This window comes from Clostridium taeniosporum, from assembly GCF_001735765.2.
In the GTDB taxonomy this organism is placed as follows: Bacteria; Bacillota; Clostridia; order Clostridiales; family Clostridiaceae; genus Clostridium; species Clostridium taeniosporum.
Window position 1 is genome coordinate 879,557 of record NZ_CP017253.2, and the last position, 115,343, is coordinate 994,899.

The 115,343-nt window shown below is 26.9% G+C and carries 111 protein-coding genes, 1 other RNA gene and 2 riboswitches (2 of these 114 running past the window's edge); of the genes, 95 read left to right on the forward strand and 17 right to left on the reverse strand.

Annotation, left to right across the window (positions count from 1 at the left end):
- On the forward strand, window positions 1-116 hold the 3' portion of the coding sequence (gene holA / locus BGI42_RS04225) for a DNA polymerase III subunit delta (protein WP_069679124.1). The gene continues 919 nt to the left of window position 1, outside the view; 116 of the gene's 1,035 nt are visible here — the last part of the coding sequence; its start codon lies beyond the left edge, outside the window; it ends in the stop codon at window positions 114-116.
- Between the two features lie 44 nt (window positions 117-160).
- Here holA and rpsT read toward each other — a convergent pair whose 3' ends face one another.
- Window positions 161-424 carry a 30S ribosomal protein S20 gene (gene rpsT, locus BGI42_RS04230; protein WP_069679125.1) on the reverse strand — a complete coding sequence of 88 codons (264 nt, stop codon included), beginning with the start codon at window positions 422-424 and terminating at the stop codon, window positions 161-163.
- A 174-nt stretch (window positions 425-598) separates the two neighbouring features.
- Between rpsT and gpr the strand changes: the two genes are divergently transcribed.
- From gpr to ppdK, 27 genes are all read left to right on the forward strand, one after another.
- Window positions 599-1,573, forward strand: a complete 975-nt coding sequence (gene gpr, locus BGI42_RS04235; RefSeq protein WP_069679126.1) for a GPR endopeptidase — start codon at window positions 599-601, stop codon at window positions 1,571-1,573.
- A 301-nt stretch (window positions 1,574-1,874) separates the two neighbouring features.
- Window positions 1,875-2,951 carry a stage II sporulation protein P gene (locus tag BGI42_RS04240; protein ID WP_069679127.1) on the forward strand — a complete coding sequence of 359 codons (1,077 nt, stop codon included), beginning with the start codon at window positions 1,875-1,877 and terminating at the stop codon, window positions 2,949-2,951.
- A 267-nt stretch (window positions 2,952-3,218) separates the two neighbouring features.
- Window positions 3,219-3,599, forward strand: a complete 381-nt coding sequence (locus BGI42_RS04245; RefSeq protein WP_069679128.1) for a hypothetical protein — start codon at window positions 3,219-3,221, stop codon at window positions 3,597-3,599.
- A gap of 142 nt (window positions 3,600-3,741) precedes the next feature.
- On the forward strand, window positions 3,742-5,544 hold the full coding sequence (lepA, locus tag BGI42_RS04250) for a translation elongation factor 4 (RefSeq protein WP_069679129.1): 1,803 nt from the start codon (window positions 3,742-3,744) through the stop codon (window positions 5,542-5,544).
- Window positions 5,545-5,838: 294 nt separating this feature from the next.
- Window positions 5,839-6,978, forward strand: coding sequence for a radical SAM family heme chaperone HemW (gene hemW, locus BGI42_RS04255; RefSeq protein ID WP_069679130.1), 1,140 nt, complete (start codon window positions 5,839-5,841; stop codon window positions 6,976-6,978).
- Window positions 6,979-7,162: 184 nt separating this feature from the next.
- Entirely contained in the window at window positions 7,163-8,194 is a 1,032-nt protein-coding gene (gene hrcA, locus BGI42_RS04260; protein WP_069679131.1) for a heat-inducible transcriptional repressor HrcA, read from the forward strand.
- A 38-nt stretch (window positions 8,195-8,232) separates the two neighbouring features.
- Window positions 8,233-8,847 (forward strand): nucleotide exchange factor GrpE, encoded by a 615-nt coding sequence (gene grpE, locus BGI42_RS04265; RefSeq protein WP_069679132.1) that lies wholly within the window; start codon window positions 8,233-8,235, stop codon window positions 8,845-8,847.
- A gap of 77 nt (window positions 8,848-8,924) precedes the next feature.
- Window positions 8,925-10,784, forward strand: a complete 1,860-nt coding sequence (dnaK, locus tag BGI42_RS04270) for a molecular chaperone DnaK (protein WP_069679133.1) — start codon at window positions 8,925-8,927, stop codon at window positions 10,782-10,784.
- 101 nt (window positions 10,785-10,885) lie between these two features.
- Window positions 10,886-12,004: a molecular chaperone DnaJ gene (dnaJ, locus tag BGI42_RS04275; RefSeq protein WP_069679134.1), complete on the forward strand. Its 1,119-nt coding sequence runs from the start codon at window positions 10,886-10,888 to the stop codon at window positions 12,002-12,004.
- 118 nt (window positions 12,005-12,122) lie between these two features.
- On the forward strand, window positions 12,123-13,733 hold the full coding sequence (locus tag BGI42_RS04280; RefSeq protein ID WP_069679135.1) for an IS1182 family transposase: 1,611 nt from the start codon (window positions 12,123-12,125) through the stop codon (window positions 13,731-13,733).
- 523 nt (window positions 13,734-14,256) lie between these two features.
- Window positions 14,257-14,916 (forward strand): tRNA (guanosine(46)-N7)-methyltransferase TrmB, encoded by a 660-nt coding sequence (gene trmB / locus BGI42_RS04285; RefSeq protein ID WP_069679136.1) that lies wholly within the window; start codon window positions 14,257-14,259, stop codon window positions 14,914-14,916.
- Between the two features lie 40 nt (window positions 14,917-14,956).
- Window positions 14,957-15,898, forward strand: a complete 942-nt coding sequence (gene prmA / locus BGI42_RS04290; RefSeq protein WP_069679137.1) for a 50S ribosomal protein L11 methyltransferase — start codon at window positions 14,957-14,959, stop codon at window positions 15,896-15,898.
- A gap of 29 nt (window positions 15,899-15,927) precedes the next feature.
- Window positions 15,928-16,692, forward strand: a complete 765-nt coding sequence (locus BGI42_RS04295; protein WP_069679138.1) for an RsmE family RNA methyltransferase — start codon at window positions 15,928-15,930, stop codon at window positions 16,690-16,692.
- A complete protein-coding gene (mtaB, locus tag BGI42_RS04300; protein WP_069679139.1) occupies window positions 16,692-17,996 on the forward strand; it encodes a tRNA (N(6)-L-threonylcarbamoyladenosine(37)-C(2))-methylthiotransferase MtaB in 1,305 nt (434 codons plus the stop codon). The genes BGI42_RS04295 and mtaB overlap by 1 nt, the downstream gene beginning before the upstream one ends.
- Before the next feature lie 89 nt (window positions 17,997-18,085).
- The gene (locus tag BGI42_RS04305) at window positions 18,086-18,430 is read left to right on the forward strand and encodes a histidine triad nucleotide-binding protein (protein WP_069679140.1); all 345 of its coding nucleotides are present in this window, start codon (window positions 18,086-18,088) and stop codon (window positions 18,428-18,430) included.
- A gap of 136 nt (window positions 18,431-18,566) precedes the next feature.
- Entirely contained in the window at window positions 18,567-18,743 is a 177-nt protein-coding gene (gene rpsU / locus BGI42_RS04310) for a 30S ribosomal protein S21 (RefSeq protein ID WP_003371500.1), read from the forward strand.
- Between the two features lie 29 nt (window positions 18,744-18,772).
- Complete coding sequence (locus BGI42_RS04315) at window positions 18,773-19,222, forward strand: GatB/YqeY domain-containing protein (RefSeq protein WP_069679141.1); 450 nt, start codon at window positions 18,773-18,775, stop codon at window positions 19,220-19,222.
- A gap of 241 nt (window positions 19,223-19,463) precedes the next feature.
- Window positions 19,464-19,742, forward strand: a complete 279-nt coding sequence (yqfC, locus tag BGI42_RS04320) for a sporulation protein YqfC (protein ID WP_069679142.1) — start codon at window positions 19,464-19,466, stop codon at window positions 19,740-19,742.
- A gap of 2 nt (window positions 19,743-19,744) precedes the next feature.
- The gene (yqfD, locus tag BGI42_RS04325; RefSeq protein ID WP_069679143.1) at window positions 19,745-20,875 is read left to right on the forward strand and encodes a sporulation protein YqfD; all 1,131 of its coding nucleotides are present in this window, start codon (window positions 19,745-19,747) and stop codon (window positions 20,873-20,875) included.
- Between the two features lie 34 nt (window positions 20,876-20,909).
- Window positions 20,910-22,985 (forward strand): HD family phosphohydrolase, encoded by a 2,076-nt coding sequence (locus BGI42_RS04330; RefSeq protein WP_069679144.1) that lies wholly within the window; start codon window positions 20,910-20,912, stop codon window positions 22,983-22,985.
- A 12-nt stretch (window positions 22,986-22,997) separates the two neighbouring features.
- Complete coding sequence (gene ybeY / locus BGI42_RS04335; protein WP_069679145.1) at window positions 22,998-23,498, forward strand: rRNA maturation RNase YbeY; 501 nt, start codon at window positions 22,998-23,000, stop codon at window positions 23,496-23,498.
- Between the two features lie 24 nt (window positions 23,499-23,522).
- Window positions 23,523-24,224: a diacylglycerol kinase gene (locus BGI42_RS04340; RefSeq protein WP_069679146.1), complete on the forward strand. Its 702-nt coding sequence runs from the start codon at window positions 23,523-23,525 to the stop codon at window positions 24,222-24,224.
- Between the two features lie 541 nt (window positions 24,225-24,765).
- The gene (era, locus tag BGI42_RS04345; protein WP_069679147.1) at window positions 24,766-25,653 is read left to right on the forward strand and encodes a GTPase Era; all 888 of its coding nucleotides are present in this window, start codon (window positions 24,766-24,768) and stop codon (window positions 25,651-25,653) included.
- Window positions 25,654-25,767: 114 nt separating this feature from the next.
- Window positions 25,768-26,517 (forward strand): DNA repair protein RecO, encoded by a 750-nt coding sequence (gene recO / locus BGI42_RS04350; protein WP_069679148.1) that lies wholly within the window; start codon window positions 25,768-25,770, stop codon window positions 26,515-26,517.
- A gap of 6 nt (window positions 26,518-26,523) precedes the next feature.
- Window positions 26,524-27,132, forward strand: coding sequence for a DUF4342 domain-containing protein (locus BGI42_RS04355; protein ID WP_069679149.1), 609 nt, complete (start codon window positions 26,524-26,526; stop codon window positions 27,130-27,132).
- Window positions 27,133-27,172: 40 nt separating this feature from the next.
- Entirely contained in the window at window positions 27,173-27,802 is a 630-nt protein-coding gene (gene ccpN, locus BGI42_RS04360) for a transcriptional regulator CcpN (protein WP_069679150.1), read from the forward strand.
- Between the two features lie 84 nt (window positions 27,803-27,886).
- Window positions 27,887-30,514: a pyruvate, phosphate dikinase gene (ppdK, locus tag BGI42_RS04365; protein WP_069679151.1), complete on the forward strand. Its 2,628-nt coding sequence runs from the start codon at window positions 27,887-27,889 to the stop codon at window positions 30,512-30,514.
- A 62-nt stretch (window positions 30,515-30,576) separates the two neighbouring features.
- Here ppdK and BGI42_RS04370 read toward each other — a convergent pair whose 3' ends face one another.
- Window positions 30,577-31,644: a CotS family spore coat protein gene (locus BGI42_RS04370; RefSeq protein ID WP_069679152.1), complete on the reverse strand. Its 1,068-nt coding sequence runs from the start codon at window positions 31,642-31,644 to the stop codon at window positions 30,577-30,579.
- 187 nt (window positions 31,645-31,831) lie between these two features.
- Between BGI42_RS04370 and BGI42_RS04375 the strand changes: the two genes are divergently transcribed.
- From BGI42_RS04375 to rnpB, 7 genes are all read left to right on the forward strand, one after another.
- The gene (locus BGI42_RS04375; protein ID WP_069679153.1) at window positions 31,832-32,860 is read left to right on the forward strand and encodes a deoxyguanosinetriphosphate triphosphohydrolase; all 1,029 of its coding nucleotides are present in this window, start codon (window positions 31,832-31,834) and stop codon (window positions 32,858-32,860) included.
- A gap of 248 nt (window positions 32,861-33,108) precedes the next feature.
- Window positions 33,109-34,887: a DNA primase gene (dnaG, locus tag BGI42_RS04380; RefSeq protein ID WP_069679154.1), complete on the forward strand. Its 1,779-nt coding sequence runs from the start codon at window positions 33,109-33,111 to the stop codon at window positions 34,885-34,887.
- A gap of 5 nt (window positions 34,888-34,892) precedes the next feature.
- Window positions 34,893-36,017 carry an RNA polymerase sigma factor RpoD gene (gene rpoD / locus BGI42_RS04385; protein WP_069679155.1) on the forward strand — a complete coding sequence of 375 codons (1,125 nt, stop codon included), beginning with the start codon at window positions 34,893-34,895 and terminating at the stop codon, window positions 36,015-36,017.
- 275 nt (window positions 36,018-36,292) lie between these two features.
- Entirely contained in the window at window positions 36,293-36,979 is a 687-nt protein-coding gene (locus BGI42_RS04390) for a tRNA (adenine(22)-N(1))-methyltransferase (protein ID WP_069679156.1), read from the forward strand.
- Window positions 36,980-37,294: 315 nt separating this feature from the next.
- The gene (locus tag BGI42_RS04395; protein ID WP_069679157.1) at window positions 37,295-38,086 is read left to right on the forward strand and encodes a Nif3-like dinuclear metal center hexameric protein; all 792 of its coding nucleotides are present in this window, start codon (window positions 37,295-37,297) and stop codon (window positions 38,084-38,086) included.
- A 218-nt stretch (window positions 38,087-38,304) separates the two neighbouring features.
- Window positions 38,305-38,541: a hypothetical protein gene (locus tag BGI42_RS04400; protein ID WP_069679158.1), complete on the forward strand. Its 237-nt coding sequence runs from the start codon at window positions 38,305-38,307 to the stop codon at window positions 38,539-38,541.
- A 102-nt stretch (window positions 38,542-38,643) separates the two neighbouring features.
- Window positions 38,644-38,988, forward strand: an RNA gene (gene rnpB / locus BGI42_RS04405) — RNase P RNA component class A.
- Window positions 38,989-39,028: 40 nt separating this feature from the next.
- Here the strand turns inward: rnpB and BGI42_RS04410 are convergent.
- Both BGI42_RS04410 and BGI42_RS04415 read right to left on the reverse strand, forming a co-directional pair.
- A complete protein-coding gene (locus BGI42_RS04410) occupies window positions 39,029-39,505 on the reverse strand; it encodes an ImmA/IrrE family metallo-endopeptidase (RefSeq protein WP_242984747.1) in 477 nt (158 codons plus the stop codon).
- A gap of 4 nt (window positions 39,506-39,509) precedes the next feature.
- Window positions 39,510-39,875, reverse strand: coding sequence for a helix-turn-helix domain-containing protein (locus BGI42_RS04415; protein ID WP_069679159.1), 366 nt, complete (start codon window positions 39,873-39,875; stop codon window positions 39,510-39,512).
- A gap of 307 nt (window positions 39,876-40,182) precedes the next feature.
- Here BGI42_RS04415 and BGI42_RS04420 point away from each other — a divergent pair, with 307 nt between their 5' ends.
- The 29 genes from BGI42_RS04420 to BGI42_RS04550 all read left to right on the forward strand — a co-directional run bounded on the left by BGI42_RS04420 (window position 40,183) and on the right by BGI42_RS04550 (window position 67,634).
- Window positions 40,183-40,695, forward strand: coding sequence for an RNA polymerase sigma factor (locus BGI42_RS04420; RefSeq protein ID WP_069679160.1), 513 nt, complete (start codon window positions 40,183-40,185; stop codon window positions 40,693-40,695).
- A 529-nt stretch (window positions 40,696-41,224) separates the two neighbouring features.
- Entirely contained in the window at window positions 41,225-41,638 is a 414-nt protein-coding gene (locus BGI42_RS04425; RefSeq protein ID WP_069679161.1) for a phage tail terminator family protein, read from the forward strand.
- Window positions 41,628-41,783: a hypothetical protein gene (locus tag BGI42_RS16160; protein WP_192875385.1), complete on the forward strand. Its 156-nt coding sequence runs from the start codon at window positions 41,628-41,630 to the stop codon at window positions 41,781-41,783. The genes BGI42_RS04425 and BGI42_RS16160 overlap by 11 nt, the downstream gene beginning before the upstream one ends.
- 1 nt (window position 41,784) lies before the next feature.
- Complete coding sequence (locus tag BGI42_RS04430; RefSeq protein ID WP_069679162.1) at window positions 41,785-43,095, forward strand: phage tail sheath family protein; 1,311 nt, start codon at window positions 41,785-41,787, stop codon at window positions 43,093-43,095.
- Between the two features lie 18 nt (window positions 43,096-43,113).
- Window positions 43,114-43,581: a phage tail tube protein gene (locus BGI42_RS04435; RefSeq protein WP_069679163.1), complete on the forward strand. Its 468-nt coding sequence runs from the start codon at window positions 43,114-43,116 to the stop codon at window positions 43,579-43,581.
- Between the two features lie 364 nt (window positions 43,582-43,945).
- Window positions 43,946-44,377, forward strand: coding sequence for an IS200/IS605 family transposase (gene tnpA / locus BGI42_RS04440; protein ID WP_069679164.1), 432 nt, complete (start codon window positions 43,946-43,948; stop codon window positions 44,375-44,377).
- Window positions 44,378-44,559: 182 nt separating this feature from the next.
- Window positions 44,560-44,973 (forward strand): phage tail assembly chaperone, encoded by a 414-nt coding sequence (locus BGI42_RS04445; protein ID WP_069679165.1) that lies wholly within the window; start codon window positions 44,560-44,562, stop codon window positions 44,971-44,973.
- A 196-nt stretch (window positions 44,974-45,169) separates the two neighbouring features.
- Entirely contained in the window at window positions 45,170-47,083 is a 1,914-nt protein-coding gene (locus BGI42_RS04450) for a phage tail family protein (protein ID WP_069679166.1), read from the forward strand.
- The gene (locus BGI42_RS04455; RefSeq protein ID WP_069679167.1) at window positions 47,083-47,745 is read left to right on the forward strand and encodes a LysM peptidoglycan-binding domain-containing protein; all 663 of its coding nucleotides are present in this window, start codon (window positions 47,083-47,085) and stop codon (window positions 47,743-47,745) included. The genes BGI42_RS04450 and BGI42_RS04455 overlap by 1 nt, the downstream gene beginning before the upstream one ends.
- An 11-nt stretch (window positions 47,746-47,756) precedes the next feature.
- Complete coding sequence (locus BGI42_RS04460) at window positions 47,757-48,728, forward strand: XkdQ/YqbQ family protein (protein ID WP_069679168.1); 972 nt, start codon at window positions 47,757-47,759, stop codon at window positions 48,726-48,728.
- A gap of 3 nt (window positions 48,729-48,731) precedes the next feature.
- Entirely contained in the window at window positions 48,732-49,061 is a 330-nt protein-coding gene (locus BGI42_RS04465) for a DUF2577 domain-containing protein (protein ID WP_084023839.1), read from the forward strand.
- Complete coding sequence (locus BGI42_RS04470) at window positions 49,054-49,461, forward strand: DUF2634 domain-containing protein (protein ID WP_069679169.1); 408 nt, start codon at window positions 49,054-49,056, stop codon at window positions 49,459-49,461. Before BGI42_RS04465 ends, BGI42_RS04470 begins: the two co-directional genes overlap by 8 nt.
- Before the next feature lie 2 nt (window positions 49,462-49,463).
- Window positions 49,464-50,522, forward strand: coding sequence for a baseplate J/gp47 family protein (locus BGI42_RS04475; RefSeq protein ID WP_069679170.1), 1,059 nt, complete (start codon window positions 49,464-49,466; stop codon window positions 50,520-50,522).
- Window positions 50,523-53,576: a coiled-coil domain-containing protein gene (locus BGI42_RS16165; RefSeq protein ID WP_069679171.1), complete on the forward strand. Its 3,054-nt coding sequence runs from the start codon at window positions 50,523-50,525 to the stop codon at window positions 53,574-53,576. It begins immediately after the preceding gene.
- A gap of 1 nt (window position 53,577) precedes the next feature.
- A complete protein-coding gene (locus BGI42_RS04485) occupies window positions 53,578-54,195 on the forward strand; it encodes a YmfQ family protein (protein ID WP_069679172.1) in 618 nt (205 codons plus the stop codon).
- Between the two features lie 14 nt (window positions 54,196-54,209).
- Window positions 54,210-55,220 (forward strand): hypothetical protein, encoded by a 1,011-nt coding sequence (locus BGI42_RS04490; protein ID WP_069679173.1) that lies wholly within the window; start codon window positions 54,210-54,212, stop codon window positions 55,218-55,220.
- Window positions 55,221-55,233: 13 nt separating this feature from the next.
- Window positions 55,234-55,626, forward strand: a complete 393-nt coding sequence (locus BGI42_RS04495; protein ID WP_069679174.1) for a hypothetical protein — start codon at window positions 55,234-55,236, stop codon at window positions 55,624-55,626.
- The gene (locus tag BGI42_RS16170) at window positions 55,616-55,765 is read left to right on the forward strand and encodes a CD1375 family protein (protein ID WP_192875386.1); all 150 of its coding nucleotides are present in this window, start codon (window positions 55,616-55,618) and stop codon (window positions 55,763-55,765) included. The genes BGI42_RS04495 and BGI42_RS16170 overlap by 11 nt, the downstream gene beginning before the upstream one ends.
- Window positions 55,766-55,867: 102 nt before the next feature.
- Window positions 55,868-56,068, forward strand: a complete 201-nt coding sequence (locus BGI42_RS04500; protein WP_069679175.1) for a BhlA/UviB family holin-like peptide — start codon at window positions 55,868-55,870, stop codon at window positions 56,066-56,068.
- Between the two features lie 15 nt (window positions 56,069-56,083).
- On the forward strand, window positions 56,084-56,314 hold the full coding sequence (locus tag BGI42_RS04505; protein ID WP_069679176.1) for a hypothetical protein: 231 nt from the start codon (window positions 56,084-56,086) through the stop codon (window positions 56,312-56,314).
- A 65-nt stretch (window positions 56,315-56,379) separates the two neighbouring features.
- Window positions 56,380-57,144: an N-acetylmuramoyl-L-alanine amidase gene (locus BGI42_RS04510; RefSeq protein WP_069679177.1), complete on the forward strand. Its 765-nt coding sequence runs from the start codon at window positions 56,380-56,382 to the stop codon at window positions 57,142-57,144.
- Between the two features lie 167 nt (window positions 57,145-57,311).
- Window positions 57,312-57,902: a hypothetical protein gene (locus tag BGI42_RS04515; protein WP_069679178.1), complete on the forward strand. Its 591-nt coding sequence runs from the start codon at window positions 57,312-57,314 to the stop codon at window positions 57,900-57,902.
- 192 nt (window positions 57,903-58,094) lie between these two features.
- Window positions 58,095-59,141 carry a phosphodiester glycosidase family protein gene (locus BGI42_RS04520; protein WP_069679179.1) on the forward strand — a complete coding sequence of 349 codons (1,047 nt, stop codon included), beginning with the start codon at window positions 58,095-58,097 and terminating at the stop codon, window positions 59,139-59,141.
- A gap of 18 nt (window positions 59,142-59,159) precedes the next feature.
- The gene (locus tag BGI42_RS04525) at window positions 59,160-60,197 is read left to right on the forward strand and encodes a hypothetical protein (RefSeq protein WP_069679180.1); all 1,038 of its coding nucleotides are present in this window, start codon (window positions 59,160-59,162) and stop codon (window positions 60,195-60,197) included.
- Window positions 60,198-60,348: 151 nt separating this feature from the next.
- Window positions 60,349-61,458 carry an ABC transporter ATP-binding protein gene (locus BGI42_RS04530; RefSeq protein ID WP_069679181.1) on the forward strand — a complete coding sequence of 370 codons (1,110 nt, stop codon included), beginning with the start codon at window positions 60,349-60,351 and terminating at the stop codon, window positions 61,456-61,458.
- Between the two features lie 22 nt (window positions 61,459-61,480).
- A complete protein-coding gene (locus BGI42_RS04535; RefSeq protein WP_069679182.1) occupies window positions 61,481-62,422 on the forward strand; it encodes a PucR family transcriptional regulator in 942 nt (313 codons plus the stop codon).
- A 158-nt stretch (window positions 62,423-62,580) separates the two neighbouring features.
- Window positions 62,581-63,597: a LacI family DNA-binding transcriptional regulator gene (locus BGI42_RS04540; RefSeq protein ID WP_069679183.1), complete on the forward strand. Its 1,017-nt coding sequence runs from the start codon at window positions 62,581-62,583 to the stop codon at window positions 63,595-63,597.
- 190 nt (window positions 63,598-63,787) lie between these two features.
- The gene (gene malQ / locus BGI42_RS04545; protein WP_069679184.1) at window positions 63,788-65,281 is read left to right on the forward strand and encodes a 4-alpha-glucanotransferase; all 1,494 of its coding nucleotides are present in this window, start codon (window positions 63,788-63,790) and stop codon (window positions 65,279-65,281) included.
- Complete coding sequence (locus BGI42_RS04550) at window positions 65,274-67,634, forward strand: glycogen/starch/alpha-glucan phosphorylase (protein WP_069681028.1); 2,361 nt, start codon at window positions 65,274-65,276, stop codon at window positions 67,632-67,634. Before malQ ends, BGI42_RS04550 begins: the two co-directional genes overlap by 8 nt.
- Window positions 67,635-67,791: 157 nt before the next feature.
- On the opposite strand, the gene BGI42_RS04555 is transcribed toward BGI42_RS04550, so the two are convergent.
- Window positions 67,792-68,655 carry a 50S ribosomal protein L11 methyltransferase gene (locus BGI42_RS04555; protein ID WP_069679185.1) on the reverse strand — a complete coding sequence of 288 codons (864 nt, stop codon included), beginning with the start codon at window positions 68,653-68,655 and terminating at the stop codon, window positions 67,792-67,794.
- A gap of 206 nt (window positions 68,656-68,861) precedes the next feature.
- On the opposite strand from BGI42_RS04555, the gene BGI42_RS04560 reads away from it, so the two are divergent.
- A complete protein-coding gene (locus BGI42_RS04560; protein WP_069679186.1) occupies window positions 68,862-69,821 on the forward strand; it encodes a D-2-hydroxyacid dehydrogenase in 960 nt (319 codons plus the stop codon).
- A gap of 201 nt (window positions 69,822-70,022) precedes the next feature.
- Here the strand turns inward: BGI42_RS04560 and BGI42_RS04565 are convergent, their stop codons facing one another.
- Entirely contained in the window at window positions 70,023-70,811 is a 789-nt protein-coding gene (locus BGI42_RS04565) for an HAD family hydrolase (RefSeq protein ID WP_069679187.1), read from the reverse strand.
- A gap of 271 nt (window positions 70,812-71,082) precedes the next feature.
- Here BGI42_RS04565 and BGI42_RS04570 point away from each other — a divergent pair, with 271 nt between their 5' ends.
- The 3 genes from BGI42_RS04570 (at window position 71,083) to BGI42_RS04580 (ending at window position 74,129) form a co-directional block, all read left to right on the forward strand.
- Window positions 71,083-71,820 carry a phosphatase gene (locus tag BGI42_RS04570; RefSeq protein WP_069679188.1) on the forward strand — a complete coding sequence of 246 codons (738 nt, stop codon included), beginning with the start codon at window positions 71,083-71,085 and terminating at the stop codon, window positions 71,818-71,820.
- Window positions 71,821-71,832: 12 nt separating this feature from the next.
- Window positions 71,833-72,267 carry a GNAT family N-acetyltransferase gene (locus tag BGI42_RS04575; protein ID WP_069679189.1) on the forward strand — a complete coding sequence of 145 codons (435 nt, stop codon included), beginning with the start codon at window positions 71,833-71,835 and terminating at the stop codon, window positions 72,265-72,267.
- Between the two features lie 187 nt (window positions 72,268-72,454).
- A riboswitch (glycine riboswitch) is annotated at window positions 72,455-72,543 on the forward strand.
- 2 nt (window positions 72,544-72,545) lie between these two features.
- A riboswitch (glycine riboswitch) is annotated at window positions 72,546-72,630 on the forward strand.
- A 71-nt stretch (window positions 72,631-72,701) separates the two neighbouring features.
- Entirely contained in the window at window positions 72,702-74,129 is a 1,428-nt protein-coding gene (locus BGI42_RS04580) for an alanine/glycine:cation symporter family protein (RefSeq protein ID WP_069679190.1), read from the forward strand.
- Window positions 74,130-74,335: 206 nt separating this feature from the next.
- Here the strand turns inward: BGI42_RS04580 and BGI42_RS04585 are convergent, their stop codons facing one another.
- Complete coding sequence (locus BGI42_RS04585) at window positions 74,336-74,608, reverse strand: acylphosphatase (protein ID WP_069679191.1); 273 nt, start codon at window positions 74,606-74,608, stop codon at window positions 74,336-74,338.
- Between the two features lie 162 nt (window positions 74,609-74,770).
- Between BGI42_RS04585 and ndk the strand changes: the two genes are divergently transcribed.
- Window positions 74,771-75,184 carry a nucleoside-diphosphate kinase gene (ndk, locus tag BGI42_RS04590; protein WP_069679192.1) on the forward strand — a complete coding sequence of 138 codons (414 nt, stop codon included), beginning with the start codon at window positions 74,771-74,773 and terminating at the stop codon, window positions 75,182-75,184.
- Window positions 75,185-75,391: 207 nt separating this feature from the next.
- Here the strand turns inward: ndk and BGI42_RS04595 are convergent, their stop codons facing one another.
- From BGI42_RS04595 to BGI42_RS04615, 5 genes are read right to left on the reverse strand one after another with little or no spacing between them, the layout of a single operon-like run.
- Window positions 75,392-76,456, reverse strand: a complete 1,065-nt coding sequence (locus BGI42_RS04595; protein ID WP_069679193.1) for an ABC transporter substrate-binding protein — start codon at window positions 76,454-76,456, stop codon at window positions 75,392-75,394.
- Window positions 76,443-77,243 (reverse strand): ABC transporter permease, encoded by an 801-nt coding sequence (locus BGI42_RS04600; RefSeq protein ID WP_069679194.1) that lies wholly within the window; start codon window positions 77,241-77,243, stop codon window positions 76,443-76,445. Before BGI42_RS04600 ends, BGI42_RS04595 begins: the two co-directional genes overlap by 14 nt.
- Entirely contained in the window at window positions 77,237-78,079 is an 843-nt protein-coding gene (locus BGI42_RS04605; RefSeq protein WP_069679195.1) for an ABC transporter permease, read from the reverse strand. The genes BGI42_RS04600 and BGI42_RS04605 overlap by 7 nt, the downstream gene beginning before the upstream one ends.
- On the reverse strand, window positions 78,072-79,124 hold the full coding sequence (gene potA, locus BGI42_RS04610; RefSeq protein WP_338028396.1) for a spermidine/putrescine ABC transporter ATP-binding protein: 1,053 nt from the start codon (window positions 79,122-79,124) through the stop codon (window positions 78,072-78,074). The genes BGI42_RS04605 and potA overlap by 8 nt, the downstream gene beginning before the upstream one ends.
- A 19-nt stretch (window positions 79,125-79,143) precedes the next feature.
- Window positions 79,144-79,683 (reverse strand): helix-turn-helix domain-containing protein, encoded by a 540-nt coding sequence (locus tag BGI42_RS04615; RefSeq protein ID WP_069679197.1) that lies wholly within the window; start codon window positions 79,681-79,683, stop codon window positions 79,144-79,146.
- A gap of 363 nt (window positions 79,684-80,046) precedes the next feature.
- On the opposite strand from BGI42_RS04615, the gene BGI42_RS04620 reads away from it, so the two are divergent.
- Both BGI42_RS04620 and BGI42_RS04625 read left to right on the forward strand, forming a co-directional pair.
- Window positions 80,047-81,147 (forward strand): GNAT family N-acetyltransferase, encoded by a 1,101-nt coding sequence (locus BGI42_RS04620; RefSeq protein WP_069679198.1) that lies wholly within the window; start codon window positions 80,047-80,049, stop codon window positions 81,145-81,147.
- 74 nt (window positions 81,148-81,221) lie between these two features.
- Window positions 81,222-82,079 (forward strand): YcdB/YcdC domain-containing protein, encoded by an 858-nt coding sequence (locus BGI42_RS04625; RefSeq protein WP_069679199.1) that lies wholly within the window; start codon window positions 81,222-81,224, stop codon window positions 82,077-82,079.
- Window positions 82,080-82,157: 78 nt separating this feature from the next.
- On the opposite strand, the gene BGI42_RS04630 is transcribed toward BGI42_RS04625, so the two are convergent.
- Complete coding sequence (locus tag BGI42_RS04630; RefSeq protein WP_069679200.1) at window positions 82,158-83,558, reverse strand: alanine/glycine:cation symporter family protein; 1,401 nt, start codon at window positions 83,556-83,558, stop codon at window positions 82,158-82,160.
- A 325-nt stretch (window positions 83,559-83,883) separates the two neighbouring features.
- Window positions 83,884-86,391 carry a transglycosylase domain-containing protein gene (locus BGI42_RS04635; RefSeq protein ID WP_069679201.1) on the reverse strand — a complete coding sequence of 836 codons (2,508 nt, stop codon included), beginning with the start codon at window positions 86,389-86,391 and terminating at the stop codon, window positions 83,884-83,886.
- Window positions 86,392-86,492: 101 nt separating this feature from the next.
- Here BGI42_RS04635 and yunB point away from each other — a divergent pair, with 101 nt between their 5' ends.
- Complete coding sequence (gene yunB, locus BGI42_RS04640) at window positions 86,493-87,140, forward strand: sporulation protein YunB (protein WP_069679202.1); 648 nt, start codon at window positions 86,493-86,495, stop codon at window positions 87,138-87,140.
- A gap of 69 nt (window positions 87,141-87,209) precedes the next feature.
- Here the strand turns inward: yunB and hpt are convergent, their stop codons facing one another.
- Window positions 87,210-87,731: a hypoxanthine phosphoribosyltransferase gene (gene hpt, locus BGI42_RS04645; RefSeq protein ID WP_069679203.1), complete on the reverse strand. Its 522-nt coding sequence runs from the start codon at window positions 87,729-87,731 to the stop codon at window positions 87,210-87,212.
- Between the two features lie 412 nt (window positions 87,732-88,143).
- Here hpt and hflX point away from each other — a divergent pair, with 412 nt between their 5' ends.
- The 5 genes from hflX to BGI42_RS04670 all read left to right on the forward strand — a co-directional run bounded on the left by hflX (window position 88,144) and on the right by BGI42_RS04670 (window position 94,256).
- Window positions 88,144-89,961, forward strand: a complete 1,818-nt coding sequence (gene hflX, locus BGI42_RS04650; protein ID WP_069679204.1) for a GTPase HflX — start codon at window positions 88,144-88,146, stop codon at window positions 89,959-89,961.
- Between the two features lie 211 nt (window positions 89,962-90,172).
- Window positions 90,173-91,078 carry a nucleotidyltransferase domain-containing protein gene (locus BGI42_RS04655; protein ID WP_069679205.1) on the forward strand — a complete coding sequence of 302 codons (906 nt, stop codon included), beginning with the start codon at window positions 90,173-90,175 and terminating at the stop codon, window positions 91,076-91,078.
- 18 nt (window positions 91,079-91,096) lie between these two features.
- Complete coding sequence (locus BGI42_RS04660; protein ID WP_084023840.1) at window positions 91,097-92,524, forward strand: aminotransferase-like domain-containing protein; 1,428 nt, start codon at window positions 91,097-91,099, stop codon at window positions 92,522-92,524.
- Entirely contained in the window at window positions 92,512-93,159 is a 648-nt protein-coding gene (locus BGI42_RS04665) for a YigZ family protein (protein ID WP_069679206.1), read from the forward strand. Before BGI42_RS04660 ends, BGI42_RS04665 begins: the two co-directional genes overlap by 13 nt.
- Before the next feature lie 356 nt (window positions 93,160-93,515).
- A complete protein-coding gene (locus BGI42_RS04670) occupies window positions 93,516-94,256 on the forward strand; it encodes a YebC/PmpR family DNA-binding transcriptional regulator (protein WP_069679207.1) in 741 nt (246 codons plus the stop codon).
- A 503-nt stretch (window positions 94,257-94,759) separates the two neighbouring features.
- On the opposite strand, the gene BGI42_RS04675 is transcribed toward BGI42_RS04670, so the two are convergent.
- Entirely contained in the window at window positions 94,760-95,095 is a 336-nt protein-coding gene (locus tag BGI42_RS04675; RefSeq protein WP_069679208.1) for a hypothetical protein, read from the reverse strand.
- A 569-nt stretch (window positions 95,096-95,664) separates the two neighbouring features.
- Between BGI42_RS04675 and speD the strand changes: the two genes are divergently transcribed.
- The 7 genes from speD to BGI42_RS04710 all read left to right on the forward strand — a co-directional run bounded on the left by speD (window position 95,665) and on the right by BGI42_RS04710 (window position 103,484).
- Complete coding sequence (gene speD / locus BGI42_RS04680) at window positions 95,665-96,483, forward strand: adenosylmethionine decarboxylase (protein WP_192875387.1); 819 nt, start codon at window positions 95,665-95,667, stop codon at window positions 96,481-96,483.
- Between the two features lie 16 nt (window positions 96,484-96,499).
- Window positions 96,500-97,957 carry an aminotransferase class I/II-fold pyridoxal phosphate-dependent enzyme gene (locus tag BGI42_RS04685; protein ID WP_069681030.1) on the forward strand — a complete coding sequence of 486 codons (1,458 nt, stop codon included), beginning with the start codon at window positions 96,500-96,502 and terminating at the stop codon, window positions 97,955-97,957.
- A complete protein-coding gene (gene speE, locus BGI42_RS04690; protein WP_069679210.1) occupies window positions 97,958-98,812 on the forward strand; it encodes a polyamine aminopropyltransferase in 855 nt (284 codons plus the stop codon).
- A gap of 55 nt (window positions 98,813-98,867) precedes the next feature.
- On the forward strand, window positions 98,868-100,067 hold the full coding sequence (locus BGI42_RS04695) for a saccharopine dehydrogenase family protein (RefSeq protein WP_069679211.1): 1,200 nt from the start codon (window positions 98,868-98,870) through the stop codon (window positions 100,065-100,067).
- A gap of 232 nt (window positions 100,068-100,299) precedes the next feature.
- The gene (nspC, locus tag BGI42_RS04700) at window positions 100,300-101,439 is read left to right on the forward strand and encodes a carboxynorspermidine decarboxylase (RefSeq protein WP_069679212.1); all 1,140 of its coding nucleotides are present in this window, start codon (window positions 100,300-100,302) and stop codon (window positions 101,437-101,439) included.
- Between the two features lie 330 nt (window positions 101,440-101,769).
- Window positions 101,770-102,615, forward strand: a complete 846-nt coding sequence (gene speB, locus BGI42_RS04705; protein ID WP_069679213.1) for an agmatinase — start codon at window positions 101,770-101,772, stop codon at window positions 102,613-102,615.
- 224 nt (window positions 102,616-102,839) lie between these two features.
- Window positions 102,840-103,484, forward strand: a complete 645-nt coding sequence (locus BGI42_RS04710) for a flavin reductase (RefSeq protein ID WP_069679214.1) — start codon at window positions 102,840-102,842, stop codon at window positions 103,482-103,484.
- Window positions 103,485-103,724: 240 nt separating this feature from the next.
- On the opposite strand, the gene BGI42_RS04715 is transcribed toward BGI42_RS04710, so the two are convergent.
- Window positions 103,725-104,816, reverse strand: coding sequence for a glycerol dehydrogenase (locus BGI42_RS04715; protein ID WP_069679215.1), 1,092 nt, complete (start codon window positions 104,814-104,816; stop codon window positions 103,725-103,727).
- Window positions 104,817-105,109: 293 nt separating this feature from the next.
- On the opposite strand from BGI42_RS04715, the gene BGI42_RS04720 reads away from it, so the two are divergent.
- The 11 genes from BGI42_RS04720 to BGI42_RS04770 all read left to right on the forward strand — a co-directional run.
- Window positions 105,110-105,979 (forward strand): radical SAM/SPASM domain-containing protein, encoded by an 870-nt coding sequence (locus BGI42_RS04720; protein WP_069679216.1) that lies wholly within the window; start codon window positions 105,110-105,112, stop codon window positions 105,977-105,979.
- Window positions 105,980-106,327: 348 nt separating this feature from the next.
- Window positions 106,328-106,909, forward strand: coding sequence for a hypothetical protein (locus BGI42_RS04725; protein WP_069679217.1), 582 nt, complete (start codon window positions 106,328-106,330; stop codon window positions 106,907-106,909).
- Window positions 106,910-107,262: 353 nt separating this feature from the next.
- Window positions 107,263-107,859: a Holliday junction branch migration protein RuvA gene (gene ruvA / locus BGI42_RS04730; protein ID WP_069679218.1), complete on the forward strand. Its 597-nt coding sequence runs from the start codon at window positions 107,263-107,265 to the stop codon at window positions 107,857-107,859.
- A 45-nt stretch (window positions 107,860-107,904) separates the two neighbouring features.
- Window positions 107,905-108,939 (forward strand): Holliday junction branch migration DNA helicase RuvB, encoded by a 1,035-nt coding sequence (gene ruvB, locus BGI42_RS04735; RefSeq protein ID WP_069679219.1) that lies wholly within the window; start codon window positions 107,905-107,907, stop codon window positions 108,937-108,939.
- A gap of 17 nt (window positions 108,940-108,956) precedes the next feature.
- Entirely contained in the window at window positions 108,957-109,982 is a 1,026-nt protein-coding gene (gene queA, locus BGI42_RS04740) for a tRNA preQ1(34) S-adenosylmethionine ribosyltransferase-isomerase QueA (RefSeq protein WP_069679220.1), read from the forward strand.
- A 139-nt stretch (window positions 109,983-110,121) separates the two neighbouring features.
- Complete coding sequence (gene tgt, locus BGI42_RS04745; protein WP_069679221.1) at window positions 110,122-111,261, forward strand: tRNA guanosine(34) transglycosylase Tgt; 1,140 nt, start codon at window positions 110,122-110,124, stop codon at window positions 111,259-111,261.
- Window positions 111,262-111,367: 106 nt separating this feature from the next.
- On the forward strand, window positions 111,368-111,640 hold the full coding sequence (gene yajC, locus BGI42_RS04750) for a preprotein translocase subunit YajC (RefSeq protein WP_069679222.1): 273 nt from the start codon (window positions 111,368-111,370) through the stop codon (window positions 111,638-111,640).
- 62 nt (window positions 111,641-111,702) lie between these two features.
- Entirely contained in the window at window positions 111,703-112,074 is a 372-nt protein-coding gene (locus tag BGI42_RS04755) for a TIGR04086 family membrane protein (RefSeq protein ID WP_069679223.1), read from the forward strand.
- Between the two features lie 236 nt (window positions 112,075-112,310).
- Window positions 112,311-113,567 (forward strand): protein translocase subunit SecD, encoded by a 1,257-nt coding sequence (gene secD, locus BGI42_RS04760; RefSeq protein WP_069679224.1) that lies wholly within the window; start codon window positions 112,311-112,313, stop codon window positions 113,565-113,567.
- A complete protein-coding gene (gene secF, locus BGI42_RS04765; protein ID WP_069679225.1) occupies window positions 113,560-114,450 on the forward strand; it encodes a protein translocase subunit SecF in 891 nt (296 codons plus the stop codon). The genes secD and secF overlap by 8 nt, the downstream gene beginning before the upstream one ends.
- A 142-nt stretch (window positions 114,451-114,592) precedes the next feature.
- Window positions 114,593-115,343 carry the 5' portion of a DHH family phosphoesterase gene (locus BGI42_RS04770; protein WP_069679226.1) on the forward strand. 113 nt of this gene lie beyond the right edge of the window, so 751 of the gene's 864 nt are visible here — the first part of the coding sequence; the start codon lies at window positions 114,593-114,595; its stop codon lies beyond the right edge, outside the window.

Genomic DNA, 115,343 nt, shown 5'->3' on the forward strand with positions numbered 1-115,343 from the left:
TAAGTGAATTGGTAAAATTATGTGTTAATACAGAGAATAATTTAAAGTCAAGTGGAGTAGATAAGACTATGGAAATGGAATTGTTACTTGTAAATACTTTAACAGTAAAAAGATAATATATATAAAAATAAATAACCCACCAAATGGTGGGTTTATTAGATTACGCCATAGCGTTTAATTTCGCAGCTAATCTAGATTTCTTTCTTGCAGCCATGTTTTTGTGAACAACACCTTTTGAAGTAGCTACATCTAAAGATTTAGTTACTGCTACGAAAGCAGCTTTAGCTTCTTCAACATTGTTAACAGCTACAGCAGTTTCAAAATTTTTGATAACAGTTTTTAATGCTGATTTTATCATTCTATTTTTTAAAGTTTTAGTTTCAGTAACTTTAATTCTCTTTTTTGCTGATTTTATGTTTGCCATTCTTCATTCACCCCCTTAAATTTTTATAGGGCCCCTGCAGCTTTTGGGGAAATCTGCTTTTCTTTTAATTTCAACAAACCTTATTATAGCATTGAAAGTTATGTAATTCAAGTATTAAATTTAAACATATAGGAAAAATAATATTATTACATAAATAGAGATGGAGGTAATGAAATAATGGATGTTAGAACAGATTTAGCTATTGAATCAAGAGAAATGTATATAAAGAAACATAATAGAGAAATAGATGGAGTTGTTGCAGAAGAAGAAAGAGAAGGAGAAATAAAATTTACAACTGTAAAAGTAAAAAATGAAGAGGGAGCTAAAAAAATAGGGAAACCTATAGGAAATTATATAACAATAGATATTCCTGAATTTACAGTATATGATGGTGGAATAATGGATGATGTTTCTAAAGTTTTAGGAAAAATACTTAAGAGACTTATTAATTTGGAAAAAAAACAAACTGCATTAGTAGTTGGTCTTGGAAATTGGCAAGTAACACCAGATGCTTTGGGTCCTAAGGTTGCAGAGAAAATAATGGTTACTAGGCATTTAGAGGTTGTTATGCCAGAGGTGATGGATGATACAGTAAGATCAGTATGTGCTATAGCACCAGGAGTGTTGGGGATAACAGGGATTGAAACAGGAGAAATTATAAAGTCATTAGTAGATAAAGTCAAACCAGATATAGTAATTTGTATAGATGCATTAGCATCAAGACATATAGAAAGAGTTAATAGAACTATCCAGATATCAGATACAGGAATATCACCAGGTGCAGGTGTTGGAAATAACAGAAAGGAAATAAGTGAGAAAACTTTAGGAGTAAAAGTAATAGCAGTAGGTGTTCCTACCGTTGTTGATGCTGCAACAATAGCAAGTGATTCTATAGATCTAGTAATAGATGAATTAATAAGTAAGGTTTCATCTGGAAAAGAATTTTACAATATGCTAAAAGATATTGACAAATCAGAAAAGAAGCTTCTTATAAAAGAAGTTTTATCTGCTAATGTTGGCGAATTGATAGTAGCACCAAAAGAGGTGGATATGATTGTAGAAGCTTTATCTAAAATTATATCAAATGGAATAAATATGTCTCTTCAACCTGATATGGAAATGGAAGATATAAATAAATTTTTAAATTAAAAAAGTGGCTAAGCCACTTTTTTATTCTTTAAGAAATTATATTTTTTTAAATCTTTGGATAACCTAGATTATATTTTTGCGTAAAGATTAAGAAATAAAACTTAAATAATAAAAAGAAAATATATTTACCTGCCAGATTTTTCTTACATACGTTCGAAAAGGCTGATACGTAAAAAATCGCCAAGGCTACTGTGGAGCCGTCGATTTTTTATATTTTCTTAAAGTTAATAAATTTATAAATAAATATAATAATTATGTAAATTTAATAATATAAATATAAAAGAAGCAAGGGGGGATTAACTTGTATAAAATTACGCCAAGAAGAGAAAGTTTTAAACAACAGAATACAAGAATTAAGCTTCTTTCAGGAGTTAATGGTGGAATGATATTTTTAATTATTATAATACTAATATTTTTTTTTAGAGTTGGTAATATTTTAAAAAACTGTAATGAAAGAGGTGGGTATGCCTATGTTCAATTATTAAATTTAGGTATGCCATTAGTAAAAGAGCAAGTTTATAATGAAGAAAGTTATGCAGAAAATAATTTATCATTAGAAAATGTTGTTTTAAAAGCTGTTGGTTTGGATTGCTTAACTTATAAAAATATATTAAAAAGTGAAGTAGGATTTTTTTATAATATTGGAGATAAAGAAGAGTCTAAAGTAACTTTTAATCAATTTAGTGTAAATGAAGATAGTATATTAAAATTTTCTTCTAAGGAAAAATCTTTAAACAATAAAATTTATGATCCTTCTTTGAAGAAACAATTAAATGCATCAAAACCAGAGGTCTTAATTTATCATACTCATACAACAGAGGGGTATGCAGAAGCTCCTGGTGGTGCTCCTGATACTACTGATGAAAATGCTAATGTAGTTGGTGCAGGAGATGTGTTAGCAAAAGAATTAGAAGAGAATTATGGAATTTCGGTAATACATGATAAGACAAATCATAGTGTTTCATATAATGATAGTTATAAAAGGTCAAGTGAAACTGTAGATAAATATTTGAAAAAATATGGTGATTTTAAAATTATATTAGATTTGCATAGAGATTCTGTACCTAATAAAGATGCAATGACTACAAAAGTACAAGGAAATAATGCTGCTAAAATTATGTTTGTAAATGCTAAAAATAGTACAAGATATAAGAAAAATAAAGAGTTGACAGAAAGAGTATTTAATAAGACTAATGAATTATTTCCGGGATTAACACGAAAAATACTAACTTATACTAGAGGAAAAAATGCATTTAATCAAAGTAAAAGTGATGGAAGTATACTTTTTGAAATGGGTTCTAATGTAAATTCAATTGAAGAAGCAAAAGTTACAGCAAGATGCATGGCTAGAGTACTTGCTGAAATATTAAATAGATAAGAAGTTTTATATATAAAGACATTTAAGGCATATGAAAATAAATAACAAGTTAAATATGCGATGGATATTTTGTGAAACACAATAACTTGGGTTTTGTTAATAGTTGTGCTATTAGTAGGTTTTAAGGAAGAAGCAATTCACAAAATAAATTATTATACTGACTAGTTATTTATTTGAATATGCCTAAAGCAAAGTGAAAAATAATGAATAATATTAATGAAATAAGACCATTATTTAGATAAATATATCTAAAGGTGGTCTTTTGAAATGAGAGAAAAAAAACATTGGCTATTAAAAAAAGTATTACCATTAATATTTTTAATTCTAATTGTAATTGGTGGACTTATAAAAATAAATATAATTAATACAAAATCTTTATCTCCACTTGGAAATACAAATCAAAATTATAAATTAGTTAAGGAAGAGTTTGGAGAAGATTTTTCAAATTTTATAAAAGATAATTCGCAAGTTAAAATTTATAAAGAAGGTAACAAACAATTATTAATTAGAATAGGTAATAAAGATTTAATAATAAATGAAGAATCAATTTTCACTAAAAAGTTGAAGAAATTGTTCAATAAAATCAGCATTAATTTTACGGGATTAAAAGAAAATGCGTATAATTTTGTTCATAAATCTGAAGAATAATATTTAGATAAAAGGCTTTGAGAAAGTTTTATATAGAAATATCAAATACATGTATGATATAATTTAGGCACTTGAAAAAATAAAAGGCTTTATTTAAATACAATGGGGGTGACTAAACTATCTTATTAAGATAGTTATATATATGAGTGAAAGACAAAAATATATACGAAATTTTTCAATAGTAGCACATATCGATCATGGTAAGTCAACACTTGCAGATAGATTACTTGAAACAACTGGAACATTAACTAAGAGAGAAATGGAAGAGCAAATCTTAGATAATATGGAAATAGAAAGAGAAAGAGGTATAACGATAAAATCTCAAGCTGCAAGACTAGTTTATAGAAGAGAAAATGGAGAAGAATATATATTTAATCTTATTGATACTCCAGGACATGTAGATTTCACCTATGAAGTTTCTAGAAGTTTAGCAGCATGTGAAGGAGCATTATTAGTAGTTGATGCAACTCAAGGAATTCAAGCCCAAACTTTAGCAAATTGTTATTTGGCTTTAGATAATGATTTAGAAATTTCACCGGTTATAAACAAAATTGATTTACCTTCAGCAAGACCGGAAGAGGTAAAACAAGAAATTGAAGATGTGATAGGTATAGAGGCTGAAAGTGCACCTATGATTTCAGCAAAAACTGGATTAAATATAGAGCAGGTTTTAGAAAATATAGTTGAAACTTTACCACCACCAGCTGGTGATGAAGAAGCACCATTAAAAGCGTTAATATTTGATTCTTATTATGATAGCTATAAAGGTGTTGTATGTATTGTAAGAATACTAGATGGTAAAGTAAAAATAGGTGATAAGATAAAACTTATGGCAACTAATAAGGTTTATGATGTAACAGAAGTAGGAGTATTTATTCCAAGCTCTCTTCCGGTATCAGAGTTAAGTGCTGGAGATGTTGGATATATAACAGCATCAATAAAAAATGTTAGAGATGCAAGAGTTGGAGATACTATAACAGAAGCTAATAGACCAACAGAAAAGGCGTTACTAGGATATAAACCAGCAATACCTATGGTTTATTCAGGAATATATCCAGTAGATGGAGCTAAGTATGATGAATTAAAAGAAGCATTAGAAAAATTACAAATAAATGATGCAGCTTTAAATTTTGAACCAGAAACATCAATTGCTTTAGGCTTTGGTTTTAGATGTGGATTCTTAGGATTATTACATATGGAAATAATTCAAGAAAGAATTGAAAGAGAATTTAATCTAGATATAATTACAACAGCACCATCTGTTATATATAAGGTTACTAAGACAAATGGAGAAGTGTTAGATATTACAAATCCAACTAATTTACCTCCTATGACAGAAATAGATTATATGGAAGAACCTGTAGTAAAAGCATCTATAATTACACCAACTGATTATGTTGGAGCTGTTATGGAATTATATCAAGAACGTAGAGGAATTTATATAGACTTGCAATATATAGAAGAAACTAGAGCTGTTATAATTTACGATATGCCACTAAATGAAATAGTTTATGATTTCTTTGATACATTAAAATCTAGAACTAGAGGATATGCATCATTAGATTACGAATTTAAGGGGTATAAGACAACTAAATTAGTTAAGCTTGATATTTTATTAAATAGTGATGTAGTAGATGCTTTATCAATGATAGTACCAGATGAGAGAGCTTACAGTAAAGGAAGAGCTATAGCTGAAAAATTAAAAGAAATAATTCCAAGACAAATGTTTGAAATTCCAATTCAAGCTGCAGTTGGTTCAAAGATTATAGCAAGAGAAACTGTAAAAGCTATGAGAAAAGATGTATTAGCTAAATGTTATGGTGGCGATATTTCAAGAAAGAAGAAATTACTTGAAAAACAAAAAGAAGGTAAAAAGAGAATGAGACAGGTTGGATCTGTTGAAGTGCCACAAGAAGCGTTTATGGCCGTATTAAAAGTTGATTAGATATATGAAAATAAATACCAAGTAGAAGATGTGACGTATATTTTATGAAATACAATGACTTGGGTATTGCTAATAGTTGTGCTATTAGTAGGTTCTAAGAAGGAAGTTGTTGACAAAATAAACGGGCATACTGACTAGTTATTTATTTGAATGTGTGTTAGAAAATTTTAAATTTACACATAAAAAAGGCTGACAAATGTGTCAGCTTTTTTTTGTATAAAGGCTATATTTTAAATAATTATTAAAATATAGCCAACTTAAAATATTAAAAAGTATTAATTAGGAGGAGAAAAGATGAAAGAACTATTTTTAAAAGAAATGTCTTTATATATACATATTCCATTTTGTAAGCAAAAATGCTTATATTGTGATTTTCCTTCATATTCAGGAAAAGAAAAATTTATTAGTAAATATATAGATGCTCTTAATGAAGAGATTAAATCTAAAGTTAATCACTATAAAATTAAAAGTATATTTATTGGTGGGGGTACCCCTTCATATTTAAATGAAAAAGAATTAAAAAAACTTTTAAAGTGTATAAATACTTTAAACTTAGAGAAAGATTTAGAATTTACTATAGAATGTAATCCAGGAAGTTTAACTGAAGAAAAATTGGAAATAATGAAAAAATATAATGTAAATAGATTAAGTATGGGACTTCAATCTACTAAACAATCTATATTAAAGGAAATTGGAAGAATACATACTTTTGAAGAATTTGAAAATAACTATTTATTAGCAAGAAAAATAGGATTTAAAAATATAAATATAGATTTAATGTTTGGACTTCCAAATCAAAGCTTAGAAGATTGGAAAAACGCATTAAATAAAATAGTGGAACTTAATCCAGAACATATATCTGCATATAGCTTAATAATAGAAGAAGGCACATGCTTTTACAATTTATATAATCAGAATAAGTTAAATTTACCATCTGAAGATGAAGAAAGAGAGATGTATTTATTAGCTAGGAAGATATTAAAAGAAAATGGATATTATCAATATGAAATTTCTAATTTTTCAAAGGAAGGAAAGGAGTGTTATCATAATAAAGTATATTGGACATTAAAAGAATATTTAGGTCTTGGTGTCTCATCTAGTTCTTATATTAATGGAAAAAGAATAAAAAATATAGATAATATAGAGAATTATATTGAAAATATAGATAATAATAAAAGTGTGAATGAAGAAATTTATATAAATAATATTAATGATAACATGGAAGAATTTATGTTTATGGGGCTTAGAATGATTAAAGGAATAGAAGAAGAAGAATTTAAAGCTAGATTTAAAAAAGATATAGATGAAGTATATGGCTTAATTATTGTTAAAAATATCAAAAGAGAATTATTAGTACGCAATGAGGGTAGAATATATCTAACACCCCATGGAATAGAACTATCTAATAGTGTTATGAGTGATTTTATAATATAAATTTAATAGTAAATCAAAGTAAAAAAGAGAAAATTAGAGAAAAAACGAAAAAGAATTAAATAAAAGAAGTGAAAATGTATATATCAAATATAAATGCAATTGACAAAAAGCATGATAAATACTATATTAAAAACATAGTCATTAGCACTCGTAGATAGTGAGTGCTAACAAAAGAGGTGAGATTATGACTATTGATGATAGAAAAATAAAAATACTTCAAGCTATTATCAATGATTATATTCATACTGGAGATCCAGTTGGCTCTAGAACTATTGCTAAGAAGTATAATCTAGGGGTTGGATCTGCAACTATTAGAAATGAGATGGCAGATCTTGAAGATATGGGTTATTTAGAGCAACCTCATGCTTCATCAGGTAGAATTCCATCAAGTAAGGGGTATAGATTATATGTTGATAAACTAATGGAAAATCAATTATTAACCCCAGAAGAAGACTTAAGAATAAAACAATATATTATAGATTCAGCAATGTTAGAAGTAGATAAAATAGTTAGACAAACAAGTTCATTATTATCAGAACTTACTAATTTAACCTGTGTAGTTCAAGCTCCATCAGTTAAAAAAAGTTTTATAAAATCACTTCAATTAATGAAAGTTGATAACACTACATTAGTGTCAGTAATAATAACAGATACAGGAGTAATAAAAAATCATATAATAAGGGTTAAGTGTGCTCCAACAATAGAAGAGTTAAATAAGATAAATACAGTTATTAATAGAAGACTTGTAAATCTTTGTATAGATCAGATAAATTTACAAGTGATTAATAAGTTAAAGGAAGATTTAAAAGGGTATGATGACTTATTTAATGCTCTTTTAACTCCGTTATATGAAACATTGAAAAATGCAGCAGATTCACCTGACTTAATTATGGAAGGTGCTACAAATATATTCAATTATCCAGAGTATAATGACATTGAAAAAGCTAAGGCAATGTTGTCTCTTCTTAATGACAAAGATTCATTAAGGGATTTACTTAAAACTAATGCAGATATAACTATTAGAATAGGTGAAGAAAATTATCAGCCTCAAGCTAAAGAGTGTAGTATAATAGCTGCAGAATATTCTTTAGGAAATAGACCTATTGGAACTATTGGACTAATAGGACCTAGAAGAATAGATTATTCTAGAGTTATAGCTATAATGGCTGAAATTGTGAAAGAGTTAAATAATATATTAAATAATCAACGTAATTAATTTTACAATCAATAAAGAGAAGAGGTGTAATTTCAGAAATGGAATATAACGATGAAAATTTAAAGAATGAAGAAGTTGTTGAAGATGTTATTGAAGAAGAAAAAAAAGAAGATAATATTGAAAATAATGAGAACGAAAAAGAAAATTTAGATAATGAAACTTCTGAAGAACCTTTAAATGAAGAAGAGGATGAACTTAGCATGGCAAAAAAATATAAAGAAGAAAATGAAAAGTTAAAGCAGGAAATACAATCTTTAAATGACAAATTATTAAGAGTTACTGCTGAGTATGATAATTATAGAAAAAGAACAACTAAAGAAAAACAAGGAATATACTCAGATGCATGTGTAGATGTAATTAAGGAAATAGTTCCTGTTCTAGACAATCTTGAAAGAGCTGTAACGGCAGAAGGAAGTCTTGAAGATCTTAAAAAAGGTGTAGAAATGACTATGAAATCTTGCCAAAGTTCTTTTGAAAAATTAGGTATTGAAGAAATAGATGCATCAGCAGAATTTGATCCTAATTTTCATCAAGCAGTAATGCATATAGAAGATGAAAATTTTGAAAAAAATCAAATAGCAGAAGTATTCTTAAAAGGATATAAGAAAGATGACAAAATAATTAGATATACAGTCGTTAAAGTAGCTAATTAATTAACTTGCCTATAAAAAAGAGGCTAATATTCAAATAAATATACAATAAATTAAACCGAATGTAGGAGGAATATATTATGGGAAAAATAATAGGAATTGATTTAGGTACAACTAATTCATGTATTGCAGTTATGGAAGGTGGAGAACCTGTTGTTATAACAAATTCAGAAGGAGCAAGAACTACTCCATCAGTAGTATCTTTCCAAGCAGATGGTGAAAGATTAGTAGGTCAAGTAGCTAAAAGACAAGCGATAACAAATCCAGATAAAACTATTATCTCTATAAAGAGACATATGGGAACTTCTTATAAAGTAAATATAGATGGTAAAAATTATTCACCACAAGAAATTTCAGCTATGATACTTCAAAAAATAAAAGCTGATGCTGAAGCTTACTTAGGTGAAAGTGTAACACAAGCGGTTATTACTGTTCCAGCTTATTTCAATGATAGTGAAAGACAAGCGACAAAAGATGCAGGGAAAATTGCTGGTTTAGAAGTGTTAAGAATAATTAACGAACCAACAGCTGCAGCCTTAGCTTATGGATTAGATAAAATGGATTCAAATCATAAAATCTTAGTTTATGATTTAGGTGGTGGTACTTTTGATGTATCTATCTTAGAATTAGGAGATGGAGTTTTTGAAGTATTATCTACTAATGGAGATACAAAACTTGGTGGAGATGATTTTGACGAAAAAATCATGGATTATATAGCAGATACATTTAAAGCTGAAAATGGTGTTGATTTAAGACAAGATAAAATGGCTCTTCAAAGATTAAAAGAAGCAGCAGAAAAAGCTAAAATTGAATTATCATCTTCAATGCAAACAAATATTAACTTACCATTTATAACAGCTGATGCAACAGGTCCAAAACATATAGACCTAAATTTAACAAGAGCTAAATTCAATGAAATAACTCATGACTTAGTTCAAAGAAGTATAGAACCTATGAAAAAAGCATTAAGTGATGCTAGTATTTCTATAAATGAAATAGAAAAAATAATATTAGTTGGTGGATCAACAAGAATACCAGCAGTTGTAGAAGCAGTTAAAAACTTTACTGGAAAAGAACCATCAAAGGGAGTTAACCCAGATGAATGTGTAGCAGTGGGAGCAGCTGTTCAAGCAGGAGTATTAACAGGAGAAGTTAAAGATGTATTATTATTAGATGTTACACCATTAACTTTAGGAATAGAAACAGCTGGCGGAATTGCAACTCCATTAATAGAAAGAAATACAACTATTCCAACTAAGAAGAGTCAAATCTTCTCAACTGCAGCTGACGGTCAAACATCAGTTGAAATAAATGTTGTTCAAGGTGAAAGACAAATGGCTATGGATAACAAATCATTAGGAAGATTTACTTTATCAGGAATAGCTCCAGCACCAAGAGGAATTCCTCAAATTGAAGTTACTTTTGATATTGATGCTAATGGTATTGTTAAAGTATCAGCATTAGATAAAGGAACTGGAAAAGAAGCTAATATAACTATTACAGCATCAACTAATTTAAATGATGATGAAATAGATAAGGCTGTAAAAGAAGCAGAGAAATTTGCTGAAGAAGATAAGAAGAGAAAAGAAAAAGTTGAAACTTTAAATAATGCAGATCAATTAATATATCAATCTGAAAAGACTTTAAATGAATTAGGTGACAAAGTATCAGCAGAAGATAAAGCTAAAGTTACTGAAAAAATAGAAGCTCTTAAAGCTATAAAAGATGGAGAAGATCTAGAAGCTATAAAGAAAGCTACTGAAGAATTAACTCAAGAATTCTATGCTGTATCTTCTAAAGTTTATGCAGCAACAGGTGGAGATCCATCTCAAGCTGGTGGATTTGATCCAAATGCAGCAGGTGGAGCACAACAAGAACAACAAGCACCACATGATGATAATGTTGTAGATGCTGATTTTAAAGTAGATGAGGATAAATAGTTTTACTATATTCTAGTTATCTAATATAATATGAGAGGGAAGGCAAGGCTCGTCTTCCCTCTTTAAGATAGAAAATAAAACTAGGTGGTGAACATTAATAAATGGCAAACAAAGATTATTATGAAGTTCTTGGCCTTGAAAAAGGTGCAAGTGATGATGAAATAAAAAGAGCGTTTAGAAAATTAGCTATTAAATATCATCCAGATAAGAATAAAGGAAATGCAGAAGCAGAAGAAAGATTTAAAGAAATAAATGAAGCATATCAAGTACTTTCTGATCCGGAAAAGAAATCTAATTATGATCAATTTGGAACTGCTGACTTCAATGGTGGTGGTTTTGGATCAGGTGGATTTGGTGGCTTTGATATGGGCGGCTTTGGAGATATTTTTGATATGTTTACTGGTGGTTCAAGTTCACGTAGAAGAAATGGACCTGTTAGAGGAAATGATATTGAATATACGCTAACATTAACATTCGAAGAAGCAGTTTTTGGAGTTGAAAAAGAAATCACAGTTAATAGAAGTGAAAATTGTGAACATTGTCATGGATCTGGTGCAGAACCTGGAACTTCTAAAAAAACTTGTCCAACTTGTGGAGGTTCAGGCCAAGTAAGAATACAAAGACAAACTCCTCTTGGTAGTTTTGTATCAACATCAACTTGTGACAGATGTAATGGTACAGGAAGTATAATTGAAAAGCCTTGTACACATTGTAGAGGTAATGGAAATGTTAGAAAGACAAGAAAAATAAAAGTTAATATTCCAGCAGGTGTTGATACTGGAAATGTTATGCCTCTTAGAGGACAAGGAGAACATGGATTAAGAGGGGGAAGTCCTGGAGATTTATATATTAGAATAAATGTAACTCCATCAAAAGAATTCACAAGAAAAGGAAATGATATCTATATAGATACCCATATATCAATGGCTAAAGCAGCTCTTGGTACAGAGATTACTGTTAAAACAGTAGAGGGAAATGTTAAATATACTGTTCCAGAAGGAACTCAATCAGGAACACTATTTAGATTAAAAGGTAAAGGTGTTACCAGAGTTAATTCTACTGGAAAAGGTGATCAATATGTAAGGGTTATAGTTGATATACCAAAAGGATTAAATCAAAAACAAAAAGAAGCCTTATATAATTTCATGGAAGCTTGTGGAGAACCAATAGACGAAAATACACATAGCACTAAGAAAACATTCTTTGGAAGAAAAAAATAAATTTAAAATAAAGGGGCTGTTGCAAAACTAACATAGTTAGTTTTGTAGCGGCTCATTTTTTTATGAAAATAAAAAAATGTGAATTCCGAAGAACTCACATTAGTTGTATAATTAACTTATGCTAATAAACAAATCATACATTAAAAATTATAATAAATTTAATGATAATTTTCAACTTATATTACCATTAAATTTAGAAAACTTAATACCAGAAGATGATTCTGTCCGCTTGCTAAGCCATGTATTGGAGGGATTAAATTACACAAAGTTGTATAAGGCGTACTCTTCCGTTGGAAGAAAACCGGCAGTGGAACCTAAAATCATGTTCAAAATATTATCTTATGCTTATTCTCAAAATATTTATTCAAGCAGAAAAATAGAAAAGGCATGCAAAAGAGATATAAACTTCAAGTGGTTGCTTCAAAGCTATAAAGCACCTGATCATGCTACAATTAGTAGATTTCGTAAAGATTATCTTTCAAATGAGGTAATTGAAGATTTATTTTATCAGCAAGTTAAATATTTAGCAGAGCAAAAGGAAATATTATTTGAAAATGTATTTATAGATGGTACTAAAATCGAAGCGAATGCTAATCGTTATACTTTTGTTTGGAAGAAATCAATTTATAAAAATGAAGAAAAAATGTTTGATAAAATAGTTGCACTTATCGAAGATGTCAATGTTGAAGAGCTAAAAGACTTTATTATAGGAAAAGAAACATTGATAGAAAATATTGATGCAATTCTTGACTGGCTTTCATTAGAAAAACAAAATAGAAACATAGAATTTGTTCATGGAATTGGAAAAAGAAAAAGTAAGATTCAAAAGTGGACAGAACAATTGATTGAATACAAGCAAAGACAAGAAAAATATGATTCAAGCAAGGAAATATTATCAAAAAGAAATAGTTATTCTAAAACCGATACTGACGCAACTTTCATGCATATGAAAGATGATCATATGAGAAATGGTCAATTAAAACCTGGTTATAATGTACAAATAGCTGTTGAAAGTGAATACGTGACCGGTGTCGGAATATTTCAAGATAGAAATGATATAGCAACACTAATACCTATGCTGAACAATATGCAGGAAAAGCTGGGACGTAAACATCTCAATGTAATTGCAGATTCAGGGTATGAAAGTGAAGAAAATTATTTGTTTTTAGAAAGTAATAATCAAATCCCATATATAAAACCACAAACTTATGAAAAGTGGAAAAAGAGAAGTTTTAAAAATGATATAAGCAAACGTGAAAATATGCAATATAATTCAGAAACAGATACTTATACTTGTCATAATGGCAAGAAATTAAAACCTTTTTCAATCATTCATAGAAAGTTTGCAAGTGGATATGAAGCCGAAGTTACTGTATATGAATGTGAAAGTTGTGATAACTGCTCTTACAAAGCAAAATGTACGAAAGCGAAAGCAAATAGAAAGATGCAAGTTTCAAAAACTTTTATAGAAAAGCGTGAAGTATCTTATAAAAATATTACTACTGAAAAAGGTGCTAAACTAAGAATGAATAGATCTATTCAGGTCGAAGGAGCATTTGGAGTTTTAAAAAGTGACTATGAATTCAATAGATTTTTAACACGTGGAAAAAATAGCGTTAAAACGGAATTTATTTTGCTTTGTTTTGGTTTTAATATTAATAAATTACATTCTAAAATCCAAAATGAAAGAACTCAAAATCATCTTCATGAATTAAAAATCTCTGCCTAATTATGGAATATATTAAGTAGGCTTATTTAAGTGCGTTTAAAATTAAAAAATCTCCCAATAATTTATATCCTCTTTTAATTATTGGGAGATTTATTGATTTAAATCGAAAAGGAGCGTCGCTCATGATTAAAATTTAACCATTTCGCAACAGCCCCTTTTTGCATAGTAAAGCAGAATATATGAAATTTAGTTTTTGAGTTATTTGTTTCTTAGTATTAGAAAAAACGCTTTTATCATTATATGTTACAATAAGTATGTATAGCAAAATATTTATTCGAAATTTAATCTAAGGCACATTCAAATAAATAGTCAGTATACTAGTTTATTTTGTGAACTACTTCTTTTTTGAAACCTAACAATAACACAACTATTAGAAGAACCAAGTTATTGTATTTCACAAAATATCCGTTACATTTTGACTTGTTATTTATTTTTATATGCCTAATTGCAATATATTTTGATATATGTATAATTATTATGAATGATAAAGTGAATTTTAGTGCTAAAGATGGAGTGAATAGAAATGAGAATGAGAAAAAAGCCATGGGCAAGACCAGAACTTGAAAGTTGTGACTTTTTTATAATAAATCCTAAAGAAAATAAAGGAAAATGGAGAAAAGTATTTAACAATGATAATCCTATTTATTTAGAACTTGGATGTGGAAAAGGAGTATTTACAGCAGTACATGGTTCTGAACATGGGAATATTAATTATATTGCCATTGATATAAAAGATGAAGTATTAGGTTTAGCTAAAAGAAATATAGAAAAAGAATATAAAGAAAAAAATAAAGAGCTAAATAATATAAAATTAATGGCTCAGGAAATAGGGCTAATTAATGAAATGTTAGATGAAAATGATACTATAAGTAGAATTTTTATTAATTTCTGCAATCCGTGGCCTAAAAAGAAACATAAGAAAAGAAGATTAACACATACAAGACAATTAAATCAATATAGAAACTTTTTAAGAGAAAATGGAGAAATATGGTTTAAAACAGATGATGATGAATTATTTGAAGAATCTCTTGAATATTTTAAAGAAAGTAAGTTTAGAATTGAATACATAACATATGATTTACATAATAGTGGTTTTGAAGGTAATGTGGAAACTGAACATGAGAGAATGTTTACGGAGCAAGGAATTAAAACCAAATTTTTAATAGCTATAAAAGAAGATTAATAAGATTAACATAATAAAACAAATTTAGGAGTGATTAAATATGAACGGAGTATGGATAGAGGTTAAGGTAATAACAAGTAGTGAAGCTTTAGAACCTATATCAGGAATATTTTATGGATTAAATAGCCAAGGTGTTGCAGTAGAAGATCCTAATGATTTATTAACAAGAGATCAAGGACCATTAACTTGGGATTTTGCAGATATAAATGTATTAGAGCATAAAGGTGAATTTGCTGTTGTTAAAGCATATTTTTCAGAAGATGATAATTTAGAAGAAATAGTTTCAATCACAAAAGAAAAAATTAAAGAAATTAAGGATATGGGAATTAATGTAGGTAAAGGTATAGTTGAGTGCGATAAAATAAAAGAAGAAGACTGGGAAAACAATTGGAAAAAGTACTATAAACCATCAAATATTACAGATAAAATTGTTGTAAAGCCTATGTGGGAAGAATATGTGCCTAAAAATGGAGAATTGGTCGTAGAATTAGATCCAGGAATGGCATTTGGTACAGGAACACATGAAACAACAAGAATGTGTGTTAAAGCATTAGAAAAGTATGTGAAAAAAGATTCAACTGTTTTTGATGTTGGTTGTGGATCTGGTATTTTAGCAATAGCTGCAGCAAAATTAGGTGCAAAATTAGCTTTAGGAGTTGATTTAGATCCAGTGGCTGTTGAATCAGCAAAAGAAAATGTAGGATTAAATGATTTAGATAATATTGAAATATTAGAAGGAAATCTTCTTGATGTAATTGATGGAAAAGCAGATATAGTTGTTGCCAATATAATAGCTGAAATTATTTGTATATTAACAGGAGATGTTAGTAAGGCTTTAAATAAAGGTGGATTATTTATTACTTCAGGAATAATAAATGAAAGAGTAGATATGGTTACTTCAAAGCTTAATGAATGTGGATTTGAAGTTCTGGAAATAAACAAAGATGGAGAATGGAACTGTATAGTTGCTAAATTAAAATAATTTTTAATTGGTTAATAAAGGAGATTTTTATGCATAAGTTTTTTACTTCAGCATGTAATATCACAGAAAAAGAGGGAAAAATACTTGGTGATGATGTAAAACATATATATAAAGTTTTGCGTCTAAATGAAGGAGAAAAAGTAGTACTAAATAATTGTGAAGGAAAAGAATATTTAGGAGAAATTGCATCTGTTGGAAAGCAAGAAGTAATAGTAAATATATTAGAGGAATTAAGTACTAACAATGAAAGCAAAATAAATATAACTTTATTTCAAGGATTACCTAAAGGACAAAAGATGGATTTAATAGTCCAAAAAGGAACAGAACTTGGAGTGAAAGAATTTGTACCTATAATAACAGATAGAGTAGATGTAAAATTAAAAGGTGAATTTAAAAAGCTTGAAAGATTGAATAGAATTGCTTTAGAGGCAGCTAAGCAATCAAAAAGAAGTATTATACCTAAAGTAAAAGAAGTTATTGGATTTAATGAAGTTTTAAATAAATTAGAAAATTTAGATTTAATATTAGTACCTTATGAAAATGCAGAAAACTTTGGATTTAAAACTCTTATAAAAGAACTAAGAGAAAACGAAATAGACTTGGGTTCTATAAAAAATATAGGAGTTGTAATAGGTCCAGAAGGTGGATTTGAAGAAGGTGAAATTGAATCATTAAAAAGTATAGGTGCATATATAATAACTTTAGGTAATAGAATTTTGCGTACAGAAACAGCAGGTTTTGTAGCTACTTCTTTAATACAATATGAATTAGCAGATTTAGGAGGAAATATTTAATGAAAGTTGCATTTGCGACATTAGGATGTAGAGTTAATCAATATGAAACAGAAGCTATGACAGAAAAATTTATAAGAGAAGGTTATAGTCTTACTGAATTTGATGATTTTGCTGACGTTTACGTTATAAATACATGTACAGTTACTAATATGGGTGACAAAAAATCTAGACAAATAATAAGTAAAGCTAGAAGAACTAATAGTAATGCTATAATTGCAGTTGTTGGATGTTATTCACAAATAGCTCCAGCAGAAGTTTCTAAAATTGAAGGTGTAGATGTTGTTTTAGGAACAAGAAACAAAGGTGATGTAGTTTATTATGTTAACAAAGCTAGAGATGAAAAAGAAATACAAGTAAGTGTTAATGAAGTTCTTAGAAATAAAGAATTTGAAGAACTTAATATAGAGGAATATCAAGATAAAACTAGAGCATTTTTAAAGATACAAGATGGATGTAATAGATTTTGTACATTTTGCTTAATACCATATGCTAGAGGAGCTACTTGTTCTAAAAAACCAGAAAAGGTTATTGAAGAAGTAAAGAAATTAGCACAACATGGTTTTAAGGAAGTTATTTTATCCGGTATACATACAGCTTCTTATGGAGTTGATTTAGGAGCTGACATTACATTAATAAGCTTACTTGAAGATATAGAAAAAATAGATGGAATAGAAAGAGTTAGAATTGGATCTATTGAGCCAGCATTTTTTACAGATGAAGTTATAAAAAAGATAAAGAATATGAAAAAATTATGTCCTCACTTCCATTTATCACTTCAAAGTGGATGTAATACTACTTTAAAAAGAATGAATAGAAGATATACGTCAGAAGAATATGCTAAAACAGTTGAAACTTTAAGAGATAATATTAAGGATGTATCAATTACTACTGATTTAATAGTAGGTTTTCCAGGAGAAACTGAAGAAGAGTTTAATGAAACATATGATTATTTAAAAAAATTAAAATTAACTAAAGTACACTTATTTAAATATAGTCCTAGAAAAGGAACAAAAGCAGCAGAAATGCCAAATCAAATAGATGGTACTATTAAGGATAAGAGAAGTAAAATATTATCAGAATTAAATAAAGAAAATGAAATAGACTTTATTAAAAAAATAGTTGGTAGAGATATGGATGTTTTAATAGAAAGAGAATGTTCAAATAAGCCAGGGATTTTTGAAGGTTATACAAAAAATTATGTAAAAGCTGAAATTTATGATGCTAATGAAGAAATGATAGGAAAAATTGTAGAGTGTAGTATAGAAAGTTATGATGATAATTATATTGTTGGAAAAATAAAGTAATTATTTGGTATAATAAATATACAAAAGTAAAAAAATATAATTAACTATGTTATTATATTTTTAAGTAGCATATTTTAGGAGGTGAATTTATGGAAGATTGTATATTTTGCAAAATTATTAAAGGTGAAATTCCAAGTAAAAAGTTATATGAAGATGAATTTGTGTATGCTTTTTATGATATAAACCCAGAAGCACCAGTTCATTTTTTAGTTATTCCTAAAGAACATGTAAAAAGTGCTAATGATTTAAATGAAAAAAATATGAATGTAGTTTCACACATTTTTAAAGTAATTAATAAATTAGTAGTAGAACTTGGAGTATCTGAAAGTGGATATAGAATAGTAAACAATTGTGGAGTAGATGGTGGCCAAACAGTAAATCATATGCATTTTCACGTTTTAGGTGGTAGAAATTTGCAATGGCCACCGGGTTAAAATTTATAATATAATTAGTTACACATTTTATTCTAAATTGTTGACATTAATCATTCTAATATTGTATAATATACCGTGTGTTATAAAGCCCATAGCTGAGTTAATTAATTTAAGCTAGCGGAGGGAGGGATAGTAAATGTCAGAAATTAAAGTTGGAGAAAACGAAACACTTGAAAGTGCTTTAAGAAGATTTAAGAAGAAGTGTGCTAGAGCTGGGGTTCTTTCAGAAGTAAGAAAGAGAGAACATTATGAAAAGCCAAGCGTTAAGAAAAAGAAAAAATCAGAAGCTGCTAGAAAGAGAAAGTTTAAATAAGATGGTTTCTTTTGAAAGAAGGTATAATAATGCCAACAATTAAGGAAAAACTTCAAGAAGATTGGAAAGCCTCTTTAAAGGCTAAAGATAAATTTAGAGCTAATACAATTAGTACAGCTAAATCTGCTATATTATTAGTTGAAAAGACTGATAATGTTAAGCTTGAGGATGATGAAGTTATTAATATTTTAGCAAAAGAAGTTAAGCAAAGAAGAGAATCTATGCTTGAATTCGAAAAGGGAAACAGACAAGATTTGGTAGATCAGTGTAAAGCTGAACTGGAAATTTTGTTGGAATACCTTCCTCAGCAGTTAAGCGAAGAAGAAATAAAACAAATAGTAAAAGATTCAGCTGATGAAATGGGTGCAAGTAGCATTAAAGATATGGGTAAAGTTATGTCAGCTATTAGACCTAAAATTGTAGGTAGAGCTGATAATAAACTTGTAAGTCAGATTGTTAAAGAATATTTAAATAAATAATAAAAGAACTCTTTTTTGAGTTCTTTTATTATTTATAGCTTATATAACAAAAAAATACCTTATGTTTAATATTTTGTTAAACATAAGGATTTTTTTGTTCTTTATGAAATTATATTAAATAATCAAGAAATGAAGAAACTTTTCTATACAAGGTATAATATATGGTGAATTTTAATGAATTAATTTTTAAATTTAATCATACATTACAATAGCAGAGTATTTGGGTATAGAGGAGGAGAATATGGAAGATAAATTTCAAAGAGGAAGAGAAAAAGTACTTGATAAATTAGAATTTCCAAAAGATATTGTCTTAGATTTGCCAAAGATTATTGTTATAGGAAATAAAGAGATAACAATAGAAAATCATAAAGGTATAATGGCTTTTGAAAATAATATGATAAAAATAAACTCTAGAATTGGTGCTGTTATAATAAAAGGTGAAAAATTTGAAATACTTTTCATAGGGGAAAACACCATTACTATAAGTGGAATTTTTAGAGGAATATCTTATGAGGGATAAGTATGATATTAGATAGATTAAAAATAGGAAAAATAACAGTAGAGGTTAATAGTCTGATACCTGAAAAAATATTTAACATACTTTGGCAAAGAGGAATAAATGTAACTAAAATAGTTAAACTTAATATAACTACAGTAAGGTTTCAAATACCATTTGATTCATATAAAGAAGTTAAAGAAGTGGTTAATAGAACAAAAGGAAAAGTTAGAATTGTAGGAAAAAGTGGTATAATAGTTTTATTATTATCAATAAAAAGAAAGCTATCATTGTGTATTGGAGCAGGATTATTTTTATTGGTTTTGTATTTGTTATCTAATTATATCTGGGCTATAGATATACAAACTAGAAATAATTTATCACCATTTGAAGTGAGGAAAGAGCTTACTTCTATAGGTATAAAACCAGGATTGAAAAAATCCGATATAAATGTATATAATATAGAAAAAAAGATGGAAGATTTAGATTCAGAGGTCATGTGGGTAAGAGCTAGAATTGAAGGATCTACATTAAGAATAATAGTAGCAGAGAAAGTCAATCCACCAATTATAGAAAAAGTACTGCCAGAACAGGTATTAGCAAAAATGGATGGAGAGGTTAAGAGAGTATTCACATTCTCAGGAAATTCAGCTGTAAAACCTGGCGATATAGTAAAAAAAGGTGATGTTTTAATTTTTCCTATACAAGGCAATGAAGGTTTTGAAAAAGAAGTTAAACCAAGTGGTAAGGTAATAGCTAATACCTTTTATGAAAAGTCAATGGAAGTACAAATAAGTGGAGAAAAAATTCAAAGAACTGGAGAAAAAGATAGTGATATTTATTTAAATTTTTGGGGTAAGAAAATTTATCTAAAAAAAGCTATAAACGATTTTAAATATTATGATAAAATAGAGGAAACTGGTGGTTTATTAAATAAAGTGATATATTTTAAAAAAGAAGGAAAAGGTGTTGATTTAGATAAAGATAAAGTTGCAGAAGATACTGTAGAAAAATTAAGAAAATCATTACAGAAAGATTTAATAAATGATGCTAAAATAATAGATAATAAAGTAAATGTAGAAAACATTTCTAAAAATACAATATGCATAAAGGTTATATTTACGGTTGAACAGGATATAGCAGAAAATATATCTTAATACTTTCAATGTCAACGATGAGAAGGTGATTAACATGAATTTAAAAAAGAATAAGAAACAAAATAATAAGAAACGAGATAATTTAAAGTTTAAAAAGTCAAAGTACTTAGCTTTGTTTATAACTATATTTGTTGTAATATATATTTTACTTTTAACAGCAATAGCCCCTAAGCAATTTAATTTGCAAGAAGGAGATATAGCTAGAGTTGATATAAAAGCACCAAGAGATACAATAGATCAAAAAGAAACAAAAGAAAAACAAAATGAAGCTATGGAGAAAGTTGATAAGCAGTATACAGTAAAAAATGAAGTAAAAGTTCAAGCAGAAGATAACATAACATCTTTATTTGATGAGGTTTTAAATTTAAACGCTACAAATATGGATGAGGCAAGTAAAATAACTGAATTAAAAAAATTAACACAATTTGAATTAACAGACAGTGAATATAAAGAAATAATAAATACACCAAAAGAAACATTAATTGATTTGGAATGGAAAATAGTTAATATAATAGATAATATTTACAAGAAGGATATTCAAGAGAATAATGAAAATGCACTCGAAAATGCACAAAAAGAAGCGGTGAATTCTATTGAAGAACTTAATTTAAAAAGTCCATTAAAAGAATTATTAAAAGATATAACTAAATCTCAAATAAATCCAAATTTATTTTATGATGGTGAAAAAACAGAAGAAATGAAAAAAGAGGCTCAAAAAAATACTTCTAAAGTTATAATAAAAAAGAACCAAATTATAATAAAAGAAGGGGAGCCAGTAACTGCGGAACAAATTGCTATAATAAATGAATTAGGTCTTCTAGATAATGGCGGAAATGGCAAGTATATATATGTTTATTTATCATTAGCATTATTTTTAGTTGTTATACTATTTTTGCAATATAGTTATATATATTTAAATTATAAGGAAATATTTTTTAATCATAAGAGGTTGATTCTCATTAGTTTAATTAATATAATTTCACTTATTCTAGCCAGAAGTATAGGTGCAGTTTCACCATTTTTAATCCCATTTGCATTTGGAGCTATGCTGCTTACATTACTTTTAAATTATAAAATTTCAATTATAATAAGTATCTTTAATTGTGCTATAATAAGTGCTTTAGTTGAATTTAACCCACAAGTAATGTTATTAGTATTTATAAATGCTATTTTAGGTGGTGTTATGCTAAAGAAGATGCAGCAAAGAAATGAATTGATATATACAACTATATATATATCAGTAGTTAGTGCTATATTAACTTTATCTACAGGTGTAATTCTATCTAGTAATTTAAAAGAAATATTTATGATAAGTTTATTTTCTGTTATTGGGGGAGTTGTATCAGGAATACTTGCTTTAGGTGTATTACCATTTTTAGAAGGAACCTTTAATGAAGTTACAGCTATCAAATTATTAGAATTATCTAATCCTAATAATCCATTATTAAAAAAATTACTTATGGAAGCTCCAGGCACGTATCATCATAGTATGCTAGTTGCTAATTTAGCTGAGATGGCAGCAGAAGAGGTTGGTGCAAATACAGTGGTAGCTAGAATAGGTGCTTATTATCATGATGTTGGTAAAACAGAACGACCTTATTTCTTTGGAGAAAATCAAATTGGTAGAGAGAATCCACATGATAAGATAAGTGCTAAGCTTAGTGCACAAATTATAATATCACATGTAAAAGATGGATTAAAATTAGCTAGAGAACATAAATTACCACTTGTAATTCAAGATATTATAGCAGAGCATCATGGAACTACTTTGGTAAAATATTTTTATTATACTATGAAAAATAATTCTGAAAATCCTGATGATGTAAAAGAGAAAGACTATAGATATTCAGGTCCGATTCCAAGTAGTAAGGAAGCAGCGATAGTGATGCTTGCAGATGGAATTGAAGCGGCAGTTAGATCCATAAAAGAACCTAATAAAGAAAAAATTGAGGAAATGGTTAATAACATAATAAAGGATAAGTTAAATTCTAAGCAATTAATTAATTGTGATTTAACACTTAAAGATATTGAAAAGATAAGAGTATGTTTTTTAAATGCATTAAATGGTATATACCATCAAAGAGTTGAATATCCAAAAGAAAAATTATAGGGAGTGTATAAGATGATTTATGTTGACAATAGACAGGAAAAAATAGAGGTGAGTAATGAATTTACAAATCATCTAAAAAGAGTAATAGAATTTGCATTGAAAGAGGAAGAGGTTCATATTCCAAGTGAAATATCTTTGTTATTTGTTGATAATGAAGAAATTAGAAAAATAAATAATGAAACAAGAAATATAGATAGAGCTACAGATGTTTTATCTTTTCCTATGCTAGATTATCCAGAAAAAAAGGTATTTAAGGAAGTTTATAAAGAAAATAATTTTTCAAAATCAGATTTTGATGGAGAAGAATTAGTTCTTGGAGATATTGTATTATCTTTAGAAAGAGCTCTAGAACAAAGTAAGGAATATAATCATTCTTATGAAAGAGAGGCTTCTTATTTGGTAGTACATTCAGTATTACATCTTTTAGGATATGATCATATGGAAGATGATGATAAGGTAGTAATGAGGAAAAGAGAAGAAGAAATATTAAATGCACTTGATATAAGGAGATAAAATAAAAGCAGGTGAAAAATAAAGATGAAATTTAAAAAAGTTTTAGATAGTTTTAATAATGCTATAAATGGAATTGTAGAGACTGTTAGAACAGAACGTAATATGAAAATACATTTAATAGTAGCATTATTAATATTAACAGCATGTTTTTTCTTTGATGTAACCAAATATGAATTTCTTATATTAGCCATAACAATTACTATGGTTATAAGTGCAGAAATAATTAATACAGCTATAGAAGCTGTAATAGATTTAAAAGCAAATTATTATCATCCTTTAGCTAAAATAGCTAAGAATGCAGCTGCAGGAGCTGTATTAGTTACTGCAATTAATGCAGTATTAGTAGGATATATAATATTTTGGGATAAATTATCTTATTTTTCATATAACTTAATTAATAAAGTAAAAAAATCAGAACCATATACAATATTTATTGTTCTTGTAATAGTCTGTATAGCTACAATAATAATAAAAGCAATATTTGGAGAAGGAACCCCATTAAAAGGGGGAATGCCGAGTGGACATAGTGCTTTAGCATTTTCAATCGCAACAGCTATTTCTTTAATTACAGAGGAACCTATATGTGTTATGCTTAGTTATTTAATGGCTCTTATAACAGCACAAAGTAGAGTAGATTCGGAAGTTCATTCCGTATTAGAGGTTATTGTAGGTGCACTTTTTGGAATTTTGCTTACTATGTTTATATTTGTAGTGTTTAGAATATGAGACAAGTTATTAGATACTGATTATTTTAAATTTTAGAGTTAAATAAAAGCTGAGGAAAATATATAATAAAAAAATTTAATTTCAGATTAATTAAAGTATATATTTCCAATAAATTATAGATGCTTGTAAAATATCATTAGAAATTTTACGAGCATTTGTCATTTTTTAAGAATTATAATACAATATTATTTTTACAGAAGTAATAATAAGTTTATTAAATACCGAAAAAACTTTAACGAAGTTTTAATATAATGGATATTATTTATTAGAACTTATATATTAGAAGTGTTAATTATTATTTATAATATACATAATAGAATAAATAGAGTATACTATTTGTAAACTATAATATGATTAAAGAAAGGTATATTTATTTACTGTTTAGAAGTTATAATAATAAAATAAATAAATAATAATATAAATGAATACAGGTAATTTTTAGATTAGAAAAATCACTATCTAAAGATAAATTTAAATTTACAATTAACATACAACTTAATTAAAATATTTAAACATGATTGAGTTGTAGAAGGAGGAGACAATGTTTAAATCAGGATTTGTTACAATAGTTGGTAGACCTAATGTAGGAAAATCAACTTTATTAAATTATATAATGGGGGAGAAATTATCAATAGTTTCTAATAAGCCTCAAACAACTAGAAATAATATTCAAACAATATTAACAGGTGAGGATTATCAAGTAGTATTTGTAGATACACCTGGTATTCATAAACCAAAGCATAAATTAGGTGAATATATGGTTAATTCAGCTAAAGATTCAACTAATGATGTTGATTTAGTTTTATTTTTAACTAATCCAGATGAAGAAATAGGTAAAGGTGATAAATTTATTTTAGAATCACTAAAAGAAAAAAAGTGTCCAGTATATCTTGTTTTAAATAAAATTGATGAAAATACGCAAGAAAGAGTAGCTAAAAGTTTAGAAATGTATTCAAGTGAATTTAATTTTAAAGAGATAATTCCTATATCTGCAATGAAAGGAAAGAATGTGGATATATTACTTAACCTAATGAAAGAAGAGTTACCAGAAGGTCCTAAGTATTATCCTGAAGACATGATAACAGATGTTCCAGAAAGATTTGTAGTTTCTGAAATAATTAGAGAAAAAGCTTTGAGATGTTTAAGGGATGAAGTACCTCATGGTATTGCAGTAGATATAATTCAAATGAAACAAAGTGATAATGGAACTTATCATATAGAAGTAGACTTGATTTGTGAAAAAGCTTCACATAAAGGCATAATAATAGGTAAAAGTGGTCAGATGTTAAAAAAAATAGGTGAGACTTCAAGATATGAACTAGAAAGATTTTTAAGGACGAAAGTTAATGTTAAAATATGGGTTAAAGTAAGAAAAGAGTGGAGAGATAATCAAAATCTGTTAAAAGAATTAGGATATAAGAAAAAATAAGAAGTTATTTTAAATATGTGTTGATATATAGTTTATATAATATGTTTTATTTGGCTATATTTCAACACTCTATTACAAATATAATAAAAATAAAAGTATTTATGAAATTAGGAGATGGTCTTTCTGGCACTTTTTGAAAGTAAAGCTGTTATTATAAAATCACAGGATTTTAAAGAAAATGATAAATTGATTTGGCTTTATACAGAAGAGTTAGGTAAGATTGCTGCTATAGCAAAAGGAGCAAAGAAGAATAAAAACAAAACTTTTTCAATTACCTTACCTTTATGCTATGGGGAGTATATGTTATATAAGGGGAAAAACTTGTATACGATTCAAGAAGGAAGAATAATTAATTCTTTTCAAGGATTATTAGAAAATTTAGATAAACTTACTTACTCATCTTATTTATGCGAACTCATAGATATATGTACACCTGATGAGGAAAAGAATAAACAGATTTTTATAGATTTGATTACTACTTTTTATCTTTTAGATACAAATGTTTTAGATTATGAATTATTAGTTAGAGCATTTGAATTAAAATTATTAAGAAATACAGGATATTCATTAGAATTAGAAAATTGCTGTATATGTAATAAGAAAATACCATCATCTAATTATATAAGTTTATCAAATTATGGTGGGGTATGTGACGGATGTCCTAAAGAATATGGATTATATATTTCAAAAGCTACTTACAATGCCTTAAAATTTTTATTAAAAATGAGGGTTGATAAGGTATATAGACTTAACTTAACTGATAAAATAAAAGAGGAATTAGAAAAAATAACAAATTACTTAATATGCAATAATTATTCTAAGAAACCTAAAAGCTTAGAAATGCTAAAATTTATTAAGGAGTGATAAACAATGAATAATATTACATTAGAAAAAGTAGATATGATAATAGAGAGAACAGGAGTTAGCTATGCTTTAGCTAAACAAGCGTTAGAAGAATGTGATGGAGATGTTTTAGAAGCATTAATTTATTTAGAAGATTCAATGAAAAATGAAGAAAATGTGGAATATAACATTCATGATGACAAAGAAAATATGAATATAGAAGAATTAAAATATTTTATTAAAGATTTAATTCATAAAGGGAATATAACAAGAATAAAAATAAAAAAAGAGGATACTGAATTAGTAGATATTCCTGTAAATGCAGGAATAGCTGCAGGAGTTATTGCTGTATTGATTCCGCCAATATTAGTAGCAGGAGTTATTGCAGCAGTTGCAACAAAAATAACAATAGAAATAACTAAAGAAGATGGTTCTGTTGAAATTATTAATAAATATGTATCTAAAGTTTCAAATGAAGTGAAAGATAAGGCCGTTGATATTGCTGATAAAATGAAATCTAAAGTAGATGAAGTAAAGAATAAAGTAAAAACAAATAGTGATGATGAAAAATCAAAAGTATATACAGGAAATGAAACTGTTTATACATATAAAGTTGATTTTGATGATCAAGATTAGTTTTGAATAGTTCTTTTATTTTAGGGAAAGAGGGAGAATTTTGAAGTTATCAAATAGGCAACAAGAAATAATTAATTTAGTGAAAGAATATCAACCAATCACAAGTGAAGCTTTAGCAGAAAAATTAGGTTTAACACGAGCTGCAATTAGAGCAGATTTATCAATACTTACAATGATAGACATATTAGATGCTAGACCAAAAGTAGGATATATATATTCAGGTAAATCTTCTAATGGGTTTTTGTATGATTATATAACTGAAATTAAAGCACATGAAATAATGTCTAAACCTATTACAGTTAGTGAAGAAACTATGGTATATGATGCAATTGTATTTTTATTTTTAAATGATGTTGGTACATTATTTGTTGAAAATGATGGGGTTTTAACTGGAGCAGTTTCAAGAAAAGATTTTCTTAAAATTGCCATAGGAGGAACTGATATTCATAAAGTGCCAATAGGAGTTATAATGACTCGTATGCCAAATATTATATGTGGTGATAAAAATGATAACGCATATGATTTAGCTAAAAAAATAATAGAACATGAGATTGATAGTATCCCCATTGTAGAATCTTTAGAAAAGATAGGAGATAAGGAACAATTTAAGATAATAGGAAAAGTTTCCAAAACCAATGTTACAAAATTATTTGTTAAATTAGGAAAATAATAAGGTTAATCAGTGCTAACTACGAGATATTTTTCTCGATAGTAAATATATGGTATAAAATTTTGAGAATGGGGGAGTATTGATATGACCAAAAAGTATGTTTATCTTTTCAATGAGGGAAATGCTTCAATGAGAAATTTATTAGGAGGTAAGGGTGCAAATTTAGCAGAAATGACTAATTTAGGTATTCCTGTACCTTATGGGTTTACAGTTACAACTGAAGCATGCAACAAGTATTATGAGGATGGTAAAACCATCGCAGATGAAATTATAAATGAGATTTATAATAGTTTACAAAAACTTGAAAGTGTAAGTGGAAAAGAATTTGGAAGTAACAAAAATCCATTATTAGTATCAGTAAGATCTGGAGCTAGAACTTCAATGCCAGGAATGATGGATACTATATTAAATTTAGGATTAAATGATGAAGTTGTAGAAAGTATGGCTACATTAACTAATAATCCTAGATTTGCTTATGATTCTTATAGAAGATTTATTCAAATGTTCTCAGATGTTGTTATGGGTATTGAAAATAGATTATTTGAGAATAAGATTGAAGAACTTAAAGATAAAAAAGGTGTAGAATTTGATACAGAATTAGATCAAAATGATTTAAAAGTTCTCGTATCTGAATTTAAAGCAATATATAAAAAAGAAAAAGGGGAAGAATTCCCTCAAGAGCCTAAAACTCAATTAATTGAAGCTGTGACTGCAGTATTTAGATCATGGAATAATCCAAGAGCGATTGTTTATAGAAGACTTAATGATATTCCTGGTGAGTGGGGTACAGCAGTAAATGTACAAGAGATGGTTTTTGGTAATAAGGGTGAAACATCAGGAACCGGTGTTGTTTTCTCAAGGAATCCAGCAACAGGAGAAAATTTTATTTATGGTGAATATCTAATGAATGCTCAAGGTGAAGATGTTGTAGCAGGTATAAGAACACCTCTTCCAATATCAAAATTAAAAGAACAAGATGTTAAGATTTATAACCAACTTGTTGGGATAATAGAAAAATTAGAAAATCATTATAAAGATATGCAAGATATGGAAATAACTATTGAAGAAGGAAAATTGTATTTCTTACAAACTAGAAATGGTAAGAGAACAGCTCAGGCTGCATTAAAGATAGCTGTGGATTTATATAATTCTGGAATGTTAACTAAGGAAGAAGCAGTGTTAAAGGTTGAACCTAAACAATTAGATACATTACTTCATCCTACATTTTATACAGAAGCATTAAAGAAAGCTGTTTCTATAGCGAAAGGATTACCAGCATCTCCAGGAGCAGCTTGTGGTAAAATAGCATTTACAGCTGAAGAAGCAAAAGATAGAGCAGCTTTAGGTGAAGATGTTATTTTAGTTAGACTTGAAACATCTCCAGAAGATATAGAAGGTATGGTAGCTGCAAAGGGAATATTAACTGTTAGAGGTGGAATGACTTCACATGCAGCAGTTGTTGCTAGAGGAATGGGAACTTGCTGTGTAGCAGGTTGTGGAACTATAAAAGTAGATGAAGCTAAAAAAACTCTTACAGTTGGAGATAAAGTATATACTTCTGATGATTTTATTTCAATAGACGGTACTTCAGGAAATGTATATGGAGAAAAGATAAAAACAGTTGTACCAGAAATATCAGGACATTTTGCAACATTTATGTCTTGGGCTGATGAAATAAGAAAATTAAAAATTAGAGCTAATGCAGATACTCCAAAAGATGCAAAACAAGCGGTTGAATTTGGTGCTGAGGGTATAGGACTTTGCAGAACTGAGCATATGTTCTTTGCAGAAGATAGAATAATGGCAGTTAGACAAATGATTACTGCTAAGGATGAAGAGCAAAGAAGAGTAGCACTTGCTAAGATATTGCCAATGCAAAGAGGAGATTTTATAGGTATATATGAAGCTTTAGAAGAGAGACCTGTTACAATAAGATTATTGGATCCACCTCTACATGAATTTTTACCAAATAATGAACAAGATATAAAAATGTTAGCTAAGGAAATAGGATTAACATTTGAAGAATTAAAACTTACTGTTGATAATTTGCATGAATTTAATCCTATGATGGGTCATAGAGGTTGTCGTCTTGCAGTATCATATCCAGAAATAGCAGAAATGCAAACAAGGGCTATTATAGAAGCTGCTATAGAAGTTAAAACTAATAAAGGATATAATATTATTCCTGAAATAATGATACCTTTAATAGGTGATTTAAAGGAATTAAAATATGTTAAAGATACAATAAAGAATACGGCTGAAAAAGTAATAAAAGAAAAGAATATTGATTTACAATACAAGATAGGAACAATGATAGAAATACCAAGAGCAGCATTAACTGCTGATGAAGTTGCTAAAGAAGCTGAATTCTTCTCATTTGGTACTAATGATTTAACTCAAATGACATTTGGTTTCTCAAGAGATGATGCTTCTAAATTCTTAACAGATTATTATGATAAGAAAATCTATGAACAAGATCCATTTGCTAAATTAGATAGAGATGGTGTTGGAGCTTTAATTAAAATTGCAACAGAAAAAGGCAGAGAAACAAGACCTAATATTAAATTAGGTATATGTGGAGAACATGGTGGAGATCCATCATCAATTGAATTCTGTCATGATATAGGATTAAATTATGTTTCTTGTTCACCATTTAGAGTACCACTTGCTAGACTTGCAGCAGCACAAGCACAAGTAAAAAATAGTAGGTAGATAAAAAATAAAGTTTTTAAATTAAAAAGCACGTAATGGAAATCAAACTCCATTACGTGTTTTTATATTAATAATATATTGAAATCATCTTTTATATTTTTGAGTAGCTCTAATGCAAATTTATATTGAGTATTACTTTTCCTTGTTGTATTTTTTAAAAGTGTTAAGAATGCTGTTTTATTACATTTTGATATATTTCTATAATAATCTCTTGATATTCTCCAATACTTTTGAGGAAAACAAATATATGATAATAAATATCTTAAATCAGAAGGTGTTAATTTAAATATTTTATTGTAAGTTTTTATTATAGATAATGCTAAATTAACATTCCAATTGGTATTTTCACGTCTTAGTAATCTGCGCATAAAATAGGCTAAATCTCTAGCGCAGTAATCTGTTTTACATTTATCAAAATCTATTATGCATGCCTCTGAATCTTTGGTAAAAATTATATTTTTATTTACATAATCACCATGACATAATGAAGTGCTTAATTCTTTATCATCTATATTATAAGCTATATCTAAAGAGAGTCTGGCAAGGTATAGGTTAATATTAAAATTAGATATAAATTCTTTAGAAAAATTATCTTTATACTTAAATGCTTGATTAGATATAGTTAGTAGTTGTTCAAAATGTTTTAAGGTTGATATGTAGTAATCATCAAGACCTATTTTATATGAACTGCCAAAAATAGGTTGGAAATTTCTCGAAACCGAATGCATATTAGCAAGTTTTTCTACAGAGAGAATAACATGATTAGAGTTATCAAAATCACATTTAATACCATCTATCCAAGGCGTTAATATAAATAGCATATCTGAATAGCATACAAATCTATTATTATCAACTGTAGGAACAAACTTAGGAACTCTTATACCATGTCTATAAACCCATTCATTAGCAGAATAAACATATAATAAATCTGGTAAATCATAATAAACTTTTTTAAGGCAATAACATTTATTATTAGATTTTACTTTATATACAGCTCTTTGTTTTTCAGTATTTTTAAACTTAACGACACTTACTTTAGAATTTTGTAAATTATAGTGCTTTAAAACTTTATTTTTTATTATATCAGGTGATAACTTAGCTTTTTCTAATAAATTTAATTCTGGTTCCATGAAATACTTCTCCTTATAAATTTATTCATTATTATGATATTAATAGAAAACTATAAATATACATAAATATAGGAAATAAAAATTAGAATATAACAATAATTAGTGGAGTTTTGGTAAATAATAATTTTAGAATCTCAATAAAGGATTTTAATGATATATATAGAATAGATAAGAAGAGGTGATATATATGAATATAAGAGAAAAAATTGAGTATTTTGAAAACTTGACATTTATTAAAGAAGCCTCTTTTTCATCGTGTTCTCTAGGAAGAAATAAAAAAGAAGAGGATGATGATATTAGAACTTGTTATATGGTAGATAGAGATAGAATAATACATAGCAAGTCATTTAGAAGATTAAAGCATAAAACCCAGGTATATATAAAAACATTTGGTGATCACTATAGAACAAGATTAACACACACTTTGGAAGTGTCACAAGTAGCTAGGAACATAGGAGTTGGAATAGGTTTAAATGAAAATCTAATTGAGGCTATAGCTTTAGGTCATGATTTAGGTCATGTTGCATTTGCACATAACGGAGAAGAAGTTTTAAATGAATATCTAAAAGAAGGATTTAGGCATAATGAGCAAAGTGTTAGAGTTGTAAATAAATTAGAGAATAATGGAGAAGGGTTAAATTTAACTAAAGAAGTTATTGATGGAATATTAAATCATAGTGGATTTGGTAGTAAGAATAATAAATCATTAACATTAGAAGGTACTGTAGTAAAGTATAGTGATAAGATAGCTTATTTGAATCATGATATAGATGATTCAATAAGAGCTGGTTTATTAAAAGAAAAAGATATTCCACTTGAGATAAAAAAAGTTTTAGGCAATTCTTCAAATGAGAGAATGGAAAAATTAATTAAAAATTTTATAAAAACTTCAAGCGCTAATATTAAAAAAGGAATAAAAAAAGTATGTTTAGATGAAGAAACTGAAGATGCTATGGTTAAACTTAGAAAATTTATGTTTGAAAATATATATTTAGGAGATACATTAAAGATAGAACGAAATAAAGCGAAATTTATATTAAAGCAAATTTTAAATTATTATACTAATAAGCCAGAAGAAATGCCAGAAATGTATAGAAAAATTGTAGAGAAAGAAGGCTTAAGAAGAGGTGTTGCAGATTATATAGCTGGTATGAGTGATGATTATTGTTTATCTTTATTTAATAGATTGTATGTTCCTAAATTAGTAATATATTAGTTGTTTAAATAAATTTATAATGGTAAAGATAGAACCAAGAATAATTAATATATTCTTATAGTATAAAATATAAATAAATTGGGCAAATAAATTTTGTAAAGAAAAAAGAGGATTATAAGGTAAAAAAAAGAATTAGTAATCTAATGACATTATATGAAAAAAAATTTAAATAATTAAGAAGGAAAAGTAAGTATGATGTCGAATAATATATAATTGTTGAAAAATTAAGTAAGGAGGGAGATGTCTCCTTGCAAATTCCACAAGAAATTATCGAAAAAGTAAAAGAACAAACTGATATAGTGGATATTATATCGGAAAGTGTGAGATTAAAAAGAACTGGAAAAAATTACATAGGGTTATGTCCGTTTCATAATGATAAAACACCATCATTTAGTGTTTCTCAAGAAAAACAAATATATAAATGTTTTGCATGTGGAGAAGCTGGTAATGTATTAACTTTCATTATGAAACAAAAAAATCTTACATTTGTAGAAGCAGTAAAGTATTTAGCTAATAAAGCTAATATTCCTATAAATCTACAATCAAGTGAAACGCCTCAGTTTATTAAAAAGAGGGAAATATTATATAAAATTAATGTAGAAGCAGGAAGATATTACTTTACTAATTTGCAAAAAATAAGTTTAGCAAAAGATTATTTTCTCAATCGAGGAATAAAAGAAGAAACTATAAAGAAGTTTGGTCTTGGATATTCTAAAAATAGTTGGAGAGACTTAATTAATTATTTAAGAGCCAAAGGATATAAAGACAACTTTTTATTAGAATCAGGTTTAGTTTCAAAAAGTCAGGAAAAAGGGAATATATATGATAGATTTAGAAATAGAGTTATGTTTCCTGTTTTTGATGTAAAAGGTAAAGTAATTGGATTTGGTGGAAGAGTATTAGATGATTCTAAACCTAAATATTTAAATTCACCTGAAACTACAATATTCCAAAAGGGAATTAATCTTTATGGATTAAATTTTGCAGTAAAAAATAAGCTTAAAGAGGATTATATAATAATTGTCGAAGGGTATATGGATTTAATAACGCTTCATCAATATGGAATAACAAATGTTGTGGCTTCATTAGGAACAGCTCTTACGAACAATCAAGCTAAACTCTTAAAGCGGTATACAAACAATGTTATTATATCATATGATGCAGATATAGCAGGGCAAACAGCTACTTTAAGAGGTCTTCAAATACTTAGACATTCTGGGTTTGAAGTTAAGGTGATTGTAATTCCTCAAGGCAAAGATCCTGATGAGTTTGTAAGAAGTAATGGAAAAGAGGCTTTTTTAAAATTAATTAGAGGAGCATTACCTTTAATTGAATATAGAATTAAAAAAGTAAAAGAAGGCATAAATTTAAAAGACAGAAATAATTTAATTAAGTATGGAGAAAAAGTAGCAGAAATTTTAGCAGAACTAAATCCAGTAGAAAAAGATGTATACATAAAGAAAATATCTGAAGATACTGGTATAAAAGAGCAGGCATTATATGACTTACTTTCACAAGTAATGTCAAAAAAACAAAAAGAAGATAATTATGTGAATAAAAAGGAATATTTTGGAACAAAATTATATGTAGAGCCTGCATATTTAAAAGCAGAAAGAGCTTTACTTAAATTAATGTTAAATGAAGATACCTATGATCAAATTAAAGACAGTATGATTTTAGATGATTTTATATTGGATTCTCATAAAAAGATATATTCTTTAATATTAGAATCTAAATATGAAAATTTTAATAATGTAGAATCATATATAGAAAATAAATGTGATGAGGTTGAAACTTCAAAAGAATGGATTGCAATAAAGGAAATTGAAATTTTAGATTTAAGTAATAAAGACAAATTAATTAACGATTATTTAAATGAAGTAAAATGCTTTAAATTACAGTTAGAAATAAATAACTTAAAAAATGAACAAAAAAGGTTGGAAGATAAGGGAATGATTGAGGAGTCTATAAAGCTTGCAGTTAAGCTAACAAATTTAGAAATATTGAAAAAAAGAAAGAGAGGTTAATGGTCATGGCAGAAGGAGGTAAGAAAAGTATGGAGCAAAAAGTTAAGAAAAAGACCACAAAAGGAAAAGAAGATAAAGATGCTAAAATGGCCATGGTGAAAGGTCTAATTGATAAAGGTAAGAAAAATGGTTCTTTAACTTATAAAGAAATTATGGATGAAATAGATCATATAGATTTAAGTCCTGAACAAATAGAAAAGATTTATGAAGTACTTGAAATGATGGGAATTGAAGTAATTGGTGCTGCAAATGATGCTCCAGAAGTTGAAGAGGAAATAGATATATCAGTTTTAGAAGGAATTGCTATAGATGATCCTGTTAGAATGTATTTAAAGGAAATAGGAAAAGTTCCTTTATTATCATCAGAACAAGAAATAGATTATGCCAAAAGAATAGAAGAGGGCGATCCTGTAGCTAAAAAGAAACTTGCAGAAGCTAATTTAAGATTAGTTGTAAGTATAGCTAAAAGATATGTTGGTAGAGGAATGTTATTCTTAGATTTAATTCAGGAAGGAAACCTAGGACTTATAAAAGCTGTTGAAAAGTTTGATTATAGAAAAGGCTTTAAATTTTCTACTTATGCAACATGGTGGATTAGACAGGCAATAACTAGAGCTATTGCAGATCAAGCTAGAACTATTAGAATACCAGTTCATATGGTTGAAACTATTAATAAATTAATAAGAGTTCAAAGACAATTATTACAAGAATTAGGAAGAGATCCTTTCCCAGAAGAAATTTCAAAAGTAATGGAATTACCTGTAGATAAAGTACGTGAAATACAAAAAATAGCTCAAGAACCAGTATCATTAGAAACACCTATTGGTGAAGAAGAAGATTCACATTTAGGTGATTTTATACCAGACGATGAAGCTCCAGCTCCAGCAGAAGCAGCAGCATTTACAATGTTAAAAGAGCAATTAATAAATGTGTTAGATACTTTAACTCCAAGGGAAGAAAAAGTGCTAAGATTAAGATTTGGATTAGATGATGGCAGAGCTAGAACTCTTGAAGAAGTAGGAAAAGAATTTAATGTAACAAGAGAAAGAATAAGACAAATTGAAGCTAAAGCATTAAGAAAGCTTAGACATCCATCAAGAAGTAAAAAACTAAAAGATTACTTAGATTAAAAAAAGCACCTTTACAGGTGCTCTTTTTTATAGTATAAGAAATTATAGAATTTTGTAATATTTAAAGTTAGATAAAATTTTAATTTAGATATTAGTTGATGATGAAATGAGATAATTAAAAGTTAATAAAAAAATTGTTAATGAAAGTAAAAGCTATATTATAAGAAAGTTTTTAAGACTTTCAACACAAAATTTTAAATTTTAATTATTAACTAAAATAATGCGATTCAGCTACTTTTGTTGTAGAAATTTATATATAAAAGAGGAGATAGACTATGGACTTAAGCAAAAGATTAAATTGGATATTAGAATATGTAGATGAATGTGATATAGTAATGGATGTAGGAACTGATCATGGTTATATACCAATTTATCTAGTAAAAAATAAAATAGTAAAAAAAGCAATTGCAAGTGATATAAATAAAGATCCACTTAAAAAAGCTAAATTAAATGCTTCTTTAGATGGAGTTGTAGATAGAATTGATTTACGTTTAGGGGGAGGACTTTCTCCATTAAAAAATAATGAGGCACAAGGAATAATAATTGCTGGAATGGGAGGAAATTTAATTAGAGATATTTTAGAAAAAGATATTAATAAAGTTAAAAATTTAGATTATTTAATTTTACAACCAGCACAAAATCCAGAGGTGCTAAGAGAATACTTATATAATAATAATTATGAAATTTTAAAGGAAGATTTGTGTATTGATGAAGGACAATTTTACGAATTATTTAAAGTAAAATACAAGAGTGGTGAAAATACTAAATTAGATTCTATATTTTATGAAATAAGTCCTGTAATGTTAAAAGAAAATAATAAATTAATAAAAGAATATATAAATCATAAGATCAATAAAAATCATAAGATTTTGAATTTTATAAAAGAAGAAACTGAAAGTGCTAAATTAAGAAAAGAAGAACTTAAAAATAAAATAAAAGTTCTTGAAGATTTAGTAAAATAATAGTTAATAGATATAAAAATTATTTTAATTTAGGCACATGAAATAAAATAACAAGTCGAAAGCTATCATGAATATTTTTTATAAGACAAGGAGACAAAGTATTATCATAGTAGACCTATTATAGTATTTTGTTGACGCAGGATGAGGGAAAATATACTGGCAGGTGGATTTATTATTTTTTCGTTGTGTCTTATGTTGATATTCTAGTATAAAGTTGGTGAATTAAGGTTAGATATAGAATTTTAATGGCATTATACTATTGTACTAGAATATTAATAATAAAATATAAATAAGAAATATGGTGGAGGAATTTATATGGTTTTAGTAAAAGATTTGGCAAAAATTATAGAGGAAAAAGCTCCTAAATTTTTAAAAGAGGATTTTGATAATGTAGGATTAATGGTTGGGGACAAAAATAAAGAGGTAAATACGGTTTTATTGGCTTTAGATTGTACTAAAGAAGTTATAAAAGAAGCTGTAGAAAATAATGTTGATTTAATAATAACTCATCATCCATTAATTTTTAAGAAACCTAAAAGTATAATTAGTGGAGATTTATTAGGAGATAAAGTTATAGATTTGATAAAAAATGATATAAATTTATATTCATGTCATACTAATTTGGATTCTGCAAAAGGTGGAATTAATGATATGTTACTTGAATTATTAAATTTAAAACATAGTAAAATAATTGAAAGTTCTAGTATTAAGGGATTTGAAGATTGTGGATTAGGAAGAATTGTTGACTTAGAAGAAGTTATTGAATTAGATGAAATTATAAATAAACTTAAGAAAAGATTGAATATGAAAAATATGAGAGTTGTAAGAGGAGCTAAAAATATAAATAAATTAGCAGTAATAAATGGAAGCGGACAAGATTTTTTTTATACAGCTAAAGAATTAGGGGTAAATTGTATAATAACTGGTGACACAACATATCATTTTGCTTCTGATTTTAAGGAATATGGAATTAATATAATAGATGCAGGACATTTTTCAACTGAATGGTTAGCATTTATAAAAAGTTTAGAATTTTTAAAAAATAAATTTAAGGATATAAAATTTATAATTTCAGAAAAATGTGAAGACCCATATGATTTTATTTAATTAAGACACATTTCAATAAATAAATAGTTAGTATGATAGTTTATTTTATGAACTATCTCTTCTTTGGAGCTTAATAATAGTACAACTATTAGCACAACCTAAGTCATTATATTTCACAAAACATCAGTCACATATTTGAAAGGTTATTTATTTTCATATGCCTAAATTAAGTAATGTCTGCATATATTAATTAAGAAAGCAATTTATAGGTGGATATTATGGGAGACGATAATAATAAAAGTTTTAAACATATGTGTAAAAATATTAGAAGATGCTTTAGAGGTGGAAGAAGAGGAGGAGGTTGGTTCCCATTTTTTTCAGGCCCTTGTCCTTGGTACTTTTGTCCTAAGGTTGTAGTAGGTGGAATGATACTTTTAGCACTACTTTTATGTGGAGTTAATATTTATGGTGTATTAATAATAATTTTATTGATATTATTATTTGTTCTAGTGTAAATTAGAGAAAAATAGAAAAATAATTATTTATTTCAATAATTACTAAAAAAATATTAAATTTTTATTTGTAAAATATAAATAACTATGTTATTATATATCTTGCGAGCAAAACGTGCAATTGCTGCTGGGCTTGACCCAGGAGAGGAAAGTCGGGGCTCCATAGGGCAGGGTGCTGGATAACGTCCAGTCAAGGCGACTTGAAGGATAGTGCAACAGAGATATACCGCCTAAGTTTACTTAGGTAAGGGTGGAAAGGCGAGGTAAGAGCTCACCAGCGTGGTGGTGACATCACGGCTATGTAAACCCCACTTGGAGCAAGACCGAATAGAGAGGCATTAAGGGATTGCCCGTCCCGCCTCCGGGTGTGTCGCTTGAGCTTATTGGCAACAATAAGCCTAGATAGATGATTGCTTAATACAGAACCCCGCTTACGGCTTGTCTCGTATCAATATAAAGAACACTAGGTTAATGTCTAGTGTTCTTTTTGTTATGTCATTAATTTTAATATTCCTAGGTTTGGCTCAAAATATATTAAATATGAATTTAGTTTGCAATAGATACCATATTTCTTTTTATAGTTATTTATAGTATCGTCTAAAAAATCTTCTGTTACTGCTAAAAATTCAGATAATTCATATTTATTTTTTACACCATAATTATAAGCACAAATCAGATCATTTAAAGTAATTATTTTTTCATTTGCCCACCTACGAGCTCTTAATTCTTGTTTTTTACTATTAAGATTATTATAATCAATTATATTTCCATAAGATGTTTCATGATGTCCTATTTCCTCAATTAAAATGCATTTACGCTCTGTATCGGTATTAATATCAGAATTTATAAGTATTTTATTGTTTTTATATAATCCTTTAAGATTAAATTTTAATTTTCTTTCTTTAATTTTTAACCCCTTATTTTGAGCATATATAAGTAAATCTTCATATGTCATTAGATTATTCATATATTTACCAATCCTCATCATTAAATAATACATCTATATAATCTTTTAATAATTTTACTTTTTTGGGAGTTAAATGTTTATCTTCTAAATGTGCTGCCACTGTATCTATTTGTTTTTGTTTTTCAATATCTACGTTTTTTATTATTTTTTCATCCTTAATATTAACTTTCTCCTCATTAAAAAAATCATTAACAGATATTTTGAGAGAGGAAGCTAATTTTTTGAGAGTTATCATTCTTGGATTTGAGGCTTTACCAGTTTCTATATCAGAAATTGTGCTTGGACCTACACCACTTAAATCAGATAAATCTTTCAATGTAAGCTTTTTCTCTATGCGTTTACTTTTTAAGAATTCGCCTATATAACTCATAAAAATCACCTCTTTATATTTAATCCGGTTTACAGAAATATAATATCACTTAATTTGGAAAAAGTAAACAAATATATACAGAAAACCGTAAAATAGGGAGAAAACAATTGAAAATAACATAATTTTACCGGTAAAACGTAAATTTTAAAACTTGTTTAATCGGAAAACCGAATATAAAATATGTTTATAGAGCAAGTTAATAAATTGAAAATTATTATAAATTTTAAAATATATATTATTTGAATCTATTAAGCTGATATAAAAAATAGCTTGATTATTCATAGAATTTTATTAGGGGGATTAATCAATGGTAGAATTACAAGAAACTAATATAGAAGAAATTATAGAGAAAGCTGTTAAGTATGCAATAAAGGAATATGATAAAGAACAAAAATCAGTAGATAAAAAGAAGGTTTTTCATAACACTAAATTATTGATGAAACATTATAATGATTTGAAAGCTCATATTATTTATTCAATAAGTGATATAAATGATATAACAAATACTGATAAAATTGAATTGGAAAAAGAAGAATATGACGAGCTGTATATATTGAGTATAAAACAAAGTAAGGTTAAAACATTAATAATGATTTCACATATAGATTCTTCATTAGAAGTACTTAAAAAAGAACAAAGAAAAAAAGGAGTTATAGAAAAGTATTTAGCACTAGAAAAGATTTTTATAGATGAAAAAACTTATGAAGAAGTAGCAGAAGAACTTAATTGTGGTGTTATTACTGTTAGAAGATGGGTAAAAGAAATGTTAGGAGAATTAGGAATATACTTATTTGGTGTAGAAGGAATAAAGATAAATTAAAGTGTTATGAAAAATAAATGAAAAAAAGATGTTATTTTAATGAAATAATAACCATGAGATAATGGTATTGTGGAAAAGTAAGAAAAAATAAAAAATAATTTTAATAGGTAAAGAACATGAAAAGGCATTTATATTAAAAATATAGGTGCTTTTATTATTAATAAAATAACATTAAGTATAAGGAAAAGAGATTTGAAAAATAGATGAAAAAAAGATGTTATTTTAATGAAATAATAACCATGAGATAATGGTATTGTGGAAAAGTAAGAAAAAATAAAAAATAATTTTAATAGATAAAGAACATGAAAAGGCATTTATATTAAAAATATAGGTGCTTTTATTATTAATAAAATAATATTAAGTATAAGGAAAAGGGATTTGAAAAATAAATGAAAAAAAGATGTTATTTTAATGAAATAATAACCGTGAGATAATGATATTGTGGAAAAATAAACAATGACATATGATTTTAGGTACCTAAAAATATATATAAATTTAAATAAGCACTTGAAAGGAGGTGATAATTTGAATGATAAGTAAATTAAATCTTGAAATAAAAAAAATGCTATCCAAAAATTTTCATGAAATAAATATATATGATGATATTGAGCAAGGTTTTAAGAAACCTTGTTTTTTTGTGCAAATATTATCTTCAAAACAAGTAAAAGAGTTAAATAGACGATATAAAGAAACTGTATATTTTGATGTAAATTATCTAAGTAATAAAGAAACAATTAATTTAGATTATTTTAATATGGCTGATGCTTTATATAAAACACTTGAGTATATAGAAGTTGATAATAAAAAGTACAGAATATCAAATAAAGAGTATGAAATATCAGATGGAGTATTACATTTTAAATTTCAAGTAAAGTTTAATCTATTAAAAACCATTGAAGAAGTAAATATGAATAAGATGGGAGTAGATATTGTTGGAAAGTAAATTTTCAAAAGAGCAGTTAGTAAATTCTAAACATTTTACAAGAAATGAAAAGGACATTTTAAATGCATTATTAGTTAAAGAAGATTATAGCATTAATGATGCAAAAGAATTAATAAACAAATTTTATAAGATGGAGGTTAAATAAAATGGCAGGTGGAACATGGGAAAAACAAAATAAAATAAGAGCAGGGGCTTATGTTAATTTTAAAAGTAGAAAAAATAATGAAAGTAGCAATAATGAAAGAGGGGTAATGGCGTTACCTTTAGTATTACCTTTTGCACCTGAAAAAACAATAGTAAAGATAAATAATGAAACAGATTTATTAGGATCTATAGGAATGGAATTAAATGAAGAAAGTATTTTAATGTTAAAAGAAGCATTAAAGAAAGCAAAAACAGTTTTATTATATAGACTTAATGAAGGCGTTAAAGCAACTAAAACATTAGGAGAGTTAACTGTAACATCTAAGTGGAGTGGAAGTAAAGGAAATGACATAAGAATACAAATTCAAACTAATGTAAATGATGAAAGTAAATTTGATGTAATTACATTTTTAGAAGATACAAAATTAGATACTCAAATTGTAAAAAATATTGATGAGTTAGAATCTAATGTTCTTGTAGATTTCAAAGGATCAGGTGCTCTTACCTTATCTGCTGGAGTGAAGTTAGAAGGTGGAGAAGATAAAGCTGTTACAGGAAAAGATTATATAGACTTTTTATCAGAATTAGAATTATTTGATTTTAATACTGTGGCAATACCTTATGATGATTTAAATACTAAAGTGGTTGTAAAAGAATTTGTTAAAAGATTAAGAGAATCAGAGGGAAGAAAAGTCCAAGCAGTATTACCAAATTTCTCAGAGGCAAATTATGAAGGGATTATATCTATAAAAAATGGTGTATATCTTAGAGATAATACTCATGTAACTAATATACAAGCAACAGCATATGCAGCAGCATTAACAGCAAGTGCAGGATATGCTGATTCTAATACTTATGCTTTATATGAAGGTGCAACTAATGTTGATGTTAGATATGCAGATAGCGAAATAAAAGAAATAATTAAAAAAGGTGAAATAGTGTTTATTAACAATAAGCAACAAGTTTTAATTGAACAAGATATTAATACATTAAAAACATTTACTGATGATAAAAAATCAGATTTTAGAAAGAACAGAGTTGTAAGAGTTTTAGATGGAATAAATGACAAAATAAAATCTAAATGGGAAGAAGCTTATATTGGTAAAGTAAGCAATAATGATGATGGAAGAAATTTATTTAAGAAAGATGTATTAAATATTTTAGAAACATTACAAGGACAAGGAGCATTAGAAAATGTAACAGTTGATGATATTGAAGTTTTAAAAGGAAAGTCTAATGATGCTATTGTTGTAAATGTTAATGCTCAACCAGTAGATAGCATGGAAAAAATATATATGACTGTATTTATATAATGAATGGAGGAAGATTAAATGAGTAATTTTTTAAATTTTAGTGATACTTTAAGTGGTACAGAAGCGAAAGGATTTATAACTATAAATGGTAGAAATGAGGAATTATTTTATGCTAAAAAGTTAGAATCAGATGCAGAAAAAACAAAAACAACTGGTAAAACTTTAGGAAGTAGAGTTGAACAAAATAAAGCAACAGGATGGAAAGGTACAGGAACTCTTACAATTTATTATGTTACATCTTTATTTAGAGAAATGATGATAAAGTATATTAAAACAGGAAAAGATGTTTATTTTGATATGACAGTTACTAATGAAGATAAGACATCTACAGTTGGAAAGCAAACAATTGTGTTAAAAAAATGTAATTTTGATAAAGTAAGTATGGCTATGTTTGATGTAGAAAGTGAAGTTTTAGAAGAAGAAATGGCCTTTACTTATGAAGATGTTGATTTATTAGACAAATTTGGAAAACCAGTAATTGGTTAATAGATAATTAAGGTTATAATGTACCTTACTCTGTTTTAGCAAAATACCATGATATATGTATAAGTAAATATGGACTGAACAATTAAACTTAGGAATACTAAAATGAATATAGTTCAATTTTAACTTGCTCTAAATATAAAATTGAGACAATTAGTAAATATAAAAATGTTCATTAAGAATTCTAAAAGTTAAATTACAATGTAACTTTACTAGGATATATATGGGCTAATGCTAAAACAGGGGTTATTTATGATTTTATTTTCTATTCGCGTGGTTTAAAACCACCGTCTTTAGACGGTATCAGCTTTTAGCCTTTTAAGAAATTATAAATGTGACCATACTAATTAAAAAGGATGTGATTAGTATGGAGGAATATAATAAAAGAAGTCATACGGTATATGATATAAAATATCATGTAATATGGGTAACAAAATATAGATATAAAGTATTAAATAAGCATATATCATCTAGATTAAGAGAATTAATAAGACAAGGCTGTGAAGCAAGGCAAATTACAATTGTTAGAGGAAGTATTGGAAAAGATCATGTGCATATGCTTTTGGGATGTTCTCCGAGCATCGCTCCCAGTAAAATTGTGCAATATTTGAAAGGTAGATCATCAAGATTAATACAAGATGAATTTCCAGAATTAAAAAAGAGATACTGGGGGCAGCATTTATGGGCACGAGGATACTTTTGTGCAACAGTTGGAAGTGTTACAGAAGAAACAATAAAAAGATATATAGAAAGTCAAGAACTTAATAATAACGAAAATATATTTAAGATAGAAGAATGAGTTTTAGTCAATGCTCTTTAGGTTGCTTTAGCTAATGTCCTTTCAGAAGGATTAATCCTTAAAGAGCATTGACTTTCAGTCTAAGGTATTTATACCTTAAATCCACCTACTTTAGTAGGTGAGTAGTTTAATAGTAAATATTAGTATAAAAACAAGAATGATTAGTGGAGGAATATAGAATAATGAATAATTTTGAAGATTTTTTAATGGATAATTTTGAGGATACACAAGAAATAGAAAGAGAAGTAACAATAGGTGGAAAGAAAAAGCTTATGAAATTTAGACCAATTTCTGCTGAAATGGGAGATAGAATAAGAAAGAAAAATAGAAAAACTAAATTAATAAAAGGTCAAAGAATAATGGAAACGGATCAAGATAAGTATATATCTGATTTAATAATTGAAACCACAACTTGTCCTGATCTAAAAAATTCAGAATTACAAGCTTCATGGGGAGTTCTTGGTGCAGAAGAGCTATTAAATGCTATGAAAGCTAAAATGAGAGATGGAGAATTTTCAGATTGGTCATCAATAGTTGGTGAAGTTAATGGTTACGACAAAAGCGTTAATGATTTAATTGAAGAAGCAAAAAACTAATTAAGGAGGGAGACGGTGAAGCTTCATATGCTCACTATGCCCTCCACAAATTAAAAATACTACCTCATGAGTTAATGAATTTATCTAGGCAAGAAAAAGCATTTATATATGCTTCAATAGATTTACATGTAGAAAAAGAAAAGAAAGAAGCAAATAGGATGAAAAGAAAGAGATAAAAAAGAAAGGAGGTAATATTATGGCATCAATGGTAGCTGGAATAGCAGCAATGGATAGTATAGTAAATCAACAAATAATACAACAAGTTCAACAACAAATATCATTGACAAATGTTTTACAAGTAAATATTCAAAAGGTAGCAGGTGAACAAGATAAATTAAATCAAAATGTGAATAAAAGTACATCTAGAATGGCTACGTTAGCAGCTAAAGCATCAGACTTATTTAAGAGCTTTTTTAATATAGATTCATTAAAAAAAGGAATAGAATCAGTTATAGGTGAAGCTAGTAAAATGCAAAATAAGATGATTTCTGTGCAAGGAATGCTTGGTAGTAAAGATGCAGGTACAGTTTATTTTAATCATCTGCAAAAACAAGCTAATGAATCAGGATTTTCATTTGATCAACTTAAAAATAATGCACAGTCTTTTATGGGAGTAACTAAGAATACAGAAAGCTTAGATAAACTAGCTAATTTGTCAGAACGTTTATCACTTGGAAATTCAGGAGCAGGTGATGCTATTAAAGATATGCTATCAGGAAAGGGAGATTCACTTAAAAGCAAATTTGGTTTTAGTAGTAATGATATAGGAATTTTACAAGCAAGTAAGGATTTAGATGATTTTACTTCAAAATTTGACACATTATTAAATGATAAGCATCTAGATTCTTCAATGTTAGATGAGTTTAATAATTCAGCCACAGCTCAATTTGATAATCTAAAAGAAAATTTTAATAGCAGTTTAGGTCAAGCAGGGCAAGGTGCATTAGAAGCACTTACTCCAGTTATGGAGATAATAAATGAAATGTTTTCAAATGGATCATTTCAGGGGTTCTTTGATGCAATATCAATAGGTCTTCAAGGTGTAATTAATTTAATATTTTGGATAGGAAATGCTATTCAAACATCATTACCAATAGTTTTACCTATAATATTAGGAATAATTGGGGCATTAGCTATATGGAGGGGTTGTCTTTTAGCTATAGCATTATATCAAGGAGTAGTTAATTTAGTACAAGGAATTTTTTCGGTAATTACAGGTCAAGCAACATTAGCACAATTAGGGCTAAATGCAGCGATGTATGGGTGTCCATTGGTATGGATAATTGCATTAATATTAGGTGTTATTATAGCAATAGGTGCACTTATTGCTTTTTGTGAGCCATTTAGAAAAGCATTTGCTGGAGCTTTTGAAAGCATAGCTAATGCATGTTCAAAAGCATTTGGAATAGTAGTTGATTGTATCCAAGGTGTATTGAATTGGATTATAGATAAGATTAATGATTTATTGCATGGAATTAATAATATAACTGGAACAGCAGCAAGTTTATGGGGAGGATCAGGAACAGATCTTCATATTGATAAAGTAGATTTAAGTGGGTTTAAACAAAATTGGCAAGATAAGATACAATCCGTTGGTAAAACTGGAGCAAATGCAATAGAAAATTTTAGTATTGATAACATTAAAGCTAAAATTAAAGGTGCTATGGGATTAGATGGAATAAAAAATAATGATAATATTTTAAACTCACATAATAAAGATAATATGAATGATATGTTTAATAAGTCTTTGCTAAATCAAGGTAATAATTCATTAGCAAACAATTCTGGTGGCATACCTAATTCTATGGGGGGAGGAAGTGAAGCTTTAACCTCTGCATTGGATAACACTAATATGGGACGAAATGTTGAATCAGGATCAGAATCACTTAAGGGTATAAATGACAGCGTAGAAGTTTCAAATGAGAATTTAGATTTAATGAATGATTTATCAGAAATTGAAAGTATTCAAAATTTCGTAACATTAACTCCAACTGTAAAAGTAACCACTGGAGATATTAAAGAAGAAGCGGATATAAATACAATTATATCTAGAATAGAATCATATATGGAAAATGAAATGATCAATAGTGCAGAGGGGCTGTATGCGTAATGAGTAAAAGGTATAAAATAAGATTAACTATAAATGAAGGAAAAGAAGGCTTTGTTTTGCCAGTTCTCCCTGAAGAGATTGAAATAAGTGACAGTGGAGATAACAAAACTCACAATGTAATAAATTTAGGTGAAGTTAATGTAATAAACATTCCAAAGCTAACTAAAATATCATTTAAAAGCTATTTTCCTAGAAATAAGGGGCCATATGTTAGTGATAGACATTTTTTTAGACCACATGAATATATGAATAGATTAAATAGATGGCGTCAAAATTTAGAAAAAGTAAGATTTATATTTATAGGTTCAGAATTTGAAATAAATGATTTATTTTCTATTGAAAATCTTAAATTTACTGAAAAAGGAGGGGAAGTAGGGGATATTTATTATTCCATAGAGTTAAAAAGATATAAATCTTATAATGCTAAAAGAGCAGTTGTAATGGAAACAAAAAATGGTGTTATTGTTGAAAATTATAATACAACAATTAGACCTAATGATAAAGTAAAATCTAATACTCATAAAGTAGTTAAAGGTGAATGTTTATGGCATATTGCCAAAAGATATTTAGGTGATGGAAATAGATATAAAGAGATAGCAGAACTAAATAATATATCAAATCCAAATTTAATATATCCTGGACAAGTTCTTAATATTCCATAAAGGAGGTTAATATGAATATAGAGTTATTAATTGATGATAAAAAAAGTAATATCTATAATATTAGTAATCTTGTAAAGCAAGTAACATGGAAGACAAAAAGAAAAGGAAGTCCTTCTAGCTTAGAAGTAACATTGTTAACAGATGAAACATTAGGTTTATCAAATGGAGATATCATAAGGTTTAGAGTGAATGGAGTTAACATATTTTATGGATATATATTCAAACACAGTGGTAATGAAGGAGAAGAAATAAAAGTAACAGCATATGATCAAATTAAATATTTAATGTATAATGATACATTTTCATATAGTAACTTAAAGGCTAGTGATATAGTAGAAAATATAATTTATAATCTAGGGCTGAAAAAAGGTATTATTGAAGACACAGGTTATATAATCCCTAGAGTTAATGAAAAAGATAAAAAATTATTAGATATTATTTATAAAGCATTAGAAAAAACTTTAGGTTCAACTAAAAGAACTTTTGTTTTATATGATGATTTTGGAAGCATTAATCTTAAAGATATAAATAATATGAGGCAGGAATTAATAATATCTGAAAATACTAATTTAGGTAAATACAATTGGAGCAAGTCAATTGAAGATAGTTATAATGCTATAAAGCTTGTTAGAAAAAGTGAGAAGTTAGGGCAAGGAGAAGTATATCCTATTGAAGATAAAGAAAATCTTTATAAATGGGGTAGACTTCAATTTTTTAAAACTGTTGATGATAAGTTGAATAAAGCACAAATAGATCAGATGCTTAAAGCTCACTTAGCATTAAAAAATAGAGAAAGTAAATCATTAAAACTTAAAGATGTTTTAGGAACTAATATTAAGTTAGAGTCAAAACTTAGAGGGGGATCTGGTGTTTGGGTTGATATAAAAAGGTATGGAATAAATCAAGTATATTTGATAGAAGAAGCTACACATAAATTTTCTAAAGATGGTCACGTAATGAATTTTGATTTAAAGGTGGTGTAGAGTTTGGCTAGTATGATAGAAATTATAAAACAGGCAAGTGTAAATGCAATTAATGCAGGAAATCCATTGGATATAGAGTTTGGAACAATAATAGATGATAACTTAACTGTTAGAATAGATCAGAAAAGAATATTACCTAAAGATTTTTTTGTTATTCCAGAAAGCTTAAGAAGATATGAGATAGATTTAAAACATTGTCATATAGGAACATCATCTGCTCTTGGTTCAATAGTTATTAGAGAAGGATTAAAAAAAGGAGATATTCTTGCACTTTTAACAATTGAAAAGGGAAGTAGATTTTTGATTCTTGATAAGGTGGGAATTTATGAGTAATTTTAGTGTATTACCTCAGGGAGGAATAATAAAAGATGTTGATACTATAAAAGAGGTAAAATATCCTGGTAAAACTTATAAGATTAAAGAAAATAGAATAATTGGGTTTTGTGATGAGATAGAAGCGCTTAAGCAGACAATATATTTTATATTAAATACCCAAAGATATGATTACTTAATATATCCTGATAATTATGGAAGCGAACTTAGAGAAACTATAGAGATGGATAAAGATATTGCAGAGAGTGAACTAAAACGTAGAATAAAAGAAGCATTAATTCAAGATGATAGAATTGAAAATGTAGATGAATTTATATTTGAATATAAAAAAGACAGTGTAATAGTAAAATTCACTGTCTTTTCTATTTATTCAAAATTATATGAAAGTGTGGTGATTTAAATTTGTTTGAAGTAAAAGAAGAGGATTTATTAAAAGAAATGTTAGATAAAATTCCTAATGATTTAGACAAAAGAGAGGGAAGTAGTTTAATTTACAATGCATTAGCTCCAGCAGCTCAAGAAATAGCAAGATTAAAATCTGATATGGATAGATTTTTAGAATATACTTTTGCTTCACCTAATATACCAGATGAATATTTAGATAAAAGATGTATTGAACATGGAATAGAAAGAAAGAAGGCAACATATGCAATAAAGCTTGGTATTTTTTATGATACAGAAGAAAATTTAATGGATATTCCATTGAAATCTAGATTTTCTATAGATAAAACTATTTATGTTGCAATAGAAAGAATTGAAAAAGGAAAGTATAAAATGCAATGTGAATCATTAGGGTCTAAAGGAAATTATCCAAGTGGAATTTTACTTCCTATTGAGTATATTGAAGATCTAGGAAAAGGAATTTTAGGTGAAACCATATTAGATGGTGTAGATATAGAAAGAAATGAAAGTTTATTTAATAGATTAATGGTAAAGTTAAGAACACCATCAACATCAGGAAATAAATATGATTATTTAAATTGGGCATTGAGTGTTAACGGAGTTGGAGATGCAAAAGTATTTCCAGAAACTAATCTAAAAGGTGAACATGAAAATGGTTGTGTGAAAGTTGTTATGGTAGATTCTAATAAACATAAGGCAAGTTCAAAATTAATAGAAGATGTATATCAGTACATTGAAAAAGTTAGACCAATAGGTGCTACAGTTAGTGTTGTTAGTGCTATAGAAAAAACAATAGATATAACTTCTAATATAAACTTAGTTAAAGGATATAATTTAGGAGTTGCACAACAAGAATTTGTTAATTCATTAGAAGAATATTTAAAAGGCATAAGCTTTAAAACAGATTATATTAGTATTGCAAGAATTGGAGAAATCCTTCTTAATATAAAAGGTGTATTGGATTATTCAGACTTACAAATAAATAATACAATTTCTAATGTAAAACTAGCTGATGAAGAAATAGCTAGTTTGGGAAATGTAAGTTTAGGAGTGATGTAATTGGATATAAGTAATTTTAATGAAAAGCTTAATAAAATTGAAGGAAACACATATGTTATTGAGGAAAAAATAAATTTAATTAATGGCATTTATGAAAATGAACTTGCTCATGACAATATTAATATTAACACCTTAAATATATATACAGGATCAAAGCTTACAGGAGATAAAATAGAAACTTATAGTACTTCAACACCAAGTCTCACTCCATGGAAAACTATAATTAAGATATTTTCTAAAGTAACACCTTTGTATATTTCTTATGAAACAGTTGGAGATCAAGTAGAAGCTGACGATATAAATAATTTACAAAATGCAGTAAATCTCACACAAGAAGAATTAAATAAAGAAATTACTAGAGCTACTACTAAAGAAAATAATATAGAGAAAAGCTTAAATACTGAAATAGGTAGAGCAAAAAAGGCTGAATCTATAGAAAGTGCTAGGGCAATTAAAAGAGAAAATGAAATAGAAAAAAATATTAATAGTGAAATTGAGCGTGCTAAAGCTTCTGAAAAGAATATAAGTGATAGTCTTGAAAGAGAGAACAAAAGAGCAAAAGATACTGAGAATAATATTATTAAGAATTTAGATATAGAATCCAATAGGGCTAAGAAAAGCGAAGAAGTATTAAACAATAATTTGAATTCAGAAATTAATCGTGCTAAAAATTCTGAAAAAGCTATAAGTGATAATCTTAATAATGAAGCTAAAAGAGCAAAAGCGAGTGAGAAGACATTAACAGAAAATTTAAATTCAGAAACTATAAGGGCAAATAATGCTGAGAAGAATATTATTAATAGCTTGAATAATGAAATTAATAGGTCTAAAAATATAGAAAATACCATTAATAATAATCTTATTAAAGAGGTTAAAAGAGCAACTGATTCTGAGAGTAAAATTATAAATAATTTAAATGCTGAGACCAAACGTGCTAAATTAGGAGAAAAAAACTTAAGTGATAATTTAGAAACAGAGGTAAATAGGGCAAAAAATGAAGAAAAGAAATTAGCTGATAATATTGATACTACTAATATTAATTTAAATAATGAGGTTAATAGAGCTAAAAAGACAGAAGCTATTATTAGTAATAATCTTAATGATGAAACAAGTAGAGCCAAGGCAACAGAAAAAGTTTTAACAGATAAACTTAGTATTACAAATGTTAATTTAGAGAATGAAGTTAAAAGATCAACTGAATCTGAAAAGGCGTTAAAAAATACTTTAAATTCTACAAATACTAAATTGTTAAATGAAGTAGATAGAGCTAAAGAGGCTGGGGGAATATTAACAAAAAACTTAAATAAAGAGATTAATCGTGCAAAAGAAGTTGAAACAAGTATTAATAGAAATTTAGATAAGGAAATTAACAGATCAAAGAGTGCTGAGAATGATATTACTAGTAAACTTAATCAGGAAATAAATAGAGCAAAAATTAAAGAAAATAATATAGAAGGAAATATTAATAATTACAAAACATCTAACAATGTTGAAATACAAAAGTTAAAAGAAAAAGATATAGATTTAGAAAAGAAAAAATCTAATATATCATATGTGAATTTAGAATTAAATAAAAGGTACACAAAAGATGAAACATTTAATAGGGAAGAAGTTCTTCAAAAGATCAAAGATGTTATAGGAACTGCTCCTGAAGCATTAGATACATTGCAAGAAATAGCAAAGGCTCTAAATAATGATTCTAATTTTGCAGGAACTATGACAAAACAATTATCAACTAAAGTGGATAAAATTAAAGGTAAACAACTAACAGATGAAAATTATACTCTAGAAGAAAAAAATAAGTTGGTAAAAATAGAAAATGAAGCTAATAAGTATGTGCATCCAGCTAATCATAGTGCAGATATTATAGTAGAAAATCCTAATAAAAGATTTACAAATGATACTGAAAAATCAAAAAATTTAGAGTCTTATAATAAAAAGCATGATCATAATAATAAATCTATATTAGATGGAATAACAAATAATTTAATAAATAACTGGAATGATGCGAGTACTCATACAAAAGATGCTGTTAGACATATTACTGGAGATGAAAGAAAGCTTTGGAATACAGTAGATGATAAGTTGGATAAATCTGGTGGAACTATGTCTGGTGATATAAACATGAGTAGTCATAAGATAGGTTTTAATAAGGGATCTAATGCAGGGACAAGTGGAATGGCTAATACTGATTATGGATATATTTATGGTGAACATAATAAAGATACAGAAACATCAAGATTAGTTATAGAAACTGGTGATAATGCGGATGATTCTGTAGTTATAAGAACTCGAAATATGAATCCACCAAAAGATATCTTCAAAGTTAATTACAACAATGCTTATCTTCATGATAAAGCTATATCAACTGAAGGACATAAACATAAGAAAAGTGATATAACAGATTTTCCAATCACAATGAAAGCTGAGGGTGGTAGGGCAGATTTTGCTAATAAACTCTCTAGTGCGATAGCTATTAATGACTATAATACATTTATACCATCTAAAGTAGCACAAGGTGCAGTAACTCCAATAAAATCTACAAGTAATGCTAAAGCTCCTTGGAATAATACAACAAGTGGTATTTTGATACAATCTAATGACATTAATAGTTGGCATGTTCTTATATTTAGAAGTGGTGGAGATGGCTGGGCATATAGAAGTTATTATGAAAATAAGTGGAATGAGTGGGTAATATTTAATGATAATAATTATAATACATTAAAAAATAAACCAACAAAATTAAGTCAGTTCACTAATGATAAAGGCTTTATAACTCAAAAAGATATAGATACATCACAAAACCACACACATAAGAATAAAAGTATTTTAGATACTATAAATCAAGATACTATAAATAAATGGAATACTGTTAGTAATAAAGCAGACAAAAATCATACACATGATGATAGGTACTATACAGAACATGAAATAGATCTAAAAGTAAATGATTTAAATAACAAAATTAACGGTAAAGCTAATACTAATCATAATCACGATTCAAGTTATATAAAAAAAGGTGCTTTAACTTGGAATCAGTTAAAGGGGGTATAGTATGTATGGATTGAATAATTATGGAGTTATTAAATATGCAGAACAGAAAATAAGTAGTGAAGAAGATATCAAGAAATATTTCATTAATTTAAGTAAATACGTACCTTCTTTTGTATCTAATATAAAAGAAATGAAGGCTATCTATAATGTTCAAGGAGCAGAAATAGGTGGATTTTTATATTATTTAAAAGATTTAATTAATCAAACATTTATAGATACTACAACATGGGGATTAATTTATTGGGAAAATCAGTATGGAATAGAAACTAATTTAAACAGTAGCTATGAAGAAAGAAGAGAGATAATAAAAGCTAAGAAAGCAGGCAATGGAACTACCACAAAAGATATGATTAAAAATGTTGCTGAAACATTTTCAGGTGGAGAAGTAAATATAATTGAAGACAATAAAAATTATTTCTTCACAGTACAATTTGTTGGAGTAAAAGGTATTCCTAAAAATATGCAGGCATTTAAAAACATGCTAGAAGATATAAAGCCAGCTCATCTTAGTTACCATATTAAATATACATTTACAATTTGGGATTTTATTAAAGAAAAAGAGATTAAATGGGATGATATTAAAAATAAATCATGGAATGAATTAAAAGTTTATGAATAGGAGATGAAGATAATATGAAACTAACAAGTAATTATAAATTAAAGAAACCAGATGGAAATGATGTTGTTAATATACAAGATCTTAATGATAATTCAGATAAAATTGATTTAGAGATTAAGAAAGTTAATTCGTCATTGAAAGATTGTACGAAAAATATAGATCAACTAAGTAATCCGAATTTGTTAATAAATAAAGAGTTTAAAATAAATCAAAGAAATCAGGAAATATATAATAAAGCTAATAATTATACAGTTGACAGATGGATATCTTTTTATAATCCTACAATAAAAGTAATAAATGATGGTATACAAATTAATAGCGGAACAGAAGGTAATGGAGGTATCAGACAATACTTTGAAGATAATTTTTTTAATAATTATGGTAATCAAGATATTACTTTAAGTATTAAAACAAGAAATATTAATGGTAATTGGTTATTAGGCTTATATATTTGGAATATTGAAACTGATAAAAATGTATTTGAACCACAGCCCAAAACTATAAATAGTAGTGGTGTACATTCAATAACATTTAAGTTACCAGAAAATATTAACACTTATAAGAGTAGAGTAACTTTTTTATTTTATTCACAAGAAAGAAATAAAATTTGTGAAGTTAATTATGCAAAACTAGAATTAGGTTCAGTAGCAACACCTTTTGTACCTAGAAGTTATGGTGAAGAATTAGCATTATGTCAAAGATATTACTTTAGAAATAGATGGTTTTCTACTAGAATAGCTAATTTCGGTTCAGGTATAATAACAACTCAATCTTATAGATATCCAGCAACAATGCGAATAACACCAACTGTAAGACCATTGATAGATAAACAAGTACAAGCTATAAGAACAATGGATTACTCTGTAAACATAGTAAATCCAAGTGTTGAACAAATAAAACCACGACAAAGTGGAATAATCAATGAAGAAATGATTGATTTTCAATTTGATTCTAATTTAGAAGTTAAAGATTATAATTTAGAAATTAAAGATTATGCTTATGAATTTGATTCAGAAATATATTAGGAGGCGTTTAAACATGGAAGAAAATAAAATAAAAGTTTATATAAAAGTAGATAAAAATAATTGCATAACTCAAATAGAAAGTTCTATATCTAATATAGATTTTATAAATTATATTTATATTGATGAGGGATATGGGCAAAAGTATGCTCATGCACAAAACTATTATTTAGACAAAAGTTTAATGGATATGCAAGGTAGATATAACTATAAATATGAAGATAATAAGGTTGTTGAACTTACTGATGAAGAAAAAGAAAAATTATATATAGGAGAAATTGAACAAAATGAAGAAATTAATTCTGACTTATTAGATTTAACTGAAATTGTGGTATCACAACAAAAACTAATAGATCAATTAACTATAGAAATAAAAACTATAAAGGGAAGTGAAAAGAATGATATATAAATATATGATAAAAGCATATTCTATTTTAGTTAGAGGTGGAAGAATGGTATTAGAGGTTGATAAGGATAATAGATTACCAGTAGTTCCAGATGATTATAAAATTTTAGTAGCAGAAGAATTAGCAAATGTTTCGCAATAGCAAAAAATCACGAAGAAAACTAAATTAAATATTAAAGCAATAGATCAGGACTTTTTTATAAGTCTTCTTTTATTGCTTATTTTTACAAAATAGAGGTGTTTTATGGATGAATTAATGAAAATGGCCCTAAGTCAAGGATTAGGATATGCGTTATTTGTTTTTTTATTATTGTATGTTCTTAAGACAACTGGAAATAGGGAAAATAAATATCAAAATTTACTTGATACATTAGCAGAAAAGTTTAATGTTGTTGAAGATATAAAAGAAGATGTAAAAGAAATTAAAATTAAAATTGAAAAATAGAAAGAAGGATTAAAAATGAAAGGTAAGGAATTAATAGAAAGACTTAAAAATTCAGGAACAATTATAACTTTAGTATCACTTGTAATTTTAGTACTTACTACTAATGGAGTTTTAGTGGATAATGAAAAAGTTATGACTACGGTACAAGCAATTTGTAGTATAGGTGTTATATTAGGTATCTTAAACAATCCAGAAACAGATGGTGTTGATTTACCATTTGTATCTAATAAAGAAAATAAGAAATAATATTAATTTTAGGTAGCGTTTTTAGCTAACTTTTTTATATTAATAATAAGAAAGGATGAGTTTTTATGAAAATTGGATTAAGAGCAGGGCATAGTCCTAATTGTTTAGGAGCAATAGGAATTGTAAATGAATATGAACAAATGAAGAAATATTATGAAGCAGTAAAGAGTGTTTTAGAACAATATGGTCACACTGTTATAGATTGCAACAGTAATGCAAGTACGGAAAATGCAGAACTTTCAGAAGGTGTAAATAAAGCTAACAGTAATAATGTAGACTTTTTTGCAAGTTTACACATGAATTATTATAATGGACAAGCGCATGGAACAGAAGTGTTAGTAAGTTCTACCTCGAGTAAAGCTTATCCTTATGCACAAAGGCTGGTACAGAACTTTAGTGAACTTGGCTTTTATAATAGAGGAGTAAAATTTAGAATATTATATGAAATGAATCATGTAAAAGCACCAAATATAATTTCTGAGATTTGTTTTTGTGATAGCAAAAAGGATATAGATATTTATAATAAGTACAGTTGGGAGCAGTTAGCACATGTATTTTGTAATGCTATTGATAGTAATATTCCTAAGACTGTTAACTCTAGAACAACAGGATATGTTGTAACAAATTATTTACCTAATGGATATAAAGGAGATAATAGTTTTATAGGAGTAGATTTAGAATATGTTCTAAGTTATTTTCATGGAGTTAGATGTTATGCTAAAGCTGATTCTAAAGGTATATGGATAGAAACACAAGTATTACCTATAAGCAAATGTGAAGAATTAAAAGCCCAATTAGGTACTTGGTTTTATACACTTAAATCATTTTGAGTTTTTATAAGAATAAGTTTAAGTTAATATAATATAGGAATTAATGATATTATTTGAAAAATTAAAGATGTATTTACAATAACAATATAATATAGCCATGCATATAATATTATAACATTAGACTATAATTTTTACTGCTTATTATATAAGTTATAGGAGGATATAATATGAATAACATGTATTATAAAGAAGAAACAGATACTAATGAAGAAGTAACTACTGAGGAAAATGTAACTGAGGAATCAAATGTAATTAATGAAGAAGAAGCTAAAAACTCAGATACAGATAATGAAACGGTTGATGAGATAGATAATGAAATAGATATGATTGCTGAAGAAGATAATGAAGATGATAATGAAGAAGAAGATAAAAAAAGATGGCACTTTGGAAAACCTGTAGATCTTTCAGCAAACTGCAGTTTAGAAATGCATATTAATCCTGAAAATAAAATGATTTATGTATGTCCAGGAAAAGCACAATATTTTATAGCTAGTTCATCAAAATGTTGTGGACCAATTAGAGTTAAATATCTAAGTCATAATTGTAATAGAAGATGCAAGAAAATATGTGGATGCCTTGGAACGTATTTTGTTTTTAATTCAGGAATAGTTATAATTCCTAAAAAAAGATTACGCCCTGGTGCTATAGATGTTTTACCATTCCTAGCATATGATGGATGTAACTATTATAAATTTGAGGCAATATTTACTTATTCTCCATGTGAATGCTGTAAATGTTGTAAAGGATCTAGAAGATAATCTTTTTAATAAATTTAAATATATTTAATGTAAAATGAATTATATCTGAATGATTTTTTTATCATTCAGATTAATTTTTTTGTAATATTATATTAAAATACGTTGATAATTTAACTTTTTTGTAATTTTTATACATAGAAATATGGTAAAATTTTATGTATGACATTAAACCCCTTAAAATAAGGAGGAAGTATGAATAAACAGGTTAAAAAAAAGTCGACAAGAAAAAATATGAGACATAATAAAAAAAAGGAAATATCTATATCCATATTTATGGGAGTATTGTATATTATTGCTTTCTTGATAGTAACAACGCCGCTTGTATTAATTTATGGACCATATGATAAAACTAAGAAAATTTTAATTTCAACAGTTTTAGCTACAAGGCATGCATATTTAGTAAATGATTTTATACCACAAAAAACATTAGATAAAATATTAGAAAAAGATAAAATTAAAGAAGAAAGTGTTCCGGTAAATACATCTATAGATTTAAATAAAATAGATGTTAAGTATGATTCAGGAAATGAAATAACTAAATATGATATACATACAGATAGATATGATGGTTACATGTTAGAAATACAAAATCCACATAAAGTTAAAGTAGCTATGACTAAATATCTAGGAAAATTAGGTCAAAAGACAAGTGAAATGGCAGAAGAACATAATGCAATAGCAGCTATAAATGGTGGAGCTTTTTCAGATACATCTTCAGATGGAGTAATACGTGCTGGTACAGGGGGAAAGCCTGAAGGTTTTGTAATATCCAATGGAAAAGTTATATATCCTACTATAAAATGTGATGAACATTTTATTGCAAATGTAATTGCATTTACTAAAAAAGGTCAATTAATAGTTGGAGATCATACACTTGCAGAATTAAAAAAACTAGATGTGCAAGAAGCAATGTGTTTTAGAAGACCTAATATTATAATAAATGGAATTAGACAGCATAAAAAAGAAGATTATATAGAAGGAATGAATCCTAGAACAGCAGTGGGACAAAAGGAAGATGGAACAGTGTTATTTTTAGTTTTAGATGGAAGAAAAATATCTAAACCGGGAGCTACATTATATGAAGTTCAAGAAATTATGAAAAACAGAGGAGCTATAAATGCAGGTATGCTTGATGGTGGATATTCAACAACAATGTATTATAAAGGTGATGTAATTAATTCTCCTAATGCTTGGGATGGAGAAAGAACTGTTGCCACAGCATTTTATGTTGAACAATAGGTTAGGAGATGAGTCATTATGAAAATATTAAAAAAAGTATTGATTTTCAGTGTTATAGCTTTAATAATTCAGCAGAGCATATTTTTATATATAGAAAATATATATTTATCATCAAATATGAATATTAAAATAGAGAAATCTGATGATGAAGAAGTTGCTAAAAATGAACAAAAAGAAATTGTAATTAAAGAAAATTTGGAGGATTTAAAAGTATCTTCTAATGGTAGATATGTTGCAGGCTTAGAGGATGGAAGGTTAACAATATTAGATAGTGATGAAAATAAATATAAAGATGTTAAAAATAATGTAAATAGCAATATTGTGTTTTATAAATGGGTAACAAATTCAGATCGTATAATTGCTATACAAAAAATAAAAGAAAGAGGAAGGTGTTATTTTGAGCCAGTAGCATTTAATGCTAAAAGTGGAGAACAAATTGAACTTTCTGACTTTGATTTAAATAAATTAAGAGTAAGAATTGAAAGTAGTGAAGATAAAGTAGAAGATATTCCATTTTCAACAGGTACACATAGTTTATATATAAAAATTAAAAAGAGTAATGGAAAAAGTGATTTATATTATGCAAATACAATGAATCAGTTAGAGAAAAAGAGAAGTAATAAACAAATTGGAAATATTGTTATTCCAACTACATGTGCTAATGCCATAATGGAAATGGGAACACAAGTAACAATATTAGATAGACCAGATAATTTATTAATACCTAATACCAAAAATCCAAAATTGTTAGGAGCAGATATAAATGATAATGTATATTTTGCTTCAGGAATAGATAATAAGGTTATGAAAATATATTATGCCGTTTCGTCTAATAATTATAAAGACTGGAAAGAAATAAAATTAGATAATCCTACAAATAAAGAAAATGTATTAGTTGATTATAGTGGTAAGATATATATAAATAATAAAGAAAAGAATAGTGTAACAGAACTTATAAGTAAAAAAACAATTAATTATAAAGGTAGTTTAATTCAAACATATTCTAAAGGTGTAATATCAAAGGATAAAGATAAGATAATAAAGAATGAGATATAATAAATTTGAATGCTACTAAATTTAACTTTAGTAGCATTTCACAAAAAAAATAAAATAGTTTTGTGAATTTTTCATATAGAGTTTAAAGGATTACAAATGTAAAATATAATCATGATAAACAAATAATTAGACTTTTATGGGAGGGATTAATATGGCAGATTTGTCATTAAGACACATTTATAAAATATATCCAGGTGATGTAACAGCGGTAAACGATTTTAATCTAGAAATAGAAGATAAAGAATTTATAGTGTTTGTTGGACCGTCAGGTTGTGGTAAGTCAACCACTTTAAGAATGATAGCAGGGTTAGAAGAAATATCTAAAGGTGAATTATATATAGATGAAAAATTAGTAAATGATGTTGAGCCAAAAGAAAGAGATATAGCAATGGTATTCCAAAACTATGCATTATATCCTCATATGAGTGTTTATGAGAATATGGCTTTTTCATTAAAACTTAAAAAAGTATCTAAAGAAGAAATTGATAAAAAGGTAAAAGAAGCAGCCCAAATATTAGGTATAGAACATTTATTATCAAGAAAACCTAAAGCTTTATCAGGAGGTCAAAGACAAAGAGTTGCATTAGGAAGAGCTATAGTTAGAAATCCTAAAGTATTCTTAATGGACGAGCCTTTATCAAATCTTGATGCAAAATTAAGAGTTCAAATGAGAACTGAAATATCTAAGCTTTATAATAAATTACAAACAACATTTATATATGTTACTCATGACCAAGTTGAAGCTATGACTATGGGAACTAGAATAGTTGTTATGAAAGATGGTATAATACAACAAGTGGATACTCCACAAAATATATACAATAATCCAGTAAATATTTTCGTAGCTGGATTTATAGGAAGTCCTCAAATGAATTTTGTTGATGGTAAGATAATAGAAAAAGAAGGAAATTTATATTGCCACTTTGCAGAAAATAACATACTATTACCAGAACAAAATGCTAAAGAATTAAAAGACAAAGGCTATGTAAATAAAGAGGTTACATTTGGAATGAGACCTGAACATTTAGATGATAATATGGAAGTTATAAAATCTAATCCATCATCAATTATAAATGGAAAAATAGAAGTTGTTGAGCTTATGGGAGCTGAAAGTTATATTTATTTTGTAGCATCTAATAATAACATGACTGCAAGAGTAAATGGAACTACAAATGCAAAAAATGGGGATTCAATAAAATTATATGTTGAAAGTGAAAAAATACATGTATTTGATAAAGAAAGTGAATTAAGAATAATATAATTTTTATTTAGAGGTGAAAGAGATGTATGGATTAGTTGAATATTTAAATGAATTATATAAAAACTGTGAAATACCCTTTGAGGTATGTATTGATGATAAAATGATTTTTAGAACTAATCCTTTTCTTTACACTGGAAAAGAGTTAATAGAAACTAGATTTTCCATAAATAATAAAAGTTTTATAGTAAAAACTTTTATTAATTTTAAAGACTCATTAAAACTGATAAAATTTTGTATTGTAAGTAAACTTAAAAATGAACATGATATGCGAGAAAATACTATAATCTCTTTATTAAAAAATGAGCATATATCAAGTGATAAATTACATGATATAATGTTTGATTTAAATGAAGTTTATCTAATAACGATTAATTTAGATGAAAAAATAAATGAAACTATAGAAGTTTTAAAAGATATTTACACAGATACTGAAGTATCCATATTAGAATATAATGAATATATTATTTTACTTGGAATATTTGAAGATATTGAAGATCATATAGACAGTATAAATGAAACCATACATAATAATTTATATAAAAGGTGCTATATAAGTTATTACGAGGTTGAAAATTATAATAATATATACTCATTATATAAAGAGGGAATATATAAGATTTACTTAGCTAAAAAATACAATATTTCAAATAGAATATTTAATGAAAGAAGTTTATTGTTTGAAAGTATTGTAGATAGCTTAGGTGAAGAAGAAAAGGTTAAGATATTATCTAAATTTAATGAGGGATTCAATAGATTAGATAATGATATAATAGATACAATAGAAGTATTTTTAAATTGTGATTTAAATTTAAGTGAATCAGCTAAAAATTTATATGTGCATAGAAATACTTTAATTTATAGGTTAGATAAGATTAAAAAATATACGTCATATGATATTAGAAACTTTAATGAAGCAATACTATTTAAAATAGCATTCTTTATATGGAAGGAGAGAAATGCTTGAGTTTATATTGAATATTCCGGTAACGATACCGTAATTTAATTTCAAATACATAAATCAATTTAGTTTATTGATATATTAACTAAAATAGGTGTATAATAAAAGTATTCGGAAACGTTACCACTAATTTTTGGTTTTACATATATATTAGGAGGAATATAATGAATATAGCAGATATAGCAAGGATTGCTGGTGTAGGAGTAAGTACTGTTTCAAGAGTTATAAATAATCATCCAGATGTAAAGGAAACTACTAGAGAAAAGATTTGGGAAATTATAAAACAAAACAATTATATACCTAATAATAGTGCAAGAATATTAAAACAAAATAATACTAAAAACATAGGAGTGCTAGTAAAGGGTGTATTTAATCCATTTTTTTCACAAATGATAAATGTTATAGGTAATATTATAGATAAATCAGGATATACAATGATATTAGAGCAAAATGATTATAATTTTTATCAAGATGTAGAAAATCTCATAGGTTTTGTAAAAGAAAAAAAATTACAGGGAGTTATTTGTTTAGGTGGAAATTTCATTGAGATAAAAGAAGATAGTTTCGCAGGTATAGGAACTCCTATAGTATTAACTTCAGTTAATACTATATCTAATCAAGGGAAAAAACATTATTCTTCAATAGGAATAGACAATATTAAAGTTTCTTATGATACTACACAATATCTAATTAAAAAAGGACATAAAAAAATAGCACTTATTTTAGGTGATGAGAATGACTTAGGAATTAGTTGGTGGAGACTTAAGGGGTATAGAAATGCTTTGAAGGATAATAATATTGAAATTGATGATGAATTAGAATTAATAGGAGATTATTCTTGTGAAAAAGCATATAAACAAACCATGAATTTGATAAAAAATAGAAAAGAGGTAACTGCTATTTTTGCACTTTCAGATATTATGGCCATGGGAGTAGCAAAAGCTGTAGTAGATAGTGGATTAAAAATTGGTGAAGATATTTCAATTATTGGATTTGATGGAATGGATGAAAGTAAATATTACAATCCAGGAATTACCACAGTAAATCAGCCTAAAAAATTAATGGCAGAAAGAAGTATAGAGTTATTATTTTCATTAATTAATGGAACAGAAGAAAATAAGCAAATACTGTTAGATACTCAACTAATCGAGAGGGAATCATGTAAAGATTTAAGCATGTGAAAATAAATGAGAAGTCAAAGATGCCATGGATATTTTGTGAAATATAATGAACTGGATTTTGTTGATAGTTGTGCTATTAGTAAGTTTGAAAGAAGAAGTAGTTCTCAAAATAAACTAGGATATTGATTAGTTATTTATTTGAATGTGCCTTAGTAAAAAAATAATAAAAGAGATATAAGGGGGAGAAAAAATGAGAAGAAGCAGTGGAATTATCATGCATATTGCATCTTTACCAGGAAAGTTTGGTATAGGCACATTTGGAAAAGAGGCATATGAATTTGCAGATTTTTTAAAAAAAGCTCATCAAAAATATTGGCAAATACTTCCTATAGGACCTACTAGTTATGGAGATTCTCCATATCAATCTTTTTCAGCATTTGCTGGAAATCCTTATTTTATAGATTTTAAATTATTAGAAGAGGATGAATTATTAGAAAAGAAAGATTATGCAAATATTAATTTTGGAAAAGATGAAGAAGATATTGATTATGGATTAATTTTTATAGAAAAGATGAAAGTTTTAAGAAAAGCCTATGAGAGATTTAAACTTAATATTCCAAAAGATTTAAAAGAATTTGAAGAAAAAAATCTTTGGTTAGATGATTATTCTTTATATATGGCTCTTAAATCAAAATTTGAGTTAAAAAGTTGGCAAAAATGGGACATAGATATTAAACTTAGAAAAAAACATATATTAGATAAATACAAGCAAGAATTAAAAGATGAAATAAATTATTGGAAGTTTATACAATATAAATTCTTTGAACAATGGACTAATTTAAAGAAATATGTAAATGATTTAGGAATTGAGATTATAGGAGATATTCCTATATATGTAGCTGAAGATAGTGCTGATGTATGGGCAAATCCAGAAGCATTTTTGTTAGATGAGAAAACATTATTACCGTTAAAGGTTTCAGGATGTCCTCCAGATAACTTTGCTTTAACAGGTCAATTATGGGGAAATCCAATTTATAATTGGGATTATATTGATAAGACAAACTATAAATGGTGGATAGAAAGAATGAAACAAAGCTCTAAGCTATATGATGTTATAAGGATAGATCACTTTAGAGGTTTTGAGTCTTATTGGTCAATACCTTATGGGGATCCTACTGCTGAAAATGGAGAGTGGGTAAAAGGTCCAGGAATGAAACTATTTAATGCAATAAAAAAGGAACTTGGAGATATAAAAATTATAGCAGAAGATTTAGGATTTTTAACTGAAGAAGTTGCAAAATTTAGAGAAGAGTCAGGATTCCCAGGAATGAGGGTATTACAATTTGCATTTTCAGAAGATGCTAATAATAGAGATTTACCTCATAATTATGATGAAAACTGTATAGCTTATACAGGAACTCATGATAATAATACATTTAGGGGATGGTTTGAAAAAACTGGGACAAAAGAAGAGATAGAATATGCAATTAAGTATCTTGGATTAAATAAAGAAGAAGAATATAACTGGGGATTTATAAGAGGTGTATGGGGTAGTAAAGCTTATTTATCTATAGCATTAATGCAAGATTTCTTAAATTTAGGAAACGAAACTAGAATTAATGTTCCTTCAACACTTGGAGATAATTGGCGTTGGAGAGTTAAAAAAGGTGTATTTACAAAGGAATTAGCAGAAAAAATTTATGAAATAACGAAGATATATGGAAGGTGCGAGGATGATGAATAAAGAAACTATAAAACAAGGAATCAATAGATATTTAAAAGTAAAGTATGGGATAAAATTAGAAGAAGCTAAGGAATATCAAATATTTAATGCTCTTTCATTAACTATATTAGAAGAGATAGTAGATGATTGGGATGATACAACAAAAGCTTATAATGAAAAAAGAAGTGCAAATTATTTTTCCGCTGAATATTTAATGGGACGAGCTCTTGGAAATAATTTGATAAATTTAGGTTTATATGATGAGGTAAAAGATGTATTAGGAGAGCTAAACATCGATATTAATAAAATAGAAGAAATAGAAGAAGATGCTGGACTTGGTAATGGAGGGCTTGGCAGACTTGCAGCATGTTTCATGGAATCAGCAGCAACAATAGATATGCCTTTAAATGGTTATGGTATAAGATATAATAATGGTCTGTTTAAACAAAATATTGAAGAGGGTTTTCAAACTGAAAGTGAAGATAGTTGGTTAAATTATGGGGATCCTTGGAGTATAAGAAAAGATAATGAAGTTCAAATTGTAGAATTTGATGATATGAAAGTTAAGGCTATACCTTATGATACACCAATCATAGGTTATAATACTAAAAATATAAATACACTAAGATTATGGAAATGTGAACCTGTAAAAGAATTTGATTTTTATTTATTTAATGAACAAAAATATGATGAATCAGTAGAATTAAAGAATAGAGCTGAAGATATATCTAGAGTATTGTATCCAAATGATTCAAATGAAGAAGGAAAGATATTAAGATTACGTCAACAATATTTTTTAGTAAGTGCTTCATTAAAAGATATTATGAGAAAGCATATAGAGAAATTCGGTACCGATTTCGAAAAAATAAGTGATTATAATTTTGTTCAATTAAATGATACACATCCAACACTTGCAATACCAGAATTTATAAGGATATTAGTGGATGAAGAAAAAGTTAGCTTTAAAAAAGCATTGGGATATGCTAAAAAATTCTTTGGATATACAAATCATACTATATTAGCTGAAGCATTAGAAAAATGGGATGTTGAATTAATAGAAAAATTGTTCCCAAGAATATTAGAAATTACTGAAGAAATTGATAAAGAGCTAATAAATGAATTAAAAGCTAAGAAGTATACAAAAAAAGAAATTAAAAAACTTAGAATAATCGCAGATAATCAAATGAGAATGGCTAATTTAGCTATCTTTGTATCAAAAGCAGTAAATGGGGTTGCTCAGCTTCATACTGATATATTAAAAGAAAAAGAATTAAATGATTGGTACAAATTATATCCTGAAAAGTTCCAAAATAAAACTAATGGAATTACTCCAAGAAGATGGTTAAGATTATGTAATCAAGAATTATCAGCTTTTATAACTAAATTATTAGGAACTGAAGATTGGGTTAAAAATTTAGAATTATTAAAAGGTTTAAAGAAATTTGAAAATGATGATAAAGTTTTAGAAGAGCTTATGAATATAAAACTTGAAAAGAAAAAGCAATTAGCAAGATATATCAAGGAAGAAGAAGGGGTAGAATTAGATCCAAATTCAATATTTGATATTCAAATTAAGAGATTACATGAATATAAGAGACAACTATTAAATGCAATGTATATTCTTGATTTATATTATAGAATAAAAGAAAATCCATCTTTAGATATACCAAAAGTAAGTTTTGTTTTTGGTGCTAAGGCCTTTCCAGGTTATGTTAGAGCTAAAGCAATAGTTAAATTTATAAATGAAATAGCTAAACTTGTAAATAACGATAAGGACGTAAATGGAAAAATAAAAGTAGTATTTGTTCATAACTATAGAGTTTCATATGCACAAAGATTATTCCCAGCTGCTGATTTATCTAAACAAATTTCTACAGCAGGTAAAGAAGCATCAGGAACAGGAAATATGAAGTTTATGCTAAATGCTACTCCTACATTTGGAACTTATGATGGAGCTAATATAGAAATAGTTCAAGAGTCTGGAGAGGAAAATAATTATATATTTGGATTAAGAGTTGAAGATATAGATTCAATTAAAGAAGACTATGATCCTATGACTTATTATAAGAAAAATAAGAGCATAAAGAGAGTTTTAGATACTTTAATTGATGGAACATTTGATGATGGGAATACAGATGATTTTGAAGATTTATATAATTCATTATTAGAAGAAGGAGATCAATATTATCTTTTAGCTGATTTTGAAAGTTTTAAAAAGACTGAAGATAAAGTATTTGAAGATTATAAGGATACTAAAAAATGGGCTAAAAAATGTTTTGCTAACCTTTATAATGCAGGAATATTCTCAAGTGACAGAACTATAAAACAATATTGTGATGAAATTTGGGATATAGAAGCTACTCCTATAAAATAAATATATTATTAATAATATATTTCTAGGGGGAGTCTCAATATAAAAGCCACTCCTATAAAATAAATATAAATAAGGTTGTATCAAAGTTATTTTGATACAACCTTTAGTTATATATAATTCTTTATTTATGTAATTAGAATTAAATTTATATATAAGTTTATTTTCTATTAAATATTGCAGTACACCATTCGTTGGTTTGGATTTTTTCTTCCATAATGTATCCTTTAGACTCTATTTTTTCTTTAACAGAATCAAAGCTCCATTCAACTAAACCAGAAACTAAGAGTTTACCATTTTCTTTTATATGATCATTAATATAATCTATAAACATTTCAGTTTCTTCTCCACCTATATTTATGTATATCCAATCAAATGTGCCATCAATAACAACTTCATTATTTAAAGCATTACCAACAAATGTTTCAATATTAGTAATTTCATTTAAAGAAGAATTAAATGCTATTTCTTCATGTACATCTCTAATATCTAAAGCACAAATTCTTCTGGCATTTTTAATACTTGTGGCTAATGAAAGTATACCAGAACCAGTTCCTATATCTAACACGTCTAAATTAGTAAAATCTTTTGATAAAATATATTTTAATATATTTTGAGTAGTTTCATGCATTCCTGTTCCAAAAGCACCTTGGGATATAAAATTGATTTTTTGTTTTCCTGGGAAATCTTCTTCAGGAGAAGCTATTACCCATTTATCATCTATATGTATAGCAGGAAAGTGAGTTTCTTCATAATTGTAATTTTCCTCCATTGTATTATCTGGAGTTAATTGAAAAATAGAATTAACTTTGTTTGTAAATTCTTCAAGATCACTTTCTTTTCCATCAAAAGCCACTTTGAAATCTATGATAACATCATCCTTTTCTATATATCCATATCCAAATTCATCTGTAGTTATTTCTAATGGACTTTCATAAAATACATTAAAAATATCATTGAATTGAAGTTTTTCAATAGAAATATCTATATTTTCATATGGTATTTTGTAAGTAATAATAAACATAAAAAATCTCCTTATATTTGAATTTAGTTATATCTTTTAAGCTATGATTGATAATACAGTATTAACAATTTATTAAAAAGATAATTTTTATTCTAGGATAAATTTTAACATTAAGAAATACTTCATACAATACAGTATTATTTTAAACTATGTATATTGTGATATAATAAAGATTAATTGGAGTATAGGAAGGAGTCTTATTTTTTATGAAGGAAATAGTAGTACTTGATGGAAAAACTTTGGGAAATATAGATTTTTCAAAACTTAATGAATTTGGTAATGTAACTTATTATGATTTAACTTCAAGTAATGAAGTTGAGGATAGAATAAAAAATGCTAATATTGTATTAACGAATAAGGTTGTATTAAATGAAAATAATTTAAAGAATGCTAAAAATTTAGAATTAATTTGTGAAATGGCAACAGGATTTAATAATATAGATATAGAGTATGCTAAAAAAAATAATATAGCTGTAACTAACGTAGCTGGTTATTCTACAAATACAGTGGCGCAACATACTTTTGCAATGGCACTTAATTTATGTGATAAAATATCATATTTTGATAATTATGTTAAATCTAAAGAATATTCAACATCTAATATTTTTACTAATGTAGATGAAGTTTATAGAGATATTGATGGTAAGGTATGGGGTATAATTGGTCTTGGAGCTATTGGAAAAAGAGTTGCTAAGATTGCAGAAGCTTTTGGATGTAAAGTGATTTATTATTCAACTTCAGGAAAAAATTCAAATTCAGATTATAAAAGAGTAGAGTTTGAAGAATTATTAGAAAAATCAGATATAATATCTATACATGCTCCATTAAATGAAAGTACAAACGGTTTAATGAATTATGATGTATTTAAAAAGATGAAAAAAGAGAGTATATTAATTAATATGGGAAGAGGTCCTATAGTAGTGGATTCAGATTTAGCAAGAGCTATTGATGAAAATTTAATAGGTGGAGCAGGTTTAGATGTATTTGAAGTAGAGCCAATTCCAGAAAATAATCCATTAGTAAATGTTAAAAATAAAGAAAAATTAGTATTAAGTCCACATATCGCATGGGCAAGTGAAGAAGCAAGAAATAGATTATTTAATGATTTATTAGAAAACATAAGGGCCTTTAATAAAGGTGAAAAGAGAAATCGAGTAGAGTGTTAATATATACAAAGAAATGGTTACTTATTTTAACATAAGAATAACTCATTAATTTTTAGAAACTATATAGAAAACTACATTGCTATCTATATGTATTTTAAAAATTACTGTTTCTATAAATACTTAATTGTATTTTATAGAAACAGTAATTACATTGCTTTAAAATATTATAGTATTAAGCATAGTATTGATTTTAAATAAATACTATAAAACCACATGTTCCATTATAGCACCTAATACCCCGTAATCTTCGTTACTTTCTGCTATGTATTTTCCATGTTGTTTCATATCTTCTGGAGCATTTTTCATTACAAAGCTGTATTCAGCTTCATTTAACATTTCTATATCATTGTAATAATCTCCAAATGCCATAGTCTCTTCTTTCTTGATGTTGTTTTCTTCCATTATTTTTCTTAAGGCAATACCTTTATTTACTGTTTTATTCATTATATCAAGCCATAATTCACCTGCTACAACTACATTTAAATCGTTTCCGAACAGTGGATTTATAATAGGATTTGAATTCTTTGCGGCGTGATTTAAATCACATAAAGTTACCTTGATTATATCATCTTTAATTTTAGAGATGTCATTAACAATTTCATATTTTACATAGTATTTTTGTATTTCTTTTAAATATTCTTCAGAACAATTTTCTATATAAGCACATTCAATACCACATAATACTATAGCAGTATTTTTGATTTTTTTAGCTTCTTTTATTATATCTTGTACTAAATTTTTATCTATAACATCTTTAAATATTAATTCATTATTATGATATACTAAGGCACCGTTATCAGTAATGTATGACAATCTGTTAGCTACTGGACCAAAGTTTGTTTGTAAAGTAGCATAAGGTCTTCCGCTAGCTATAACTAAGTTTACATCTTTTTCTGTTATTAAATCTAAAACTTCTATAAAGCTTTCTGGTAAATGCCCTTTTTCATCTAATAAAGTTCCATCCATATCTGTTGCAATTAATTTTATCATAAAGTCCTCCTTAAAGTGCTTGTACTTATTATTTAATTATTTACATAATATCATAAATATTAATACCTTTAAAGAAGTTGGTTTAGGCATATGAAAATAAATAAATTTGCATACTAACTAGTCATTTATTTGAATGAGCCTTATAACATAATTTGGGATAAAAAACAAAACATTTGTTATGTAAATGTTTAAAAAGTTTAATTTATATTTTAATTATGATAGTATGGTAGATAAGATATAAATATACATATAGACGAAAAGAGGGATTTTGATGAAATATGCATTAGATGTACATACTCATACATTGGTTAGTGGTCATGCGTATTCTACTTTAATGGAGAATGCTAAAGCTGCATCAGAAAAAGGAATAAAGGTTTTAGGAACAACAGAACATGGAATAACAATGCCTAATGCACCTCATATTTGGTATTTTCATAATTATAAAGTATTACCAAGAGAAATGTATGGAGTTACTATGCTTTATGGTGTAGAAGCAAATATAAGGGATTATGAAGGTAATTTAGATATGGATGATAGTTCATTAAATAAAGTTGATATTGTTATTGGTAGTATTCATCCACAACCAGGGGTATATACAGTTGGTACTAAGGAAGAAAATACAAATGCCTTTATAAATGCTATTAAAAGTGGAAAGATTGATATAATAGGTCATATTGGTAATCCTCAAGTACCTATAAATTTTGAAAAGGTAGTAAAATGTGCTTTTGAAAATGATGTTTTAGTTGAAATAAATAATAGTTCTTTTACAACTTCAAGAATTGGAAGTAAAGAAAATTGTAAAGAAGTAGCTTTGCTTTGTAAAGAATATGGAGCTAAACTGGTTATAAATAGTGATGCACATTTCTGCACTAAAATAGGTGAATTTACAAAAGCAATTGAATTACTTAAAGAAATAGATTTTCCAGATGAACTTATAATTAATAGTAAGCCAGATGATTTATTATTAAGATTGAAGAAGAAAGGAAAACTAAATGATTTAGAAATATAGGGTGAATTTTATATGGAAATATTGAAAATTAATGAGAGTGATATAAAAGAATGTGCAAAGATATTTATAGAAGCCTTTAATGAAGAGCCATGGAATGACAAGTGGACAATAGAAAATGCATATAGGAGATTACAGGATATATATAAATCTCCTAATTTTGTAGGAATTAAATATGTTGAGAATAATAAAATTTATGGGGCACTTTTTGGAAATTGTGAGGAATGGTTTAAAGGAAGGCATTTTAATATAAAAGAAGTATTTGTGTCTAAAAAGATTCAAGGAAAGAGTATTGGAAGTAAGTTAATAGAGGGTATACAAAATGAAGTTAAAAACTTAGGAGTAGATTTTATGTTTTTATCTACTCAAAGTAATAATTTGAAAAAATTTTATTTAAAACATAATTTTGAAGAAACTAATTCTTTGTGCATAATGTCAAAAAAAATTTAGAATTGAAATGAATTTAATATTTGAAATAAAAGATTAATGTTCGTATTATTTTAAAATATAAATTAAATAATAAAAAAAGAGCACTAAATATATTAATTGAATATTATATATACTAAAAAATTAAAAAATACTTGCATTAATCTTAAAATAAATATATAATTAAGTAACAAATTCATAGAACGTTCGGACGAAGGTAGTGGGAGAGTGATTACTATAAAACTTATAGCAATACACCGAAGAGGGAAATCTTTCAGGTATTAGGACCGCTACTGGACGAGCCTCTGGAGAGACTCATATTTATATGAGCACCGAAGGAGCAAAGTAAATTTTATTTACTGAAACTCTCAGGTAAAAGGACAGGGGATAGGATTATTAAACTCATTTAGAGTTAATTCTTATTCTCCTCCGTAATCAAAAATTAAGGGGGATTTTTTATGTTATTATCAAATCTATTATTATCAACAGCTGGAGTTCAAAGTTTTTTAAAAACTATAGACAGCATTATATGGGGACCACCATTACTAATTCTTTTAGTTGGAACAGGTCTATATTTAACTTTTCGTCTTAAGGTATTACAAATATTTAGATTACCAATGGCTTTAAAATTTGTTTTTGGAAAAGATGATGAGCTTAAAAATGAAGATGCAAAAGGAGACGTGTCTAGTTTTGCAGCTTTATGTACAGCATTATCAGCTACTATAGGAACAGGAAATATAGTTGGAGTTGCTACAGCAATAAAAGCAGGAGGTCCAGGTGCATTACTTTGGATGTGGCTTGCAGCATTTTTTGGAATGGCAACTAAGTATGCAGAAGGCGTACTTGCTATAAAGTATAGGGAAATAGATGAAAATGGAGAAATGTGTGGAGGACCAATGTATTATATACAAAATGGTCTTGGATTAAAGTGGCTTGCAAAATTATTTGCTTTATTTGGTGTTGGTGTTGCATTCTTTGGAATTGGAACATTTGGACAGGTAAATTCTATAGCAGCAGCGGCTTCTAATTTTAATATACCTTTATATGCAACAGCTATAGTTACAACAACATTAGTAGCTTTAGTAACACTAGGTGGAATAAAGAGAATATCTAAAGTTTCAGAAACTTTTGTACCATTTATGGCAGTGGCATATATAATAGGAGCAGCATTGGTTCTTATATTCAATCATACAGCTGTTCCAGGTGCAATAAGATTAGTATTTGAAAGTGCTTTTAATACAGAAGCTATAGGTGGTGGTGTATTAGGAATTACAGTTACAATGGCTATAAGAAATGGTATAGCTAGAGGTGTATTTTCTAATGAATCTGGTCTTGGTAGTGCACCAATAGCAGCAGCAGCCGCTAAAACAAATTTACCAGTTAAACAAGGCTTAATTTCAATGACAGGTACGTTTTTTGATACAATAATTGTTTGCACAATGACAGGACTTGCAATAGTAATAACAAGTGGTTCTACAGGAGTATTTGAAGTAGGAGCAACAATAGAGGGGGCAGGTCTTACATCAGCAGCCTTTGAAATTGGATTACCAATAGCATTTTTAGGTAAGTATATTGTTAATATAGGATTAATATTTTTTGCATTTACAACTATTCTTGGATGGAATTATTATGGTGAAAAATGTATTCAATATTTATTTGGTACTAAATTAATTATGCCATATAGAATAATATATATAATGTTAGTAGCTATAGGTCCATTCTTACCATTAGAATTAATATTTATAATAGCAGATATAGTCAATGGTTGTATGGCATTCCCTAACTTAATAGGTCTTATAGGGCTTAGAAAAGTTATAATACAAGAAACAGAGGAATTTTTTGAAGAAATGAAAGAAAAAGATTCAATGGAAGAAGCAGTAGTTTAATATAATTTATATAAGTTAGGCACATTCAAATAAATAATTAATCAGTATGCTAGTTTATTTTGTGAACTACTACTTTCTTGGAACCTATTAATAGTACAACTATTAGAAGAACCTAAGTTATTGTATTTCACAAAATATCCATGGCATCTTTTACTTGTTATTTATTTTTATATGCCTTAGAGGGATATTTCTTTTGAGATATCCCTTTAATATTTTATTTTAAACTTTTTTTCATCATATATAGGTTCTATTTTTTTAAGTTCTATATCATAAACTTTAGAAAATTTATTTCCTGTTAATATAGTATCTATAAATTTGTCTATATTTTCTTGAATTCCTTGAACTTCAATTATGACTTCACCAGAATATAAATTTTTAGCATATCCAGTTAATGAAAGGCTTGTTGCATTTAATTGTGAGAAATATCTAAAGCCAACTTCTTGAACTATACCAGAAACTTTTATAGAATATCTTATCATACTAAACCTCCTTTTATAATCCTAGTCGTAACATTTAATAGAAAATTATTTAATAATATTTTATAAAAATTATAACATAATGTATGTAAAGTTAAGAAAAAAGTATATAATAATAATTGTAATGCATATAATAAATGTGTAGTTTAAAAGGAGGGTATTAAGGTGATTGAAAAAACTATGGTCTTAATAAAACCAGATGGAGTAAAGAGAAATATAATAGGGAATATCATAAGTTGCTATGAAGCTAATGGCTTAAAAGTTCTTGAGATAAAGATGATGAAAGCAACAAGAAAGATAGCAGAACAACATTATTCACAGCATAAGGGAAAAGATTTCTATGAAGAATTAATAGAGTTTATAACTAGCAGTCCATTATGCGCTATAATTTTAACAGGGGAAGACGCAATAAGTAAGGTTAGAAAGATAAATGGAGCTACAAGTCCTGATGATGCTGAAGAGGGTACTATAAGACATAGATATGCTAGAAGTAAAACTGAAAATTGTGTTCATGCATCAGATAATGTAGAAAGTGCAGAAGCAGAATTGAAATTATGGTTTCCAGAAGTTAATTTATAATTAAGGTACATTCAAATAAATAACTAGCCAGTATATTAGTTTATTTTGTGAACTACCTGTTTATTGGGTTCTCCTAATAGCATAGCAACTGAGAGAACTCAAGTTATTGTATTTCATAAAATATTTGTCCCATATCTAATTTGTTATTTATTTTCATATGTATAAAAAAATCCTTAGATAAAATGATTTTTATCTAAGGGTTTTTATCTAATTAGCAGTTTTAATTTTCATCCAAGCATCATCATATAATTTTAATGAATCACCTAAATCAACAAAAATTTCACATTTATCTAAAACATCTTTTGGTGGATAAATTCCTTTGTCATTTTTAATATTATCTTCTAACATTTCATAAGCTGCTTTATTAGGTGTTGAATATCCTATATAATCAACATTTTGTTTTGCGTTTTCTGGATCACAAAGAAAATTAATTAATTTTTCAGCATTTTCTTTGTTTGGAGCATCTTTTGGAATAACCATTCCATCAAACCATTTATTAGATCCTTCTTCAGGAATAACATATTTTAATTTAGGATTTTCTAATCTTATATAAGCAGCATCTCCAGACCATACAGTTGCCATAACGGCTTCTCCAATAATCATTTTATCTTTAACTTCATCTACATAATAAAGAGGTGAAAGATTTTGCTTTTGCTTTACTAATTCTTCAGTAGCAGCATTTATTTCATCAGAATTTGTACTATTTATAGAATAACCAAGTTTTTTTAATCCTATAGCTAAAGTATCTCTCATCGAATCAAACATTATTAATTGTTTATTATTATATTTTTCGTTCCATAGGATATCCCAACTTTTAACAGGCTCTTTGACCTTATCAGGATTATAGATTATTCCTATTGTGCCCCACATATAAGGAACAGAATATTTATTATTTTTATCATAAGATAAATTTTTATAAGAATCATCAATATATTTATAATTTGGGATAGTATTAAAATCTAATTCTTCTACCATATTTTCTTGTATCATTTTTTCAATCATGTAATCAGAAGGTATAACTAAATCATAACTACCAGGAGTACTTTTTAATTTTTGATACATTATTTCATTTGTATCATAAGTAGAGTACTGAACATTAATACCAGTCTCATCTTCAAATTTTGATAATAAATCTTCATCAATGTAGTCACCACAGTTATAAAAATAAACTATACCATTTTTACCAGCATTATTGTTAGAACATCCAGAAAAAAGGCTTAAAGTTAATAAGCTAGCTAATGCTAGAGTACTGAATAATTTAAATTTTCTCAAATTGTTCACCCCTCATAAAATTTTGTTTTTTGTTTACTATTATTAATAAAGTTAAAACAGTTAAGAACATTAATGTTGAAAGAGCATTAATTTCTGGTTTTATACCTCTTCTAGCCATAGAATAAATTTCTATAGATAAATTAGTAACTCCAGGTCCTGTTGTAAAGAAACTTATAACAAAATCGTCTATTGACATTGTAAATGCCATAAGGAATCCTGATATTATGCCTGGTTTTATTTGAGGTAATATAACTTTTCTAATAGCATATAGTGGAGTAGCACCTAAATCTTCAGCAGCTTCAACAGTATTTTCAGGTATTTGTTTTAATTTTGGAAGAACTGAAAGAATTACATAAGGAATATCAAATGTAATATGTGATAATAACATAGTTATAAATCCAAATTTTAAATTTATGAATATAAACATACACATAAGTGCAATACCTGTGACTATATCTGGATTTAAAACAGGTAAATAGTTAACATTTAAAACAAAGGACTTTTTTCTTCCTCTCATTTTACTTATACCAATTGCACTTATTGTACCTATTATGGTAGCTATAATTGAAGCAATGATAGCTATTAATAAAGTGTAATAAAGTGCAGACATAAGTCTATCGTTATTAAATAATTGTTTATACCATTTAAATGTAAGTCCAGTCCATCTGCCCATAGTTTTTGATTTATTAAATGAAAATACCATCAAAGTAATGATAGGTGTATATAAGAATAAAAATATAATAGCTAAATAGAATTTCTTAATAAAACTTTCTAATCTATTTACCATAATTGCCCACCACCTTCTTTGCTGTCATCATTTTCAAATTTAGAAGCCATTCCCATAAATATTAGAATAATTATCATCATTAATATTGAAATTGCAGATCCAAAATTCCAATTACCCATTGTTGTAAATTGTTGCTCAATTACATTACCGATTAACATGTATTGCCCACCACCTAATAATCTTGAGATTACAAAGGTAGAAACAGCAGGCATAAACACCATAGTAATACCAGAAATTATTCCAGGCATACTAAGTGGCAAGATAACTTTAATAAAAACTTTAAATCGATTTGCACCTAAATCATATGCAGCATTTATTAAATCTTGATCCATCTTTATTAATATTGTATATATAGGAAGAACCATAAATGGTAAGAAGTTATAGATCATTCCTAATAAAACAGTACCATCATTATAAAGAAAAGAAATAGGGGCTATACCTAGTTTACTAAGTAATAAATTTATTAAACCTGTTTTTCCTAATATAGGTACCCAAGCATAAGTTCTTAATAAAAAGTTCATCCACATAGGTAAAATAAATAACATTATTAAAAAATTTCTTTTATCTAAATTTGCTTTTGAAATTATATATGAAACAGGGTATCCGATGATTAAACAAGCTATAGTTGATTTTAGCGCTAGCAACATAGATTGTTTAATTATATACACATATTGAGAATTAAATAAATTATTATAATTATTTAAAGAAAATGAATAACCTGATTCAGTTTTTGTGGTTAAGCTAAAAAATAAAACTATAATTAAAGGAATAACTATAAATAGTGCACTCCATATAAAGTATGGATATGCTAATGTTGAAGTATTTTTTTTATGCATTATCATCACTCTTTTTCATAATATGTATATCTTCAGGATTGATATCTAATCCTATTTCATTATCAATATCTACAGATTTTGTATTGTGAAGAATGAATGTAAAATCATTAACTTCTACTTGCATTTCATAGTGAACTCCTTTAAACATTATAGATTTTACTATTCCTTTAAGCATTCCTCTTTCAGCTTTAACAATTTTTATATCTTCAGGTCTTATTACTACATCAATACTTTCCATTTTTTCAAAACCTTTATCAACACAATTAAATTCTTTATTACAAAACATAACTTTATAATCATCAATCATAGTTCCTGTTAAAATATTACTTTCACCAATGAAATCTGCAACAAAAGCATTAGCAGGCTCATTATATATATCTTCAGGACTACCCATTTGTTGAATAATTCCTTTATTCATAACAATTATAGTATCTGACATAGTTAATGCTTCTTCTTGATCATGAGTTACAAAAATAAAGGTAATACCAAGTTCTTGTTGGATCTTTTTTAATTCTATTTGCATCTCTTTTCTAAGTTTTAAATCTAATGCCCCTAAAGGTTCATCTAGAAGTAGTACTTCTGGTTTGTTAACTAAAGCTCTAGCAATTGCAACTCTTTGTTGTTGTCCACCACTTAATGAAGTGATGCTTCTTTTTTCAAAGCCTTTTAATGCAACTAACTCTAACATTTTTTTAACACTTTTTTTAATCTCATCTTTAGGCAATTTTTTCAACTTAAGTCCAAAAGCAACATTTTCATATACATTCATATGAGGAAATAATGCATATTTTTGAAATACAGTATTTACTTGTCTTTTATAAGGAGGAAGATTAGATATATCTTTATTTTTAAATAAAACTTCTCCTATATCAGCTGTTTCAAATCCAGCAATTATCTTTAATGTTGTTGTCTTACCACAGCCACTGGGTCCTAGCAGTGTTAAAAATTCATTTTTTTTAATAGTTAATGATAAATTATCTAATATTTTTTGTTCACCATAAGATTTACTTACATTATTTAGTTTAATTATACTATCGCTCACCAAAAGCACCTCTCTCTAAAATTTAAAATGATGGTGGAGTACTTATCCAAATAACTTTTGCTGATGTTCTACCAGCATTAGAAATATAATGATTAACTTTTGGTTTAAAATAAAAGCTTTCATTCTTTTTTACCTTTAATTTTCTTTTTCCTAAGTGTAGATAAATACTTCCAGATAATACATAACCAAATTCTTCACCATCATGTGGTTCCTCTTCAATATATTGACCACCAGGATCAATAGTAATCATAATTGGCTCCATAGCATTTTTTTGAGCATTAGGCACAAGCCACATTAAAGAATATTTTAGTTCTTCATCATCTGTTTTAAACATGTCATCATTACTAAATATAACTTGTTCTTCTTTTGTTTCACTAAAAAACTCATTTAAACTAGTTCCCAAGATTTCTAATATGTCCATTAAAGTAGCAATTGATGGAGAAGTTAAATCATTCTCAAGTTGAGAGATGAATCCTTTAGATAACTCACATCTATTTGCTAATTCTTCTTGGGTTAATTGTTTTTCCATTCTTAATATACGAATTTTTTCTCCAATTTCCAAAATATACACCTACCATCGAATATATAATATACTCACTTTTACTAAACCTTAAGTTTAAAATTACTAAACAAACAATGATATTATATAAACTTTATAAATAAAAATCAATATTTTTTTAGTAAAAAATGAAAAAAATATTCTTTTTAATCCTTTATTTAACTTAATTATAAAAATTATGTTTAGTATTAGATAAATTCTAGTAGACATATACTAAGGGCAAAAAAAATTTTATTTTCTAAACAGAAATAAGAAAATATACATATAAAGATGATTTTAACATTTATTTATTCTATAAATATTGATAAAAATAAGAAAGTATGAGATATTTAAGGTAACATAATAAAGAAATTATTAGGTGATTTTATGCGAAAAGAACATGAACTGTATAGAAGAAATGGTAAATTAGTATATATAAAGCAACCTGAATATAAAGAATTAGCTTTTATAGCAAAGTTATGGAACGATGAAGAAACCATGAAAGATATTGGGGGAGTATATAAATTTACAGAAAATAAGTGGGAGAGTTTTTATAAAAAGATGGTATCTCCAACTGATGGAAGAAATTTTTATTGTCTTATATATACAGCTAAAGATGAACCAATTGGTGAAGTTAGTTTTCATGGTTATGATCCTATAACTAAAATAGCAAGATCTAATATAAAAATTTACTATAGGTATAGAAATATGGGATATGGTAAAGAAGCTATGCGATTAATGTTAGAATATTACTTTATTGATTTTGAAGGGAAAATGATATTAGATAAGGTTAGCAATGAGAATTCAAAAGGATTTGCTAATAAATTAGGATTTAAAAAAAGTGGAACATATCAAAATGAAACAACGTTCAAACTTACTAAGAAAGATTTTTTCTGTTTTAAAGATTCAAACATAAAAAATGTTTCATTTATTATATATGATAATATAAACATGGTAAATTATACTTTGTTTTGGGAGATATTTAATGAAGCAAATAAACTATCTAATAAAAAAATATTTAATTTTAATATAATTTCATTAACTGAAAAGGTTAAGTATAATAATAATTTAAAATTAGAAGTAAATTCATCTAATTTTAATGTTTCAACTTCAAATATTATAATTTTACCAGATTCAACAACTATAGAAAATATATTAAAAAATGAAAATGCTATAAAAATAATATTAGAAGCATACAATCAGTGTGATTATATATGTGCTATAGGAAGCTCAGTAGCTATATTAGAATATATGAAATCTTTAACAGGAATATCAATTCCTAATATAGAAAATTTAAGTACATTAATAAATAGTAATAGATTAAATAGAATAAAAGTAACTAATGAAAACTTTGTAGATAATGGAAGGGTGATGATTGCATCCAACTTGATGGGAACTATAGAGATGATTTTATCAATAATATTTAAGATATCAGGAAAAGATTTAGTAAGAAAATTAGAGAAGAAATTAGGTATAAATATTACATGATAATGTAGAGAATTTGATTAAAATTAGCTAATATTGTACAATATAAAAAAGCTTATTATAAAGGATTGAGGTAAATGAGCTCTAAAAAAGCTAAGATGGTTAGTATAATTATTGTAGCAATACTTAGCATAACTGCAATATTTGTAATGCATAAATTTATAGGAAATGGCTCTAAAGATATTGAAGCTGCTAAAAGTTTTATAGAGAATTTATATGTAATAAATGCAATTGATAACAAAGAAGATTTAAAAAATATAAAGTACAAGAGAGTAAAAACCGTTGGCAATAAGAATAAATTAATATATAAAACTATAATGGCAAATTCTTTTGGAATAGATCTAGATAAAAATTATAATGTTATAGGTTTTGCTAACAAAGATATTAAAAAATATGATAATGAAATATCATATTATGAAGCTAAAGAAAAATCAGATGAATATTTAAAGAAGATATATAATAAAGAGCTAGACTTTAGAGGTTTAAAGAATGATAAAGCTTCAGATAGTCTTCCGTATTATTCTTTTGTATATTTAAAGTGTAAAGACGGATATCCAATATATTCGGATAAGATAATAGTATGCATAAATAAATATAATGGTTTACTAGAAAATTATACCAACTCATCTATTCAAAGAAAATTCAAAGATTCTATAATAAATATATCACAGGAAGATGCAGAAAAAGAAGCAATAACTTTATTTAATGAATTAAATTACAGTGGAGAAATTGTTAATTCAACTGAATTAGTATATTCAGAACATAAAACCAAAAGTGAAAAAGACTTAAAGTCTGAACTTTGTTATCTTATAACAGTTAAAGGAAAGGATCAGAATGCTGCAGAATTTACAAATAAATTTTTTATAAGTACACAGTCGAAAGAAGTAATTCGTGAAATAAAATATGGTACAGAAAATTCTGTAATAACTGATTAATTAAAAATTTTAAATTAGATAAGGTAAATAAAAAAATGTAATGATTAAAAATCATTACATTTTTTTTATTTAAATAGGCTATTTCCATTCATCAACATTTGTTAATTCAGGAATAGATGATGATTTAAATATAGGTTCTTTTATTCCTGATTTTTTTTGAGTTATATAATCAGCTAATGCTTTGAATGCAAGTTTACCAAGTAGAGCAATTGCAATCAAGTTCGTTATTGCCATAAATGCCATAAAAGTATCTGCTAAGTTCCACACTATATTTAAGTTAGCTATAGTACCAAAAAATACCATAAAAGCAACAGCAATTCTATATACTACTATATATACTTTTTTCTTACTTAAAAAACCAATATTAGATTCTCCATAGTAGTAATTACCTACTATAGAACTAAAAGCAAATAACAATATACAAATAGCAATAAATATACTTCCAAAACTACCAATTTGAGAGCTTAAAGCATTTTGAGTTAATTGTATACCTGTTAATTTACCAGATAAATCTATATCTGAAAGTAGAATTATAAATGCAGTACAACTACAAATTATTATTGTATCAGTGAAAACTCCAAGTGTTTGAATTAAACCTTGTTTAACTGGATGAGTTACATGAGCAGTAGCAGCTGCATTAGGTGCACTACCCATACCAGCTTCGTTAGAGAATAAACCTCTTTTTATTCCGATCATTAAAGTTCCACCAAAAGTTCCACCAATAGCTTCTTTTAAACCAAAAGCATTTTCAAAAATTAATACAAATAATCTAGGAATATCAGTGAAATTCTTGAATACTACAAATAGGGCTACTAATATATAAGCAATTGCCATTATTGGAACAATTACTTCAGAAATTTTAGCTACTCTATGTACTCCACCAAATATAATTAACAAAGTTAAAACTGTTAAAATAATACCTACTGTTATTTGGTTTATTCCAAAAGCTTCATTCATAGCTAAAGAAATAGTATTAGATTGAACAGAATTAAAAACTAATCCATAAGTTATTGTTATTAATATAGAGAAGAAAATTCCCATCCATTTTTTATTTAACCCTTTTTCCATATAATAAGCGGGTCCACCTCTAAAACTACCATTTTTATCTTTAACTTTGTATATTTGAGCTAATGTGGATTCAACAAAACTTGAAGCAGCTCCAATTAAAGCTATGCACCACATCCAAAAAATAGCACCAGGTCCACCAATTGATATAGCAATTGCAATACCAGCTAAATTACCAGTTCCAACTCTTGATGCTGTACTTATGCAAAAGGCTTGAAATGATGACACACTTCCTTTTTTTCGTTCAGATGTAACACCATCACCTAATAACCTAAACATTTCTTTTATAAGTTTAAATTGAACAAAATTTGTCTTGTAAGTAAAGTATAGTCCTAAAATTATTAATAATGCTATTAGGATGTATGTATACAAAAAGTCATTGAAATTTACAAGTAAATTATTTAAAATATCCAAATTTATAATTCCTCCTTCATTAGAAAAAAATATGTCGATTAATATAATTTTATATTGAAAAAACAAAAAATGCAAGAATAATAATTAAAAAATTCAAATTTAAAATACTATAATTATCAAAGTGTTAATTTAAGTAGAGGTTATAAGGATTAAATTTATATGATAAATATAAAATGAAGGTGTTTAATATGATTTATTCATTTTAAAATATAAATAAATTTATTTAATTATATTTTATGCTATATGATAAATACGATACAAAATTTTTTTATTTTAATAAAAAAAACGATACATTAGAATTTTAAATGTATCGTTTTTCAACAAATTATTGATTAGGTTTTAATATTGAATCAGTCTCATCAACAGGTGGCGGTTCAGGGGATGATTCTTCAAAAGGTCCATTATTATTTGGAATTTCCACTTCACTTTCTTCATTTATATTTGGTGGAGAAAGCTCAGGACTAGCCCCATCAGTATAATCATCCTGTGAATGTGGAAGCACATACATATAATCCTTAGTTAATGGATTAGGATATTTTTTATTTAGAAAAACTCTATTTTGAGTTAATAATGCAGGAGTATTAGGTCCAGCTAATTTATTATTAATTCTATTTATACGTCCGATAACATGAGTACTGCATGTTTCATGTGGTTCAGTTCCTTCAATGAATAATTCATCTCTTATTCTGTTACCTCTAGGATCATTACTACATAAATCTGATGGAAGCTTACCAGAATCTTCACATACAGCAACATGAACAATTCCTTCAGGTTCCTCCAAATCTTTAACTTCCTTATTTTTATGAGCTTTAGCCATTATTTTTCCCCATAAATTTGCACATACAGTACCAGAACCACCAAATACAGTTTTAGGGTTATCATAACCAACCCAAACTGATCCAGATAGGTAAGGAGTAAGTCCTGCAAACCATAAATCCTTTGCATTTGTAGTTGTACCTGTTTTACCAGCCACAGGCATATCACTCCATTTAGCAGGAGCACCACCATAGAAATTAACAGGTCCCTTTAACAAATCATACATTATATATGCTGTTTGTGGTGAAAAAACGTGTTTTTCCTTAGGTTTTGATTTTAGTATAGTGTTACCTTTTGAATCAACTACCTTTGTGTAAAGTAGAGGTTCTACGTAATCACCATCATTACCAAAGCTTCCAAATGCAGCAGCTAATTTATAGGTATTACCACCATCTCTGTCATTAGGAGCATTGTTAAATTGTCCTAATGCAACAGTAGCTATAGAAGTTTTAGATGCACTATTATATACAAGTCCTAAATCTTCTCCATAAGATATTCCTGTTTTTAAACCTATAGTATCTGCATTTATAATAGAACACGTATTTTTAGAATACATTAGCCCTTCACGTGCAGGTATAAGTCCTAGATATTGATCAGGAGAATTTCTAAGTATATTTGGAGGAGCATATGCAGGATATTTTTTTGTTAATTCTGGTGATAATGGTGCATCATCTGTTACAGTTGCAGCAGTTATTATTTTTTGATCTATACCAGGTCCATATACAGTAAGTGGTTTAGTAGTAGAACCAATAGGTCTTAAATCGTCATATGCTCTATTATTTGATTGAGGGAGTTGTTTACCTCTGCCTCCAACCATAGCAAGAACTTTACCATGTCTATAATCAATTATTGTTGCAGAAGCTTGTAATAATGGAATATTATTTTCATCATAAGTTTCTGAATTTCCAACGTGTAGATTTTCATATTTATCTAAAGTTTTTTGAGTGAAATTTTGTAATTTTCTATCCATGGTAGTATAAATTTTTAATCCACCATTAACAATTAATCTAGATACTTCTTCATCTGTATATTTATATTTTTCTTTTAAATCTCTTTTAACTTGAGATACAGCTGGATAAACAAACCATTCATAATTTAATCTAAAATCTTTTTTGCTTGGTTTAAATACTAATTTACCATTATTAATATCTTCAACACCTTGGTTATAGTCACTTTCTGAAATGTATCCTAACTCATGCATTTTAGATAGAACAGTTAACGTTCTATTGATATATCTAGATGGATCCTTTTTATTATCTTCATTATAAGCACTATAATAAGTTGGAGCTTGGGTTATACCTGCTAAATAAGCACATTCAACTAAACTTAAATCTGAAGTACTTTTACTAAAATATAATAACGAAGCAGCCTCAACACCATATACTTGCCCACCAAGTGGTATAGTATTTAAATATGCAGTAATTATTTGATCTTTATTCAATTGTTTTTCAAGATCAAGAGCTAAATAAATCTCTTTTACTTTCCTTTTTATAGATACTTCATTAGTAAGAACAGTATTTTTTAGAAGTTGTTGAGTTAAGGTAGAAGCACCATGTAAACCTCTTTTACCAGTTAACATTTTTTTTGCATCTGTTAGTGCAGCACCTAGTATTCTTCGAATATCTATCCCTTTATGCTTAAGAAAACGTTCATCTTCAATTGATATAAAGGCATTTTTTAAATTATCTGGAATTTTATCCGATGTTATTACATAGCGTTCTTCATTTGTATGTAAGTTATCCATAAGTTCACCCTTATTATCATATAAGCTTGAAGGTTGGTTTAATGTTAAAACATCTTCAACATTTAGAGGGGGAGTAGTTTTTATAATTGCGAGTAAATAACCAGCACCTACAACACATACTAATAAGACTAAAGTTAAAATGCTAAGTACAATTCTTTTAAAGATAGTAGAAGCAGTTAATTTTTTTGTTTTATTTTTTTTCTTTTTTCTTACTTTAGTAGTATGTTTACTATTCTTTTTCTTTGTTTTATTTGGAGTTTTTTCAGTCGACATTCTATCCTCCTAAAATTACGTTAATTATTAAATAATATTCTATATTATTATAGCATACTTATAATAAGAGTAAACCAATAACTCTTTATAAAGGTAGCGATATGAGATATTATACAAAGCGAAAAAAACGAAAATATATTCCAATTATAGTAATTAGTATAACCTTTGTTATTGTATTCAATTCAATAGCGTTATTCTTAGATAATAAAGTTATGCCAGCGTTAGACAGAGTATCTGAAATGACTGTAAGATCAAGAGTACTTAATATAATTAATAGTAATAGTATAAAGCTTTTTGCAAATGAGTTTAACTATGATGAAATGATAAAAATAGAAAAAGATAATGCTGGAAATATAACTCTTATGCAGGCTGATACTGTTAAATTAAATTATCTAGCATCCAAATTATCTATAGAATGTGATAAAGAATTACAAGAGCTTAAAGATATGAAAATAAAAATACCATTAGGATGGTTTACTGAAAATAGTATTTATTATAATTTAGGTCCTAAAATAGCTATTAGAGTTGAAGATGTGGGAAATATTAATGCAAATTACGAATCAGAATTTGAAAGTGCAGGAATTAATCAAACCAGACATAAGATATATCTTAATGTTGAATCAAAGGTTAGAGTGATTTTGCCATTTAAAACTAATGAAATTGAAGTAATTACAAAAGTACCGGTATCAGATACAATAATAGTAGGTAAAATACCTGAGACTGCAATTGACTTTAAACCTGGTAACTAAAAGAAGCCTTGCTTATAAACAAGGCTTCTTTTTATGCTGATAATTATCATATGTAAAATGAATGATGATTTATTCCCAATTGAATACATAAGGAACATTTCTGTAGTGATCTCCATAATTTAATCCATAACCAACTACAAAAAGATCTTCGATTGTAAAACAACAATAATCAGGAACTATTTTTACTTTTCTTCTAGATGGTTTATCAAGTAAAACACAAGTTTTCACAGAAGCAGCACCTAAATTTTTTACGTGATTAACAACAAAATCCATTGTTATACCAGTATCAACTATATCATCTACAATAAGAACATCATATCCTTCGATGTTATCAGGAATATCATTAACAACTTTAATTTTTCCAGATGACACTTCATCATGACCGTAGCTTGAAGTAGTCATAAATCCTATTGTAGCCTTTGTATCTATTGCTCTAACTAAATCCGCTGCATATATAAAGCTTCCTCTTAATAAAGATAAAACGTAAAGGTTTTTATCTTTGTAATCTTCAGTTATAATTTTACCCAATTCTTCTATTCTAGCATTAATTTTTTCTTTAGAAAAAAGTATGTTACGCTTTTTATTATCCATGCTATTCTGCTGTTAAAATCTAAAACTCAATAAAGATTTAACAACAGGTCACCTCCTCTAATAATATCTCATTTAAGTTTCTTTAAAGTATTTTAATAGTATAAAATATTAGTAATATTGTCAAGATGGATGTATTATTATTTTATTGTTAGGAATTTATATTCTTTTAATGCTTTATTTACAAGGAAATATTAATAGTATAAAATTATATGAAAGTTCTTAAGATAAGGTTGGTATAGTTTATTATTTGTGAATTTATATCAGTGTTAATTTGATGGAATATTATATATATGATAAGTTATAATGATAATATGAAAATTAATATAAGAATTAATATAAGAATATAAAATTAAAATAATTTAATAACTTTTACGGATTTTTATAAGATTTAAATTTTGAGGTGATTTTTATAATGATAGAAGGAAATATTGATGGAATTAGAAATTCTATTTTAAATGAATTAGAAAGGATACATTCTATTAAAACTTCTAAAGATGAAATATGTAATTTAGAAATTTTAAATATAATTGCTAGAGTATCAGCAAGTATTGAAAGAGAAGTAAGTGTAGCAATAAACAGAAAAGGGAATGTTACATCAGTAGCTATTGGAGATTCTACTTCGGTTCAGGTACCTTTAATAGATATAAGTGAAAAAAGATTATCTGGAGTTAGAGTTATACATACTCATCCTAATGGTTATTGTAATCTTTCAGCATTAGATGTAACTGCACTTTTAAAACTAAAGTTAGATGCTATTGTGTCTGTGGCAATAACTGAAGATGGAGATATAAAAGATTTTTCGTTAGGTCTTCTTAGATTATATAATAATAAATTAGAGTATGATGAGAATATGAATTTATCATTAGATGAAATCATATCTATAAATATATTAGACAAAATTAATTTTATAGAAAATTTAATAAAGACTAACGAAATTATAGAAGAAACTGGTGAAAAGGCTATATTAGTTGGTTCTGATACAAAGGAAAGTTTAGAAGAGTTAGAAGAACTTACTAAGGCGTGTAATATTCCAGTTTTACAAACAGTGTTTCAAAGTAGAAATAAAATAGACCCTTCATTTTTTATAGGAAGAGGAAAGGTATTAGAGATAGCTTCTATCAGACAAATAGAAAGGGCTAATGTAGTGATTTTTGATGATGAACTAACAGGTTCACAAGTTAGAAATCTGGAAGCAGCATTAGGAGCAAAAGTTATAGATAGAACCACATTAATTCTTGAAATTTTTGCAACTAGAGCCAAGAGTAGAGAAGCTAAAATACAAGTTGAACTTGCTCAACTTAAATATAGATTAAGTAGACTTCAAGGACTTGGAACAATACTTTCAAGAACTGGGGGAGGTATTGGAACTAGAGGACCAGGAGAAAAGAAGTTAGAAACAGATAGAAGACACATAATGGAAACTATTTATGATTTAAGAAGAGAACTTAAAAAAGTAAAAAAGACTAGAGAAGTTCAAAGAGAAAAAAGAAATAAAGAAAGTATTCCTAAGGTTTCATTAGTTGGTTATACTAATGCAGGAAAATCTACTTTAAGAAATGTTCTTTGTAATTTATCAGCAAGAAAAGATACTGTAGGAAAACAAAAAGTATTTGAAGCTGATATGCTTTTTGCAACACTTGATACTACAACAAGAGCTCTAACATTAAAAAATAAAGGAGTAATAACATTAACAGATACAGTTGGATTTGTTAGAAAATTACCACATGATTTGGTTGAGGCATTTAAATCAACCTTAGAAGAAGTTATATTTTCAGATATTTTATGCCATGTAGTTGATGTATCTTCAGAGACAGCAATAGAACAATATAAAGCAGTAAATGAGGTATTAACAGAGTTAGATGCTATTGATAAAGAAACAATATTAGTTTTAAATAAAATAGATAAAGCAAGTGACGAACAGATAAATAATTTTATTAATTTTATAGAAGATAATGAAATTAATACAGAACAATTAATAATAAGAATATCAGCAAAACAAGAAATAAATTTAGAAGACCTTTTGGCATTAATAGAAGAAAAGCTTCCTTATAATTATAAAAAGGCAGAGTTTTTAATTCCTTATGATAAAAGCAATATTCAATCATTTTTACACAGAAATGGTAGAGTTATTAGTGAAGATTATAGAGAAGATGGAACATTTATGATTGTTGAAGTTGATGATGAAGTATATAACAAGACTAAAGAATATATATTAAATATATTAAATTAGTAATGAAATTATAGAGTTTTTAAATTTTAGTTTTAGAGTTAATTTTCAAAGAAATTCTTAGAAAAAATGGGATTTATGCATATATGTGTGTGTATATTCCGTTTTTATAACTAAGAATTTTTTTATATATTAGTAGATTAAACTCCCTATATATAGAACATTTCGTGTATTTAAGATATAATGTTTAAATAAGGAAAAGGAGCGAATTTTAATGTTAAAATCAATATTAGAGTATCAAAAGTCATTTCAAAAGTTGGTAAATGATTTAAAATTTAATAAAAAAGTTTTAGCTATATTTGCTTTTGGAAGTATAATAAGTGGGGATTTATGGGATGAATCTGATATAGATTTATTTGTTTTGTATAAAGATAATTTTGATGAAATCAGAGATGTATATTCAGAGATGTTAGGTATAGATATTCATATAAAATTATTAAGTAAACAAAGCTTTTTAAATTTATATAAGAATAATGGGAAAAAAGGATTTGCAAGAAATTTATTATTATCTTCTAAAATTGTATTTTCAAGAGATGACGAAATAACCTTAACTTTTAATGAGGCAAGATATAGTTTAGATAAACATATTGAAAAATGGAATTTGGTTTATTTAGGAAAATTGATAAAGGATCTTAGAATAACTAAAAAATATTTATATAATGATAGTATATTTACATCATATGAAATTTTAATAAGAGCTTTAGATAGTTTTTCGAAATTGTATTTAAACTTAAATGGATATACGGTAAGTAAAGATGCTGTTAGAATGGCAACGAATTTAAATGATGATTTTAATAAGGTAATAAATAGTTTGTTTTATGAGCCAATGTCAAAAGAAAATATAGAAGAAACCCTAATATATATTGAAAAATTTTTAGAATTAAATATATTTACAGCAACTAAAGCATTAATAGAATTTTTAAATGAAAAGAAAACTTTTTTAAGTTCATATGAAATAAAAAATGATATTAGGTTTAAAGAATTTGACATAAAAATAGAGGATATACTAAAAGAATTATTAAAAAGGAATTTAGTAAAAAAAGATGTAAGAAAATTAGATATAGATGATAGTAAAAAAATTAATGAAAATGTATATTCATGTAAGAATTATAATTTTTAGATTATAGAGGTAATTATAATGGGGAATTATATAAATTTATTTGAAGAGATTAAATTTAAAGAAGAAGTGCCTAAGTATATTCAAATATCAAATTTTATAAAAAATCTAATAGAAAAAAAAGCGATAAAAGATAAAGAAAAATTACCTACAATAAGAGAATTATCTAAAGTTTTAGGCGTTAATTCAATTACTATTGTTAATGCATATAAAAGGCTAAAAGCAGAAGGATATGCTTATCAAAAAGTTGGAAGTGGAACATATGCAAAAGTAAAAGAATTACCTAATGTATTTAGGAAAGAGTATTCAAATACATTAAAAAAATTAAGAATAGATGAATTACCTAACATAGTGGATTTTACAGGTGAAACTAATATAGAAGTTTTATTTCCTATAAAGGATCTGAAAGAAATAATTGATAAAGTTTTGGAAAGAGATGGTGTCAATGCACTTATATCTAACAATTCATATGGATATAAAAATTTAATAACAACGATTAATAGTGCTTTTTGGGACAATCAATTGAATGAAGAAGATATTCTTATTGTATCTGGTGCTCAACAAGGAATAGATATAGTTTCAAAAGGAATTTTAAATATAAATGATAATATAGTAGTAGAAAAACCCACTTATGGAGGTGCCTTATCAGTATTTAAATGGAAAAAAGCAAACATATTTGAGGTACCAATAAAAGAAGATGGATTAGATTTAGACAAGTTTGAAAAGATTCTTCAAAAAAACAATATAAGATGTTTCTATACTATGAGTTATTTTCAAAATCCAACAGGAATAAGTTATAGTTTAGAAAAGAAAAAAAGGATTTTAGAATTAGCTGAAATATATGATTTTTATATAATAGAAGATGATTATTTATCAGAGCTTATATATGAAAAATCAATAGAATATATTCCTTTTAAATGGTTAGATAGAAATGAACGTGTTATTTATATAAAGAGTTTTTCTAAGATATTTTTACCAGGAATAAGGCTTGGATATTTAGTTACACCTGAGATTTTTAGAGAAAGTCTTCAGAATTCAAAATTTAATACAGATATAACCACTTCAAGCTTAATGCAAAGAGCTTTAGATTTATATATATATGAAAATAAATGGAAACAAAATATTAAGAATTTAAATGTTGAGTATAGTAAAAGATATAAAATAATGCAAAAAATATTAGATAGAGATTTTAAAGATTTGATAAGCTATATTGATCCTAAAGGAGGATTAAACTTTTACTTAACTTTAAGAGATGGTAAAATAACTTCTAAAGAGTTATTTTTTAGATTAAGAAAAAAAGGAGTTTATATAACTCCAGGAATAATGTTTTTTACATCTCAAAATGATGGACAAAATACATTTAGAATAGGCTTTTATCAAACTGATGAAAATAAAATTATAAAGGGTCTTAATATTTTAAGGGAGGAGCTAATTGAATGCCATATATAACTATAAGAAATTTTGGTGAAGATAGATTTGAAGAAAAGAAATCTGAATTTATAGGATATGCGAAAAGAGTAGAAAATGAAGAAGAAGCTAAGGCTTTTGTTAGTGAAATAAAAAATATGCATAAACAAGCTAGACATAATTGTTGGGCTTATGTTATAGGGGAAAACATGAATATACAAAGATATTCTGATGATGGAGAACCTCAAGGAACAGCAGGAATTCCTATATTAGAAGTTATGAAAAAGAGCGGAATAACTGATTGTGCAGTAGTAGTTACAAGATATTTTGGAGGGATTTTACTTGGAACAGGGGGACTTACTAGAGCATATACAAAAGGAGCAAGTATAGCAATAAAATGTGCTGGAGTAGTTGAAAAAGTTATTGGAGTAAACCTAAGTCTAGAAATGGATTATGATTTATTAGGTAAAGTTCAATATGTATGTGCTCAAAATTTATGGCATATAGAAGATACAGAATATACAGATAAAGTTATCATAAATATATTAGCTGAAAAAGATATTTTAGAAGATATAGAAAAAGAAATGACGGAATGTAGTAGTGGAAAAATAATAATATCTAAGAGCGATGAGGAAATTTATTTTAAAGAAGACAATAGATTATATAAGTGTATATAATTTACATATAATAGCAATTACTTGAATATGAAGTGTTGTTATGATATAATTTTTGATGATTTTTATATTTGAATCTATTATAAAATAAGTATAAATTAAAATATGTTATTGTGATTGAAATTTATAATAACAATTATTTTTAGTTAGATTTAGTAATACAATTTATATATTTAAATTAGGCATATGAAAATAAATAATAAGTCAAAGACGCCACAGATATTTTGAGAAATACAATGACTTGGGCCTACTAATAGTTATGCTATTAGTAGGTTCTAAGGAAGATGCAGTTCACAAAATAAATTGGCATACTGATTAATTGTTTATTTGAATGTGCCTCAAAGTAAGGAGGAAACAATATGTCAGGACACTCAAAGTGGCATAATATTCAAGCTAAGAAGGGTAAAGCAGATGCGAAAAGAGGTAAGGTCTTTACAAAAATAGGTAAAGAGTTAATGGTAGCTGTTAAAAATGGTGGACCTAATCCAGATATAAACAATAAATTAAGAGATGTTATTGCAAAAGCAAAGGCTGCAAATATGCCTAATGATACTATAACAAGATCAATTAAAAAGGCATCAGGTGAATTAGGAGCAGTTAACTATGAAAATATAGTTTATGAAGGTTATGGCCCAAGTGGAGTAGCTGTAATTGTTGAAACACTTACTGATAATAAGAATAGATCAGCTGGTAATGTAAGAAGTGCCTTTACAAAAGGTGGCGGAAATATGGGTACATCAGGTTGTGTATCATTCATGTTCCAACAAAAGGGAGAAATTGTAATAGAAAAAGCTGATAGAGATGAAGATGAAATGATGATGATGGCTCTTGATGCAGGGGCAGAAGATTTTAATTCTGATGAAGATGAAGTATTTGTAATTACAACAACTCCAGAAGATTTTTCATCAGTTAGAGAAGCATTAGAAGCAGAAGGAATAGAATTCTTAGAAGCAGCAGTTAAAATGATACCAGATACATATACAGCAATTAACGAAGAAGACGCTAAGAAGTTCCAAAAGATGTTAGACTTACTTGATGATGACGATGATGTTCAAGAAGTTTACCACAATGCTGAGTTCCCAGAAGGATGGGAAGAATAAACTTATTAGCTTAGATAAATCAAAGTCCAACAAGCTTTGTGAAAAATTGTAAAGACTAATATTGATTATGATATACATTAATGTATATGAAGTTTTAGAAACCATTTTCTATCTATGATTAGATAGAAGGTGGTTTTTTGTTTTAAAAATAAAAAGTAACTTGTTAATAAGGAGACAAGTTACTTAAATAATAAAATTTATGATAAATGGATTTTTAATTAATAATCTCTTTGTATTGAGTTATATATATATATTATTTAAATATGGTATGAATTTTATTTTTAAAATATATCATTTTTATAATAATATTAGTATGAAAATTTTTAAAACGTACTAATACTAATATTTATATAAAATAGCATAATTTTGCGTCTTATGCTCATAATATTAATGACAATTTAGATTTTTAAATTATGATTAAATAACTAGAGTATAAAGATTATATATAAATAAAACAATAAATATGATTAAAAAAACAAATAATAGATACTTGTTAAAATATATTAACTATTTACTAATTCTTTAACTAAATTTTTATCTACTAATAGATTATTACAATCAATTTTATCAGGTCTTGTAAGTAATGATGCACTTTTTAAGTAGATACATCCATCTATTATTTTACTAGAATCAATTTCTTTAGTGGGATCTTCTTCATAAACTTCTTCTAAAGATTCATATTTTGTTAATACAACGATTCTTCTGCAAGCGTCATCATATTGATCAAATATATTAAAAAAACTGTTATATGTATCAAAAGATTTTATTGAAGTAACTACCTTTAAATATAAATTATATTTTTTAGCAGCATCTAATGCATTAATATAATTGTTGTTCATATAATTTATCTCCTTTTATTATTTAATTGTGTTTTTAACATATTGAAATCTTTGTAAAAAGTATATAAATATTAAAAATATTATATACTTTATATTTTTATAAAAACATAAAGTAATTATATCATGAAGGTATATAGCAATGCTAAAACATTATATAAAAAATATATAAATATTTAATTACTAAAAAGTCACATTTTATAGTTTTAGCATAAATATAAAGTGATAAATAACATAAAAGTATATTTATTATAAATTAGAAAAGAGTACATTAATTTAGATATATACAGGCTTTAAAAGTATTTATTTCAATAAAATATTATTTATAAAAAATTAAACTAATTAAAAAAATCCATAAAAAATTTAAAAAGTAGTAGTAATTGAATTTAAAATATAGTAAAATGTACAATATCAAAAGATTAAGAATAGCTAAACTATGAGTTAAGTATTTGTAAGAATTTCTAAAAACATACAAAATTTAAGAGGGATTCTTAGAATTTTATAAAGGATTATTTAAAATAAAAGTTTATGATTAATCGAATAATAAAGTGTTATTTTTATAGAGAAAGGTTGTGATGTTAGGGTTGGAAAACAAGCTGAAATTATACGGCTTTAACAACCTCACCAAAACACTTAGCTTTAACATCTATGATGTATGCTATGCAAAAAGTGAGCGAGAGCAAAAGGACTATATTGCTTACATTGATGAGCAATACAATTCAGAAAGACTTACAAATATTTTGTGTGATGTAACGGAAATGATAGGTGCACATGTACTTAATATTTCAAAACAGGATTATGATCCACAAGGTGCTAGTGTAACTATACTTATATCAGAGGAGACACTTGCAGTAAAGGAAATAGATAAATCTTGTAATCTTGGGGAAATTGATATTTTAAAGACAAGAGATACTGTCGTTGGACATTTAGATAAAAGTCATGTTACCGTACACACTTATCCGGAATATCATCCAGATAATTCTATTGCTACTTTTCGTGTAGATATTGATGTATCTACTTGTGGAGAAGTTTCTCCATTAAATGCATTAAATTATCTTATTGGAAGTTTTGATTCAGACATTATAACAATCGATTATCGTGTCAGAGGTTTTACTAGAGATGTTGATGGAAAAAAGCTATTTATAGATCATAAGATAACATCAATACAAGATTATATTGATGAAAGCACTTTAAATAAATATGATGCGATGGATATTAATGTATATCAATCAAACATATTTCATACAAAAATGTTAATTAAAGAAATTGAACTTCAAAATTATCTTTTTAACAGAGATGTTTATGAAATTAAGCCTAAGCAAAGGCTTGAAATTGAAAACAATTTACGTAAAGAGATGATAGAGATTTTCAGTGGAACTAATATATATTGATGACGGGGATGAGAAAATGAAAGATAAAGAATCTCACTCAAAGGCTCCAATTTATGAAGCTTTGATGAAGTATAAGAAAGCAAGGGTTGTACCATTCGATGTACCTGGACATAAGCAAGGAAGAGGAAACCCTATGCTTAAAGAATTTTTAGGAGAGCAATGCCTTTCTGTTGATGTAAATTCAATGAAACCATTAGATAATCTTTGTCACCCAGTATCAGTTATAAAAGAAGCAGAGGAACTTGCTGCTGATGCTTTTGGTGCTAAACATGCCTTTTTTATGGTAAATGGAACTACTTCAGCAGTACAAACGATGATAATGAGCGTTTGTAAAAGAGGAGAAAAGATTATAATGCCTCGAAATGTACACAGAAGTGCCATAAATGCTTTGGTAATTAGTGGTGCGATCCCTATTTATATAAATCCAGGTGTTAATAAAAAGCTTGGAATACCACTTGGAATGTCTGTTGAAGATGTAAAAAAGGCAATTAAAGATAATCCAGATGCAAAGGCTATACTTGTAAATAACCCAACTTACTATGGCATTTGTTCTAATTTAAAAGAGATTACTAAAATAGCACATAAAAATGGAATGTATGTTTTAGTAGATGAAGCACATGGTACTCATTTTTATTTTGGAGAAGATATGCCTATATCAGCTGTAGAAGCAGGGGCAGATATGGCAGCAGTTAGTATGCATAAGACAGGAGGATCATTAACGCAAAGTTCATTCTTGCTTTTAAATTGCGATTTATGTATTGGATATGTAAGGCAAATAATTAATTTAACTCAAACAACAAGTGGGTCATATCTTTTAATGTCTTCTTTAGATTTAGCAAGAAGAGACCTTGTACTTAATGGAAAAGAAATTTTTAATAAAGTTAAAAATCTTGCTCAATATGCTAGAGAAGAAATAAATAAGATAAAAGGATATTATGCTTTTTCAGAAGAATTAATAGATAATGATGCTGTTTTTGATTTTGATAGAACTAAATTGTCTATATTTACGAGAGATATAGGGCTTGCAGGTATAGAAGTATATGATATTTTAAGAGATGAATATGGAATACAAATAGAATTTGGAGATATTGCTAATATACTTGCTATTATATCAGTAGGTGATAGAGCTTTAACTATAGAAAGATTAATATCAGCTCTTTCAGAAATTAGAAGATTGTATTCAAAAGATAAAGCAGGAATGTTTGATCATGAATATATAAATCCAGAGGTTTTACTTACACCACAAGAAGCATTTTATTCTTCAAAAACATCTATACCGATGAATGAGAGTGCTGGTAGAGTATGCGCTGAATTTGTAATGTGTTATCCACCAGGAATACCTATTCTGGCACCAGGTGAGAAAATAACTAAAGAGATTTTAGAGTATATAAGTTATGCAAAAGAAAAAGGATGTTTTTTAACTGGAACAGAAGATGTAAAAATTGAAAAGATTAATGTAGTGGAGGCAGAATAAATGGAATTATGGTATACAGAAAAGCACACAGAAGATGTAAAGCTTTCAATTAGAATTGATAGGGAGTTATATAGTGAAGAAAGTGAATTTCAAAGAATTGATATTTTAGAGTCAAAAGAATTTGGAAGGATTTTTACCTTAGATGGTTTAATGATGGTAACTGAAAAGGATGAATTTATTTATCATGATATGATAGTTCATGTTCCTATGGCAACTAATCCTAATATAAAAAATGTTTTAGTTATTGGTGCAGGCGATGGAGGAACTATAAGAGAACTTACAAGGTATAAGAGTATAGAAAAAATAGATATGGTTGAGATAGATGAAAGAGTAGTTGAAGTGTGTAAAAAGTATTTGCCTAAAACAGCATGTAAGCTTGATGAAGAACGAGTTAATATTGTGTATGAAGATGGATTGAGATTTGTTCGTAATAAAGAAAATGAATATGATTTAATAATAGTTGATTCAACTGATCCTTTTGGACCAGGAGAAGGATTGTTTACCAAAGAATTTTATGGTAATTGTTATAAGGCTTTAAGTGAAGAAGGAATATTAGTTAATCAACATGAGAGTCCGTATTATGAGTATTATTCAAGATCAATGAAAGATGCTCATAAAAAAATACAAGGCATATTTGAAATACACAAAGTTTATCAAGCACATATTCCAACATATCCATCAGGACATTGGTTATTTGGATTTGCTTCTAAAAAATATGATCCAATCAAAGATTTTGATGCAAGGTCTTGGGAAAATTTAGGTATAAAAACGAAGTATTACAATACTGAGCTTCATGTAGGGTGTTTCGCATTGCCTACTTATGTAAACGAGTTACTTGAAGGAGATACAGAATAGAAATAAATAAAAAGGAGAAAACTATACTTATATAGATGAATTGGAGGAATTAAAAATGGGAAAAGCTTTAATTATTGGTGCTGGAGGAGTTGCTAGTGTAGCAGTTCACAAATGTTGTGAAAATTCAGATATTTTTGAGGAAATATGTATTGCAAGTAGAACATTATCAAAATGTGATGCATTAAAATCTAAATTAGAAGGTGGAAAGACTAAGATACAAACAGCAAAGGTCGATGCTGATAATGTAGATGAACTTATTGCTCTTATAGAAAAATTTAAACCAAATGTTGTAATAAATCTTGCACTTCCATATCAAGATTTAACTATTATGGATGCATGTTTAGCAACAAAAACTGATTATGTAGATACAGCAAATTATGAACCTCTTGATACTGCAAAATTTGAATATAAATGGCAATGGGCATATAAAAAGAAATTTGAAGAAGCGGGGATAACTGCTTTACTTGGTAGTGGTTTTGATCCTGGTGTTACAGGTGTATTTAGTGCTTATGCTCAAAAACATTATTTTGATGAAATCAACTATATAGATATTTTAGATGCTAATGCAGGAGATCATGGTTATCCTTTTGCGACTAACTTTAATCCAGAAATTAATATTCGTGAAATCACAGCTAATGGTAGTTATTGGGAAAAAGGTAAATGGGTAGAAACAGAACCTCTAGAATTAAAAGAAGTTTATGATTTTCCAGAAATAGGACCAAAGGATATGTATTTATTACACCATGAAGAATTAGAATCTCTAGCTATTAATATTAAAGGAATCAAGAGAATTAGATTTTGGATGACATTCTCAGAAAAGTATTTAACACATTTACGTGTACTTGAAAATGTGGGTATGACTTCTATTGAACCAATAGAATTTGAAGGTGAAAAAATAGTACCATTACAATTTTTAAAAGCAGTTTTACCAGATCCAGCATCACTTGGTCCAAGAACAAAAGGTAAAACTAATATAGGTTGTATTTTCCAAGGAAAGAAAGATGGTAAAGAAAAGACTTACTATTTATATAATGTATGTGATCATGAAGAATGTTATAAAGAAGTTGGATCTCAAGCTATTTCCTATACAACAGGAGTTCCGGCTATGATAGGTGCAAGCTTAATAATGAAGGGTTTGTGGAAGAAACCAGGTGTGTATAATGTTGAGGAATTTGATCCAGATCCATTTATGGATGAATTAAATAAATGGGGATTGCCATGGAAAGAAGATTTTAATCCAACTTTAGTTAAGTAGTTTATATTTTAATAAAATGTTAATACATTTAAAACATATTAGTAATTTTAAATTAAAAATATAGTTTAATATAAATACATTTTAAGAATGATGAAGAGAGAATATTTTCTTCATCATTCTTAATATATAAGAAACAAATTAATATTTTGGTTAAGAATATATGTTTAATAATGAAAGAATTTTAGAACTTTAAAATTTTCAGATTTTTAGATTTTACAGAGGTGTTTATTTTATGAAAGACATAGATTTAAATAAGTTACCATCGCCATGTTATTTGGTTGATGAAAGACTTTTAAAAAAGAATTTAGAAAAATTAGATTATGTTCAAAAAGAAACAGGTGCTAATATTATTCTTGCAACAAAAGCATTTTCTATGTATTCTACTTTTTCTTTAATAGGTAGATATTTAAAAGGAGTTACATCAAGTTCACTTTTTGAAGCTAGACTTGGATATGAAGAAATGGGAAAGCAGGTACATATATTTTCACCAGCTTATAGAGAAGATGAATTTGATGAAATAATGAAGTATTGTGATCATATAGTATTTAATTCTTTTAATCAATGGAATTTATACAAAAATAAAATTAAAAATTATAAAGATAAAAAGATAGAATGTGGAATTCGTATAAATCCAGAATATTCAGAGATAGAAACAGATATATATAATCCATGTTTTAAAAACTCAAGAATGGGTGTTACGTTAGAAAATTTTGAAGGAGAAGATCTTGAAGGGATAGATGGATTACATTTTCATACTATGTGTGAACAAAATTCAGATACGTTAGCTCGTACAATTAAAGTAGTTGATGAAAAGTTTGGTAAGTATATAAAAAATATGAAGTGGTTAAATTTTGGTGGTGGACATCATATAACAAGAGACGATTATGATATGGAAACTTTAATAGAAGCAATATTATATATGAAAAATAAATATAATATTGATATTTATTTAGAGCCTGGGGAAGCTGTTGCTTTAAATAGTGGTTTCTTGGTATGTACTGTTTTAGATATTATAAAAAATGGAATGAATATTGCAATAGTAGATACTTCAGCAGCTTGCCATATGCCAGATGTACTTGAAATGCCATATAGACCTCATATTATAAATTCGGGAATGCCTGATAAATATGAATATACCTATAGATTAGGTGGTCCAACTTGTCTTGCAGGAGATATCATAGGGGATTATTCATTTGATAAACCTTTAAAAGCAGGTGATAAATTAGTTTTTTGTGATATGGCTATATATTCCATGGTTAAAAATAATACTTTTAATGGTATAAATTTACCTTCAATAGTTAAGTTTAGCGAAGAAAAAGGTATTGAAATTATAAAAAAGTTTGGATATGAAGATTTTAAATCTCGTTTATAAACAATAAAATTAATAATAAATTTACTTAATGTTAAGTATTAATATAATTAATTATAGTAATACAAAAAAGTATAGAATTTTTAAAGTTTAAAAGACAGATAAAATATAGATTAAAGCAAATATTAGTTGAGAATTTATAGTGAAAAGTTGGGATCTCTCGGAAAAAAGTCTGTTATAGAATTTTAAAATTATATTTTTAGAAAGCCTTAAGACTTCCAACCAAAATTCTCTACTAAAGAGGGTTGTTTAGCTATGTTGTTCTTAGATATTTAAATATAATAAGAATTTAATGATACCAAAAGTTTTTTATAAAAAGGGGTTTAAGTAATTATGAATAAAAATATAGAAACTTTTATAGGTTGTGATAATAATTATGATGAATCAAAAATAGTTATTTTTGGAGCACCATTTGATTCAACAACTTCATTTAGACCAGGTACACGATTTGCAAGTAAAGCAATGAGAAGTGAATCTTTTGGAATTGAGACTTATAGTATGTATCAAGATAAGGATTTAGAGGAAATAAAGATTTTTGATGCAGGAGATTTAGAACTTAGTTTTGGAAACCCAGAAAATGCTTTGCTTAATATTGAAAAATTAACTAATAAAATAATTGAGGATGACAAGATACCATGCATGATTGGTGGTGAACATTTGGTTACGTTAGGTGCATTTAGAGCTATAAGTAAAAAGTATCCAGATGTTCATGTTATACATTTTGATGCTCATGCAGATTTGAGGGAAGAGTATTTAGGTCAAAAGTTATCTCATGCAACAGTTATGCATAGAATTTGGGATATAATTGGAGATAATAAAATATTTCAATTTGGAATTAGATCCGGAGATAAACATGAAATATATTGGGGAAAAGATCATATTTTTACTAACAAATTTAACTTTAATGGTCTAGAAGATATTGTTAATAAATTAAAAGAAAAACCTATATATTTTACATTGGATTTGGATGTATTAGATCCGTCTGTATTTCCAGGTACAGGAACACCTGAAGCTGGAGGCGTTACATTTATGGAATTATTAAAAGCAATATTAAGCATAAGTAAGCTTAATATAGTAGGTATGGATATAAATGAGCTTTCTCCAATATATGATCAAACTGGAAGTTCAACGGCATTAGCTTGTAAAGTATTAAGAGAATTATTACTTGCTATATATTAATGTTTTTTTATAAATAATAGATTTTTAGGTAAGACCTAAATTGGTTTTACCTATTTTTTTATAAAAATATATCATTTTATAAAGATATATATAGACATGTATTTGATTAATTATAGAAATATTTTCAAAATTTGTAACATAAATATTGATGTAATGTAAAAAAAGATTTATAATAAATATTAAAAGATAATAACTATTATATAAAAGTTAGGGAGGCAGATTATATGGATCAAAGTGCATTATTTACTATAACTTATGGAGTTTATGTTTTAACAACTGAGGTAGATGGCAAAATGAATGGATGTATAATTAATACATTAAGTCAAGTTACTCAAGAACCAATGCGAGTTAGTATTACAGTTCTTAAGGAAAATTTTACTAATGAGTTGATTGAAAAATCAAATAAATTTTCAGTATCAGTTGTAGATAAAAATGGTTCACTAGACACAATTGCACATTTTGGATATCGTAGTGGCAGAGATGTTGATAAATTTAAGGATATGCCATATGTTTTAGATGAACTTAATAATCCTGTAGTAGAAAAGGATTGTATAGCTACACTATCTTGTAAAGTTATTAAAAGCATAGATCTTGGAACTCATAATATGTTTATAGCTGAAGTAGTTAATGCTAAAAAAATAAACGATGAAGAACCAATGACATATGCAAATTATAGAGATCTTAAATCAGGTAAATTAGATCAAAATAAAGAAAAACAATCAGATTCCAAAGAAAAAGCAAAGGATGTATATCAATGTTCAGTTTGTCACTATATTTATGATGGTGATATAAATTTCGAAGATTTACCTGATGATTATGTCTGTCCAATATGTAAAAAACCTAAATCAGCTTTTTTTAAAGTTAATTAGCAAAGAGCTCACAAATCATATAGAAATAAATAACAAGTCAAAGATGCCATGGATATTTTGTAAAATACAATGACTTGGGTTCTACTAAAATAGTTCTGCTATTAGTATGTTCCAATGAAGAAGTAGTTCACAGAATAAACTAGCATACTGACTAGTTATTTATTTGAATGTGCCTAAATCAAATTTAAAAATTATTTATTTTATAGACTTTATAATTTTAAATATTTAGACATTAACTATCTATGATAATTTAGATCCTAACTTATTAGCTGTTAAAATGGCAGCATATACATCATAAGGTGTAATATCAAATGGCATATTGTGAATAGTTTCCCCCTCAGCACAACAAGCCTCAGCTACTCTCATTATATCATCTTTATTAATATTCTTAATTCCTAGTTCAGATAGATTAGTTGGAAGTCCTACTAATTTACAGAAATGTATAACTTCACTGATTTCTTCCATAGGAGCATTTTCTAACACTAATTGTGAAATGGCTCCAAAAGCAACTTTTTCACCGTGATACAATTCATGGCATTCTTTTAAAATAGTGAAGCCGTTATGAATTGCATGTGCAGCAGCTAGTCCACCACTTTCGATCCCTAAGCCACTTAATAATGTAGTTGCTTCTACTATGTTTTCAACTGCTTTAGTAACAACATTATTATTAACAGCAAGTTTTGCTTTATATCCTTCTAATAATAATGTTTTATAACATGCATGAGCTAATGTTTCTGCAGCTAATGTTATATGTCCTCCAGCTAAATTTAGACTATTTGCCCTTCTACAAGCTCTTGCTTCAAAATATGTTGCTAATGCATCTCCCATACCAGAAATTAATAATCTTGATGGGGCATTAACAATTATTTTTGTATCTACTAAAACAATATTTGGATTTTGCTTTAATAATAGATATTTATCAAAAATACCATTATCTTTATAAATAACAGATAATGCACTACAAGGAGCATCTGTAGAGGCTATAGTAGGAACTATTACTACAGGAACGTTTTCATAAAAAGCAACAGCTTTAGCAGTATCTAATATTTTACCTCCACCTATGCCTATAACAACATTACATTTGTTTTGTTGAAATAAATTTTGTAATCTTTTTATTTCAGTTTCAGAACATTCTCCGTTAAATATTTCAAATGTTAAATTTGAATCGCTATTAGAAAAACTATGGTTTATAATATTAGAAACTCTTTTCATACCAGAAGTACTAATGATTATAAAAAAGTTATCTCCTAAATTATTAGTATGTTTTGCTATATTCTCAAGTTCACCATTTCCTTGAATATATTTATTTGGCGAAATGATAATATTTGCCATAACTATCCCTCCTAAAATATATAAAATAATACAAGTATAGTATATCATATATATCAAAAATATGGTTTATATTACAAAATTTTATTGGTTAAATATATAAATGATTTTAATCTATTTTTGTATAATATTTAAATTTAATATTAGAGGATAATTATAAAATTCATCAATATTTATAGAAATGTATATAATAAATTAGTATAATAACATTTATATTAATATTGATTTATGCATGACATAATTTTGAATTAAATAAACTATATAATAATTAAAAATTGAAAAGGTGAATAAAGTTCATGAGAAAATTTAAAAGAGTATATATAGAAATAACTAATGTTTGTAATTTACAGTGTAATTTTTGTCCTAAAACAACTAGAAAACTAATGTTTATGGATGAAAAGTCTTTTGAACATATTTTAAGCTGTATTAAACCATATAGCGATTATGTTTATTTTCATTTAATGGGAGAACCGTTTTTAAATTCCAATATTGAAAAGTTTTTAGAATTAAGTGATAAGTATAAGGTGAAAGCTAATATTACCACAAATGGAACATTAATAAAAAACGTAAAAGACATTTTAATTAAATCACAAGCATTAAGGCAAGTGAATATTTCACTTCATAGCTTTGAAGCTAATAACAGTGAGGTGAAATTTGAAGATTATCTACAGAATATAATAGAGTTTTGTAAAGAGGCTACAGAAAAGAGTAATATAATATGTTCCTTAAGATTATGGAATTTAGATACCAAGTATAAAGCAAGTAATAATATGAATATAGATATATTTAGAATTCTTGAAGAAGAGTTTAATTTAACTTATAATTTGAAAGATTCATTAAAAGGAAAAAATAGTGTTAAACTTTCTCAAAATCTATATTTAAGTATGGGAGAAAAATTTAAATGGCCGTCAATAAATAGTAAAGAAATAGGTGAAAGAGCTTTTTGTTATGGTCTTAGAGATCAAATAGGAATTTTAGTAGATGGTACAGTTGTACCGTGTTGTTTAGATAGTGAAGGAAAGATACCTCTTGGAAATATATTTGAAAATAATTTAGACGAAATTTTGAAATCTAAGCGAGCTAAAGATATGTATGATGGATTTTCAAGAAGAGTAGCAGTAGAGGAACTGTGTAAAAAGTGTGGTTTTATAAATCGAGTAAGATAATATGCAAGTGAATTGTACTTGTTAATATATTGTTGATGTATGCATAAGTAAAGTAGAATTAGCAATTGAATTTAAGAATACTAAAATGAGTATAGTTAAAGAAAATGCTGCTTTATCTATTACATATAAACTTATATTTAGAATAAAAGTGCTTCAGCCACGCTTTAAAGTTGAGATTGGATAATTGAGAATTTAGATTTTTATTTGAAAATCATGAGAATTTTCTAAAAATACATATTTTAAAATTCTATAATTTCCAGTATTTCAAAATGTTATAATAACCCAAATAGTTAAAATATGAATAAATATGATAAAATTAGTCAATGCTCCTAGTAAGGAGTGATGAATATGAAATATAATAAGAAAAAGTTATCTGTCATATGTATTTTAATATTAGCAATTATATTTTCCTTAACGTATTATTTAGTAGATAGATCTGTTAATAATAAGAATTTACTTCAAACTTCACAAAAAAAAGTTAATACTGATACAGAGATAAATAAATTACAAGATGATATAAAGGTATCTTTATTTGCTGGTGATAAGAAAGAAAGTGATATGACTGTTGCTCAAATAAAGAAGAAATTAAATATAGATGGTGATTTAACTAAGGATGAGCTAGTTAAAATATTAAAAAACAGTGGGTATTCATTAGATATTACCTCTAATAATCAAATTATGTTTAAAAAAGATTCTTCAAGTAATTTAGAACCTAATAAATATTATATAGGAGAAAAAGATGGACATTTAGCAATATATGAAACTGATAAAGATGGAAATGCATCTGTAAAGAATAGTGAAGATGTTTTTTCAGATAATAAACCTGTTCAGAACCTACGAGAAGTAGATAGGTCTAAAATTAAAAATTTTGAACTTAAATATGATACAAAAGATGAAGCAGAAGAAAGTATTTCAGAATTAATATCATAAATATGTATTTTCTAAAGGTTATACTAATGTTAAATTTTATTTTAATATTTAGTATAGCTTTTTTATTCTTTAGGAAAATATATTACTAAAAGAATCTGTGGATAATTTTTTAAATACTGTATTTAAAAAGTTTTATGAATATCCATAAAGAATAAAAATAATCATATGCCTAACCATTATTACTGCACTACGTTAGGAAAGGGTGCAGCGATAAAAAAATCGATACTACACAGTGGCTCAGCGATTTTTTTACTTCTATTTTAATTGAAAGATTTATTATAAAATGATAAAGTATAAGTTAGGTTTCGAATAAAAAATTATGTTTTATTTAGACTATAGGGGGATTGCTTTATATGTATGAATATATAAAAGGTGAGTACATTGGTATAAATAAAGATTATATTGTTGTTGAAAATAATGGAATAGGATATAAGATATTTACTTCAGGTGCTACTATGTCTTCAATGCCATGTTGTGGTGAAAAAATAAAATTATATATTGAACAAATTGTAAGAGAAGATTTTATAGGATTATATGGTTTTGAATCACTAGAAGAATTAGAGATGTTTAAATTATTACTTACAATAAGTGGAGTTGGAGCTAAAGCAGCTTTATCATTATTGTCTATAAGTCGTTTAAATAATTTAAAATATGCAATAATGACTGGTGATGAAAAACATCTTTGCAGAGGTGTTGGAATAGGTAAAAAAACTGCAGCTAGAATTATATTAGAATTAAAAGATAAATTAAAACCAGATGAACTATTAGATTGCATAGATGAGTTTGATGATATAAGTCAAGATAATTCACTTGCTATTTCAGAAGCATTAAGTGCATTAATTTCTCTAGGATATACGGAGAAAGAAGCTGAAAAAGCACTTAAAGAAGTTGATAAATCTGAGACAGTTGAAAATATTATAAAAAGTGCATTGGTTAAATTAATGGGTTAAATATAAAATTTTTAGTTCATGTAGTATATAAATGGGGGTGTATTTATGGAAAGAATAGTTACTCCAGATGAAATGTTTGAAGATGGTAATTCTGAATTAAGTTTAAGACCACAAAAAATAAATGAGTATATAGGGCAAGATAAAGTAAAAGAAAGATTAAATATATTTATAGAAGCAGCTAAAAATAGAAAAGAAGCACTAGATCATGTTCTTTTATATGGACCACCTGGTCTTGGTAAAACTACTTTAGCTAATATTATTGCCAAGGAAATGAGTGGTAATTTAAAGATAACATCAGGTCCTGCAATAGAAAGAGCTGGTGATTTAGCAGCTATATTAACAACACTTAAAGAGTTTGATGTTTTATTTATTGATGAAATACATAGATTGAATAGAAGTGTTGAAGAAATATTGTATCCAGCTATGGAGGATTATGCTTTAGATATTGTAATAGGTAAAGGTGCAGCTGCAAAATCAATAAGACTGGATTTGCCTAAGTTTACATTGATAGGCGCAACTACTAGAATTGGAATGTTAACATCTCCACTTAGAGATAGGTTTGGAGTACTTTGTGCTATGGAATATTATGATGAGACTCAATTAAAAGAAATTATTGTAAGAAGTGCTGCTGTATTTGGATGTAAAATTACTGAAGAAGGTGCCTTAGAAATTGCACGAAGGTCTAGAGGAACACCGAGAATAGCAAATAGACTGTTGAAAAGAGTTAGAGATTACTCAGAAGTAAAATCTAATAAAGTAATTTCTTTAAAAGAGGCAAGAGCAGCGTTAGAATTATTAGAAGTAGATAGTCAAGGATTTGATAAAGTAGACAATAAGATTTTAGAAGCTATTATAGATAATTTTAATGGTGGACCTGTTGGAATAGAAACATTATCTTATTTTATAGGTGAAGAATTAGGTACAATAGAAGACGTTTATGAACCTTATTTACTTCAAAAGGGTTTTATAGTGAGAACACCAAGAGGAAGAACAGCTACTGATAAAGCTTATAAACATTTAGGAAGAGTTAATAATAAAAACAATAATTCAAATAAAGGACAAACAAGTTTTTTTAAATAGTTAGGAGAAGCGATAAAATGAACGTAAAAGACTTTGATTTTTATTTACCAGAGGAATTGATAGCTCAACATCCTTTAGAAAAAAGAGATACTTCAAGACTTATGGTTTTAGATAAAGAAACTGGAGAAATATATCATAAGAAATTTTATGATATTATAGATTATTTAAATGAAGGAGATACTTTAGTTTTAAATAATACAAGAGTAATGCCAGCTAGATTAATTGGTGAAAAAGAAGAAACAGGTGGAAAAATAGAATTTTTATTGTTAAAAAGAGTAGAAAAAGACAGGTGGGAATGTTTAGCTAAGCCTGGAAAGTCTGCAAGGGTAGGAAGAAAATTTACTTTTGGAGAGGGGAAGCTAAAGGCTGAAGTAGTAGAGGTTAAAGAAAATGGTAACAGAATAGTAGAATTCTATTATGATGGTATCTTTGAAGAAGTATTAGATTCATTGGGTGAAATGCCATTACCACCGTATATTCATGAAAAATTAGAAGATAAAGAAAGATATCAAACTGTATATTCAAAAGAAAATGGATCAGCAGCTGCACCAACAGCAGGACTTCATTTTACTGAAGAATTATTACAAAAAATAAAAGATAAGGGTATTAATATTGCTTACGTAACTTTGCATGTTGGTCTTGGCACATTTAGACCAGTTAAGGTAGAAATTATAGAAGAACATGAAATGCATTCAGAATATTATCATCTTTCAAAAGAAGATGCAGATATAATAAATGAAACTAAAAAAAGAGGCAATAAGGTTATTTCAGTAGGTACAACATCAACTAGAACATTGGAAACAATAGCTGATGAAAAAGGTAATGTAAAAGAAACTAGTGGGTGGACTAGTATATTTATATATCCAGGATATAAATTTAAAATAGTTGATAGATTAATAACTAACTTCCATTTGCCAGAATCTACATTGATAATGCTTGTTTCAACATTAGCAGGAAAAGAACATGTAATGAAAGCATATGAAGAGGCAGTAAAAGAAAGATATAGATTCTTCTCATTTGGAGATGCTATGTTTATAAAATAATGATAATTTTAAGGACATTGATGAGGTGACATAGTCAAGTGTCTAAATTATAAATAAAGAGTTAAGTATAAATAGCTCTAGTTGATTTTCCTAATAATATAAGGAGAATTTTAAAAATTATAATTAAGAGGTGACGCTTGTGAGTAAAAGATATACTTTATTAAAAAAGGATGGAAAAGCTAGAAGGGGTGAATTTGTAACTCCTCACGGAACTATACAAACGCCAGTATTTATGAATGTAGGTACCTTAGCAGCTATAAAAGGTGCAGTATCAAGTATGGATTTAAAAGAAATTGGATGTCAAGTTGAATTATCTAACACATATCATTTACATTTAAGACCTACTGATAAGGTTGTTAGTAAATTAGGTGGATTACATAAGTTTATGAATTGGGATAGACCTATTCTTACTGATTCAGGTGGATTCCAAGTGTTTTCACTGTCAGCTATGAGAAAAATAAAAGAAGAAGGTGTTTATTTTAGTTCTCATATAGATGGAAGAAAGATATTTATGGGACCGGAAGAATCAATGCAAATTCAAAGTAATTTAGCATCTACAATTGCTATGGCTTTTGATGAATGTATACCAAATCCATCAACAAGAGAATATGTTGAAAGATCAGTAGCAAGAACTACAAGATGGCTTGAAAGATGTAAAGAAGAAATGGATAGATTAAATTCACTTCCAGATACAATAAATAAGGAACAGATGTTATTTGGAATAAATCAAGGTGGAATTTATGAAGATATAAGGATAGCTCATGCTAAAGAAATTGTTAAAATGGATTTAGATGGATATGCTATTGGTGGGCTTGCAGTTGGTGAGAGTCATGAAGATATGTATAGAATTATAGATGCAGTAGCTCCACATCTTCCAGAAGATAAACCTATATATTTAATGGGAGTTGGAACTCCAACTAATATATTAGAAGCTATTGATAGAGGAGTAGATTTCTTTGATTGTGTTCTCCCTGCTAGAAATGGTAGACATGGTAATGTATATACTAATGAAGGAAAGCTTAATTTAATGAATGCTAAACATGAATTAGATGAAAGACCTATAGAAGAAGGGTGTCAATGTCCAGCATGTAAGCATTATACAAGAGCTTATATAAGGCATTTGTTCAAGGCAAAAGAAATGTTAGCTATGAGATTATGTGTGTTACATAATTTATATTTTTATAATAATTTAATGCAAGAAGTAAGAGATGCTATTGATGGTGGTTACTTTAAAGAATTTAAAAATAAGAAAATAGCTGCATGGGAAGATAGGAAATAGTAGTTGCATTGACAATATATATAAAAAAATGTAAACTATCTATCATGGAATAAATTATAAAATAAATAAAATTAAATTTTGTTTATAAATTTACGGAGGTAAAAACATGAATATTGTTGCAATAATTAGTAATGTAGTACCATTTGTAGTTGTTTTTGTTATATTCTACTTCTTACTTATTTTACCAGAAAAGAAGAGAAAAAAACGATACAATACTATGGTAAGTGAATTGAAAGTTAAGGATGAAATTATGACAAGAGGTGGAGTTATCGGTACTATAGTAAAAATCGATGATGAAAATGTAGTTATAGAAACAAGCTCAGCAAAAACTAAAATAAAGCTTTCAAAAAATGGAATATCATATAAGACAAATAAATAAAATTAATCATAATGCCTCTTAATATTTCATAAAATGAAGTATTAGGAGGTGTTATTTTAAAAATGGAAAGTAATAATAATTATTTAAGATCTGTTTGTAAAGGCTCTATTGGAGCAATTATATTAAGTTTTATTGGTATAATTATTTTATCTTTATTTATGAAGATAATTGAATTTACACCAAATATATTTAATATGATATATGTAATAATATCATTGATAAGTTTGGCTATTGGAGCTATAATAGGGGCTAAGACTAATCAATCAAAAGGATGGTTAGTAGGTCTTGGAATAGGAATGGTTTACTATATAGCTTTATTTATAATTTCAAGTTACATAAGCGGAGCAGTTACATTTAAAATTTTTGATTTAGCTAAATTTACTATTTCTATGGCTGTAGGATTGTTAGCAGGTATGTTAGGAATAAATTTATAAAAATCTTTATTAAGAAATTTTAATATGATATAATCATTTTGGTTGGAAATATATTGAACAATTTATTTGAGAAAAAGTATAAGTTTTAGTATTAAATATTAATTTAGTTTGAATTAGTACTAAAACTTATATTTAGAAATAGTAGTTTTACATAATAAAAAACTAGGTGAGTTTAGGTTATAAACTAATTTATTATTCAACTATAATAGCTATTTATTTAGCAGAGGGGGATTAAAATGAAGAAAAAAGGAAAAAGCTCAATATTATTTGGAGTAATAATTCTTGTAACACTTTTTTTAGCTTTTTCAGGATTTAAAGGATTCATAGTAGGTGGATGGGAATTTAAATCTTTTGATAATGTTATAAAAAAAGGTCTTGATTTACAAGGTGGAGTTTCAGTTTTAATGGAAATTCAAGAAGATAAAGTTACAAAGGAACAATTAGAAAGCACAAAGGAGCATATCTCTTTAAGAGTTAATAAGCTAGGAGTAGCTGAGACTATTGTGACAACAGAAGGAGAAAAGAGAATAAGAGTTGATATACCAGGTGCTTTTGATTCTCAAGAAATTATAGAGAATTTAAAGAAATCAGGAAACTTAGTTTTCAAAGACCCACAAGGTGATGAGATACTTACTGGTAAAGATGTAAAGAAGGCATCAGCTATTCTTAATCAACAAGATGGTAAACCAGTAGTATCATTAGAATTAAACGAAAATGGTCAAAAAGCATTTGCTGAAGCAACAGGGAAATATATAGGACAAAAGATTTCAGTTTATATGGATGATGAACTTTTAACTAGTCCTACAGTTCAAACTCAAATTACAGATGGAAACGCAATAATAACAGGAAGTACTAGTTTAGATGATGCTAAAAAATTAGCAGGAATAATAAACTCAGGTGCATTACCACTTACCGTTAAAGTTGTTTCAGTAAACAATGTGGGAGCACAACTTGGAGCAAATGCATTACCAAATGCATTAAAAGCAGGAGCAATAGGAATAGGATTAGTATTCTTGTTTATGATTTTATATTATAGAATACCGGGTTTATTAGCTAGTATAGCTTTAACATTATATATAACTATTACATTATTAATATTTGCTGAAGTAGGAGTAACATTAACACTTCCAGGTATAGCAGCATTACTTCTTACAATAGGTATGGCAGTTGATGCCAATGTACTTATTTTTGAAAGAATAAAAGAAGAATTAAAAAAAGGTATATCAATTAAGTCTTCAGTTAAAAAAGGATTTGAAAATGCCCTTTCTTCTATAGTAGACTCAAATGTAACAACAATTTTAGCAGGATTAATATTATATTTCCTAGGATCAGGAACTGTTAAAGGGTTTGCAGTTACATTAATGATAGGTATAGTTGTAAGTTTATTTACATCATTAATTATAACTAAAGTACTTATTAATTTATCAGTTGATATAGGATTATTAAAAAAATTACCTCATTTTGGAGTTAAGAGGGAGGTAGAACATGTTTAGAATAATAGAAAAATCAAAGATATGGCTTTCAATTTCTCTAATTATAATCTTAATAGGATTGGGATTTTTGTTTACCAAAGGTTTAAATTTTGGAATAGATTTTAATGGTGGTACTCAATTAACAATTCAATTACAAGAAGGTATAGATAAACAACAAGTAGATGAGATAGTAAAATCTTATGCATCAGATGCTGTGACAAATACAATAAAGAATAATCAATATGAAGTTAAGTCAGGCGATTTAGATAGTAAAAAAGTATCATCTATAATGGGTGAATTAAAAGAAAAATATAATTTAGATAACAATGCATTACTTTCTCAAAATGAAATAGGTGCTTCAATAGGTAAAGAATTAACTAAAAATTCATTAACAGCATTATTTGCTGCATGCGTAGTTATGCTTATATATATAGCAATAAGATTTGAATTTAAATTTGGTATTGCAGCTTTAGTAGCAACAGTACATGATGTTTTAATAACAATAAGTGTTTATGCTATTTTAGGAATATCAGTAAATACTCCTTTTATAGCAGCTATTCTTACTATAATAGGATATTCAATGAATGATACTATAGTAATATTTGATAGAATAAGAGAAAATTCTAAGAATATGAGAAGAGCGAATGCAATAGAAATAGCTAATACAAGTTTAACAGAAACTATGACAAGATCTATAAATACAACTATTACAACTTTATTTACAATAATTGCTGTAAATATATTTGTACCAACAGTTAGAGAATTTACTATTCCACTTATTATAGGAATAGTAGCAGGTGCTTACTCTTCAATATTTGTAGCTTCTCCAGTATGGGTTTATCTTAAAAATAAACTTGGAAACAACAAGATAAAAACAAATAATAAGAAACTACAAAGAGTTTAAATATTTTTATACAAAATTTAATATAAATAAACCTCCGTAGATAAAAATATGGGGGTTTATTGATTTTCTAATAAAATGTTTGTAAAAATTCGTTTTATACATTATAATATAAATGTTTTCTAATTTTATGGAGGAGTAAGTAATGCGTAAGTTCTGGGAAAGTATTTATTGTCCAAATTATATTACTGGATATAACCCATTTATACTTAAAGGTATGAATAAAGCATTAGAGAAGGTAGTCTCTGCTGTGAATAATAGAAAAAAAATAATTGTTTATGGTACTTCAAATGTTGATGGTATTTGTGCCACTGCTTCTCTAATACTTGTATTAAAGTATTTAAACGCAGATGTTGAATACTTGATATATGATGAAGAAAATAGTAGAGGTAAACTTAATTCTAAAGCTATAAAAAATAATGTAGATTTTTTGGGCGCTGAATTATTAATAACTTTAGGTTTAGGGTTGGAATCACAAGAGGAAGTAGATTTATGCAAAAAATTAGGTATAGATTTAATTGTTCTTGAAAATAAAGAGAGTGAAGTTATAGACAAATACATATACATTAATCCAAATCAAAAAGGCTGTCAATATAGATATAAAGATTTATCTATAAGTGCTTTAACATTTAAATTAATGCAATCAATAGCAATATACTATAATATGAAAAGTATTAATAAATATTTGGATTTAATTCTTATGGGAGTAAAGTTTGTGAATGCTTCTATAAAAGGGGAAAACAGGGTATTTATCAAAGAGGGAAACAAGTTCCTATTTAATACAAATAATAATGGGCTAAGATCAGTAATGGAATTTAATAATATAATGGAATGTGATTGTCATGCTATGGATAGCATGATAGAATTTATTACGCCCACAATAGGGCCTGTTGGAA

Bases quoted from the DNA above. Each gene is read 5' to 3' on its own strand.
- rpoD (WP_069679155.1), top strand. From the start codon at position 34,893: ATGGCAGAAGGAGGTAAGAAAAGTATGGAGCAAAAAGTTAAGAAAAAG.
- BGI42_RS04490 (WP_069679173.1), top strand. From the start codon at position 54,210: ATGAAACTAACAAGTAATTATAAATTAAAGAAACCAGATGGAAATGAT.
- BGI42_RS04520 (WP_069679179.1), top strand. From the start codon at position 58,095: ATGAATAAACAGGTTAAAAAAAAGTCGACAAGAAAAAATATGAGACAT.
- BGI42_RS04600 (WP_069679194.1), bottom strand. From the start codon at position 77,243: ATGGTAAATAGATTAGAAAGTTTTATTAAGAAATTCTATTTAGCTATT.
- BGI42_RS04410 (WP_242984747.1), bottom strand. From the start codon at position 39,505: ATGAATAATCTAATGACATATGAAGATTTACTTATATATGCTCAAAAT.
- BGI42_RS04580 (WP_069679190.1), top strand. From the start codon at position 72,702: ATGTTATTATCAAATCTATTATTATCAACAGCTGGAGTTCAAAGTTTT.
- BGI42_RS04330 (WP_069679144.1), top strand. From the start codon at position 20,910: ATGAATTTAAAAAAGAATAAGAAACAAAATAATAAGAAACGAGATAAT.
- hrcA (WP_069679131.1), top strand. From the start codon at position 7,163: ATGACTATTGATGATAGAAAAATAAAAATACTTCAAGCTATTATCAAT.
- BGI42_RS04430 (WP_069679162.1), top strand. From the start codon at position 41,785: ATGGCAGGTGGAACATGGGAAAAACAAAATAAAATAAGAGCAGGGGCT.
- BGI42_RS04455 (WP_069679167.1), top strand. From the start codon at position 47,083: ATGAGTAAAAGGTATAAAATAAGATTAACTATAAATGAAGGAAAAGAA.
- BGI42_RS04635 (WP_069679201.1), bottom strand. From the start codon at position 86,391: ATGTCGACTGAAAAAACTCCAAATAAAACAAAGAAAAAGAATAGTAAA.
- BGI42_RS04355 (WP_069679149.1), top strand. From the start codon at position 26,524: ATGAATAATATTACATTAGAAAAAGTAGATATGATAATAGAGAGAACA.
- queA (WP_069679220.1), top strand. From the start codon at position 108,957: ATGAACGTAAAAGACTTTGATTTTTATTTACCAGAGGAATTGATAGCT.
- BGI42_RS04340 (WP_069679146.1), top strand. From the start codon at position 23,523: ATGAAATTTAAAAAAGTTTTAGATAGTTTTAATAATGCTATAAATGGA.
- prmA (WP_069679137.1), top strand. From the start codon at position 14,957: ATGAACGGAGTATGGATAGAGGTTAAGGTAATAACAAGTAGTGAAGCT.
- BGI42_RS04755 (WP_069679223.1), top strand. From the start codon at position 111,703: ATGGAAAGTAATAATAATTATTTAAGATCTGTTTGTAAAGGCTCTATT.
- BGI42_RS04400 (WP_069679158.1), top strand. From the start codon at position 38,305: ATGGGAGACGATAATAATAAAAGTTTTAAACATATGTGTAAAAATATT.
- BGI42_RS04485 (WP_069679172.1), top strand. From the start codon at position 53,578: ATGTATGGATTGAATAATTATGGAGTTATTAAATATGCAGAACAGAAA.
- lepA (WP_069679129.1), top strand. From the start codon at position 3,742: ATGAGTGAAAGACAAAAATATATACGAAATTTTTCAATAGTAGCACAT.
- ybeY (WP_069679145.1), top strand. From the start codon at position 22,998: ATGATTTATGTTGACAATAGACAGGAAAAAATAGAGGTGAGTAATGAA.
- BGI42_RS04660 (WP_084023840.1), top strand. From the start codon at position 91,097: ATGGGGAATTATATAAATTTATTTGAAGAGATTAAATTTAAAGAAGAA.
- BGI42_RS04525 (WP_069679180.1), top strand. From the start codon at position 59,160: ATGAAAATATTAAAAAAAGTATTGATTTTCAGTGTTATAGCTTTAATA.
- BGI42_RS04395 (WP_069679157.1), top strand. From the start codon at position 37,295: ATGGTTTTAGTAAAAGATTTGGCAAAAATTATAGAGGAAAAAGCTCCT.
- BGI42_RS04415 (WP_069679159.1), bottom strand. From the start codon at position 39,875: ATGAGTTATATAGGCGAATTCTTAAAAAGTAAACGCATAGAGAAAAAG.
- BGI42_RS04390 (WP_069679156.1), top strand. From the start codon at position 36,293: ATGGACTTAAGCAAAAGATTAAATTGGATATTAGAATATGTAGATGAA.
- secD (WP_069679224.1), top strand. From the start codon at position 112,311: ATGAAGAAAAAAGGAAAAAGCTCAATATTATTTGGAGTAATAATTCTT.
- BGI42_RS04315 (WP_069679141.1), top strand. From the start codon at position 18,773: ATGCCAACAATTAAGGAAAAACTTCAAGAAGATTGGAAAGCCTCTTTA.
- ruvB (WP_069679219.1), top strand. From the start codon at position 107,905: ATGGAAAGAATAGTTACTCCAGATGAAATGTTTGAAGATGGTAATTCT.
- BGI42_RS04505 (WP_069679176.1), top strand. From the start codon at position 56,084: ATGAAAGGTAAGGAATTAATAGAAAGACTTAAAAATTCAGGAACAATT.
- BGI42_RS04450 (WP_069679166.1), top strand. From the start codon at position 45,170: ATGGCATCAATGGTAGCTGGAATAGCAGCAATGGATAGTATAGTAAAT.
- BGI42_RS04500 (WP_069679175.1), top strand. From the start codon at position 55,868: ATGGATGAATTAATGAAAATGGCCCTAAGTCAAGGATTAGGATATGCG.
- BGI42_RS04280 (WP_069679135.1), top strand. From the start codon at position 12,123: ATGCTAATAAACAAATCATACATTAAAAATTATAATAAATTTAATGAT.
- BGI42_RS04570 (WP_069679188.1), top strand. From the start codon at position 71,083: ATGAAATATGCATTAGATGTACATACTCATACATTGGTTAGTGGTCAT.
- era (WP_069679147.1), top strand. From the start codon at position 24,766: ATGTTTAAATCAGGATTTGTTACAATAGTTGGTAGACCTAATGTAGGA.
- BGI42_RS04305 (WP_069679140.1), top strand. From the start codon at position 18,086: ATGGAAGATTGTATATTTTGCAAAATTATTAAAGGTGAAATTCCAAGT.
- BGI42_RS04495 (WP_069679174.1), top strand. From the start codon at position 55,234: ATGGAAGAAAATAAAATAAAAGTTTATATAAAAGTAGATAAAAATAAT.
- BGI42_RS04515 (WP_069679178.1), top strand. From the start codon at position 57,312: ATGAATAACATGTATTATAAAGAAGAAACAGATACTAATGAAGAAGTA.
- BGI42_RS04535 (WP_069679182.1), top strand. From the start codon at position 61,481: ATGTATGGATTAGTTGAATATTTAAATGAATTATATAAAAACTGTGAA.
- trmB (WP_069679136.1), top strand. From the start codon at position 14,257: ATGAGAATGAGAAAAAAGCCATGGGCAAGACCAGAACTTGAAAGTTGT.
- BGI42_RS04575 (WP_069679189.1), top strand. From the start codon at position 71,833: ATGGAAATATTGAAAATTAATGAGAGTGATATAAAAGAATGTGCAAAG.
- mtaB (WP_069679139.1), top strand. From the start codon at position 16,692: ATGAAAGTTGCATTTGCGACATTAGGATGTAGAGTTAATCAATATGAA.
- BGI42_RS04655 (WP_069679205.1), top strand. From the start codon at position 90,173: ATGTTAAAATCAATATTAGAGTATCAAAAGTCATTTCAAAAGTTGGTA.
- dnaJ (WP_069679134.1), top strand. From the start codon at position 10,886: ATGGCAAACAAAGATTATTATGAAGTTCTTGGCCTTGAAAAAGGTGCA.
- tnpA (WP_069679164.1), top strand. From the start codon at position 43,946: ATGGAGGAATATAATAAAAGAAGTCATACGGTATATGATATAAAATAT.
- BGI42_RS04625 (WP_069679199.1), top strand. From the start codon at position 81,222: ATGAGCTCTAAAAAAGCTAAGATGGTTAGTATAATTATTGTAGCAATA.
- BGI42_RS04560 (WP_069679186.1), top strand. From the start codon at position 68,862: ATGAAGGAAATAGTAGTACTTGATGGAAAAACTTTGGGAAATATAGAT.
- ppdK (WP_069679151.1), top strand. From the start codon at position 27,887: ATGACCAAAAAGTATGTTTATCTTTTCAATGAGGGAAATGCTTCAATG.
- BGI42_RS04375 (WP_069679153.1), top strand. From the start codon at position 31,832: ATGAATATAAGAGAAAAAATTGAGTATTTTGAAAACTTGACATTTATT.
- BGI42_RS04420 (WP_069679160.1), top strand. From the start codon at position 40,183: ATGGTAGAATTACAAGAAACTAATATAGAAGAAATTATAGAGAAAGCT.
- ruvA (WP_069679218.1), top strand. From the start codon at position 107,263: ATGTATGAATATATAAAAGGTGAGTACATTGGTATAAATAAAGATTAT.
- yajC (WP_069679222.1), top strand. From the start codon at position 111,368: ATGAATATTGTTGCAATAATTAGTAATGTAGTACCATTTGTAGTTGTT.
- BGI42_RS04470 (WP_069679169.1), top strand. From the start codon at position 49,054: ATGAGTAATTTTAGTGTATTACCTCAGGGAGGAATAATAAAAGATGTT.
- BGI42_RS04295 (WP_069679138.1), top strand. From the start codon at position 15,928: ATGCATAAGTTTTTTACTTCAGCATGTAATATCACAGAAAAAGAGGGA.
- rpsT (WP_069679125.1), bottom strand. From the start codon at position 424: ATGGCAAACATAAAATCAGCAAAAAAGAGAATTAAAGTTACTGAAACT.
- BGI42_RS04585 (WP_069679191.1), bottom strand. From the start codon at position 74,608: ATGATAAGATATTCTATAAAAGTTTCTGGTATAGTTCAAGAAGTTGGC.
- speB (WP_069679213.1), top strand. From the start codon at position 101,770: ATGAATAAAAATATAGAAACTTTTATAGGTTGTGATAATAATTATGAT.
- BGI42_RS04540 (WP_069679183.1), top strand. From the start codon at position 62,581: ATGAATATAGCAGATATAGCAAGGATTGCTGGTGTAGGAGTAAGTACT.
- BGI42_RS04685 (WP_069681030.1), top strand. From the start codon at position 96,500: ATGAAAGATAAAGAATCTCACTCAAAGGCTCCAATTTATGAAGCTTTG.
- BGI42_RS04695 (WP_069679211.1), top strand. From the start codon at position 98,868: ATGGGAAAAGCTTTAATTATTGGTGCTGGAGGAGTTGCTAGTGTAGCA.
- BGI42_RS04425 (WP_069679161.1), top strand. From the start codon at position 41,225: ATGATAAGTAAATTAAATCTTGAAATAAAAAAAATGCTATCCAAAAAT.
- hemW (WP_069679130.1), top strand. From the start codon at position 5,839: ATGAAAGAACTATTTTTAAAAGAAATGTCTTTATATATACATATTCCA.
- BGI42_RS04620 (WP_069679198.1), top strand. From the start codon at position 80,047: ATGCGAAAAGAACATGAACTGTATAGAAGAAATGGTAAATTAGTATAT.
- BGI42_RS04605 (WP_069679195.1), bottom strand. From the start codon at position 78,079: ATGCATAAAAAAAATACTTCAACATTAGCATATCCATACTTTATATGG.
- BGI42_RS04550 (WP_069681028.1), top strand. From the start codon at position 65,274: ATGAATAAAGAAACTATAAAACAAGGAATCAATAGATATTTAAAAGTA.
- BGI42_RS04370 (WP_069679152.1), bottom strand. From the start codon at position 31,644: ATGGAACCAGAATTAAATTTATTAGAAAAAGCTAAGTTATCACCTGAT.
- BGI42_RS04530 (WP_069679181.1), top strand. From the start codon at position 60,349: ATGGCAGATTTGTCATTAAGACACATTTATAAAATATATCCAGGTGAT.
- BGI42_RS04510 (WP_069679177.1), top strand. From the start codon at position 56,380: ATGAAAATTGGATTAAGAGCAGGGCATAGTCCTAATTGTTTAGGAGCA.
- BGI42_RS04460 (WP_069679168.1), top strand. From the start codon at position 47,757: ATGAATATAGAGTTATTAATTGATGATAAAAAAAGTAATATCTATAAT.
- BGI42_RS16170 (WP_192875386.1), top strand. From the start codon at position 55,616: ATGATATATAAATATATGATAAAAGCATATTCTATTTTAGTTAGAGGT.
- BGI42_RS04715 (WP_069679215.1), bottom strand. From the start codon at position 104,816: ATGGCAAATATTATCATTTCGCCAAATAAATATATTCAAGGAAATGGT.
- BGI42_RS04555 (WP_069679185.1), bottom strand. From the start codon at position 68,655: ATGTTTATTATTACTTACAAAATACCATATGAAAATATAGATATTTCT.
- BGI42_RS04720 (WP_069679216.1), top strand. From the start codon at position 105,110: ATGAGAAAATTTAAAAGAGTATATATAGAAATAACTAATGTTTGTAAT.
- hpt (WP_069679203.1), bottom strand. From the start codon at position 87,731: ATGGATAATAAAAAGCGTAACATACTTTTTTCTAAAGAAAAAATTAAT.
- BGI42_RS04565 (WP_069679187.1), bottom strand. From the start codon at position 70,811: ATGATAAAATTAATTGCAACAGATATGGATGGAACTTTATTAGATGAA.
- yqfD (WP_069679143.1), top strand. From the start codon at position 19,745: ATGATATTAGATAGATTAAAAATAGGAAAAATAACAGTAGAGGTTAAT.
- nspC (WP_069679212.1), top strand. From the start codon at position 100,300: ATGAAAGACATAGATTTAAATAAGTTACCATCGCCATGTTATTTGGTT.
- BGI42_RS04725 (WP_069679217.1), top strand. From the start codon at position 106,328: ATGAAATATAATAAGAAAAAGTTATCTGTCATATGTATTTTAATATTA.
- yunB (WP_069679202.1), top strand. From the start codon at position 86,493: ATGAGATATTATACAAAGCGAAAAAAACGAAAATATATTCCAATTATA.
- secF (WP_069679225.1), top strand. From the start codon at position 113,560: ATGTTTAGAATAATAGAAAAATCAAAGATATGGCTTTCAATTTCTCTA.
- BGI42_RS04670 (WP_069679207.1), top strand. From the start codon at position 93,516: ATGTCAGGACACTCAAAGTGGCATAATATTCAAGCTAAGAAGGGTAAA.
- dnaK (WP_069679133.1), top strand. From the start codon at position 8,925: ATGGGAAAAATAATAGGAATTGATTTAGGTACAACTAATTCATGTATT.
- yqfC (WP_069679142.1), top strand. From the start codon at position 19,464: ATGGAAGATAAATTTCAAAGAGGAAGAGAAAAAGTACTTGATAAATTA.
- hflX (WP_069679204.1), top strand. From the start codon at position 88,144: ATGATAGAAGGAAATATTGATGGAATTAGAAATTCTATTTTAAATGAA.
- BGI42_RS04245 (WP_069679128.1), top strand. From the start codon at position 3,219: ATGAGAGAAAAAAAACATTGGCTATTAAAAAAAGTATTACCATTAATA.
- BGI42_RS04675 (WP_069679208.1), bottom strand. From the start codon at position 95,095: ATGAACAACAATTATATTAATGCATTAGATGCTGCTAAAAAATATAAT.
- BGI42_RS04710 (WP_069679214.1), top strand. From the start codon at position 102,840: ATGGATCAAAGTGCATTATTTACTATAACTTATGGAGTTTATGTTTTA.
- BGI42_RS04435 (WP_069679163.1), top strand. From the start codon at position 43,114: ATGAGTAATTTTTTAAATTTTAGTGATACTTTAAGTGGTACAGAAGCG.
- malQ (WP_069679184.1), top strand. From the start codon at position 63,788: ATGAGAAGAAGCAGTGGAATTATCATGCATATTGCATCTTTACCAGGA.
- speE (WP_069679210.1), top strand. From the start codon at position 97,958: ATGGAATTATGGTATACAGAAAAGCACACAGAAGATGTAAAGCTTTCA.
- BGI42_RS04445 (WP_069679165.1), top strand. From the start codon at position 44,560: ATGAATAATTTTGAAGATTTTTTAATGGATAATTTTGAGGATACACAA.
- BGI42_RS04665 (WP_069679206.1), top strand. From the start codon at position 92,512: ATGCCATATATAACTATAAGAAATTTTGGTGAAGATAGATTTGAAGAA.
- recO (WP_069679148.1), top strand. From the start codon at position 25,768: ATGGTCTTTCTGGCACTTTTTGAAAGTAAAGCTGTTATTATAAAATCA.
- grpE (WP_069679132.1), top strand. From the start codon at position 8,233: ATGGAATATAACGATGAAAATTTAAAGAATGAAGAAGTTGTTGAAGAT.
- rpsU (WP_003371500.1), top strand. From the start codon at position 18,567: ATGTCAGAAATTAAAGTTGGAGAAAACGAAACACTTGAAAGTGCTTTA.